The organism is Labrenzia sp. R5_0, from assembly GCF_017743835.1.
Lineage (GTDB): Bacteria > Pseudomonadota > Alphaproteobacteria > Rhizobiales > Stappiaceae > Roseibium > Roseibium algicola.
Genome location: NZ_JAGHRK010000002.1, coordinates 454,445 through 568,366 on the forward strand (window position 1 = coordinate 454,445; position 113,922 = coordinate 568,366).

A 113,922-nucleotide genomic window follows, 5' to 3' on the forward strand; every position below is an offset into this window, starting at 1 on the left:
AAGACGCCAACCCGATCGAATCCAATGGCGACGATGTCACCATTTCCAACAGCGGCACGCTACGTAACACTGGCACGATTTCCGGAGATCATGACGATGTCGGACATGGCATTGCCGTTGACGGCGACAATGTCACGATCACCAACTCCGGCGAGATCTACAGCAGCAACGGGTCCTCGATCTATGTCGATGGTTCTGATGCAACCGTTACCCTGAACAATGGCACCATACTTCAGGGTGTTCTGACCTTCACCGATCCGACCACCGCAACCCTGAACTACGCGGCCGGGCGAACGGCGATCCTGACCTTCAGCGGCATCCCGGGAACGCTGACGACGGCAGGCCTCACTTCAGCGACCAACGGCAACACGATCACCATCCTCAATCCGGACGACTTCCGGCTGGACACGGTTGCCCAGACCTTCAACACCATGACGCGCGCTGTCACCGGCAGCCTTGAACAGCAGATGGACCTCAATCGACTGGGCGGCACGTCCTTCGTCGCAACCAACGGTCCGGCTCCGGAAGAGCAAAACACCACCGCGCTTTGGGTCACGCCTCTTGGCGGTGTTCTTTCCAGGCAAGGCAGCGACGGGTTCGACCATACATTCGGCGGCATCACTGCCGGGGCTGAGAAGACATTCGCCGAAGGGCTTGCCGCCGGTGTTGCCGGTGGCTTTACCATCGGCAGGACGACCAGCGACGGCGACATTCACTCGGCCTCCAGCTACAGCATCCACGCCGGTGGCTATCTCAGCCGCTCCTGGCAGGCGACCTTTGCTCAATTCAGCCTTCTCGGCGGCTACCTGAAGAGCGATGAAGACGTCACCGTCCTCAACAACATGGTTGTCGGTGGCCTGCAGGACCTTTCCATCGACTACGACTATGTCTACGTCACGCCCTCCGCGCGCCTCGGCCATGCCTTCGCCCTGAGTGAGGGTACGCTGACATCCAGCGCTCGTGTGCGCTACTCGGGTCTCTGGCAAACGGGCGACGCCGATGAAAGCGCAACCGGCCTTTCGGTTTCCGGCCGGTCGCTGCACGTTCTGGAACTGCGCGCGCAGGCGACCTACGATCATGCCCCCATCGTCCAGAATGGCGGCACGCTCTATCTCAGTGCGAATGCGGGTATCGACGGCATCTTCACGCTAAACGACAGTGTCGACGGCACCCTGCAGGGAGCTGCCTTGAACCTGTCAGTCGACGACGACGATGCGGTGCTCCGCGGTTTTGCGGCAGCCGATGCCGTGTGGCAGGTCAATGACGGCACGAAATTTCTCGCCGGAATAGAAGGCGGTTACGACAGCGCCGACACACTATCCGCATCGGTTCGCCTGGGCGCCAAGATCAGTTTCTGAGGACTTGGGAAAGCCCCCTTCCCTCAAACGCTGTTCCGATGCCGGCCTCCACATCGTCGTGAAACCTGTTAGTCTGTCCCTGGGTCCGGATGGGCCGCGAAGCTTGCGCGAGAAAAACGGTCGTTGGGGTCAGGCAATTCGATGAAAACCGAAGCAACGTCAATTGAAGGCGTGATTGTCCATGACCTGGTTTCGCACATCGATGTTCGCGGCAGTTTCACCGAAATCTACCGGGAGACCTGGCTCACCGGTTTCAAGTCGATCCAGTGGAACATCGTCACCTCGAAAGAAGACACATTGCGCGGTGTTCACGTGCACAAGGATCACTACGATTATCTGATGGTCCTGTCCGGAAAGATGCTGCTTGGTCTGCATGACATACGCCGCGACAGCCCGACCATTGGAACATCGCAGTTTCTCGATCTTTCAGCGGAAAACAGACGAGCTGTTTCAATTCCGCCGGGTGTTTGCCACGGATTTTATTTTCCGCAAGCCGCGACGCATCTTTATTCCGTTTCCACCTACTTTGACCCGACGGACGAATTGGGCTGCAAGTTCGATTGTCCGGAACTGAACCTGTCTTGGCCAACGAAGGACCCTGTCCTTTCCGATAGAGACAGAACAGCCGACAACTATTCGCAGATGCTTGATAAATTCTATGCGGACGCCAATGCCTGATTACGCAGTCACCTGCAATTTCACATCGCCGGCTGTTGGACACAGCCATGACTGATATCGGTCTGGTTGGCTTTGGCCGGTGGGGAAAGCTCATCTTTCGCGATCTGCGCAGCTTGGGTGTAAACGTGCACGTGGCGGTGCCCGGTTCGGACAGCCAGCACGCCGCCCGGGAGGCCGGAGCCGCTTCGGTGTGCGATAGCGCTGCCAAGCTTCCTGACTGCGCGGGATATGTCGTTGCGCCACCAACAGTGCTTCACGCGGCCTGCATCGACGCACTTGCACCGCGGAACCGGCCGATCTTCTGCGAGAAACCGGTCACCAACGACGCACAGGCGGCGCAAAGACTTGCCGATACGCTGCAGGAACGTCTCTTCGTCATGGACAAGTGGCGCTATCATCCCGGCATTTTGAAACTTGCGGAACTGGCAAAATCCGGCGCTCTGGGCCAGATCGAAGCGGTGCGCACCTATCGGCTCGGCTGGGGCAATCCTCACAAGGATGTCGACAGCCTCTGGATCCTGATGCCGCATGATCTTTCGATCGCACTCGAAATCCTGGGAACATTGCCCAAGGCTCATTCGGCGATCGCCCAGATCCCGGGCCTGGGTGGTGAGGACCTGATTGCCCGTCTTCAAAACGATGGGGAACCGCTCACCGTCACCATGGAGATCTCTTCCCTCCATCCGGCCCCAAAACGCTCCGCCGTCGTAATCGGCAGCAAGGCGGTGGCCCAACTGGCCTCATCCTATGACGATCGCATTCTCCTTGCCCCGAGAGATCAAGGCCAGAAGCCTCAGCAAATCGAGGTTGGCACGAAAATGCCTCTTCTGGCCGAACTGGAAGCATTCGTCGCGCATCTGGAAGGGGGAGCTGCTCCAAAGTCCTCGGCTGCAGAAGGCGCATTGATCGTCAGGCGCATTGCCGAACTCAGAGCGCTCGCAGGATTGCCGTGACCCATCCGCGCTTCACCGTCCTGCTGCCGGTCAACAGACCTCCCGCGCTTCTGCCATTCGCCGTCGAGAGTGTTCTGGGCCAGTCCCTGCAAGATTTCGAACTGTTCATCGTATGTGACGGCGCCCCCCAAGAGACCGTGCAGGAAGCGGAGAAGCTGGCAGGGCGTGACGAGAGGATCCGTGTTTTTTCCTTCCCCAAGGGAGAACGGCACGGCGAAGCTCATCGGGACACGGCTCTCAAGCAGGCAAACGGCAAATTTGTTGCCCAGATCGGCGATGACGACATCTGGTTTCCCGAACATCTGTCGGAACTGGGCCGCCTGCTGCAAACCTGCGACTTCGGTAATCTGCTTCAGGCTGAAATTCTGCCTGACGGGACGTTCAAGGTTCATATCGGAGATCTGTCGGACGCGGACACGCGCCGCAAGATGCTGGAGACGCGTTGGAACTTCTTCGGCCCGTCGACGGTTGGCTATTCCCTTGAGGCCTATCGGTCTCTGGATGTCGGCTGGAGCCCGGCACCACCTGACTTCTGGACCGACCTCTTCATGTGGCGGAAGTTCCTGGCACGCCCGGACTTCACCTTTGCAACACGGCCCACGGTTCAATGCATCAAGCCTTCCGCCGTGCACCGTCAGGACATGTCGCTTGCCGAGAGGCAGGGTGAAATGATGGCGCTGATGCAAAGGTTTGCCGATCCGGCGGAAAGGCAGGATTTCCAGACCAGCTGCAATGAAATGCTGATCAGCCACCTCAGGTCCGAAAGCCGGCAGCATGCGGACAACGCGGCCCGGCAGACGCAAACGGTTTCCGCCCAGCAGGGGAAGATCCGAGAATTGCAGGCCGAGCTCGACCTGCAGAAACGCCGTTACGACGCAATCCTCGCCTCGTCTTCCTGGAAGATGACGGCGCCCTTTCGCAAAAGTGGCAAGCTGCTTCGCAAACTCCTGTCGAAGCGACCTTTTTGACCCCTCGACAGGCAACTGCCGGGAACTTACCTTTCACACATGTTCATTACCTTCTTCACCGAACTGAAATCGGCCGGCATTCCGGTCTCGCTCCGCGAATATCTGACGCTGATGGAAGCGTTGGATAAGGATCTGGCGGAAAAGAGCGTCGAGGATTTCTACTATCTCGCCCGGCTCACGCTGGTGAAGGACGAGAGCAACCTGGACAAGTTCGACCGCGTCTTCGGCCACGTCTTCAAGGGGCTCGACCTCATGAGCGAGGTTGCCACCACCGAAATACCGGAGGAATGGCTGCGCCGCCTGGCGGAAAAGCACCTCAGTGAAGAGGAAAAGGCCCAGATCGAGGCACTCGGCGGCTTTGAAAAGCTGATGGAGACCCTGCGCGAACGCCTCAAGGAGCAGCAAAAGCGCCACCAGGGCGGCAACAAATGGATCGGGACAGCCGGCACGTCGCCGTTCGGTGCCTATGGCTACAATCCGGAAGGTGTGCGCATCGGCCAGCACGAAAGCCGGCACCGTCGTGCGGTCAAGGTCTGGGACAAGCGCGAATTCAAGGATCTCGACGACACCCAGTTGCTAGGCACCCGCAACATCCAGGTTGCCCTGAAGCGACTGCGCAACTTCGCACGAACGGGTGCTGCTGAAGAACTGGACCTGGACGACACCATCCGTGCAACAGCCCACAAGGGCCTTCTGGACATCAAGATGCGGCCGGAACGCCACAACGCGGTCAAGGTGTTGTTGTTCTTCGATATCGGCGGGTCGATGGACGATCATATCCGGGTCTGTGAGGAGCTGTTTTCAGCCGCGCGTTCCGAATTCAAGGTGATGGAACACTTCTACTTCCACAACTGCCTTTACGAGTATGTCTGGAAGGAAAACCGCCGCCGCCATACCGAGCGCATGCCGACGATGGATGTTCTTCACAAGTACCCTGCCGACTACAAGATCATCTTTGTCGGCGATGCGTCCATGAGCCCCTACGAGATTGCCTATCCCGGTGGCTCGGTTGAGCACTGGAACGAGGAAGCCGGAGCCGACTGGATGCAGCGGATCACCGGGCTTTACAAGAGCGCGGTCTGGCTGAACCCGGTTCGGCAGGAACACTGGCACTACACGCATTCCATCCAGATGTTGAACGAACTCATGGAAGGCCGCATGTTTCCCATGACCGTCGAAGGTCTGACGGACGCCATGAAGGAACTGGCCAGGTAGATTTTCCGCATAAACGGCGCAGAAAGGGAACACATGGAACCGCCCCCAAAACCCGATCACCCTTTCGCGCAACCTGTTTCCCACGCAACCACCACCGGCATGTCCGGCGGGGGATTTTACAACGCCAACTCGGCTGCCCAATGGTCTGCCATCGAAAAGATATTGCCACTGCTTGAAGAGGCGATTGCGAGCCTGCCGATTGAGGGTAGCGGTCCCGTCGGCATTGCCGACTACGGCTGCTCGGAAGGCCGCAATTCTGTTGCCGTCATGAAACACGCCCTCCCGGCATTGCTTGCTCGCACCGAACGGCCGATCCAGACCATCCATTCAGACCTTCCCACAAACGACTTTTCTGAACTTTTCCGCAGCCTCAGACCGGATGGCGGCTCGGTCTTCGGGTCTGAGAGGGTTTACTCGGCCGCGATCGGTGGCTCGATGTACGATCAGCTCTGCCCGCCGCAGAGCTTGCATCTTGCCACCACTTTCAACGCTATTGGCTTTCTCTCCTGCCGCCCCGTCGACAGGTTGCCCGGCTATATCCTGCCCAACGGCCCAAGTGCGGCACGAGCAAACGGTTATGTTTCCGAAGAAGACCGGCATGCCTTTGCCGAACAGGCGAAGAAGGATATCGCCCGTTTCCTCACCGTCCGCGCAAGGGAACTGGTTCCAGGTGGCAAGCTGCTGGTTCAGGTATTTGGCTCCAAGGGACCGGCTCGAACCTGTGACGGCCTTTATGATCTTCTGAACGACGCGGTTCTGGACTTCGTCGAGGCCGGAGACATCAGCAGGGACGTCTACGACCGCTATTACCAGCCGGTGTACATGCGAGACCTGCAAGAACTTGCAGACCCGGTCACCAACGATACGTATGGAGCTGCCGGACTTTTTTCACTCGACCGGTCAATGGAGTACGAAATTGCGGTCCCGTTCGTCGACCGCTTCAAGCAGGACAGCGATCTTGACCGCTATGCCCGCGACTATGTCAATTTCTTCCGCGCCTTCACCGAAGCGGTGTTGCGTGCCGCCCTGCCTGAAAGCCCATCACGGAAGGATCTGATCAACCGGATCTTTGCAAGGGCCGAAGACCGCCTGAAGGCTGACACCAGCCTCTACCCCTTCCGTTATGCAGCCGTCGCCATGCTGCTGACGCGCAATGGCTGACGGCTGGGGTTCACGAGCCAATAGACCTTTCAAGGCCCGGCATCGAACGGCCTGATCGCTGCTTGTCGCTCTAGCTGCGCAGCACCATGACCGAGCACGGTGCATGGCGGACAATGTGGGCGGCATTCGAGCCGATGAAGTAGGTCGACAGGCCGGGCTTGTGCGATGTCATCAGCACCAGGTCACAATTCGCCTTTTCGGCTTCCTCGATCACTTCATGATACACCGACCCCATACGCACGGTCACATCGACAGTGCCTTCGGGAACGTCCAGATCAGATGCGATCTTGTCGAGGATTTTCGCGGTTTCCTCGAATTCCCGCTTTTGCCAGCCTTCCGGAAGCTGACTCGCCACGAAGCTTTGAACTTCCGGGCAAACCGCCATCAGGTGGATCTTGGAGCCATAGTCGCGGGCAAACTGCGAGGCTTTGGCAAGCGCCTCCGTGGCAAAGCCGCTTTCGGCCGGGTCAACGGGAACGAGGATTTTCTTGAACATGTCTTGTCTCCCCAAAAAATCAGGTCGACTTTTTGTGCGCCCGGAAGACATGCACCGCCATGACAAGGATCAATCGGCTTCGACGCCGTCAAAGTATCGGCCGGGTGTCACGCCGAAGGCCTTCTTGAAGGTCGACACGAAGGCACTCGGCCCCTCGTAACCGAGCTTGTGGGAGACGTCGGAAACGCTTCGCCCGGACGCCAGCAACTCCAGAGCCCGGAACAGTTTCACCTGGCGGCACCAGGTACGGTAGCTGAGCCCCGTCTCCGCTTTTATGCGCCGTTCGAAAGAACGCACGGAAGTCGCACACCGGTCCGCGGCCTCGCTGAGCGAGGGAATATGTGCCGGGCATCGGACGACGCCTTCGCACAGGTCGCGCAGCCGGGCATCCTGCGGCATCGGTAGCTGCAGGGGGGCAACCGGCAGCATCTTCAACTGATCCAGGATTACCGCGGCGATCCGTGCCGCCGGCCCCTTGTCCGTCTCGGAGCGCGGATAGGACATGAACTCGAGAATGAGTGCCCTGAGCAGGGTCGTCACCTGCATCACCTGCGGTGTTTGCGGCAGATCCCTCGTGTAATCATACTGGACATAGATGTAACGCAGCTCCGTGTCCGTCAGATACCGGGTCTGGTGGCTGACCCTTGGCGGCAACCACACCGCCCGCTCGGGTGGCACGAAATAGGTGCCCATCTCCGTGTCGATGGCAATCGATCCCCTGATCACATGGAAGAGCTGCGCTGCATCATGCGAATGCCAGCCATTGTTCCGGCCCTGCAACTGGGTCCGCGCGTATCCGATAATCGGTGCGGCGACAGCCTCTTTCGGAAACTCGGCAAGTTCGGGATGAATGCTCATGCGCCGGATCGTATACCTTCACCCCGATATTGCACAGAGGGCCAATAGCACCGGAGGACTCGGCAACGCAGCATAATCGCGGCAACTATGCCCAGGTCCTGCCGGCAAGGTGAAATGCTTTCCTTGCGCCAAGCCATGATTAACAAGGATCAATTCGCGTTTTTGCCGGATGCCTAGCGCTGCACCAGCCAGAATTTGGCGTGTCGGAAACATCTCATGACAAAACAGCGCTAACACGCAAACCGCAATTGGCGTTAGAAACGGCTCGCAACACTGCCGAACGTTTTCTTTTTCCACGGCCACACAATGTCTTACTTCACCCAGAATGCGCACCCGAACGAGGCGACCGGCTGGCGGTCTCCTGTGGTTCTCCTGATGATCATGGCAGGTGCCATGCAGCTCTCCTTTGCTGCCTGGTGGAACCTGATGAACAACTTCGCCGTCCAGGAGCTGGGTTTCACCGGCCGGGAGATCGGCATTCAGCAATCGATCCGGGAAATCCCGGGCTTCCTGAGCTTCCTTGCGGTCTATCTCTTGTTGATGATGCGCGAGCAGACGCTCGCCTATGTGTCGCTGCTGCTCCTGGGCGTCGGCGTTGCCGTCACAGGCTATTTTCCGACCGCGATCGGCTTTTATGTAACGACGCTGATCATGTCGATCGGCTTCCATTACTACGAGACGATGGCGCAGTCGCTGTCGCTGCAATGGCTGCCCAAAGCAACGGCCGCTGCAAGCATGGGCAAGATCCTGGCCGTTGGCGCCTTCGCCCAGTTGATCGCCTATGGTGTCATCTTCCTGGCGTGGAAGATGTTCGAGCTGTCCTTCACGGTGGTTTTCGCCATTGCCGGTGGCCTGACGCTGGTTGTTCTTGTTTTCCTGATCTTCGCCTATCCGCATTTCCGTGAAGGCGTGCCGCAGCACAAGAAGCTGATCCTGAGAAAACGCTACTGGCTCTATTATGCCCTCACCTTCATGGCTGGTGCGCGGCGGCAGATCTTTACGGTTTTCGCCGGCTTCCTGATGGTCGAACGCTTCGGCTATGACGTTCACGAAGTTGCGGGCCTGTTCCTCCTGAACGGCGCCTTCAACATGGTGCTGGCACCCAAGATCGGAAAACTGATTGTTCGCTTCGGCGAGCGCAAGGCGCTGGTTCTGGAGTATGTCGGCCTGGTCCTGGTGTTCATCTGCTATGCCTTCGTCACCAACGCGACACTGGCGGCCAGCCTTTATGTGATCGATCACGCTTTCTTCGCGATCGCCATCGCCATCAAGACCTACTTCCAGAAGATCGCCGACCCTGCCGACATCGCCCCCACCGCCGGTGTCGCCTTCACGATCAACCACATCGCCGCGGTGTTCATTCCGGTGATATTCGGCTTCATCTGGCTGGTGTCCCCGGCTGCGGTCTTCCTGGCCGGCGCTGCCATGGCCCTGGTCAGCCTTGTGCTGGCAACCCTGATCCCGAGCAATCCGGAAGAAGGCCATGAAGTCGACTTCTGGTACCGCAAGCCTTCTGCCCAACCAGCAGAGTAAACTCTGCACCTGGACAAACCAAAACGCCCGCCGGAGTGATCCGGCGGGCGTTTTGTTTGAAATCCTGTCTGAACTGACCTGATCAGGCCTGCCGCTCAGGCACATGCACCACAAGGCCGTCGAGATCGGACGTCACCTTGATCTGGCAGGACAGGCGCGAGGTCGGCTTCACGTCGTAGGCAAAGTCGAGCATGTCCTCTTCCATCGGCTCCGGAGATCCGGTCTTGCCGCTCCAGGCATCATCTACGTAAACGTGGCAGGTAGCGCAGGCGCAAGCACCGCCGCATTCCGCTTCGATACCCTGGACCATGTTCTTGATGGCGTTTTCCATCACCGTAGAGCCTTCAGCGGCGTCAACGTCGGTCCGGGTTCCATCGGCGGTAACAAATGTGATTTTCGGCATATGTCGCGTCCAAGCCTGAATTTGCGGGTCTTCGAAGCACGACATAAAGATTTACGGCAAAAGGTCAAGGACCGTGCCATTTCCACGCGGCAATCTGCCTCTCCCCGTCCTGTGCGGGGTTTGTCCTTCAACCTTCCAGAAGGTCCCGGATGTATCGGTTCGCCTCATCGACCGCCGAAATCAGGCCTTCTGTGGCCGTATCGGTGCTCGAGCGCATCTTGCCTTCCAGATTTTCGCAAACGATCGCGACCCGCTCCGCGCCGATGGCCCGGGCGGACCCTTTCAGGGTATGCACGAGGTCGAGGCGAACGGAATTGTCGGTTTCCTGTTTCAACCGCTCAAGCGTCGAGATGGACTGTGACTTGAACAGATGCAGGACCTGCACTTCTAGATCCCGGTTACCCAGCGTATTGGTTGCCAGTTGCACCAGATCGATCGGTGCCTCCGGACCGGCGCGTCCGGCGACGCGGGCCATGGAAGAAGGGGCCATAAGGGTGCTCCACATTACTCGATACCTGCCTGACGGCACCCCGCCGCAAGCTGTAGAGCCACAACAATGCGCCCCAAGCCCAAACACCCGGTTAAACCGGTTGCTCAAACCGTCCCTTTCGGCCCATGTCCCCAAAAAATTGATTTCATGGTTAATGCGTTTTAACGCAGGTTACGAAACAGGATTAAAAAAGTCCTTGCGTTTCCGCCGATTTCCTGAATCGCTAAAATTTTAATGATCTGATTCGCCGTTAACTTTTTTTGACTTTTTGACTTGCAGAAAGTGCTTCGATGGCGGCGGGCGTGAGCTTGCAGACCAGCCAGTCGGGCTTGATTGGGTTGGAAAACCAAGGCTCTGCCCAACCTGCATCGATACAGGCGCGGATTGTGCGCGCCGGAATTTCCCGGCCGTTGTCATCGAACAGAGGCAGCTTGCCCCCCGCCTGCCCGAGCCCTTTTTGCAACCACCGCCTTTGCGCAGCCGTCAACTTTCCCGCTTTGAGAGTAACTTCCAGAACCGTATTTTCAGCATCTGCCGATGCGTCAACCTGCTTTGAATCCGGCATCCAATCCGCCCCCTAAGTGACTCACGCTATTGCCGTTTCTTGTTCGTTAGGAGAGATTGTGCCATTACAGTTACTGATGCGGCAAGGTGGGGAGTGTACCGTCGAACGGAAAGTTCACGGTCGGTCAGCGGCGGCCCTCTCGCACGAACAGGTTTTGCGGCGTTGCCACAGCTGGGCAACGCTCGCAACGAGGACGCATCCGGTAGATAACTGTAAGGAGCTGCGCCAGCGGCTCTGCACGATTACCGGTGTGTAATGAGTACGGATGTGAGGCGACCCTAAATGGCAAATCCGACAAAGGCGAAAGATCCGGCAGAAGCGGCTCTCTCAGCAGTTGAAGAAGCCCTGAAACTTGATTTCGGCGGCCCGGATACCACAGAAACAACCTCCGCGGCAGAGGCTAGCCCTGCCCAGGCGGAACCGGCACGCCGGTCCCAGGGGGAAACGCGAGGCCAGTCCCAGCGCGAAGAGCAGCGTCAGTCAAGACGCCGTGGCCGCGGCGGACGCCCGCCGGCAGCCAACGACGATCGCCGGAACATCGGCAACCTGATCTACTCCTTGCAGCGCCGTCCGTCTTCAGCGCCATTCTGGGGCGCCCTCGCCCTCAGCGCCCTTTGGGCCGCGCTTGGCAGCAGCCTCTTCATGACAGCGTTCCCCGACAAGGTCGGATCGCTGACCGATCCCCAGACGCTGCTCAGCTCTCCTGAAATGATCCTGGCCGTCGTCGGCATTGTCGTTCCGATCATTTTCTTCTTCGTCATGGCCATGATGATCTGGCGCGCGCAGGAAATGCGCATTGTCGCCCGTGGCATGACCGAAGTGGCCCTGCGTCTTGCCGAACCGGAAGACATGGCCAAGGAAAGCATCCTCAGCGTTGGCCAGGCCATCCGCCGCGAAGTCGCCGCCATGGGCGACGGAATCGAACGCGCGATCGCGCGCGCCAGCGAGCTGGAAGTCCTTGTCCATAATGAAGTGTCTTCGCTGGAACGCTCCTATAATGACAACGAACTGAAGATCCGCGCCCTGATCGACGAACTGATCAGCCAGCGCGAGTCCATTGTCATGAACGCCGAGCGCGTGCGCGAAACCATCGCCGGTGCCCATGAGAGCTTCGCCTCACAGCTCTCCAGCACCTCCGGTGAACTCGGCAGCACCGTGGACCATGCAACCCAGCGCATGATCGATGCGGTCAACAGCCGTGTTGAAGAACTCACATCCACCGTCGACAGCCGCATCGAGTCTCTCGGTGCAACGCTGAACGCCTCCGGCAATGAACTGGTCGACAGCCTCACGGTCCGCGCGGAAGACTATGTCGCCCGCCTCTCGTCTACCGGCAACGACCTGGTCGACAGCCTGGCGGAAACCGGTTCCACCATGTGGGAAACGCTCACGGCACGTGGCAACGAGGTCAACGAACGCTTCGCGGACACCGCGAACACCTTCGTGGAAACCCTGTCCGCTCGCAGCACGACGATCAACGAGACCCTGGCAACCTCCAGTAACTCGGTGATCAACACCTTGAGCGAAAAGGCGGACGAGTTCCGGCTCACCCTGGAAACGACCGGCAACAACGTTGGCGAAGTGATCACGGCGCGCGGCGAGGAAATCAACGCCAACCTGTCGCTCACCTCCGGCCGTCTCATCGACACCATCACCTCGCGCACCGAGGAACTGGTGGCAACCGTCGACAACCGCGTCACCACGCTGGACGAGTCCCTTGCCGAAACCGGCAACCGTGTGGTCGAGAGCATTTCCGAAAAAGGCCAGGCAGTTACCGACACCATCTCGATCCGAGGTGCGGAAATCGTCGAGACCCTGTCCAGCCGGTCTACGGAAGTTGCGGAAATCCTGCGTGGCACCGGTGAGAGCATCGTGGTCGATCTGTCGCTGCGCGGCGGTGAAATCGCCTCCAAGCTCGACGAAACCGCAGGGTCCCTCACCCAGACCATCTCCGTTCGCGGTGGTGAGCTGGCCGAGAAACTCGACAACATTTCCGAACGTATCTACACCGCCATCTCCATCAACGGCAGCGAACTGGACGAACGTCTGGCTGCCCGCAGCAACGAGATGGCCACCATCCTGGAACAGCAGACCATTGGCTTCCGGGAGACCCTGGAAAGCGTCTCCGGCGAATTCTCTGCGAGCCTCGGCGACCAGACCGGTGCACTTACCCAGAAACTGGCGGAAACCGGAACCCAGCTTGCCGAACTCATCGGCAGCCGCGGCGATCGCGTAGCCGGCGACATCAACCAGATCAGCGGAAAGATTGCCGAAACTCTGGAAGTACGTGGCCAGGCACTGCAGGACGGCCTGTCGAGCCGCCTCACCGAGCTGGAAACCATCGTCACCGATCGCGGCGGCCAGTTGATCGACGCTTTCGACACCAAGACCCTGCTGTTGTCCGAAGCGCTGGATTCACGCCTGTCCACGCTGGACACGACGTTCGCCACCCGTATCGACTCCATGGACGCCTCTCTGGGCGATCGCATCGCGACAATGGATGCATCGCTCGACCAGCGCTATTCGGCAATCGATGCAACCCTGACCGACCGTATCGCGGCCATGGATGCGACCCTCGAGCAGCGTTACACCGCCATCGACACGACCCTGACCGATCGTATCGCCACCATGGATGCGACCCTCGAACAGCGTTACACCGCCATCGACACGACCTTGACCGACCGTATCGCCACCATGGACAGCTCTCTGGAGCACCGCTTCACCACCATGGATGCGGGCCTTGGCGAGCGGATCGGCACCATGGATGCTTCGCTGGAACAGCGCTACGCCCTGATGGACGCCACCCTCACCGATCGCATCAGCACGCTGGACAATTCGCTTGAGCATCGCCTCTCGTCGATGGACAGCTCGCTCAGCGAGCGGATCTCCACGATGGACTCCTCTCTCGGCAGCCACATCAACACCCTGGACCTGACGCTCGATCAGCGGACCGCGGCCTTCGAGGCAACCCTGGAAGCCCGTACGCAGATCCTGTCCGATGCCATCGAGAACCGCACCACCGGCATCAGCGATGCGCTGGAGGAAAAGACCCGCAACATCACCGATGTACTTGCGGACCGTTCCGACGCCATCACGCTGCAGCTTGGTCAGCGCATCGAAGCGGCCGGCAACACCCTTGCCGAGCGCGCCGAGGAAATCGGCCAGTCCCTGTCGCAGCGCGTTGATACAGCAACGTCTGCAATGGCTGACAAGGCCGAGCTGATCTCCGCCTCCATGACCAGCGGTACCGACCGGATCGACGAGACCCTCGATGCGCGTGCCCGCCAGATCTCCGAAACCCTGATTTCCCGCACAAAGGAAATCGCCAAGGCCTTTGTCGACGGTCAGGACGAGATGACCTCTGCCCTCGACAACCGTCTGGCGGAAGCCGGCAGCGTGCTGGGCAAGCAGAGCGAGCAGCTGACGGAATCCCTGTCCGAGCGGATCGCCGAGATCAACGTCTCCCTGGGTGCCAAGGTGTTCGAGGTTGCCGAAACCCTCGACAGCCGCGCCACCCAGCTGGAAACGCTGCTGAACGAGCGTCTGGAAAGCATTTCCGGCACCCTCACCGGCGAGAGCGAGCGTGCCCGTGACATTCTCACGGCCGTTATCTCCGAAGCCGGAGCAACGCTCTCCACCGAAAGCACGCGTCTACGTGATGTGGTTCAGGAAGCGGTCACCGCCGCTGTCCAGACCCTCTCCGACGAACGCAATCGTACGGTCGAAATCGTCGACAGTGCTCTCAGCCAGGCGACGGAGAAGCTCTCCGGTGAAGGCGATCGCATGCGCCAGATCGTCCTGGGCTCCGTCGGCGAAGCTCGCGGCGTCCTGGTTGGCGAAAGCCAGAAGGCAGCCGATGCGGTTACCTCTGCAATGAGCCAGGCTACCGGCGCAATGTCCGGTGAAAGCGGCAAGATCCGCGAGCTGGTGCTCAGCGCGGTTGGCGATGCCGCCCGCGCCATGGCTGCCGAAAGCGAAAAGGCCCGTACACTCTACGCTGGCACCCTGGCCGAGTTCTCCGGGTCTCTGACCGGCGAAAGCGACAAGGTCCGCAACGAACTGTCCGGCCTGATTGCCGAAATCTCCGGCAACCTGTCCGCCGAAAGCGAGCAGGCCCGCATGACACTGGCGAAAACGCTGGAGGAAATCCGCGGCCAGATGTCGAGCGAAGCCGGTATGGTTCGTGCCCGCGTCAACAGCGCCGTTACCGAAGCAGCAGATCTTCTGGTCGGCCGCGGCAACGAGGTCGCCAACGAACTGCTCGACAAGGCAACGGCGCTCAACGAAGCCTTCGGTGCCCGTTCCGGCGAGCTGGCGAAGATCGTCGGCACCGACGGCAACGAACTCATCAGCGCCATCGAACTGCGTGCCAACGACCTTACCGGACGCCTGTCCGAGGTCCACACGGCGATCCTGGAAGCCATCACGGTCAAGGGCCGCGATGTCACCGACACATTCGCCCATACCGGCCTCGACGCGACCCGCTCGCTGGTGGAAGCCGGCGACCGTATCGTCGCCAGCATCAACGAGCGCAGCGAACAGGCAACCACCCTGCTCACCGACACCAAGCGTCGGCTGGAAGCGGACGTTACCGAGATCCTCAACAAGATCGAGACGTCCAACAGCAACCTGCAGGGCATCGTCGCGACTGCGGGCGAGAACCTCAACGAGGTGGAGGGCAACCTGGCCCGCCGCGCCGGCGAGTTCCGCTCTGCCGTCGACCGGGCGGTTTCGGAAACCAACTCCACCACGGCCCTCATCACCGAACAGGTTGCAAACCTGCGCGATGTGACGGACACCACGCTGGCGGACATCAAGAACCTCACCGGCCGCTTCGGCGACCAGTCGGAGGAACTGACCAAGGCAGCCCGTCACCTGGAAGACACCAACCGCTCCGTCGAGAGCCGTGTCTCCGAGCGCCGGACCGCAATCGAGGACGTTGCGGACACGCTTCTGGCGAAGACCGAAGCCGTCGACACGCTCATGCGCTCCTTCACCAAGACCCTGTCCGAAACGCTGGAAACGGCAGACGACAAGGCACGCGATGCAGCCAACATGCTGTCCGCGGCGGCTGAAGCAGCGTCCAAGCAAGTGTCCGAGCAGTTCGAATCCATGCGCCTCACGGCAGGCATGGAAGGCCAGAAGGCCCGCGAAGCTATCCGCTCCGCACAGGACGACATCATCGCCGAGATGACCCGCACCGTTACCGAAGCGTCCGATCGCTTCAACGATGCGGCCGCCCGGATGCGCGATGTTGCCCGCGACGTTCACCGCGAGCTGGAAGCAACCCGTAGCGAACTGAAACAGGGTGTCCTGAACCTGCCGGAAGAAGCGGAAGAATCTTCCGCAGCGCTGCGCAAGGTGGTCAACGAGCAGATCCGCGCTCTGACGGAACTCTCCGAGATTGTCGCCAAGCAGTCCAACGCGCTCGACATCTCCCGGCCGCAGGCTCAGGCAGCAGTGGCAAGCGCCGCTCCTGCTCCTGCCCCGCAGCAGCAGGCTCCGGTGAACTATGCTCCGGCAGCCCCTGCCCGTCAGCAGAGCGCCCCGGCAAGCGAACCGCGTCCGGCACCGGTCACCACTCGCCGGCAGCAGCCGGCCCCTGCCGAAACCACCAGTTCCGGTGGCAAGGGCTGGGTTGCCGACCTGCTGCGCCGCGCCTCGCGCGACGACGATGCCGGTTCGGACACGGACATGAGCCGCACGCCGCTGCACACGGTTGAAAGCCTCAACTCGCTGTCGGTCGACATTGCCCGCGCCATCGATCACGAAACCTTCGTCGATCTGTGGAACCGCTACCGCAATGGCGAACGCCACGTGTTCACCCGCCGCCTCTACACGCTGCAGGGTCAGCAGACCTTCGACGAAATCCGTCAGAAGTACTCTCGCGATCCGGAGTTCCGCACTGCTGTCGAACGGTATGTGGCAGACTTCGAGCAGCTCCTGGCCCAGGTATCGCGCAACGACCGCGACAACATGCTCGGCCAGACGTACCTGACGTCGGACACCGGCAAGGTCTACACCATGCTGGCCCACGCCAGCGGCCGGCTCGACTAAGAGACGGACAGTCAGACACGAAAAAGGCGGCCACTGGCCGCCTTTTTTATTTGCAGGGGCAAAAAACGGCCGCCGACTTCATCGCTGTACGCAAGCAACCCGTTCAAGGCCAATTACCTGCATGAGCTCAAAACGGCATCAATATCCTCCCAAGCGAAGCGGAGCGTCGGGGGACACCCGCATTTCCGCTTGGATGGGACTGCGGGCATTCCAAAGTAACGCCCGCACCGACCCACCAACGCTCTGCAAACGAGTAGGCCCCGGGTCTCACTTCGTTCGCCCGGGGTGACGCCCTGCCTAGATTGATCCAGGGACGCAAAGCGACCGACGCCGCTTGACTTGAAGATGCAAAACGATTGTACCGTCAAATGCAATTCACTTCAGAGGTGAAGCTTGACCTATAACGTTTACATCCTGGCAAGCCGGATGAACGGCACGCTCTACATCGGGGTGACAAACGATCTTGCCCGGCGCGTTGAGGAGCATCGCGGTGGGGCAGGCGGCGATTTCACCCGCAAGCACGGCATCGGCAATTTGGTATTTGCAGAAGCGTTCGACGATGTGAGCGAAGCCATCGCCATGGAGAAACGCCTCAAGAAATGGCGCAGATCCTGGAAAGTTCAACTAATCGAGAAGTCCAATCCCGAGTGGCATGATTTAATGGCACCCTAACCCCGGTGTCACCCCAGGCGAACAGCGCGAGACCCGGGGCCTACTCGTTTGCAGAGCGTATGAGAGCTGGATGAGGCGATGCCTCTTTCAAGTCGGACGCAAGATCCGGCACGCAATGCCGTCTTAGGGCATCGCCCGGCCGCGGGAAGTCGAATGACCACCGCCTCTCAATCGCTCACCCCGTCCAGCTCGTCCGAGAGGTTTTCCCGGATCCGCCGGGTAACCGCAAGAAAACCCTCGATTTCCGCAGGTGAGAGGCCGCTGAGCATTTTCTGTTCGACGGCTTTCAGCTTGGGAGCAAGATCCTCGAAAGCCGCGCGTCCATCCTCTGAAAGCTGCAAAAGAAAACTGCGGCCGTCGGCCTCGTTGCTTTCGCGGGTCAGAAAGCCACGCTCCTCCATACGTTTCACGGCCCGGCTCACGACCACCTTGTCCATGCTGGAGCGGGCAACGATCTCGCTTGCCTGCAGTCCGCCAGAGGCCGAGCCAAGAATGGCCATGGTGCGCCATTCGGCGGGCATCATGCCGTAATCGCGCTGGTAAATCGCTGAAAGAGCCCGTGTGACGTCGGAATAAAAGACACGCACCCGGTAGGGAAAAAATGTTTCCAGCTCGAAGTCGGGCAATGGCATCTCCGGCGTTTCGCTCGCAATCCCAATGGCTTCTTGGGTCTCGGTCTCCGGATCGGTCAGCTTGGTCATCGGCGCTCAACAGTATTGGTTAGGTCGTCTGCACGATTTTACGATTGACTTGGTTTCATGTGTAACTATTTTGTTGCATATGTAACTATGTTTGGCATCACGTTTCAAGTCCGGGATCATACCGGCAAGAACGGCCTTCATGAAATGAAGGGGAGGAGAAAATCGTGAAACAGTTGAAGTGTCTTTCCATTCTCGCAGGTGTGGCAGCGTCCGCATTGACCGGTTTCATCGCCAGCGCATCCGCCGACGAACTGGTTCTGTCGTCCTGGCTGCCGCCGAAACACCCACTCGTTACCGACGTGATGGAACCCTGGGCAGCAGAAGTTGCCAAGGCTACCGATGGCCGCGTAACCGTGCGCATTCTACCCAAGCCGGTCGGCTCGCCGCCCGAGCATTTCGACCTTGCCGCCGAAGGCATCGTCGACATCACCTACGGCCTGCACTCCTTCACGCGCGACGACCGTTTCCTGCGGTCGCGCATTGGCCAGTTCTCCTTCATCGCAAACACCGCAACCGAAGGCTCCAAGGCCTATTGGGACGTCTATGGCGGTACGCTCGACGCGCAAGGCGAACACAAGGGCACCAAGCTGCTCGGCCTTTGGGTGCACGGCCCCGGCATGTTCCACAACAACCAGCGCAAGATCGAAAAGCCTGAAGATTTTGCCGGTCTGAAGATCCGCACTCCGGGCGGTTATGTTGCGGACCTGTCTCAGGAACTTGACATCATCACCCAGTTCATGGGCCCGGGCGAAGTCTACGAGAAGCTGTCCCGCGGTGTCATCGATGGTGTCACCTTCCCCATGGAAGCGTTGCAGGCCTTCAATCTGACCGACTACACCAAATACTCCATGAGCCTGCCGGGCGGCTTCTACAACACCTCCTGGTTCATGGTCATGAATGAAGATGTCTGGGACGGCCTTTCGGAAGAAGACCAAGCGGCCATCGACAAGATTTCCGGTGAAGCCCTTGCCGAAATGGCCGGCGGCGTCTGGGATGGCGCGGATGCCCGTGCGGCTTCCTACATTGCCGACAAGGACATTGAGGTCTACGACGCACCGGCCCCGGTTCTGGAGGCGGTCAAGGAACTTGCAGCCAAGCATGAAGCCACCTGGGCGGCTGCCGTTGCCGAAACCGGCTTTGACGGCACCGCCGCTCTGGCCGAGTTCCGCGACAAGACCGGCATCAAGCACTAAGCATGTCTGCCGAATCCAACGGCCAGGCCCCTCGCCGGATCGATACGATCCGGCGAGGGGCCGGTTTCCTGCTCGGGCTGGCCTGCTTATGTGTTCTGGCTGCCCTGATCGGGCTAACCTGTGTCGACGTCGTCGCACGCTATGCCTTCAACAGCCCCGTGAACGGTGCCTATGAGCTGACGGAGCTGCTGCTGGCCACACTGATCTTCCTGGCCCTGCCACTGACGACCGCTGCCGGCGAACATATCGAGGTGGAGCTGCTCGACGGGCTCAAGAGCGCCCTTCTCAAACGGCTCGGCACATTGGTTGCCGCTGTTTGCACGGTCGGTGTCCTGGCCCTGATCGCGTTCAAGTTGTTCGAGCATGCCGAGAAGATGGACAGTCGCGGACAGGTGACGGATTCCCTTCAGATCCCGCTCTCGCTGATCGGTTGGCTGGGAGCTGCCTCCTTTGCGCTCTCCGCCATCGCCGCCATAGTCTTCGCGGCCAGGCGATTCCGCGAAAAAGCTTGATACCAGTGAGTATTGAATATGCTTGAAGCTCTGATCGGTTTCGTTGCGCTCTTCGCGCTCGTGCTGCTGCGCGTGCCCATTGCAATTGCAATGATCATTGTCGGCACTGCCGGGTTCGCGGCCCTGCGCAACTGGAATGCCGCGCTGAACCTGCTCGGAAATGCGGCCTTCGAAACCGGCCTTTCGTTCACCCTTTCGGTGATCCCGTTGTTCATTCTGATGGGCAACCTCCTGACCATTTCCGGTGTCAGCCAGTCCCTGTTCTCGACCGCTCACCACATGCTTCACCGCATGCGTGGTGGCCTTGCCATGGCGGCCATTGTCGCCTGTGGCGGCTTTTCGGCAGTTTGCGGCTCGTCTCTGGCAACGGCTGCCACCATGTCCAAGGTGGCCATGCCTTCCATGCGCAAGGCAGGCTATGCCGACAGTCTGGCAACCGGCTCCATCGCTGCCGGTGGCACGCTTGGCATCCTGATCCCGCCTTCTGTCATCCTGATCATATACGGCCTGCTGACCGAGGCCGACATCGGCAAGTTGTTCATTGCCGGCATCATCCCGGGCCTGCTGGGCGTATTGTTCTATCTCGGCGCCATTTACGTCACGGTTCTGCTGAAACCCGAGCTTGCGCCAACCGCGTCCGAAGACATGAAGCTCGAAAAGCGTGACGTCTGGGGTGTTCTGGCAGTTGTCGGGCTATTTGCCGTGATCATGATCGGCATCTACGGCGGCTTCTTCACGCCGACAGAAGCAGCCGGCATCGGTGCTGCCGCCGCCTTCGTGATCGCGCTCGTGTCCGGTGGTCTGACGTTTGAAAAGCTCTACACCGCCGCGCTCAACTGCGCGCGTACCACGGCGATGATCTTCGCGATCATCATCGGCGCGGAAGTCTTTTCCAACTTCATCAGCTATGCCGGTGTGCCTGACGCATTGTTGACCTTCGTTCAGTCGCTCGACGTCAACGCCTATGTCGTCATTCTGGTTCTGGTACTGATCTACGTGGTGCTGGGGGCGGTGCTGGAAAGCCTGTCGATGATCCTGCTGACGGTCCCGGTCTTCTTCCCGCTGGTCAGTTCGCTCGATTTTGGTGGCGGTTTGCTGGCAGATCCGGAGATGGTGCTGATCTGGTTCGGCATCATCGTGGTGGTGGTCACCGAAATCAGCCTCATCTCGCCGCCGATAGGCCTCAACGTCTTCGTGCTTCGCTCTGTGTTGACGGACGTACCGTTGAGGACGATGTTCGCCGGCATTCTGCCGTTCTGGCTGGCCGACATCCTGCGACTGGCGCTGTTGATTGCTGTGCCGCTGCTGTCACTGGCGCTCATCTGAGGCTTTACCGGCCGGTGCATGGCCAGGAAAACCGAACTCCAAAGAATTGCCGGACGGTGGCCACACCGCCCGGCATACCTTTCATCAGGCCGCCAGCGCTTCCGCGTCGCTGCCGGCAGGAAGGTGGGCAGGACACGACGGATCGGTTACCGCCTGCCAGATGGCTTTGACCACATCTTCCGACCGGGTCGGTTCCTTGTCGGCATCTGCCATGAAGGCTCCCATCACTTCCTCGACAAAGGGCTTGTAGGCCGCAGGCGCCTCCATCGCGTCCGCCATCAACGCTCGTGCATTCGTGCCAAAGCTGGTCGAAGGTGCGCGGCCCGGCAAAACCAGCTGGACGCGGATACCAAGCGGCGCAAGCTCCAGAGCCAGGCAATCGGTATAGGCATTCACGGCCGCCTTGCTGGCGGTATAGACCGGTAGTAGCGGCAAGGACTTCAGCGTGACACTGGACGACACGTTGACGATAACGCCCTCGCCCTTCTCCCGCATCTGCGGCAGCACCGCGCGGATCATCTCGAAAGTCCCGAAGGTGTTGGTGTCGAATATCCTGCGCACCACGTCTTCCGACGTTGCCTCGAAGGGCGACAACCAGCCAACACCAGCATTGTTGACCAGCACGTCAACCGGACCGGCGGCAGCCACGGCCTCGGCAATGCTGGTGTGATCTGTCACGTCCAGCGGCAGTATGCGCAAATGTTCGGAGGCCGGCAGCAAGGTGGCGTCGGGTTTGCGCATGGTCGCAACCACCCGCCAGCCCTCGTTCAGAAAATACCGCGCCGTTTCCAGCCCGAAGCCGGAGGAACATCCAGTAATCATGATGGTCTTCATGACAAAGTCTCCTGTTGTTGGATGCTCCCCATATCGACACGACGGACAAAACTTTCTATCATGAGAAGTCTCAGTCTTTTTATCGAAAGTCCGAAATGGCAGATCCCCTGTCTGAAGTGATCACACTTCTGCGGCCCAGAGCCCCCTTCTCGAAAATCGGGGAAGCCTCCGGCCCCTTCCGGGTGCGACGGGACGATGTCAACGAAGCGTTCTATTGCCTGGTGCTGATGGGGCGGCTCAACCTGGAAGTGGACGGAAGAGCACCGGTGATATTGTCAGCGGGCGATTTTGCGCTGCTGCCCGCCGTTGGCGGGCTGACTGTCACCAGTCTCGATCCGCCACCACCTCCAGGCTATTTCAGCCAGCCTGTTTACGGGGAAGATGGTGTTGTGCGCGTCGGCATGCTGGACCCGCGTGAAACCCCGCCCCAGGTTCAGCAGTTGGTTGGCCATTGCAGCTTCGGAAGCCCGGATGCCGAACTGCTGGTCTCTCTTCTGCCGGAGATGGTGGTTGTGCGCGGCGAAGATCGTCTGGCGTCGCTGGCAGCCCTGGTACGCGACGAGGCACGGGCCGATCGCCCTGCAAGGGATGTGGTGCTGGAAAACCTTCTGCAGGTCCTCCTGATCGAGGCTTTCCGTTCAAGCGTCCAATCCACCGCTTCCACCGGGCTTCTCAGCGGCCTTGCGGATGCTCGGGTGGCCCCTGCCCTGCGTGCCATGCACGGCGCGCCGCAACAGGCCTGGTCGATCCGGGCGCTGGCCGGCGAGGCTGGCCTCTCCCGCTCCGCGTTCTTTACCCGTTTCAACCGCATTGTCGGCCTGCCGCCAATGAGTTACCTGCTCAACTGGCGCATGACGCTAGCCAAGCACATGCTGCGCTCAGGCCTCCACAGCATCGGCGAGATTTCCAGCCGCACCGGCTATGGCTCCACCAGCGCCTTCAGCACAGCCTTTACCCGGCACGTTGGCTGCCCGCCCGTCAGATACGGCAAGGCAGGTGCAACGACCTGAACCGTCTATTGTTCCGAGGACCCCTCCCAGGATGGCTTCACCCGGCGCGTAATCGGCAGAAATTGACCGGCTTCGTAGTAAAGGTTTGGCGATATGTACCGGGCGCTGACCCAACCTGTCTGCCCTTCGAACTGTCCCTGGTACCAGATGCCGACCTTGTCTGCGCGGATCATGCAACCGGTCAAGGAGAGCGTGGCGCCGGCAGGCAACATACCCAGTACCTGCCCACCCACATCAGGGCTGGAGCGGAAATTCACATTGCTTTTCACCCGGCCGGATGGGCCACCGTTTTCGCCAGCCCAGCTGTTTTTGGAAACAAGCCTGTTGTCCGAGCACCCAAGGACGTTCCCCATCAGACCCAGCGTTACAGGGGCTGAAACGACTTTCCTGGAAGCACACCAGCCCTGCAAGCCACCGTCGACCTCCTCGTTTCCGGGGCCCTGTTGCAGACAAAGAGGTTTGCCGCGCCAGAGTGCAACGGACAGAGCCCCTTCTGGGGTCATCGACAGCTGGCACGAGAACGTATCGGTATAGAGGGTTGCCGTTCTGCCTTTCAAAGCTTTCAAGTCCGAAAGCGAGAACTCCGAGTTCATGAACTGAAACAGGTCGGCGACCTCGTAGTAGGCCTTGAAGGATCGCCCTGCCACGTTGACGGTGTTGCAGATTTCGTTGGCATCGTAGTCGACACCATCTCCCACATGGACAAGGTTTGCTTCAGCTTCGTTGGAAACGGGAGAAAAGCCGAGGTTCCAGGTGTTAATTCCGCCGCGCAGATAGAAGAAGCTGTCTGCCGTGGAATGCTTCAGGGCTTCCATCATCAGCTCAGGCGGATTGATGTTGAAGCCAATCAGCTTGCTGTATTGTTCGGTCACCTGGTAGCCAAAGGCCAGGATCTTGTCGATACGCTCGACCTGCGCGCCCTGATTTCCGGCCAGATATGCCATGTGAAAGCCAAGCTCCGCACCTTTTTCAACGTAGCGGGCATCGCTGGCAAAGGGGTGCACCATGTCCACGGACAGGGAGAATGCCAGAGCACAGGCAGACACACAGCTGGTGTTCTTCAGCACGAAGACGCCACCGATGTTCGGATCCTGACTTTCAAGATTGTACCGGATGCTGTCAGCGATCTTGAACCCTTCGAGGAAATCGCCTCCAGGACTGTTGAAAACGAGGTAGCGTATCGACGGGCCACTTATGCTGTCCAGAAAGGCAGACAACTTGCCGGCATCGCCCTTCACGATCGGGCCTGAAAGCTCAATCACATGCGTTGCCATTTCCGGTTCCGCAGGATAAAGCGCAAACTGATCGATCTGCCCAACCTCCCCGTCTTCCAAGTTCGGAAGCTGCGCCAGAACGCTGTGCGGTCCTTCAGGGGGATAGATAAGCTTGAGGCTTCTCAGGTGCGGCTCGAGATCCGGCCGCAGCCTGAAGTCGGCTGCATTTGCAAAGGGCATGGAAAACGCCCCCAGCAGAATAATGAAAAGCACGGCACCAGCCTTGCACCAGAGATCACCCGCAACTCTCGTCATGTCTCGTCTCACGTTGAACATTGGCCACCTGACTAGCAGGCAGCCGCCTTGTTCACTGCCCCCAGATAGGGAAGACGGCAACGATTATTTTTTCAGGATGCTGGATTTCAGACTGCATCAAGCAGACAAGCGCACACCGGAGACCGAGGATCATTCTCCGCCGCATGAGAGCCGGAGGCAACATGCGGATAAGGTTTCCCAATTGCGGCTGTTAAGGGTACCCGCCTCAGACGTTCTGCAGCGTCCAGGCAGCCATTTCTGCAAACACCCGGTCGGCTGAAGCGTTCATGGCCTCGACCGCCTTGTCGACGGTCGTGCTACCGGAAGACGTTTCCGCCCGGAAGACCTTGTTGGCAACTGTTCGACCGTTGCGGTCGTTGACGATGCGGGCCGAAATTTCGACGACACCTCGATTGGCACCCGCCACCTGCAGTTCGAAGGCACGGATTTCCGTCTGGAGCTGATAATCGATCAGCAGGCCGTCGCCCGGCAGGCCAACCCCGCGCAGGCGGTTGGTGTTTTGCAGGGTTTCGACCAGTTTCAGCTGCACCACGTTGGGCAGCGTGTCGGCCCAGGCAGAATCCGGGAAGTAGCTGTAGACCGGCCCCTTGTCGACAACCGCGATGTAACTGGTGTCGAGCGCTTTCAGCGCCCGAGGTGCGGAAACGAGAACCTGAACGCGGCTGGACCGGCCCTGAAGGCCACCGACGTCGGCCGCACCGATGCTGTAGTAGGCCGACGGCGCTGAACTGGCGCATCCGGACACAAGCACGCCGAGCCCGAGAGCGGTCAAGACGCCCCGGCGGGTCATGTCAGTGGTTGCCTTCGTCATACGCCCCTGCCTCTGCACATTCAGTCTCACCGGCGCCGCCCGCCGGAATATGTCGGCACATCTTCACCGCCGAAGATCACCCGGTTCGGACTGCGTTCAAAGCTTTCCGCCGCCCGCTGGATCGAGATCAGTGTCCGGTTAACCTGCGCCAGCGCCGCAGCGAAATCCGCAGAGCCCTGGGTCGCAAACTTGGAAAGCCCGCCGGCGATCGAATCTGCCCGGCTTTCAAACGCAACCGCAACCTTGCGGATTGCCTGCGCGGCCAACGTCGCTTCCTTGATCAAGCCTTCACCATCGCCGTCCACCATGGTGGAAACCTTCTCGACCAGGCTTTCGACGCGCACCGAGGTGGAATTCAGCGTCGCGGTCATCTGCTTGGCATCGGTGATGATCTGGTCGACGTCAGGTGTCCGCTTCGAAAGATCGTCCGTCATCTGCTGAACGTTGTCCGCTGCCTTGCGGGCACTTTCCAGGATGGCCGGAATGCCGTCTTCCGGATTTGCAAGACCTGCTGTCGCCGTTTCGACGGAACCGACGATATTCGCAACCTTTTCCGGATCCACGGCCTTCATCAGGTCGTTCGCGGTCTGAAGCGTCGTCGCAAAACGTTCGGCAGCCGCCTGAACATCCGTTATCAGCGCCGCGATCCGGTCATCCTGGCCACGAACCGTCGCTGAAACCGCCTCGAAGTTCTGAACGGTGGACTTGGTGGAAGCGATGATCTCGTTGATCTGCGTCTGCTGATTGTTGAAGTTGTCGATGATGCTGGAAACATTGTCGACGGCCTTGCTGACCTTCTCCGGATCGACACTCGCCACAAGCTCGTCGACTTTACCCAGCGATGCATTGAGGCTGTCGGTGAAGGTGCTGACATTGGCAACCACTTCCTCGACCTTCAGCGGATCAATGGCAGCGGCAATTTCCACGCCGCGCGTCATGATGGCATCCACCTTGACCACGACATCACGCCCGCCTTGCACGATATCCTTGATCGCGCCTTCCTGGTTCCGGATGTTTTCCACCACCGCATTGACGTTCTGCATGGTTTCGCTGGTGGAACTGATCAGCTTGTCGATGTCCCCGGTGCGCTTCTGCAGCACCTCGCCAAGGGCTGCGGCCCCTTGCACCACCTTCTGGACATCTTCAGGATCAACCGCGCCAACAATCTTGTGAACGCGATCGAGCCCTTCATTCAGGTTCACCGTGAAGGTCTGCAGTTCCTTGGCCGCGCTCTGGGCATCGGCCATCAGGAGATCGATGTCGCTGCTGGCCTTGCCGAGACTTGCAGAAAACTTGGAAAGGTCATCGACAATGGCGGTGACCTTGTCGGAAGGCACGGCAGCCAGCAGGCGTTCACCTTCCTGCACCAGCGTCTCAAGCCGGCCGGACAGGCTGGAAAACGCATCGGAAGCCTTGCCGATGCTGGCCATGAAATCCTTCACCCCATCGGAATTGGCGGCCAGCGCGGCGGAAAAGGTCTCGGCGTTGTTGACGATCTCGGTGATTGCGGGGCCGTTGTCCTTCAGCAGGTCGTCGACCGTCTTCATGGTCGAATCCGCACGCTTGAGAACATCGCGGGCACCATCCACAATGTCATCGAAGAAGGACCGTTCGGCGTAGATGACCGGAACTTTGTCTTCGTCCTGGTCGTCGGACATGCTCAGCAGAAGCGGCGATTCAGATGATCCGCCACTGAGGTCGACATAGGCGACGCCTGTCAGGCCGGTGAAATTCAGTGTTGCCTTGGTATCTTCGCGCAAGGGCGTCGAGGGCTTGATGCCAACGGTGGCCACAACCTTGGTCGGATCCCCCGGTGCAAAGTCCAGCGATTTCACATCGCCGACCTTGATGCCGTTGAAAAGCACCTGCCCCCCGACCGGAAGCCCCGTCACAGGTCCGGGATAGACGATTTTCAGTTCAACATTCTGCCTGGATTCCGCGGTGACGGCGAGCCAATACACAAAGCCGAACGCACCGATCAGGATTGCGACCATGAAGGCGCCGATCAGAATATAGTTCGCGCGGGTTTCCATTCAGTCCAACCTATACTCGGCGCAGGGCCCGTTCACCCCTGAAGTAAGATTTAATCCAGGGATCATCATTTTTCATCATATCGTCCATCGTGCCGATGGCTAGAACCCGCTTTTTCCCAAGAACAGCAATCCGATCACAGATAGAATGCAAACTATCAAGATCATGGGTGACCATATAAACGGTCAGTCCGAGGGTCGAACTGAGATTTGCAATAAGCGAATCAAAGGCCGCCGCCCCGATCGGATCGAGTCCGGACGTCGGTTCGTCCAGAAACACCAAATCCGGGTCGAGTGCAAGGGCGCGAGCCAGGCTGGCCCTTTTGATCATGCCCCCTGAAAGTTCCGACGGCAGCTTGTCGGCGGCATCTTGCGGCAGCCCGACCAGTTCCAGTTTCAGGGTCGCCAGTTCGTCCATCAATTGCGGTGAAAGCTTCAGGTGCTCCCGCATCGGCACCTGAATGTTCTGCTTGACCGAAAGCGAGGAAAACAGCGCGCCCTGCTGAAAAAGCACCCCCCAGCGGCGTTCGATTGCCGTGCGTTCCTTCGGGCTCGCGGTCGACAGGTCGTGTCCGAAAACCGAAATCTGCCCGGTTCGCTTCGGAGTCAGGCCCAGGATGGTGCGCATAAGCACCGACTTGCCGGTTCCCGATCCACCGACGAAACCAAGCACCTCGCCCCGGCGCACATCCAGGTCGAGATCCTGCAGAATGATCTTGGAACCGAATCCAACGGTGATGTCGCGCACGGACAGGACATTGTCCGACCTCTCGCCCGTCGCGGCGGTCTCTTTTGCAGGCGTCACGCTTTGGCTTGGCGTCATCGGTCGGTCAAACTCCAATCGCGGCAAAGAATATGGCGAAGAAACCATCCACCACGATGACTAGAAAAATCGCCTTCACCACCGACATGGTGGTGTGACGGCCAAGAGATTCGGAGGAGCCTTCGACTTTCAGCCCTTCCACACAGGCGATCAGGCCGACGATCAGTGCCATGAAGGGCGCCTTCACCAGCCCCACGACCAGCGTATTGATCGTGATTGCCGCCTGCAACTGGGTCAAGAAGGCGGCCGGTGGAATGTCCAGATAGGCCCATGTCACGATGCCAGACCCCAGCAGCGCCGCGAGATCCGAAATGAACGTCAGGATCGGCAGAGCAATCATTAGCGCCAGAATCCTAGGCAAAACAAGGACTTCAGTCACACTGAGGCCGATGACATGCAGTGCGTCGACTTCCTCCTGCATCCGCATCGCCCCAAGCTCCGCCGTGAAGGCGGATCCCGAGCGCCCTGCCACCATGATGGCGGTCAGGATCACGCCGATTTCCCTGAGGACCAGGATGCCTGCAAGGTCGACCACGAAGATGTCGGCACCGAATTGCCTGAGGTAGAAGCCGCCCTGCTGCGAGATGATGGCACCGATGAGAAAACTCATCAGCGCGACGATCGGCACGGCTCCAATGCAGCTCCGGTCGAACTGAACCGCGATCGATATGCTGCGCAGGCGTTTGGGCTGCAGCAGAACTGTCGACAGAACCAGGCCGAGCGAGCCGAGAATATGCAGCATTGCCAAGGCGTCGTGATAGACGTCCACCATCTGGCGGCCCGTGGCTTCCAGGAAGCCGGCAATGGAAAATCCGTTCCTGTCAGGCTTGTATCTCGGAGGATGGTGGCTCTCGATTTCCTCGAACAGGGTCTGGCGGACGGGAGAGACACCGGTCAGGCCAACCTTGCGTCCCTCGAATTCCAGTCGGCCGCGCGTGCGGTGGATCAGCCAGGCGCCGCTCGTATCCAGATGCTCGATCTGGGACACATCGATGCAGGTCAGGCTTTTTTTGTCGATCGTGAGGCTGTTCAGCTCTTTTTCTGCGTCGGCGATGGTGCTGACAGTCCAGTCGCCGGAAAGGGCAAGGTATTGATGATCCGGCCCGTCTGCTTCCAGTACCATCTCCGGTGCGATGTTTTTTTCCAAGAATGCCATTCCGGCTGGCTGCCCTCTTGCCGCTGGTTCACCATCCCTCGTATACCTGATGGAGAAGTTCAATACCAACCGTCATTCACCATGAAGTTGGTAAACCCTCCAGCAGCCACTTGAAAGCTTAATCCATGGAAATTGCACGTCCTTACCTGTTGTTTCTCGGTGATGTTCCCGATGCCCTCGCCGCCAAGACCGCGATCGGCATCGTTGATTGGCGCAAGGACTGGTGCCTGGGCCAGGTCCGCATGCCCGGATGCGCCGCCGACACAGGCCTTGCCGACATGTCGATTGCAGAGGGGGCGGAAGCTGGCGCCAAGACGTTCATCATCGGAGCTGTGAATGCCGGTGGGCGCCTGCCGGAGCACTGGGTCGAATCTGTCGTCGAAGCACTCGATGCAGGCATGGACGTCGCTTCCGGCCTCCATGTGCGCCTTGCCAGCGTGCCGGCGATCAAGGAAGCCGCAGATCGGAACGGTCGACAGCTCCACGACGTGCGTCACAGCAGCATGGCCTTTGCCACCGGCAAGGGCACCAAACGCGCCGGCAAACGGATCCTGGCCGTCGGTACCGATTGTTCCGTCGGCAAGAAATACACCGCCCTTGCCATGGACAAGGCAATGAACGACCGGGGCTATTCCAGCACCTTCTGCGCCACCGGCCAGACCGGCGTGTTCATTTCCGGCCGCGGTGTCGCACTTGACGCGGTGATTGCCGACTTCATTTCCGGAGCTGCCGAGTGGATCTCTCCGGAGACCGATCCCGATAACTGGCAGATCATCGAAGGCCAGGGTTCCCTGTTCCATCCGTCCTTCGCCGGCGTCACCCTTGGTCTTCTGCACGGCTCCCAGCCGGACGGTTTCATCGTCTGCCATGAACCGACACGCACGAAGATGCGCGGCGTCGAGGCGGCACTTCCGACGATCCAGCAGGTCATCGACATGACCATTGCCTGCGGCAAACTCACCAATCCGGACATCCGCTGCGTCGGTATTGCGGTGAACACCACCGCACTCGATGACGATGAGGCCCTCGCTTACCTGGCAAAGGTCGGCGAGAAGCACGGCCTGCCGGCAACCGATCCGGTCCGCTACGGCATGGAAGCCATCGTTGACAAGGTCTCGGCGGAATTCGGTGCGCCATGAGCCTTGAGGTCAGCATCGAAGCGCAACGCTTCGAAATCGCGGGAGGTTTCAGGATCTCCCGCGAGACCCGAACCCATGCCCAGGTCGTGGTCGTCACCCTGAGTGACGGCAAGGCAACCGGCCATGGCGAAAGTGTGCCCTATCCGCGTTATGGCGAATCGCTCGAAACCGTTCAGACGCAGATCGAGGAAATCGCGCCCCTTTTGAAAAACGGCCTCAGCCGGGAACAGCTTCTGGAGGCGATGCCCGCCGGAGCAGCCCGCAATGCCGTCGACTGCGCTCTTTGGGACCTGGAAGCAAAACGATCCGGAACACCGGCAACGGACATTGCCGGTGTCGGTCCGCTGAAGCCGGTCACGACAGCCTTCACCATCAGCGTCGACACGCCGGAAAAGATGGCTGAAAAGACCCGCGCCGCAGCTCACCGCCCGCTTTTGAAGATCAAGCTTGCCGGGCCCGGTGATGACGAACGGATTGCTGCCGTACGCCTAGCTGCGCCTGACAGCACCCTGATCGTCGATGCCAACGAAGCCTGGGACGAAAGCTGCTTTGAGATCAACATGGCCGCCTGCGAAGCTGCGGGCGTTGCCCTGATCGAACAACCATTGCCGTCAAAGAATGATGGCTTGTTGGCAGGGCTCGAGCGGCGTGTTGTGATCTGCGCGGACGAAAGCCTTCATCCGGGCAAGAGCATCGATGGGCTGCGCGCAAAATATGACGCGGTCAACATCAAGCTCGACAAGGCAGGTGGTCTGACGGCTGCGCTGAAGCTCTGCGATGAAGCGCGCGCCCAGGATCTCAAGGTCATGGTCGGATGCATGCTCGGCACGTCTCTCGCTATGGCGCCTGCGGTCCTGATCGCCCAGAAGGCGGATTTTGTCGACCTCGACGGACCTCTGCTCCTGGCCGAAGACCGCTCACCGGGACTGAAGTTCGAAGGCAGCACGCTCTATCCGCCTCAGCCGGAGTTGTGGGGGTAAGCGCTTCGACCTCGGAGAACAGAAAAACGCCGGTTCCTTGTCATTGGGCCGGCGTTTTTTGTGGGCATGCGTATCTGCACTACCGAAGGGCGCTAAAATCCCTCTTCAGCGGGAGAATACGGAAATTCCCCAACCTCACTCCGCCGCCATTCGACTTCGCAGCATTGGCGTCATCGCCAGTGTCAACAGCGTGCCGATTGCCGCAACCACGGACATCACGAAGAAGGGCCAGTCCGGATTGATCTCGTAAATGGCGCCGGAAATGCTGAGGCCGATCGCCATCTGGATGCCCACGGAAGTCGCTAGCAGCCCCTGCCCCGTTCCCGCCCAACGGCTCGGCACGACCCGTGCAAGGATCGCGACGGCCCCCAGATGGGCCGCGCCAAAAGATAGGCCGTGCAAAGTCTGCAAGGCAGCCATGGCGGGGAGCGTGTCGGCGAAGGGGAACAGCAGCCAACGCAAGGTTGCCGCCACCCCGGCAGCCAGCAGAAAGATTGGCGGATCAAACCGTTGCGCCAGTTTTCCGGCAACCGTGAACAGGGCGATTTCAGCCGCAACACCCGTCGCCCACAAGAGACCGATCGCAAAGTCAGGCACATCCATCGCCTGCCAGTAGAGCGTCCCGAAGCCGTAAAAGGCTGAATGGCTCGCCTGGTACAATCCAAGCACCATCAACAACGGCCAGAACCAGACGCTTTTGAACGGCGCGTCCTTGTGGTCGTCCGAAGTCCCGTCAGCCGCTTCGGAAGGCGTTTCACCACGTTTTTGCCGGGGAAGCGACATGGCAACAGCACCCGTTGCCAGGGACGCAAGGCCGACGGCAACCACGATGAGCCAGGACGTACCTTCCGCAGCCAACGAACCTCCGAAGATGCTGGCAAACACGAAACCGGCTGAACCCCATAGCCGCATGCGGGCGTAATCCGCTCCCGTATTGCGCTGGACATCCAGCGCATAGGCATCGCTGAGCGGCACCACCGGCGCATTCATGACCATGTAGCCGATCACCGCGACGGACAGGAACACCAGCCCTAACGGCAGAAAGTAGAGCCCGATGAAAAACGCGGCGGCCAGCGAATAGATCAGGATCGACAGACGGCGCTGCCCGGTGCGGTCGGAGAGATTCGACAGAAGCGGACTTGCCGCGATCCGGGCAATCGTGCCTATCCCCAGAACAAATCCGATTTCAGCCGCTGTCAGCCCGCGAAACCCGAGCACGACCGGAATAAACGGCAGAAACAGGCCAACGCCGAAGAAATGGCTGGCGAACAGGGCCGAGACACGGCTGCTGATACTGGAACGGTCGAGCGACATGGGATACCGGGCGAAGTAGCGCCCTAAAAGGATGTTAACGTTTTCCGCCTTACCTTGGGGGCGAAGTTGTCCGTGTTACGGCAATAAACGACCCTTAGGCAAGTTGAGATTCGCGTCCACATGAAAGCGGAAGCAGCACAGGAACAGCCGGAGCTGATCGGCGAAGCCGAATACCAGACTCTCGAACAGACCCTGATGGAGTCCGATCGCGGGCGCAGGTTTCTGAAAGAGTTTCTCAATCGCAACAAGACCCCGGAAACCACCGAGATCCTGACCGCGATTGGCCGGCTAGAGAAAATGATGACCCGGCAGCGCAAGGTGCCGGATCTCGACAAGATCCGTCTCGACATTGCCGACATGCACGAGGCTATCGAGCGTACCAAGGCCGAGATTGCCAACATCAAGGCGGAAGGCGAGGAAAGCAACCGCTTTGTCGACGCCTCTCACGAACTCGATGCCATCGTCACCCAGACCGAAGGCGCGACCCAATCCATTCTGGAAGCTGCAGAGCAGATTCAGGAGAAGGCCTGGGTCCTGCGCGAGAATGGTGCGGACGATGCCGTGTGCGACGACATCGATGCCAAGGCGACCGAAATCTTCATGGCCTGTTCCTTCCAGGATCTGACCGGCCAGCGGACCAACAAGGTTGTTCAGGTACTGCGCTATCTTGAAAGCCGCATCAACCTGATGATCAACATCTGGGGCATCCAGGAGCTGGAAGCCGAAGCAACGGCTGGCCCGGTCGACACTCGTCCGGATGCACATCTCCTGAACGGCCCGCAGCTTGCGGGCGGCGTTTCCCAGAACAACGTTGATGAGCTGATGTCCGTCAGCGACGACGTGTTTGACGCCGCACTGAAGGAAACCGGCGCGGAAGCAGCCCCGGCAGAAGCTCCGAAGCATGCCAGCGAAGCTGATGTTGATGCCATCATGGCAAGCGAAGCCGACGTCGATGCCATCATGGCCGGCGGTGACGAGCCGATGGACGCTGCCGCTATCGACGACATGTTCGCCTCCGCTCCTGCTGCCGACGACGAGGAAGTAGACGACGAATTCGCCGGTGCCGACCCGGACGCCACTCTGGACGAAGCTGCCATCGAACGCCTGTTCGACAGCGAAGTGGGTGGTGGCACTCATGAAGCGGCAGACGAAGCCGAGGCCGACGCCGAATGGGAGCTGACCGAGGAAGTCAGTGAAGAAGATGGCGAAGATCCGCTGAAGCAGCTGTCCGAAGCCGAGCGCCAGGCACTCTTCAACTAAGTCTGCATCCGGCAGGATTTTCGAAAAAGGCGCCCGTTGCGGCGCCTTTTTTTGTTGCCTCTCCTATCGATTCTTGCAGATAGAACGCTACGGATTTCCGGGTTCGCAGAGCCGGGGCGCGCGAGCGGAATACCCTTTGCCTCCGAGGTCCCGGCGCAAGGCCGGGACAGCAAGGTGGCGGTCGGCTGGCACGTGTGCCAGTTGGTGGTCAGCGGCCGAAATTGATCTTGGCGAAGAACTGTTCCGCCTGCTGGCCAAGCTGGCCGGCCTGGTCTTTCAGCGCCGTCGACATGTCCTGAATGGTGCCGACAGCTCCCTCGACATTTTCGACCGACCCACGCACAGCGGTAATCTCGTCGGTAAAGGCTTGGGTGCCCTGTGCAGCGATCTGGACGTTGGCCGAGATTTCTGCCGTTGCCGACGCCTGTTGCTCAACCGCGGAGGCAATGCCGGTCGCGATTTCGGACAGGGCACCGATTATCGAGGTGATGCCTTCGATATCCTGCACAGACTGTCTGGTCGCCTGCTGAATGCTGGCGACCTGTTCGGTGATTTCTTCCGTCGCCTTGGTGGTCTGGCTGGCGAGTTCCTTCACTTCGGCTGCGACAACCGCAAATCCGCGGCCCATTTCTCCGGCACGCGCCGCTTCGATGGTAGCGTTAAGTGCCAGCAGGTTGGTCTGTTCGGCAATTTCAGAGATCAGCCCGATCACCGATCCGACCTGATCCGCGAAGCCGGCAAGTTTCGTCACGGAGTCGTTTGTGCTGCGTGCACCTTCCACCGCCTTCAGCGCCATCTCGCGGGACTGGCCTGCCTGGCGACCGATCTCGGTGATGGAAGCGGACATTTCCTCCGTTGCCGTCGCGCTTGACTGGACACCGCTTGCGGTTTCGGCAGACGTGTTGTCCATCTTGACCATCCGCTCTCCGATGGAGCCCGTCTCGCGGCGCAGACTGCCCGAAGACACTTCAAGTTGTTCGGATGCCGCGCCAAGCGTGCCGACAGTACCGCCCAGAACGCCCTGGAATTCCTGGATAGCAGCCTTCAGTTCAGTCTCGCGTCCGACGGCGTCTGCCACCATTTTCTCGTGATAGGTGGAGATCGCGACATCCATGTCCAGCATGACCAGCTTCGTCATCACCTGCATGGCCCGAACGCGCTTGCCCGTCGACATGAAACGCTTCTTCAGGACCGTCTCCGTCAGTTGCGTGAGGGCGAAGGAATAGCCACCGATGTACCAGCTGGGATCGAGGCCGATCCGCACATGTGTGAGGCCGATCTGCACAGCGCGCTCGTGGTAGGCTTCATCCGGGCCCGTTGCAAACAGCCCTTCCCAGTGGCTCATCTGTGCCTTCACCAGGCGCGACTGCTGGTTGCCGACCAGTGCCGCCAGATGCGGCACGGTTTTAACGTGTGCGTAGAACCCGTCCAGAACGCTCGGCAAGGCTTCCTTGATTGCCGGCCACATGGACTGGGCCACAGCCCGATCCTCGTCCGTGAAACGGAAAAACTTCAGCCGATCTTTCAAGGTGTTTGTCTGCATGAATGCCTCTTGGATCAGCCGATGGAGGTCCGGTTTGACGGGCCCGTGAGCTGATCGCTCTTCAGTTGCCGGACCTCCGAGCCTCTCAGTGAAGAGGCAGGAGATCCTGATTCAATAAAGCACGTGTCACCTGTTCCCTCGCGAACCCAAGTGGGCTGTTGAAAGGCACAACAAGGCGTTCCGCGCCATGCTCGATGCATCGGTACGCTGGCAATGTTCAGGTGATGAAAGGAGAAGACGCGGCGCCGTTGCCTGGCAATCCACGCTGGAATTCAATTTTCAGCAGCCCTGTTCGCGCCGTCCCGACGAAAAGGCAAACAGGACTGCCTGGTCCGGTCTCCTCCACCCGACTTCGGCAAGCCATGCTTGTGGAACCGCTCTAGCGGGTAGCCCCCTAAAGGCGCGTTAACGGGAAAGCGCAGTCTTTAGCATTTGTGGATCGATGTTTCCGCCCGTCAAAACGATACCGACGGTCTTGCCCTTGAAAGGCAGCTTTCCGGCCAGAAGTGCTGCAAGTGCAACGGCTCCGCCGGGCTCAACGACGAGCTTCAGTTCGGTGAACGCAAAGGCGACGGCAGCCAGAGCTTCCTCGTCCGTGACAGTCACGCCTTCGCCCGCAACGCGGCTTAGAATTGAAAAGCCGATATCACCCGGCGAATCAGACAGGAGCGCATCGCAGACAGAGCCGGTCTTTACGGCATTGGAGAGCCGCTCACCGGCGTCAAGCGAGCGCTTGTAGTCGTCGAACAGCTCCGGTTCAGCCGTATGGAAGACCGTACCGGGCGACTTGGCTTCCAGCGCCAGGGCAATGCCGCTGGACAATCCGCCACCGCCGGTACAGGCGAGCACATCGTCCAGATGCAGGCCCAGCGCAGCTGCCTGGGCTGCCATCTCCAGTCCGACTGTACCCTGCCCTGCGATAACACCGACATCGTTGTAGGGGTGGACAAACGTCGCTCCTGACTTGGAACACAGGTCTCCTGCAATCGCGTCACGGTCTTCGGTCTCACGATCGTAAGTGATGACGGTCGCCCCGTAGCCGCGTGTGCGCTCCAGCTTGATCCTTGGAGCGTCCGACGGCATGACGATGGTTGCGGGCATGCCGAGCAGCTGCGCGCTTGCAGCAACGCCCTGCGCGTGGTTTCCGGACGAACACGCCACAACGCCCCTGGGTCGGTCTGCCGGCGGGATGAGGCTGAGGCGGTTGAAGGCGCCGCGAAACTTGAACGAGCCGCTGCGTTGCAGGTTTTCCGGTTTCACGACGACAGTTGCCCCGGTTACCTCATCCAGCAACGGATGCCTCAGGAGCGGTGTCACCAGCGCCTCGCTTCGGATCCTCTCCGCTGCGGCTTCAACATCCTCTATGGAAACGGTTTTACCAGCCAACTTCGAACCTGCTTCAGACACAGGCAGCGATTGCATATTCGTCATCGGAACTCGCTCTAAACGTCAAACAACTGCTTGGAGGCCTGCCGCAGAAGCGTACAAGGCAATGCCTCGGCCCCTTTCAGGGCCGGGTCTCGATGCAAGTGTTTTCACAGGAAAGCGGGCAGTTCCAGCGGGAACTTGTCTTGGTGTCAATTTCGTTTGCCGCACTGCGCAACATCATCGCACATCAGGGCAGCCGCCTTATTCGGCGGCTTTTCCCTGCGTCGAACGGGCGTTGTGTATGTCCTGGGCTTCAATGCAATTGTCCAGGAACTGACGTGCGCTGGCCGCCCAGGTGTAGTTCATGGCAATCGTGCGGCAATGTTCGCGTGGGATATCCAGCGCGGCTTCAGCCGCTTCGCGCAGATCTTCCGACAAGACACCCGCCCCCGTATCGCTGATGACGTCGAGCGGGCCCATTACCGGGAAAGCGGCAACCGGCACGCCGCAGGCCAGGGCCTCAAGCATAACGTTGCCGAAGGTGTCGGTAAGTGAGGGAAACACGAAGACATCCGCGTCGGAATAATGCCTTGCGAGATCTTCGCCCACCTTGGAACCGGTAAAATGCACCCCCGGGTACTCCCGGCGCAGACTGTCGAGCTGCGGGCCACCACCGACCACCACTTTCGATCCCGGCAGGTCGAGATCCAGAAACGCCTTGATGTTCTTTTCGATTGCGACCCGGCCGACATACATGAACACCGGGCGCGGCAGGTCGGCTGGCAGAACGGAACCCTCGTAAGGCTTGAACTGCTGCTCATCCACACCGCGCGACCAGCGCATCAGATTGGTAAAACCACGGTCACGCAGATCCTGCTCCAGCGACCGTGTTGCGACCATGCAGCCGCAGCCGGAATTGTGAAACCGGCGCAGCCAGCTGTAGGACCAAGTCAGCGGAACCGGCAGCCGGGCTGAAACATATTCTGGAAACCGGGTGTGGTAACTCGTGGTGAACGGACGCCCAGCCTTCTTGGCGACGCTTGCCGCCAGAAGCCCGAGCGGGCCTTCCGTTGCAATGTGCAGATGCTCGCAGCCGTAATCCTCGATCTTCCGACGCACAATGCCGCGATGGGTCAACGACAGGCGAATTTCCGGATAGGTCGGACACGGCAGCGTCGTGAATTCCTGAGGGGTCAGGAATTCCACCCGCACACCGATCTTCTCGAGTTCTTCGGCTGTGCGCTCCAGCGAGCGAACCACACCGTTTATCTGGGGATGCCAGGCATCCGTCACAATCAGAATGGAACTCATGCGGCGACCGGTGCTTCCTTGGCTTTCGCCGGCACGGCCTCCTCCTGGGTACGGTCCACCCATCGGATCACCTCAAATGTTCCATCGTGGTGCTCGGCAACCGCAGTGCAGCTTTCCACCCAGTCACCCGTGTTGATGTAGTGAATGCCGTTCATATCACGGTCCGCGGCGTGGTGAATATGACCACAAATGACGCCATCGACGCCCTGCCGGCGCGCCTCGTCGGACAGGGCTTCTTCGAAACGTCCGATAAAGCTGACCGCGTTCTTGACCTTCAACTTGGCCCAGGCGGACAATGACCAGTAGGTCAGACCGAGACGGCGGCGGACCACATTGAGCCAGGTGTTGACGCCGAGCGCGGTCACATAGGCCTTGTCGCCAAAGAAGGCCAGCCACTTGGCATGGCGGATCACCACGTCGAACTGGTCACCATGAATGACCAGGTAGCGTTTGCCGTTGGCAGCTTCGTGAATGATGCTGTCGGTCACTTCGACGCCGCCGAAATGCGTACCGAGGAAGCTGCGCAGAAACTCGTCGTGATTTCCCGGAATATAGATGACCCGGGCTCCCTTGCGCCCCTTGCGCAGGATCTTCTGCACCACGTCGTTGTGAAGCTGTGGCCAGTACCAGGACCGCCGCAGACGCCAGCCATCGGCAATGTCGCCGACCAGGTAGATGGTCTCGGCTTCATTGTCCTTCAGAAAGTCCAGCAGCATCTCCGCCTGACAACCGCGCGTGCCAAGATGGACGTCGGAAATAAACAAGGCCCGGTAATGCCGCGATACCTCAGCGGTAGACATAGCACTTCTCCAAATTCCCTTTGGAGCGCTATAGACGCGATTCAAGTATCACTATTATGACAAACGGCGTGACTTCCCCGGGGCTGTTTGTTTTCCAGCTTAATGATTAACACCGGCACGGATCGGGTATTGGCCTCCTTCACTTCATTCCGTTGCTTCACGAACATCTTGCCGGATGCTGACCGGCTCCATATGTCCCTGACGGCATTTGACAGCATCGGGTTTTGCCAGCCACAAAGCATGTCCAACCTGCATCAAGGAGAACGTTCATGGACCTCGGCCTCAAGGGCAAAAAGGCAATCATCTGTGCGTCAAGCCGCGGCCTCGGCAAGGGCTGCGCCGAAGCACTGGCGGAAGCAGGCTGCGACATAGTCCTGAACGGACGTAACGAAACGGTTCTGGAAGAAACCCGCACGCTGCTGCAGAACCGCTTCGGCGTGAGCGTTGCCGCCATCGCAGCGGATGTTTCCACACGGGAAGGTCAAGAAGCGCTTCTGGCGGCCTGCCCGGACCCGGACATCCTGGTCAACAACAACGGTGGCCCACCCCGGCGCGACTATTCCGAGCTGGACCGTGCAGCGCTGATGGAAGGTGTGGTGCAGAATTTCGTCACCCCCATCGAGCTGATCCAGGCGGTTGTTCCCGGCATGAAGGAGCGCGGTTTCGGCCGCATCGTCAACATCACTTCGCTTTCGGTAAAGATGCCGATCGAAGGTCTCGATCTGTCCAGCGGTGCTCGGGCGGGGCTCACGGCATTCCTGGCCGGCGTCTGCCGCCAGCTTGCCCCCCACGGCGTGACGGTCAACAACCTGCTGCCCGGCAAGATGGACACCGACCGTCTGAAAGGCGGCTTCGAGCGCGCCGCGCAGCAGTCAGGCAAAAGCATCGAGGATGTCCGGGCGGCACAGGCAGCGGAAATCCCGGCAAGACGTTTTGGTTCAGCCGAGGAGTTCGGCCAGACCTGCGCTTTCCTGTGCTCTCGCCACGCCGGTTACATCACCGGCCAGAACATCCTGATGGATGGCGGGCTCTATCCGGCGGCGTTCTAAGGGCCTGCCGAAACAAATAAGGCCGGAGTGTTTCCCCCGGCCTTGTTTGTTTTTATCAGCGGATTTCCGCTCAGTAGGTGTATCTGAGCGCGGCCGAGATGATGTTCACCTGGCTGTCGACCTTGCCTGTGTATGTACCGATATTGGAATTGTAGTCCTGGTGGTTACCCGAGATATCGATCTTGGTGTCGGCTGGTATCAGGTGTGAGTAGCCGATGTCGAAAGCGAGATTGTCCGACGGAGACCATGTCATACCGGCCGACAACCACAGCCGGTCGTTGTCCGGCAAACGCGTGGAACGAATGGCCTCGTCGATCGGCGAAAGCTCGTAGCCGACACCTGCACGCAGGGTAACCTGCTGGTTCCAGTTGTACTCGCCCCCCACCGAGAAGAACCAACCGTCGTCGTAGTTGAATTCCAGGTTTGGCAAACCCGTCGGATTGGTGGTTGCCGTGCCGCCATCACTGCTCGGATGAACTGTCTTCAGGCGGGACCAATTGGTCCATTCAACCGTACCGGCGATCTTGAAGGTATCGTTGATGCGGTGACTTGCCGACAGAGTAACGGTTTCCGGCGTGACGACTGTCGCCTCGATGCCTGCACGATTGCCCGCGAAGGAAACCGGGGTCATGCCGGCAAAAAAGCGCCCGCCCGGGTTGATGTAGGACCCGTCGAGATTGTTGGCGACCGCGGACCGGTAGCCAAGACCGATCTCGGTCCCCTCCCAAGGCCGCACAGTCAGGCCCGCGGTGACGCCAATGCCGTAGCCTTCCCCCTTGAACTCGGTCGTCGCCGCAGAGGTGGAGAACGGATAGGCCGATTTCAGCCGGACTTGCAGATATTGCGCCTGGACCCCGACACCGACAGCGAACATGTCGTTGATCTGATAGGCGATGGCCGGATTAACGTTGACCGAGAACACTTCGGATGACCGGGAATAATACTGGCCTGCCCAGTTCTGCTCCGGTTTGGTGCTAAGCCCGAACGGCGCATTGACGGCAAGGCCGAACACCACTTGATCATTGAAGCGGTAAGCTGTGTAGGTGGACGGTACCCAGGCATCCGATGCAATGTCGCCGCTGCCCGCTGTGCTGCTGGTCGCACCATTGACGGTTGTCAGTGCTCCGGGCGTAAAGGTTCCGTCGATATCGGACTCAGGCATGATGAAAGAACTGTGCGATTCAATCGTAAGCCCTTTGCCCGCACCAATCAGCGTTGCCGGGTTCCAGAACATCGAGGAGATGGACTCACCCGTCGTTCCGTTCCCCGCGAAAGACATTCCTTGATAATAGGCACTCTGCTCTCTAAGTGCGAACCCACCTGCGAACGCAGAACCTGCAACCATTGATAGAGCTACAGCTGTAGAAGCAAGTAGAACTGATTTCTTGTTTACCCACGGCATTGAGTTTCCTCCCATCCCCTAGCCACCGGATGCTTGATGACAACCTGAGACAGGGTTTTAGGAGAATGCCGTCCGTTTCAACTGAATATTTACGTCAGTTATGCGGTCGTTTTTTCATGCTGCAATGCGAAATGCGCGGCTTTTCTGGTAGGTATTGCTGCGTAGACATTCAAAACACTTCAAAAACGACAGGTTCAGAGTCTCTTCGTCATCGCACCGACACACTTTCAGACATTTGCCTAAAAAACAGGCACCCGAAATGTCAGTTTCCGATAACGTAATTTAACGGTGAATCGTTGCGGCTTTGCCACAGGTTTCGTGACGGAATGTGGATCTTTTGTAGGACAAGTTCCTTGATATTCCTTGGTAAAAACGCCAATCACCTTTCCTAACGGAAATCGCGTCGGCACACCGTTGCGCGGTAGCCTTTCCTTTCGAAATTGAATTTTTGTCAGGAAGTTTGTCAGCAGGCGCAGCGCCACTGTCCGGCCAATTACAGCTTCTCCGGCAAGGCAGGTTGCAAGCTGCGAACCGGTGGGTTGCACCGGCTCGCAGAAAGAGATGGTCCAGGACCGCACTCCATTCCTTGTTTGCGACCTCAAGCGGCAAGCCTAGCTGTCGCGAGCTTCGAGGAAGCGACGCATGGCAACGTCACTCCAGGGGGCAAGGCGTGCCCGCGCAGCCATATGACTGTCGTAGATCCTCTGGCTAAGCGCATCCTTGCTCGCGAACTCGGACAGCACGACTGCCGAAGTCTCCCGCAAAGCATCCAGAACGTCGTCCGGATAAGGACGGACGGTAACGCCGTCCTCTTCCTGCAGGAGCTTCAGTGCGCCTGCATTCTCCCAATCGCTTTCTGCAAGCGAGCGGCCGTTTTCTGCCTTGCAGGCCTCCAGAACGATTGCGCCAAGGTCTTCCGGCAGACCTTCCAGCGCCACCTTGTTAAACAGCGCTTCACCGGTGCCGTTGGGTTCATGGAACCCCGGCGTGTAGTAGGACTTGGCTGCTTTCTGGAAACCCATTGCCCTGTCCGACCAGGGACCCAGGAATTCGGTAGCGTCCAGCACGCCGCTGTCCAACGCCTGGAACAACTCTGCAGGCGGCAGGCTGACAGGCGTCGCCCCAAGCCGATGCATCACTTCGCCGCCAAGGCCCGGCATGCGGATCTTCAGCCCCTTGAGATCGTCAAGAGTGTTGATTTCGCGCTTGAACCAGCCACCCATCTGGACGCCGGTGTTGCCGGCCATTACGGGCCTTAGTCCGAACGGGGCATAAAGCTCGTCCCAAAGCGCCTGGCCGCCCCCCTGCTCAATCCAGGTGATATGCTCATGCGGCAGCAAACCGAAGGGGATGGCGGTGAAATAGACCGAAGCCGGGATCTTGCCCTGCCAGAAAAACGAGGCCGTGTGCGCCATCTGCGCCGTCCCCGCCGAGACGGCCTCGAACACGCCCAGAGCCGGCACCAGTTCCCCTGCAGCATAAAGCCGAACGCGCAGGCGACCGCCGGACATCAGCTCGATCCTGTCCGCAATGTGCTGCGCCGTGACCCCGGGCCCCGGCAGGTTCTTTGGCCAGGATGTGACCATCTTCCATTCCAGCGTCGCCTGCTCCTGCGCCACCGCCGGGGCGGCCAACGCGCTTGCACCGGCGGCGGCGGAAGCCCCCAGAAGTCCGCGACGGCTGATCCGTCCGGTTTCGGTTTTTGGCTGATCGGTCATCTCACTTGCTCCAGAACGCGTGGAAATGATGGACTGGCCCATGACCACTGCCGATGTGAAGCGTGTCGGCAGCAGCGATGGCGGCCTGAATATAGGACTTTGCGGACCTGACGGCCGCTTCCATGCCCTGCCCCTTGGCGAGACCCGAGGCAATCGCGGATGACAGGGTGCAACCGGTGCCATGCGTGTTGTCGGTCTTGATCCGCTCTGACCTGAGCCAGACCGCATTGCCGTTGCGATCCAGAAGCAGATCAGCGCTATTCGCGCCAGACCCGTGCCCGCCCTTGAGCAGAACCGCATTGGCTCCAAGACCGAGCAGACCTTCTGCCTGCGCCTGCATTTGCGTTTCGTCTGCGGCGACGTCGCCCTGCAACATGCGGGCAGCTTCATGCAGGTTCGGGGTAACAATATCGGCCAGCGGCAGCAGCAAGGCAATCAGCGTGTCGACCGCACTGTCGGCAAGCAACGGGTCACCGGAGGCAGCCACCATCACCGGGTCAAGCACAACCGGGCCAGTCTCATGTGCACGAAGCCCTTCAGCTACCACCTCAATCGTATCGACACGCGACAGCATGCCGATCTTTGTCGCCTTGACGGCAAGGTCGGAAAAGACGGCCGTCATCTGGGCCCGCACGAACTCCGGCGGCACATCATGGATGGCGCTGACGCCAAGCGTGTTCTGCGCCGTCAGGGCTGCAATAACACTGGCACCAAAGACGCCGTTTGCGGAAAAGGTCTTGAGATCAGCCTGAATGCCGGCTCCGCCGCCGGAATCCGATCCTGCAATGGTTACCGCAATTGCGGTCATAGGAACCTCCTGGGAGTAGATGCCGAAAAGGCTGCGTCAGCCGGTCTTGAGACGGGCTTCAATGTCGCGGTCAGTCAGGCAATAGAGTGCGTCGAGCAACTCCGGCACCAGACTGCCTGGCCCGCCTGACCGGCTGGCCGCGATTTCGCCGGCAATGTTGAAGACGGACAGTCCGCAAGCAGCTGCAAGCGCCCTGTCCTTTTCGATGCTCAGGAACGCTGCCAGAACAGCACCGCCGGCACAGCCGGTGGCCGTCACGCGTGACATCAGTGGATCGCCGTTGCGCAGCAGGAAATCCTCGCCGCGGCTCTCGACCCTGTCTTCCGGGCCGGTAACCGCAAAAACCGTACCGGCCTCGATCAATGCATCGGCATCCGCCCGCTCCGGCAAGAGAGCGGTGAGTTCTTCCGGATTGAGCCGCACCAGATCCGGCTTGAGGCCCAGCAGGTCGCGCGCATAGGCGCAGCGCACGGGAGACCGGTTGACGAAAACCGGATCGACACAAACCGGACGTCCGGCAGTCCTGGCAGCTTCGATCGCTAGCGGAATGGCCGCACGACGTTCCTCGTCAAGGGTGCCGAGGTTCACCAGCAGCGCATCAGCCCCGCCGGCAAAGGCCGCAACTTCCTCCCGCGCGATGGTCATGGAAGGAACGGCGCCGAGCGCAAGCAGCACATTGGCGGTGAAACTCTGGGCGACCGCGTTTGTGACGGCGTGAACGCGCGGCGTTTTCTGCCGCACCCTTTCCAGAAGGGTGAAGACCTGTTCGGCGCTCAGGGCCTGCGTGGAAGCAGCGACGGAAAGGCTCATGACGGCTCTCCTGCGACAGAAAGCCCGTTGCCGGTATTCCGGAAAGGACGTGTTGAAGGGAGTGGTGTGTGCATCATGATCTCAAATCCCTCCGCCGGTATCAGCCGGATCAGGTTCAAGGAGTTGGCAGGCCGCCTCTCAGCCCGGTCCAGGATGGCCGGGCACCCCCATGAGATGATTGCACTGCTAACAAGCCGGCCGTGCGATTGCAAGACCCGGCTTGTGCAGAGCGGCTACTCGGCAATTGACTGGCGGGAGGAGATAGGCGATGTCCTAGTCTGCTTTCGTGAATCTGTTGCCCGGCATGTTTGGCTGACCGAACAGCCCGGCTGATGGTTCAGGTGACACGTTCACCCCCTTCAAACACCAACTGCCCGGAGCGCCCCATGGTACCGTTTTTCGTGATGATCAAATGCCAGTTGGGCAAGACTTACCAGGTCGCCAATGCGATCGCCGATGCGGAAATTGCGTCCGAAGTCTACTCCACCTCCGGCGACTACGATCTTCTGGTGAAATTCTATGTCGACGACGGCTCGGACATTGGCCACTTCGTGAACGAGAAGGTCCACCCGATCGACGGCATTCAGGACACCAAAACCATCATTACCTTCAAGGCCTTCTGAACTCAGACCCGGAAATTTCCATGAAACTCATTAAAATCGCCGCCCTTTGCCTGCCCCTCGCTCTTGCTCCGATCGGCTCGACCGCGTCCGCGCAAGGCATGCCACCGGAGCAGATCAAGCAGATCCTGGACCTGACCAAGGCCAACTGGGTGTCATTCCGCGACTGGCAGGGCCAGGAGCTGATCTATTTCACCCACCTGGAATCCTGGAAGTGCGGCATCGACTATGTCTTCTACGGACTGAACGACGACCCGATTGAGCAGGAATGGCAACTGGAAGCCTGTGACCCGGACAACCAGAATGTCGTTCTGAAGGACAAGCCCTATCTGGAGCTGCCCCTGGGTTCGGCCCAGTCGATCAGCGTGCAGCTGATCTTCAAAGACGGCACCAAGAGCGCTGTCGAGCGGTTCGAATACAAGTCCCAGTAAGGCCGATTTCGGAAACCACCCGCATTCACCGTCATTCCGGACAAGTGAGGCAAAGCCGAGCACCGATCCGGGATCCAGCGCATCAGCGTGAGCAAAGCGAACTCTTCTCTCTTTGTGTAATGCCGCGCCTAAGGCGCGAAATAAGTGCTGGATTCCGGATCTGCGCACAGCATTGCTGTGCTTGTCCGGAATGACGGGGAAGACAGCGGGACCTGCCCTCTTGTCTCTCCCTCCCCCCCTACGAACGCGAGGGTGATGACGCCCGGCGTGCCTTTGTCCGGTCCAGCCCGAGCTTGTGCTCGCGGTAGATGACGAAAATACCGGCGGCAATCACGATCAGCGCCCCCAGCACCACAGCGGGCAAAGGCGTTTCGCTGAACACCACCCAACCGACAATGATCGCCCACAGCATGTTGACATAGTCGAACGGGGCAATGGTGGAGGCATCCGCGAACCGGTAGCTCTGCGTCAGCAGGATCTGGCCGACACCGCCCGCAAGGCCGATCAGCAGAAGCAGACCTGCCGTGGGCAGGTTCGGAATGATCCAGGCCTGACCCGGCAGCAGAAAGCCCAGCGGCAGCGTGAGCAGCGACAGGACGGACGACATGCCCGCAAACCAGGTAACGATCGTGGACGTGCGCTCCGTCTCGCACAACTTGCGCACGGTGATCATGGCGAGCGCGGCAAAGCCAGCTCCTGTCAAGCCGATCAGGGCCCCGATCATCGAGTTGCTGTCCAACTCCGCGTCACCCAGATGCGGTGACAGCACAACCAGAATGCCGACAAAGCCGACACCGACTGCGCTCCAGCGATAGACCCGCACCTTTTCGCCAAGGAGCAGAAACGCCAGCACCACCACGAAGAGCGGCGATGCAAAGCCGATCGCCGTCGCATCCGGCAAGGGCAGCAGAGACAACGCGGTGAAGCCGCAAACCATCGCCGTCAGGCCGACGGACGCCCGGGTAAGATGTCCCAGCGGGTTGGCCGTTCGAAAGGCGAGCCCCAACTCCCGGCGCATCGCCACCATGATCAGCACCGGAAACAGCCCGAAGAAATTCCGTGCGAACACAAGCTCACCGATCGGCACCGTCTCGGCGGCGATCTTGAGGGCCGTTGCCATGACGAAGAACACCATGGTGGAGGCCACTTTCAGCGATATTCCGATAAGAGGTGCCTGCCGGGTCATCCCGGTAGGCGCCGGAGGTCCGGAGAAACGGGACTTCTGGCTCAAGAACGCCATGACAACTTCCAGGCCCGGCGCTCTTCATGAAGCCACGGGCGGTGCGTCGGACCGCGGAACCGCCGGGACAGAAAACTGGCTTGAACGTCTTGCGCAGACCTGACCTTAAGCTTGCGCCCCCGGTTCAGGAGTGGTGCCGCCGGCAACCGCGAGCTCCCGCTCGGCAATGGAGACCTCAAAGCCTTTCAGACGTTTGTAGATGGACAGGAGCTCGATGATCGTCGTCCAGGAATTCACCAGGAACTGGAAGGACGAGGACACCTGGCTGAAGGCCGTCAGGATTTGCTGCACGATACCAAAGGTGATCTTGCCCACCACAATCGTCGGAATGAGGATGAAATAGGAGAAGATGTTGTCCGACTGAAGGTAAATGCCGCGGGCCAGGTTAAAATAGAGATAGTGGAAGTAGAGCCGGAAATAGTTTTGACGGACAAAACCGAACAGCTCGCGCAAGGTCGCCGGATTGGCGCGATCTTCATGATCTTCCCCGTACACAAGTTCCTTACGGTAGGCTGCCTCAACGCGCTGGTTGTGGAACTCCAGTCCGGGCAGCTTGATGCCGACAAGGCCGAGCAAAACCGTCCCAAACAGCGACCAGATGATTGCCGCGGTGAACAATGGCGCTGGAATTTCGCCTACGATCGGCAGGGACGAGACGTGACTTGAAAGCGCAAACAGCACCGGCAAGAAGGCAATCAGTGTCATGATCGAGTCGATGAATGCAACGCCAAGCCCTTCCATGATGGAAGCAAAGCGCATCGTGTCTTCCTGAATACGCTGCGAGGCACCTTCGATGTGGCGCACATTCGACCACTTTTCGACGTAGTAGTCGTTCATCGCCGTACGCCAGCGGAAGACGTAGTGGCTGACGAAGAAGCGCGTGAAGATGTAGAGAATGACCCAGACCGATGTAATCTGCGCGAAGATCAGCATCAGGTTGTAGAAGTCTGCTGCGGTGACACCGCTTTCCTCTCCATTGAGCGCGTTTTGCAGCGTATCGAAGAACGGTCTGCGCCAGTTGTTGATCGCGACTGACACCTGAACGCTGTAGTAGGTCATGAAAATGATCAGGGACGAGCCCCAGATCGACCAGATCTGCCAGCGGTGGTCGCGAGAGAACATCCACCAGAAACCGCCGAAGAGCAGCGTGCAGATGCCGTAATAGATATAGAACCAAAGAAAATCAGGTGTGACGAAATAGGGCAGCCCGATGGGTGGCTGCTCACCCTGTGGCGGCGTGCCGAAGCCCAGTGTTTCTGTCAGTCCTTCAGCAAACCCGTACCAGGCAAGGATTGCGGCGAGTGACCAGAGGAAGGCAGACAGGAAGAAAAGTTTGGGCTTGGGAAAGAAGGACTGAAACAACGGGAGGATCCTATTTCTTGAAGCGGAAGGATTCGCGCCACGCACCGATGAACCGCAAGATTGCGGCAAGAACCGGATAATTCATACGTTTATTTAAAAGAAACCACAGACACAATCTTGAGAACCGGGCTTTACCGGTGTCAACTTGCTGCCTGAAAGATAAAAGGCGCCTCGAAAGGGCGCCTTTTTCAGTTTCCGTTACTTTGCTGCCTGGATGGCTTCCCACACGCGAAGCGGGGTTGCCGGCATGTCGATCAGCTCACTGACCCCTGCTCCGTCCTTCAGCGCCTTCTGCACGGCATTCATGACCGATGCACAGCCGCCGATGGTTCCGGCTTCACCCGCGCCCTTGATGCCCATGGCATTGGTGGTCGATGGAACGTTGCGGGTCTCGAAGTGAATGTCCGGCAGGTCTGCCGCACGGATCATGCGGTAGTCGAGTAGCGAAGCCGTCAGAAGCTGGCCGTCTTCGTCGTAGATCGTCTGTTCGCACAGAGCCTGGCTGAGTGCGGAGGCCGCACCGCCATGCACCTGACCGGCCAGAAGAAGCGGGTTCACCGTGACACCGAAATCATCGACGATCACGTAGTTGACGATGGCAACGTCACCGGTATCCGGATCGATTTCCACCTCGCACACATGGGTGCCGTTCGGATAGGTCGCCTCAGTCTGATTGACCTCTTCGCGGGCGGTCAGGGTTTCCCCGGCACCTGCTGCAATCTCGGCTAGTGTCACCTGCTGGTCGGTTCCGACCACACGAACCATGCCACCGTCGAGTTCAAGATCCTCGATCCCGGCCTCAAGCCGGTCAGCGGCAAGTTCCTTCACCTTCTTGACCAGCGCAATACCCGCATCGCGGACAGACGGCAGGCCGATGGGGATGGAGCGCGAACCACCCGTTCCGCCCCCCTTGCGCACCCGGTCGGTGTCGCCCTGGATAACGTCGATGTCCTCGATGGAGATGCCGAACTGTTCCGCGATCACCTGGCTGTAGGCCGTCGCATGGCCCTGGCCGTTGGTCTGCGTACCGATCAGCAACGTCAACGTACCCTTGTCGTTGAGCTCAAGGGTGGCTTCCTCGCTGCCAGGGAAGGCACAGGCCTCGATATAGGAACAGATGCCGATGCCGCGGTACTTGCCGTGCTTCGCACTGTCGTCCTGCCGGGCCTTGAAGCCGTCCCAGTCGGCAACTTCCAGCGCCTTTTGCAGATGGCCGGAAAAATCGCCGGTGTCGTACATTCGCCCCGTCTGGGTCGTGTAAGGCAGTTGCTCCGGCTTGATGAAATTGCGCTTGCGGATCTCTACCGATCCGACACCGGTTTCCTCTCCCGCCTTCTCGATCAGACGCTCGATCAGATAGGCAGCTTCCGGACGGCCCGCGCCGCGGAAGGCATCCGTCGGCACCGTGTGCATGTAGACGCCCTCGACCTTCGCAAAGACGGCCGGAATGTCATAGAGACCGGAGGTCATCGATGTGCCGACGAAGGGAATGAACGGGCCGAACTGGTGCAGATAGGCACCCATGGCAGCCTTGACGTGCACCTTGAGCCCCAGGATCCGGCAGTCGGCGTCCAGCGCCAGTTCCGCGTGGGTGACGTTGTCCCGGCCATGCGCATCCGTCACGAAGTGGTCCATGCGCTCACCCGTCCAGCGCACTGGCCGTCCAAGTTCGCGAGCCGCGACCATGCTCAGCGGGTATTCGCGGTAGCAGAACATCTTCGTACCGAAGCCACCACCGACTTCCGGCGTGATCACCTGCAGTTTGTCAGCTTCCAGATCCAGAATGCTGCAGATGATGTCACGCAGTCCGTGACCGCCCTGGGTGCCGACCGTCAGCTTGAACCGATCACTCGCAGCGTCGAATTCGGCAACGCAGCCGCGCAGCTCCATGTAGTTGGCGACGATCCGGTTGTTGACGACGTCGATGGAAACGACCTTGTCAGCCTTTTCGAAGGCAGCGTCGGTCTTGGACTGATCACCCTGACCGTATGTGAAGGCAACGTTGGTGCCGAACTCCGGCCAGACCTTCACGGCGTCCGGTGCAAGGGCCTGCTCGATCCCGACGACAACGTCCAGCGGGTCGTAGTCGATTTCCAGCATCTCGGCGGCATTCCGGGCTGCATTGACATCGTCCGCGACGATAAAGGCAATCGCATCGCCCACATAGCGTACTTCGTCGGAGCACAGGACAGGCTGATCGGGCGCTGCGAAATTGGAGCCGTCGATCTGCTTCGGACGCGCCCGGCAAGGCATCGTCCGACCTTCCAGCTCGGCTCCGGTGAGCACCAGCCGGACACCGTCCATCTCACGGATCTCGTCCACATTTCCAAGGCTGATGCGCGCATGCGCCATGGCGGACCGAACGACGACCCCGTGCAGGCAGCCTTCCGGCATGTAATCGCCCGTATAGATGCCCTTGCCCGTTATGAGCGGCTCATCTTCCTTGCGGCGCAATGGGGCGCCAACACCGAACTTCGGAGTGACCATCTGGTTCATGAATCTGGACCTGCTTTTTTTGGGAAGACTTTCCCTTGGGAAATATCCACGCGCCGGGAGCGCCGGTTTTGTTCAACATAGTGCCCGAAAGCCGACGTGGCCAGAGGTTTGGACAATTCTGCTTCGCACAATTGTTTTTCCGGGCAAGCTGTGGGGGCTGAGACGGCTTGCTCATTCGGTGCCAGTGGCCCATCCATCAACACGAGCCAGTCCCTCCCCTGAAGCATGCGATAGGTGGGTGAGCTGCTGTACACGTGGAGAAACGCCGAAACCAAGCCGCCTCTAGATGATTTCGTCTTCGTCGAACAGCGGATCGGCCTCAAGCTGGGAAGCCAGGCTGTCGAGGGTCGTTTCAGCGTCGTATCGTTCGTTGAACTCGGCGATATGAAACAGCCCGTCCCCTTCGTTGACCACCGGAAGGTTGGTTCTGCCCACGATGAGCCCACCCAGTTCGGCCAGCACGTTCCGTTCCTTCTCGCCGAACGGATCAGAGGTGATGCCAAGCAGCATACCGGGTTCGACAACATCGCCGACCGATTTGAACGGCCGCAACAATCCACCGGCCGGCGAACGGACCCAGTAGCTCGTCTTGCTGAGGATCGAACGGGCCTTTGGCCGCGTGATGCCTTTGGCTCCCAACATCTTCAAGGACCGCATCACGCGCAAGACACCGGAAACGCCGGCCCTGATCGCCATTTCGTCAAACCGCAGGCCTTCGCCCGCCTCGAACACCAGGACGTCGGTTCCCTTCAGCTGTGCGGCCTGTCGCAACGACCCATCGCGCACCTTGGAAGTCAGGATGACCGGAGCACCGAAAGCTTTCGCGAGCGACAGCGTGTCTGCCCGTGAAGGCGAAACGCGGATCTGCGGCAGGTTGGTCCGGTGAATGGCCGCCGAATGCAGGTCGATGCCATAATCAGACCGGTTGACGATCTCGCTCATGAAAAGATGCGCCAGCCGCCCGGCCAGCGAGCCGCGCAGGCTACCGGGGAACGAGCGGTTCAGGTCACGCCGGTCAGGCAGATAGCGCGAATGGTTCAGAAAACCGAACGCGTTGACGATCGGGATGACCATCAGCGTACCCTTCAGCTTGTCGAGCTCCTGGATTTCAAGCTGTGGCGCTTTCAGGACACGGCGTGCGATCTCCACACCGATGACCTCGTCACCATGCACGGCCGCACTGACGAACATGACCGGCCCGGGTTTGCTTCCATGCAGGACATGCACGGACATCGTCACGGGCGTGTGGTCCGACAGCACGCTGACCGGCAGATCGATCGTACGCCGGGTTCCCGGTGCGATCTTGTGGTCGCCGATCTCGAAGGCTTTCACTTTTGTGGTCAACCGCGTCCCTTGGTCTTGGTTTTGCCAACCTGGGCATTCTTGGCAATAAAGTCGATGATCTTGCCGGCAACATCAATACCCGTTGCCTTTTCAACGCCCTCCAGCCCGGGCGAGGAGTTGACCTCCATCACCACCGGGCCATGGTTGGACCGCAGCATATCGACACCGCAGACGTTCAGCCCCATGGTCTTTGCCGCGCGAATGGCGGTCGAACGTTCCTCGGGAGAAATCTTGATGGCGGCCGCGCTGCCGCCGCGGTGCAGGTTGGAACGGAATTCGCCCTCCGCACCCGTCCGCTTCATGGCCGCAATCACCTTGCCGCCAACCACCAGCGCACGGATGTCGGTGCCGCCGGCTTCCTTGATGAATTCCTGCACCAGGATGTTCACATTGGCACCGCGAAACGCCTCGATCACCGACTTGGCAGAGCGCTCCGTATCGGCAAGAACCACACCGATGCCCTGCGTGCCCTCCAGCAGCTTGATCACAACCGGCGCACCGCCAGCGGTCGCCAGCACTTCCTCGGTCATCTTCGGATCGTGGGCGAAGGTCGTTACCGGCAGGCCGATCCCGTCGCGGGCAAGCAGCTGCATCGAGCGAAGCTTGTCGCGCGACCGTCCGATGGCAACGGATTCGTTCAGCGGGTAGACGCCCATCATCTCGAACTGGCGCAACACGGCCAGACCGTAAAAAGTGACCGATGCGCCGATCCTCGGAATAACCGCGTCGAAGCCGGTCAGCTTGCTGCCGTTGTAATAAATTTCCGGCCGCCGCGAGGCTATGTTCATGTAGCAGCGCAGGGTGTTGATGATTTCCAGTTCGTGACCGCGCTCCTCGGCAGCGTCCTTCAGGCGCTTGTGCGAATAGAGCTCGGGATTCCGTGCCATCATAGCAATTTTCATTGGTTCAAGTCCCTCGGTCTCAGCCTCGTTCCGACCGGTGTTGCGACACCGAATTTTCAGTGATTGTTTCCTGCCACGTAAACGCGCAGCTTAGTGTTTTGTTGCCAGCGCGGGCTTTCCCGCCAGGAAAGACCGGCCGGCATGCACCAGCACGTTGTGCCGCCTGATCGCCGTCCGGCCGAGGATCATGTCGAACCCCATGTTCGACCTGTCCGCCAGCGACACATCCACATGCCAGTGATGTTTTCCAAGATGAAGTAACGTCCGGATGACAATGCGCCGCTCGGGAACACCGCTGGTGTTCTTGATGTTGCGCTCGTCCAGAACCGGAACCTCCGCCCGGAAATCGCTGTGATGACGCGAGGCAGGCACCCGGAAACGTACCCAGGTCCGGCCGTCGCGTTCGAACACTTCCTGTTCTTCGGCATGGAGCGCCGAGGTGCGTGCGCCGGTGTCGATCTTGGCACGCATATCGAAAACGCCCAGTTCGGGAAGGCTCACGATTTCACGCCAGCCGATGATATCGGCAGCGGCCAAGGGACGCCCCTTCTTAGCCATTGTCATTCAAAAAAACCCTGGAGCCCCCTTGCTGGGGCCTTTCCCAAACGACCTTGTTAACCGAGCATTGCATGGCCCGCCGGAGAGCGCAACTGAGGTTGCGGTCCGGTCTGAAAACAAGATTTCGGACGCAGCTCATCATCATGATTCACATCGGCGCGCAAGCGAATTTGCGAGCGAGTGCAAAGAACGTCTGGCAGGTGCAACACCCGGATGACGCCCTACCGCTTGTACGGGTTCTTCGGGCGCCGGTCGTCAGACAGGCTGCGCCTCGTTTCGCGCGTCAATTGCTCGATGGCATCGGCAAGATGGACTTCCTGAATGTTGTAGTCACCCCGCGCCACCCGGATCTTGTGTGCTTCCAGCATGACCTCGCCCATGGCGACGCCTTCCGGCGGTACGAAGCGATAGCTGGCCAGTTCGATCAGCAGCCCGAGCGGGTCACGGAAATAGATGGAATCCATGAAGCCGCGATCCTTCGGACCGCTGTGCGATATGCCGCGTGCATCAAGCCGCTCGGCAATCTGCCGAAAGGTTGCCTGCGATACGGCAAGTGCCAGGTGATGAACGCAGCCGATTGTCTGGGGAGCCGGCTCCGGGTCCGGTTTTCGGTCTTCGTTGGTGAAGATCGTGATGAGACGGCCGTCGCCCGGATCGAAATAGAGATGGCTCTGGTTTTCATCGTCCAGATTGGGCTGCTCGAACACGAAAGGCATTCCCAGCAGCCCTTCCCAGAAATCGATGGAAGTCTGCCTGTCGGCCCCGACAAGAGTGATGTGATGCACGCCTTGCGTCTGGATTTTTTCCATGGATGTCCTCCCCGTTCGGCGCAGTTTAAATTGCATCTGCTGGCGATAGCAAACAGCCGCCCTCTTTCCTTCTCAGCGAAAAGCGCTAAGCTTGTTTCAACTGCAACAAACAGCCTTATCCGAGTCTTGCCTGTGCTCCGGCCCAAATGCGCCGCCGCATCCGCATACCCTCCGGCAAGGATTCACGATGGACATGCCCACCCAACAGCCGGAGCCTTCCGAGGCAACCGGCAACCGTCTTCGGCGCAAGGTGACCAGCCTGACGGAGAACCTGCCGTCGAACACCATCGGCGCGCTCTGGATCCTTCTGGCCGCCTTTCTGTTCTCGATCATGGTCACCCTGATCAAGCTGCTCGGCAAGGACCTGACGGTGTTCCAGATCCTGGTGATCCGCCAGGGCATCATGCTTGCCATCGTTGCCCCGAAAATCCTCAGCGGATTGCCGACCTCCCTGGCAACAAAACGTCCCGGACTTCAGCTGACCCGTATCGTGGTTGCCGCGACCGCCATGCTCTGCGGCTTCACGGCCGTCATCGAACTGCCGTTGGCCGATGCCACGGCAATCAGCTTCTCCAAGACGTTCTTCCTCACGATCTTCGCCATCTGGTTGCTGGGTGAAACGGTCGGTGTGCACCGCTGGGGTGCCACCATCGTCGGTTTTCTTGGGGTTGTTCTGATGCTTCGCCCGCAAGGCGACGGGCTGATCGATCCTTTTGCGCTGCTCGCCATCGCCGGAGCGGCCTGCGCCGGCCTGGTGATGATTGTCGTCCGCCTGCTGACGCGCACCGATCCCCCGGTCACCATCCTGACCTACCAGGCTTTCGGCGTCGGGCTGATCATGATCATCCCCGCCATCCTGACCTGGCAGACCCCGACCCTGGCACAATGGGGAATTCTTCTTGGGATCGGCATCGTGTCCTGGGCAGCCCAGATGGCCAATATCCAGGCATTCCGCGCCGGCGAAGCCACCGCAATTGCCTCGCTGGACTACACCAGGCTGCTCTATGCCACCGTTTTCGGTGCGCTGGTGTTCCACCAGTGGCCGCGTGTGGAAACACTGGTGGGCGCTGCCGTCATCATCGCCGCGTCGATCTACACGGTCCGCCGCGAGGCCAAACGCGGCCAGAAACTGGCAAGGGCCTCGGACGGACGCGGGTACAATAGCTAGACCGTCAGGCGAATAGGTCGCCTGCCGGCTCAGGTAAAAAGGTTGCCTGCCGGCTTAGGCAAGCACGTGCCAGAAATCCAGATCGACGCTGGCGGGATCAAACAGGTTCAAAAGCGGCGCACAGGCCGCGTTCGACACATAGCCTCCGCAGATCTCCCTGGCAGCACCTTCCGTTTCCACAAAGCAGATCTCCGAATAGGTATCTTCCCCTGCCTTCGCCATCAGATGCGCCCTGGTTTCCGGCAACGGAGCAAGATACTCCCTCTCGATCCGTCCGGACGCAGCCATCAGCGCCTCTTCTGAAAAGCTGCCGTCGTTCCTGGGACGAAAGGTACCGAATTCGATCGCGGAAAATCCGTCCGGCACCGCTGTGAGGTCTTTCATCAGACGGTTGAGACACAGGCGAATGCTGCCGGGCTCCAGCAGTTCCATGAATGCCCTTGAGCACGCAGCCTGCATATGCGCCTCGGACATGGCTGCGAAACTGGCCTCGTCCCTTGCCAGAATTGCATCGGCATAACCGCCTGTTGCATTGCCTAAGAAGCAGTGAAAGGCGATGCCCGGCTGGTTGCTCAGGAATTCCTTCTGCCACAGGCGGGCGGCCGCTATCAGTTCCGGCGCGCCAACGCCTGGTTTCGCCTCGTAGCGGGCAAACCCCATCACTTTCATCGGTCCCAGTTCTTTTCGCAGCATGAGATGTCCTTCCGTGTTTCTGCTGCCAGCTCTATAGAAGAGGTCAGAGACAGTTTCTGTCAGGGGGATACGTCTATGGTCGCCAGAAACTGGACCGCAGCGAGCGCCTTGCAGAAACCTGCTGGAGACCGAACCCCATGCGAACCATCAGGCTGTTTTCCATCCTGGATACCCTGCGCAGCCGCAGAGGCGCCGTTCCGGCCGCCATGCTTGCGGAGCTGCTGGGCGTGACGGAACGCACCATTTATCGGGACATGGCCACGCTTAAGGCGATGGGCGCGCCCATTCGCGGTGAAGGCGGTGTCGGCTACGTTCTTGAACGCGGCTATTTTCTGCCGCCAATGCAGTTCGATCCGGACGAGCTGGATGTCATCCTTCTCGGCATTCGCATGGTCAAGGCACGTGGCGACAAAACCATGAGTGAAACGGCCGAGCGGGTGCTCGGCAAGCTTGGAGCTGTTCTGTCCGAAGGCGAACGCTCGCTGAACCGTCCGTTGCTTGCGGTCGGCAAGGCCTCCTCGGCACAAGGACATGACGCCCTGTCTCCGCTGCGCGATGCCATCCGCAAACGGCGCAAGGTGCAACTCGGCTACAGCGACCTGCAAGACCGCGTCAGTGAACGCCTCACCCGCCCGCTGGGACTGACCGCCTTCGAAAGTGTCTGGGTGCTGACTGCGTGGTGCGAAGTACGGAATGGCTTCCGGAATTTCCGGCTCGATCGCATCACATCATTTGCGATCACCGACACACGGTTTCCGAAGGAGCCGGGCAAGGAATTTCAGGACTATTTAAAGACACTGTGAGGCAATCACGCCGCTCCGTTGCAACGGGTTTATGCGACAGCAGTGTGACTGCTTGTCAGGTGGAAACCCGCTCTGCGTGACATGAAAATTGTGTCGGTTTAGACAGAAAGCATTGCACGGAAGCGCTCGATTGAGAGCGCTTCCAGTGTTTTCAGGAACGGTGCGCTCAGGCGCTCCGGGCTTCCGCCGCTACCCGCTTCTGGGATTCTTCCTCGACCAGTTCCTTCTTCGACAATTTGCCGACCATGGTTTTCGGCAACTCGTCACGGAACTCATAGTCTCTTGGCAGTTCGATCGTCGACAAATGGTCCTTCAGGAAGGCCTTCATGTCATCGGCGGTGAGCGAATGACCTTCCTTCAGCTTGATGAAGGCCTTCGGGCTCTGGCCGCGATAGGCATCCGGCACGGCAATGACGATGGTCTCGTCCACGGCCTCGTGCTGGTAGATCGCTTCCTCGATGACACGCGGATAGACGTTATATCCAGAGCACAGGATCAGGTCCTTGATCCTGTCGACCAGATAGATGAAGCCGCCATCATCCTGATAACCAACATCACCCGTATGCAGATAGCCGTCATGGGTGATGGTCTCGGCGGTCGCGTCCTCGCGCTTCCAGTAGCCCTTCATCACCTGGGGCCCATGCAGCAGCAACTCGCCCTTCTCGCCTGCCGGAACCACGGTTTCGCGGTCCTCGATACTCACGAAGCGGGCACTGGTCCCCGGCACCAGCCTTCCGATGGAACCCGCCCGGCGGCTGTCGTCCAGCGGGTTGACCGCGGCAACTGGCGACGTTTCGGTGAGGCCGTACCCTTCCACCAGAATGCAGCCCGTGATCTTTTCAAAGCTTTCCTTGACCTCCACCGGCAACGGCGCGCCGCCCGACAAGCAGATCCTGATGCTGGTCAGATCGTAATTCTCCGTCATGGGCGAGTTGTTGATGGCCGTGTAGATCGTCGGCACACCCGGAAAGAGGGTTACCTTCTTGCGCTTGACCGCTTCCAGCAGCGACTTCAGCTCAAAGCGCGGCTGCAGCACCATTTCAGCGCCCAAAATGATTGACAGGTTCTGCCCCACCGTCATTGCGAAGACGTGGAAGAACGGCAGAACGCACAGCATCTTTTCTTCGCCCGGCCGCGCCTTTTCGAAGACGCAGCGCATCTGCTCGATATTGGCCGACAGGTTTCTGTGCGTCAGCATCGCGCCCTTGGGAACGCCGGTGGTGCCCCCGGTATACTGCAGCACCGCAATATCGTTTGCCGGATCGATTGCGACCGGCCTGGGCTTGTCTCCCCTCGTCTGCAGGTCTTCGAAACGAATGTGGGCGTCATCACGGGGAATGTCCGCCAGTTCCTTTCGCTTGAACAGACTGAACAGCACCTTCTTGATCGTCGGCAGGCACCAGGCCATCGGGCAGACGATGATCTTGTCGAGCGCCCGTTCCCTGCGAACCTCCTCGACCTTGTCGTAGATCACCTTCAGATCCATGGTCACCATGATGCGCACATCGGCATCTCGCGCCTGGAATGACAGTTCGCGCTCGACGTAGAGCGGATTGAAGTTGGCGACCGTGGCGCCGATCTTCAGAACCGCGAAATAGAAGATCGTGTAGAAAGGCGTGTTTGGCAGGCATAGGCCGACGTGAACACCCGGGCCGACGCCCATCGCCTGCAGTCCGGCAGCCGTCCTGTCGACCAGCGCGCCGAACTCGGCATAAGTCCACACCTTGCCCATGAAATCACAGGCAGGACGGGTCCCGTATTGGGCAACGGTCGTCTCGAGATACTCGTGTACTGGACGGGGCTTGAACGCCGCGTTCCACTCCTCCGCAGTCGTCATTACGTTCTCCAACGCGTTTTATCGCTTCACTGCGCGGACGGGCCTTTATCCTGAAATTTCGTGATCCGGACAAAATCCGTACCGCGAAATGGTCCTCCTCAAGGGCCCGGCCACCAATGAGGCGTCACCTCTTTGGGTCTCTTCTGACATGACGCAACCTTCCGTTCACGTCAACTCGCGACGTAACGACACCTCGTCGTTTTTTTGCGCGTGAAGAACCATCCGCTTAAGATAAGCCAGCTGAGCCGGTTGGCAATAGAGACGTCAAATCAAAAACTTATAGACAACTCCGCAAAACAGGCGGTTTATCTCTTTGGCCAATTCCAGCGAGGTGTGTCAGCGCTATCCACAACCGTCTCGCCAAGTTCCTTGCGCAGATCGTAGCGCATGCAGCCTCTTTCCGACGACAGCACGGACACCAGTTCTTCCGCATGGGAAACGACGATCACCTGCGTCTTTTCCGCGGCCCGTGCAATCAGCCGGGCGAGAGGCTCCAGCAATGCCGGATGGAGGCTTGTCTCGGGCTCGTTCAGCACCACCAAGGGCGCCGGGCGCGGTGATAAAAGCGCCGCCGTCAACAGGAGATACCGGAGCGTTCCGTCAGACAGTTCACTGGCCCGTAGCTCGCGCAGCAGCCCCTTCTGCTGCATCAGCAGTTCAAAATAGCCGTCGTTGACTGAAATCCTGACGGATGCTCCGGGGAATGCGTCATCGACAGCCTCTTCCAGAGCCCGCTCGTCACCAATTTCCTGGATGGTCTGAAGAGCGGCTGCCAGATCCCCGCCATCTCCGCTCAGCACAGGTGTCCGTGTTCCTATCTTGGGAAACCGCGCGGGAGCGTCCCTGTCGGTGCGCAGGTGATCATAAAAACGCCAGGCGCGCATGCGTTCGCGCATGACCAGAAGTTCCAGACCGTCTTTCGGATCGGCGGCGTGGGTCATCATGCTGTCGAAGCGTGCAAGGTTCTGGAAAACCGGTATGCGCTGCCCGTGGGCATTGAGAACCCGAACCGTCGGGCCGTTTCTGGCCGCGATCTCGTTCGAACGGGACAAGGCTTCGCCAGCCCAAAGGGCCTCGGCCTTGATTTCCGGATCCATGGAAAACAGCGAACGCCCGGCGTCCGCCGGCAGACCGAGATCTATCGCATAGCCGTAGTCCTCATCGGCAAAGCCAAGCTTCAGACTGACCACACCCTTGCGCACGGTTCCCTGAACCGGCACTTCGCCCTGTTTCATTGCCCTGGAAAAAGCTTCAGGCCCCGCCCAGAGCGTCGAATTGAGGCCACCTTCCGCAGCCAGCGAGGCAATCGCCTGGCCTTGCGAGACTTCCGCCAGCAAACGGATCGACCGGTAAAGGCTCGACTTGCCGCTGCCGTTCGCACCCGTCACCAGGGTGATGCGGTCGAGCGGTAGGACGATGTCGCGTAGCGAGCGGTATCCGGAAACGGCAAGAGTGAGGATCATCGAAAGACCTGTTTCAGCTCCCCTGATCGACCAGTTCGAGCTTGTTGACATCGAAGAAACCGAATTCGGTGATCTTCAGATGCGAAATGCCCGGCAAAGGCAGGAAGGTGTCGCGCGCATTCCGAACGCTGGAGCGAACCAGACCCATAGATTTTTGTCTTGAGGAATTGCGTCACTGCTACTTTTAGGTGCATATCTTGGTGCAATACTCGAACGAAAGGTGTTGCCTTTGTATAACCCGAAAGAAGCGGCAGAAGACAGCCACGCGCTTCACCTGGCCATCCTGTTTTTTGTAGCTAGCGCTGTCGCGATCTCAATTTATTTCCACCACGACAGCGGTTTGAAGTACTGGCTTCTGAAGGGCTTTGGCGAAACCACCCCCGGCAAGGTTCTGGTCATTATCAACGACACGCCCGATGGGGACAAGGCTTGGGCGCATTATCGTTCCAATTACCGGAACACTTTCAAGAACTTCAAAAGCTGGCACGACGAAAGGATCGTCGTTGAAATCAACCCAACGAACGCACCGGCCCAAACTCTGGATTTCAGGATAAAGCCTGGGGAGATCATCCGAGAGACAGACGGCGCTCTGAACGTCACTTATTTGCCGCTCAATCCGAAGATTGCCTATCCCACCCGCAGTTTGGACAGGTTTTCTCTCGACAGCCAGATCCTGTTCTGGTCCCTTGTTGCCGGAGCTGTCCTCCTGTTTCTGGCGTTGCGATCCGCGCGGAAATGGGCACGTTTTCGAGCACGATTGCGCCAGTACTGAAGGCGCGCATCAACTCCCCTGATCGATCAGTTCGAATTTGTTGACATCGAAGACGCCAAAATCGGTGATCTTCAGATGCGGAATGACCGGCAAAGGCAGGAAGGCGACCTGCAGAAACGGTTCGGCCAGCGTACAGCCGAGATCCTTGGCGGCGGCACGAAGGTGCTCCAGCTCCTCCTTCACCGTTTCGAACGGTTCGAGGCTCATCAGTCCCGCCAGCGGCAGAGCAAGTTCGGCTTTCACACCATCCTTGTCGGCAACGGCAAATCCGCCCTTCATGGCGATCACCCGGTTGACCGCGTGGGCCATGGCTTCCTCATCCGCGCCGACCACGCAGATGTTGTGGCTGTCATGGCCGACGGACGAAGCAATTGCGCCCTGTTTCATGCCGAAACCATTGACGAAACCGAGGCCGATGTTGCCAGTGCCCTTGTGCCGCTCCACGACGGCGACCTTCAGCACATCCTGATCAAGATCGGCCAGCGTCTTGCCGCCGGTCACCGGCAAGGTGCGCTTCAGGTGTTCGGTGATGATCCTGCCCGGCACCACACCGATAACGTCGGCCTCGCTGTTGCGCGCCGGTATATCGAACTTTGACGCGGTGACCTGGCCGACATGCACGCTGTCGAGGCCAACCGGCGGGACGATGGTTCTATTTGCAAATGCTTCGTCCGTCGCCAGAACACCGCCGCAGATCACTTGCGCCACACGGCAATCGGCAAAGTCGCTCAACAGCGCAATGTCTGCGCGCTTGCCCGGTGCAATCACGCCCCTGTCTTTCAGGCCAAAGGCATTGGCCGCCGACCAGCTTGCGGCCCGATAGGCGTCCAGCGGACGGATACCCTTGGCGATCAGGCGGCGGATCATGCTGTCGAGGTGGCCTTCCTCGGCAATATCGAGCGGATTGCGGTCGTCCGTGCACAGCGCGACGAAAGCCGAAACATCCGGTGTCAGGATCGGAGCCAGCGCTTCCAGGTCCTTGGAAACGGAGCCTTCCCGCATCAGGATCGTCATGCCTTTGGCGAGCTTTTCCAGCGCCTCCTCGGCGGAGGTTGCCTCGTGGTCGGTGCGGATGCCTGCGGCCAGATAACCGTTGAGGCCGATACCCTGAAGCAGAGGCGCATGGCCGTCGATATGACCGTCCTGAAAGGCGGCAAGCTTCGCCAGCACCTTGGGATCGCGCGCAAGCACACCTGGAAAATTCATGAATTCGGCAAGGCCGATCACGCTTGGATGATCGCGGAACGGCAGCAGGTCCTCGATCTCCAGGCAGGCCCCGGCTGTTTCAAAAGCCGTTGCAGGAACGCAGGACGAGAGATTGACCTTGAGGTCCATCACTGTTTCCAGAGAACTGTCGAGGAAATAACGGATCCCTTCGGCACCCAGAACGTTGGCAATCTCATGCGGGTCGCAAATGGCTGTGGTCACTCCGTGCGGCAGCACGCAGCGGTCAAATTCGAACGGTGTGACCAGAGACGATTCCACATGAAGATGCGTGTCGATGAAACCGGGAACGGCGGTCAGTCCGCTGCCGTCGATGGTTTCCGCGGCTTCATACTGCCCGTGCGTGCCGACAATCCTGTCACCGACGATCGCAATATCCGTTTCGACCGTAGATCCGTCGACAACGCTGAACAGGCTGACATTCTTTATCACCAGATCGGCAGGGCGTTCCCCTGCTCCAGCGGCAATCGCCCGTTCAAGAAACGCTTCGTCATGTGTGGCCGGCATTTTTTGTCTCCGATTCTCGTCCCTCCCCGACAATACGGATGTTGAAAGCTCCGGCAACGATTTCGCGAAGGTGTGTTAGGATGTCCTGCACGAAAGAGCTGAAATACGGATCGCCCGTCAATCCCGTGCGCACCCAGGCTGCGCGGATGTGCCAGACCGGCCCCTGCCGGAAAAATGTTACCGAGGCAGGCGAGAATTTTTCGTGTTGTTGCGCAGAGACTTACCGCGCCACAATATCGAAAACGTGCGTTGCAAAACAGATTGCGATTGACAGCCGGGCCACTTGGGCGAATAATTTTATCAAACTTATTTATTCTGATGCCGCCGACGAGAGCAGGCAGTTCCTGGGGAGGAGCAAGACCGGTGGAGGACACGCCAAAAAGCGGCCGTGGTTCGAATTCCGCGCAATTGCGCCGGTACAACGAACGCATCGTACTTCAGATCCTTCGGCGTGCCGGTGAGGCCTCCAAGGCGGAACTCGCCCGGGCGGTCCAGCTGACAAACGCGGCCATCGGCGCCATCATCCAGAACCTCATCGAGGAAGGGCTGATCGTGGAAGCCGGCAAGCGCCACGACGGCAGTCGCGGGCAACCGGCAACCATTCTCCGGCTTGCCCCGCGCGGCGCCTATTCCTTCGGGGTGCGGCTGGACCGGACCAACATGGAAACCGTGTTGATGGATTTTTCCGGCCAGCTGATTGCCCGCCGGCTTCATGACATGATCCTGCCTGCGCCCGAAGAGGCCATGGAAATCCTCAAGGACGATCTGGAATTCCTGCGCCAGCATCTGAGCAAGGAAGACCAGTCCCGCATCACCGGCATCGGCCTGGCGCAACCGTTCAACCTCGGTGCCTGGCTGCATGAACTGGGCCTGCCCCAGGCCGATTTCATGAAGTGGGAAGACTTCGACCTGACCGACGCCCTTGAAAAGGCAACCGGCCTGCCGGTGTTCAGCGAGAACGACGGCACGGCAGCCGCGGTGGCCGAACTCTTCTACGGTCTGGGCCGGCAAAACGACAATTTCGTCTATCTTTTCCTTGGACCTGCGATTGGTGGCGGCCTGATCCTGAAGGGCGATGTGGTGCGCGGTGTATCCGGCAACGCAGGCGACGTTGCCATGATCCCCGTCCCGCCAAGCACGCTGACCACCGCACCAAAGGCCCGCAATTCCTGGGACCTGCTGCTGACCCGCGCATCGCTGGTGGCACTCGCCCGGCACATGTCGCCGGAAGATTTTCCAAAGCTCAACCGCTCCGACTTGCAGCACGCGGTTGAAACCGGAGATCCGAAATACACCGAGTGGCTGGAAGACTGCGCCGAAGCGCTCGCACTTGCCCTGCGCTCGGCCTATGCGCTTCTGGATGTTCCGCTGGTCGTTCTCGACGGCGACCTTGGTGGCCCGTTCCCGGAAACGTTCCGGGCCGCCTTGAAAAAGGCCGTGGAAAAGGCCGCGCCTGAGAAACGCCATTCACCCGACATCGAAATCGGCAGCTTTGGCCACGACGCAGGCGCCATCGGCGCAGCCAGCCTGCCGCAATTCTTCAATTTCTCGCCCAGGGCAGCAATCCTGACGGGCGGGAAAGACACCGGACCCGCCGGGGCTGGCAGCTCGGAGGATAGAGCCAGCTTTCCGGCACGGGCAGCACGGTTGGGGTCACATCTGGCCACACCCAACCGTTCAACCTGAATTGGCCAGGGAGGAAAAACGCAAATGATCCGCAAACTACTCGCGACCGGTTCCGTTCTCGCCGCCATGGCTGCCACTCCGGCAGTCGCAGCAGACATCTCCGCCTGCCTGATCACCAAGACGGACACCAACCCGTTCTTCGTGAAAATGAAGGAAGGCGCCACCGCAAAGGCTGAAGAACTCGGCATCGAACTGAAGTCCTTCGCAGGCAAGATCGACGGCGACCATGAAACCCAGGTGGCAGCGATCGAAACCTGCATTGCTGACGGTGCCAAGGGCATCCTGCTGACTGCATCCGACACGTCGTCCATCGTGCCGGCTGTCCAGCAGGCGCGCGACGCCGGCCTTCTGGTGATTGCACTCGACACGCCGCTCGATCCCATCGACGCAGCCGACGCAACCTTCGCCACCGACAACTTCAAGGCAGGTGAGCTGATCGGCCAGTGGGCCGCGGCCAGCCTGGGCGACGAGGCAGCCAATGCCAAGATCGCCATGCTTGATCTCGGCATCAGCCAGCCAACCGTCGGCGTGCTGCGTGACCAGGGCTTCCTGCAGGGCTTCGGCATCGAGCTTGGCGACCCGAACAAGTGGGGTGACGAAACCGATCCGCGCATCGTCGGCAACGACGTGACCGCAGGTAACGAGGAAGGTGGCCGCAAGGCCATGGAAAACCTGCTTGCCAAGGATCCGATGGTCAACGTGGTCTACACGATCAACGAACCCGCTGCTGCCGGCGCCTATGAAGCACTGAAGGCCATCGGCCGCGAAAACGACGTGCTCATCGTTTCTGTCGACGGCGGTTGCCCGGGTGTTCAGAACGTCAAGGACGGTGTTATCGGCGCCACCTCGCAGCAGTATCCGCTGCTGATGGCATCGCTCGGCATCGAGGCCATCAAGGCCTGGGCCGACAATGGCACCAAGCCGGAGCCGACCGAAGGCAAGGACTTCTTCGATACCGGTGTTGCCCTTGTGACCGACAAGCCGGTTGAAGGCGTCGAATCCATCGACACCGCCAAGGGAACGGATCTCTGCTGGGGCTAAGACACCCCTGAACGAGATCAAAAGGGGCATGGGCGACCTTGCCCCTTTTTTCAAAACCGGCGCAAAGAAGGTTAAACGGGCATGACCTTAGAAAGCAAAACGGCCAAGGGGCCGGCGGACTACGAATCCGCTGCCACCTCCGGACCGCAAGCTGTCGCCTCATTCGATGACGAACGTCATGGGATCGGGCATAAAATCCAGCACACGCTGCACCAGACCCCATCACTGGTTCCGCTGATCGTCCTGGTACTCTCCCTTGTCGTTTTCGGGCTGCTGCTCGGATCGAAACTGTTCTCCCCCTTCGCATTGACGCTGATCCTGCAGCAGGTCCAGATCGTCGGCATCGTGGCGGCAGCACAGAGCATCGTCATCCTGACCGCCGGCATCGATCTGTCGGTCGGCGCGATCATGGTGCTGTCCTCCGTCGTCATGGGGCAGTTCACCTTCCGCTATGGTTTGCCGGTGGAGGTCTCCATCGTCTGCGGCCTTATTTGCGGTACCTTTTGCGGGTATCTCAACGGCTTCCTTGTCGCCATCGTCAAGCTGCCTCCCTTCATCGTGACGCTCGGCATGTGGCAGATCGTGCTTGCCACCAACTTCCTTTATTCGGCCAATGAGACCATCCGGTCGCAGGAAATCGCCGAAGTGGCACCGCTGCTTCAGTTCTTCGGCAAAAAGGTCAATGTCGGCGGCGCAGTCTTCACCTACGGCGTCATCTTCATGGTGCTACTGGTGCTGGTGCTGGCCTACGCCCTGCGTCAGACAGCCTGGGGCAGGCATGTCTACGCCGTTGGCGACGATCCGGAGGCCGCGCAGCTTTCGGGCGTGCAGGTGAAAAAGGTTCTGATATCGGTCTACATGCTGTCCGGGCTTATCTGCGCCTTCGCCGGCTGGGCGATGATCGGCCGCATCGGTTCGGTCTCCCCGACCACGGGTCAGCTTGCCAACATCGAATCCATCACAGCCGTGGTGATCGGCGGCATCTCGCTCTTCGGCGGACGTGGATCCGTGCTCGGCACCCTGTTCGGCGCACTCATCGTCGGTGTGTTCACGCTCAGCCTGCGCCTGCTCGGCGCCGATGCGCAGTGGACCTACCTGCTGATCGGCATCCTCATCATCGGCGCGGTCGCGATCGACCAATGGATCAGAAAGGTATCTGTGTGATGGAACCTGTCCTGCAAGCGCGTAAACTGGTCAAGCGCTACGGCCGTGTCGTGGCCATGGACCGAGCCGACTTCGAACTCTATCCCGGCGAGATCCTCGCCGTGATCGGCGACAATGGGGCCGGCAAATCCACCTTGATCAAGGCTCTCAGCGGAGCCGTGCAGCCTGATGGCGGAGAGATCCTGCTCGATGGCAAGCCCGTCCACTTCACCTCGCCCATCGACGCCCGCGAAGCCGGGATCGAGACGGTGTACCAGACCCTGGCCATGTCCCCTGCCCTGTCGATCACCGACAACATGTTCATGGGCCGTGAGTTGAAGAAACCCGGCTTCCGCGGCACCTGGCTGCGCCAGCTGGACCGAAAGAAGATGGAAGAGATCGCCCGCGAAAAGCTGAACGAACTTGGGCTGCTCACCATTCAGAACATCAACCAGGCGGTTGAAACGCTTTCCGGCGGTCAGCGCCAGGGTGTGGCGGTGGCACGGGCGGCCGCTTTCGGCTCCAAGGTCGTGATCATGGACGAGCCGACCGCCGCTCTCGGCGTCAAAGAAAGCCGGCGCGTGCTGGAGCTGATCAAGGATGTCAGGGCCAGGGGCTTGCCCATCGTACTGATCAGTCACAACATGCCCCATGTCTTCGAGGTTGCCGACCGTATCCACATTCATCGGCTGGGCAGCCGGGCTTGTGTCATCAAACCGTCGGACTTTTCCATGTCCGATGCGGTGGCGATCATGACTGGAGCGATGGATCCGCCGGACAGCATGGCGGCCTAGGCCAGGGAAGAAAAACGGGAGGTGCCTTCATGCGGCGCCTCCTACCCGGGACCTCGTCCCGAAGAGAACCGAAAGGTTCGTCCCGAAGGACGGGCGGTAAAATCAGCGTTCGTGGCCCATCCTTCGAGACGGGCCTATGGCCCTCCTCAGGATGAGGTGGCGGTTTGATGAGCCGCTGTGAGGTGGAGAAAGGTCAGTCAACGGGTGCCATTGGCAGGCCTTGTTGGAACCAATAAGGGAACGGGAGACATCGGGTTCAGCACCTCTCCCACCCGAACCCTCGTCCCGAAGAGAACCGAAAGGTTCGTCTCGAAGGATGGGCGGCAAAATCAGCGTTCGTGGCCCATCCTTCGAGACAGGCCTATGGCCCTCCTCAGGATGAGGTGGTGGATTGATGAGCCGCTGTAGGGTCAGAGAAGACACATGCAACGAGCGCCATTGGCGCGCCTCGTTGAAACCAATAAGGTGGCAGGAGACACCGGGTTCAGCCCACTCCTCCCCACACCCTCATCCTGAGGAGAACCGAAAGGTTCGTCTCGAAGGATGGGCGGCGAGTTCGGCGCCTTGCGGGCCTCCTTCGGATGAGGCGGTGGTCTGAAAGGCCGCTGCCGCGAAATGACACAAAGCCATGAATCCGCCGTCGATGCGGTTCCTGACAAACGACGAAAGACCAGAACGTATATGTTTTTGATTTGCGGCGAAGCACTGTTCGATCTCTTTGGAGAAGCCGGTTCCGGCGACAGTGTTTCTTTCGACGCCCGTATCGGCGGATCCCCCTTCAACGTGGCCATGGGGCTGGCGCGCCTTGAAGAGGACGCCGGGTTTTTCGGCGGCATTTCACGCGATGCCCTTGGCGAACGTCTGGCCCAGAAGTTCCGCAGTGAAGGCGTTTCGGAACGCTATATCCTGAGGACTGACTACCTGACGACGCTCAGCCTCGTCCAGAAGGATGAGCACGGCTCTCCTGCCTATACGTTCTACGGCGAGAACGCGGCTGACCGCATGGTGACCGTCGATGACCTGCCGCAGTTCGACGAACCGCCATTGTTTCTGCACATCGGGTCCTACACGGCACTGGTCGAGCCGGTTTCGGCCGCCTTCAGGGCTCTGATCGAACGCGAGCGAGACCATACGCTGGTCTCCTTCGACCCGAACATACGCCCGACCGTGGTACCGGACATGGCGCTCTGGCGCCGCAATACGGAAAGCCTTGTTCCGTTGACGGATGTCGTCAAAGTGTCGGACGAAGACCTTGCCCTGATCGCTCCCGGTGAACCCGTCGAAACCATTGCCCGCGCCTGGCTCGGCATGGGGGCTTCGCTGGTCATCGTCACACGGGGCGGCGACGGTGCAACCGCATTTGCCGAAGGCATCGAAGTCAGCCGTCCGGGCATCAAGGTAACCGTTGAAGACACCGTTGGCGCGGGCGACACCTTCCAGGCAGCCCTGCTTGCAGGACTGAAACATCTAGGTGCAACCGACCGTGATGCGCTTGCAGCCCTTGACGCCGGCCAGCTAAATCGTCTTCTTGACTTCGCTGTCGGGGCAGCTGCCATCACTTGCTCCCGGCGGGGAGCGGATCTGCCGCGCAGGAGCGAACTGGAAAAAGAGTGGTCGGCCCTGAAATGAGGGGCTGACAAGAGAATTAAATCGATTTAAAAGGCAGTCGAAAACGGTCCAGGCCGGAGCGGCCCATCGGACTGGCAGCTGTGAGAAGGGATGTTTTATGGCGGTACGCGTCATTGAAGTTGAAGAATTCGACCTCGTCGTTTTCGGAGCCTCCGGAGACCTCGCCCACCGCAAGCTTCTGCCTGCCCTTTATCACCGCGACGCGGACGGCCAGATGCCGGAAAACGCCCGCATCATCTGCAGTGCCCGCCGGGACTATTCCGACGACGACTATCGCGATTATGCCAAGGCCGCGCTTGAAGAACACGTCAAGGATCTGGACGACGAGCATCTTCAGCAGTTCCTGAAGCGCCTGCGCTACGTCAAGATCGACATCGCCACAGGCGACGGCTTTGAAGATCTGAGAACCATCCTGGACGAACGCCCTGAAGTCATCCGCGCCTTCTATCTTGCAGTCGGCCCGGATCTCTTCGGCACGATCTGCGAGAACCTCGGCCGGATCGGCGTCGTCAACGACCATTCCCGCGTCGTCATGGAAAAACCCATCGGCAAGGACGGCAAGTCCGCCAGGGCGCTCAACGACACGGTCGGCGCTGTGTTCAACGAACACCAGATCTTCCGTATCGACCACTATCTCGGCAAGGAAACGGTGCAGAACCTGATGGCCCTGCGCTTTGCCAATGCCCTGTTCGAGCCGCTGTGGAACGCGGCCCATATCGACCACGTCCAGATCACCGTGGCCGAGTCGCTCGGCACCGGTGGCCGTGCCGGCTACTACGATACCGCAGGTGCGCTGCGCGACATGGTGCAGAACCACATCCTGCAGCTGCTCTGCCTTGTTGCGATGGAGCCGCCGGAAAGCATGAACGCCGACAGCGTGCGCGACGAGAAGCTGAAGGTTCTGAAAGCTCTTGCCCCGATCGACGAGCAGAGCATCGACAAGCTTACCGTGCGCGGCCAGTACCGCGCAGGGGCTTCGGCCGGAGGTGCGGTTCCCGGGTACCTGGAAGAGCTCGGCAACAACGAAAGCCGGACGGAAACCTTCGTCGCCCTGAAGGCGGAAATCGCCAACTGGCGTTGGGCCGGCGTGCCCTTCTACCTGCGCACCGGCAAGCGTCTGGCGCAGCGTGTATCGGAAATCGTCGTCCAGTTCCGCCCGATCCCGCATTCGATCTTCGACGCGGAAGCCGGGGCGATCACCGCCAACCGCCTCATCATCCGTCTGCAACCGGATGAAGGCGTCCAGATGCAGATCATGATCAAGGACCCCGGCCCCGGCGGCATGCGCCTGCGTCAGGTTCCGCTCGACATGAGTTTTGCCGAAGCCTTCAAGGTGCGTAACCCGGATGCCTACGAACGCCTGATCATGGACGTGATCCGCGGCAACCAGACCCTGTTCATGCGCCGTGACGAAGTTGACGCCGCCTGGGCGTGGATCGACCCGATCCAGGCTGCATGGGCAGCCTCCAAGGAAACGCCGAAAGGCTACACCGCCGGCACCTGGGGTCCGTCCGCCTCCATCGCTCTGGTCGAGCGTGACGGCCGCACCTGGGCCGAAGACGACAGCAACTGATATCACTCGCGCAAGGCCCGGCCTTGCGCGTTTCCGGCCTCTTAAATCGATTAGAGAGCGGCAAGCTCGCCGCAACGCCCTATGTGCCGGACATAGGACCAGCCAGGCCGCGGCGCGGCTAGCAAAGGATTTGAAGCAATGACCATCCAGGATCGCATTGGCGACGTCACCGAACGGATCGTCAAACGCAGTCACGACAGCCGCTCAAGATATCTGGACCGCATCGGCAAGGCCGCTGACAAGGGCCCGCAGCGTTCGCGCCTGTCCTGTGGCAACCTCGCACACGGGTTCGCCGCCTGTGGCCTCTCCGACAAGCAGGCCCTTTCCGGCGACGTGGTACCGAACCTCGGCATCATCACCTCCTATAACGACATGCTGTCGGCCCACCAGCCCTACGAGACCTATCCGGCCCTGATCCGCGAAGCCGCACACGAAATCGGCGCGGTTGCCCAGGTAGCCGGCGGCGTTCCGGCCATGTGCGACGGTGTCACCCAGGGGCAGGACGGCATGGAACTGTCGCTGTTTTCCCGCGATGTGATCGCCATGGCTGCTGCCGTCGGCCTGTCGCATCAGATGTTCGATGCAGCGGTCTTTCTCGGCATCTGCGACAAGATCGTGCCCGGTCTTGCCATCGCGGCCCTCTCCTTCGGCCATCTGCCGGCCGTGTTCGTTCCCGCTGGTCCGATGCCGACAGGCATTTCCAACGACGAAAAGGCCAAGATCCGCCAGCTCTATGCCGAAGGCAAAGTCGGTCGTGACGCCCTGCTGGAAAGCGAGTCCCGCGCCTATCATTCGCCAGGCACCTGCACCTTCTACGGCACGGCCAACTCCAACCAGATGCTGATGGAGATCATGGGCCTGCATATGCCGGGTGCCTCCTTCGTCAATCCGGGCACGCCCCTGCGCGACGCCCTGACCAGGGAAGCGGCCAAGCGCGCCATCGCGATTTCCGCCCTCGGCAACGAGTTCACCCCCGCCGGTGAAGTCATCAGCGAAAAGGCGATCGTCAACGGCGTTGTCGGCCTGCACGCCACGGGTGGGTCGACCAACCACACCATGCATCTGGTGGCAATTGCTGCTGCTGCAGGCATCAGGCTGACCTGGGACGACATCTCCGATCTCTCCGATGTCGTGCCGCTTCTGGCCCGCGTCTATCCGAACGGCAAGGCCGATGTGAACCACTTCCAGGCCGCCGGTGGCCTTGCCTTCCTGATCCGCGAACTGCTGGGTGACGGTTACCTGCACCAGGACGTGAAGACCGTCTACGGCACAGACCTCTCCGGTTACACCGTGGAAGCGAAACTCGACGCAGACGGCAACGTGCAACGCGAAGAAGTTCCGGAGACCTCCGGCGACGAAACGGTGCTGGCTCCCGTTGCCAAGGCCTTCCAGCCGACGGGCGGCCTGAAGATGCTTACCGGGAACATGGGCAAGGCCGTCATCAAGATCTCGGCCGTTGCCAGGGAACGCCACATCATCGAGGCACCTGCCCGCGTCTTCCACGACCAGAACGATTTCCTGACCGCCTTCAACAACAAGGAACTGACCGGCGACGTTGCCGCCGTGGTCCGATTCCAGGGCCCGAAGGCAATCGGCATGCCCGAACTGCACAAGCTGACGCCCTGCCTCGGCATCCTTCAGGACCGCGGCCACAAGGTCGCCCTGATTACCGACGGCCGCATGTCTGGTGCTTCCGGCAAGGTCCCGGCGGCAATCCATGTGACCCCGGAAGCTGCGGCCGGCGGCCCGATCGCCAAAATCCGTGACGGTGACATGATCCGCGTCGATGCGGTGACGGGTACATTGGAAGTACTGGTCGACGAAGCCGAATTCAACGCACGCCCGTTGGCGGAAGCTGACCTGAGCCAGAGCCAGTTCGGCACCGGCCGGGACCTTTTCGCCGCCTTCCGCGGTGCAGTTGGCTCGGCCGACACTGGCGCGCATGTCTTTGGTGAGTAAGGATCAGGTCCGGATCGGCCAGGTGAATTCGGCACGATAGTGTCTGCGATCTGCTCCGGCCGCGGTCGGTGCAGGGTCGACAAGAAAGAGATTTTGGAGGCGATATGGCCCAGGACATTGAAAAGATCGAGAAGGTAATGTGCGCGGCACCGGTGATCCCGGTGCTGATCGTGGAGGATCCCAGGAAGGCCGTCCCCATGGCCGAAGCGCTTGTGCGCGGCGGCCTGCCCGCCATCGAGATCACCTTGCGCACGGCCCATGCCCTGGAAGCGATCAACGCGGTCAACGAGCACGTGGAAGGCGCGATTGTGGGTGCCGGCACAGTGCTGGACGGCAAGCAATATGATGCCGCCGTTTCTGCAGGTGCCCGTTTCATCGTCTCCCCTGGCGCAACCGCCAATCTGCTGGACGCCGCCGACCAGCACAGCGTGCCGCTGCTTCCAGGTGCAGCCACTGCATCGGAAGTCATGTTCCTGCTGGAACGTGGCTATGAGCGGCTGAAGTTCTTCCCCGCCGAACAGGCAGGTGGTGCGTCCTACCTCAAGTCTCTCTCCTCCCCGCTGGCGGCGGCCAAATTCTGCCCCACCGGCGGCGTCAGCCTCGACAAGGCTCCGGACTATCTGAAACTGCCGAACGTCCTGTGCGTTGGCGGTTCCTGGATTGCCGACGCAAAGGCGATTGCGGAGGACGACTGGTCCGGCATTGAAACCCGTGCAAAGGCGGCGGCTGCCCTCAAAATCTGATCAGCAACCAGCAGATCAGCAATTTCGAACGAAAAGAGCCGGGCGACGGATCGCCCGGCTCTTTTTCATCTGTTCGACGATCAGTGGCGACTTGCCCACTCATCGACTTCGCGCTCTGCTTCGTCGCGCGACTTGCCGTAGAGCTCCTGGATCTTGCCGGCAAGCTGGTCGCGATTGCCTTCGATCCGGTCCAGATCGTCGTTGGTCAGCTTGCCCCACTGTTCCTGGGCCTTGCCTTTAACCTGTTTCCAATTGCCTTCGATAATGTCCCAGTTCATTTTCATCACTCCAGTCAGGGTGCAGTCAGCTTCTCGACCGGAGGCTTCCGGCCAACTGCTGCATGTGTTGAGGTTTGAGAAAGTGACAGACGCCTGTTGAAGCCGTCTGTCTCGGGATAGGCGTCCGGATATCGGGAAGGATCTCGATAGAACCGGACGCTGTGTCAGGCTGCCCCGGGTGATGACACCCGGAGCAGTCCACTACTCTTACTCAGCGACGTAGTCCGGCTGAGCTTCCAGTTCTTCCTTGGTGGCGCCTACATAGACGCGCAGGTCGGAACCGTCTTCGTTGCGAATGATCTGCAGCTCGTCAAAGGTGACGGCAACTTCACGCTCGCCGATACCCAGGAAGCCGCCAACATCAAGGATGACCTTTTCGATGGTACCGTCCTGGCTCACGATGAGTGAATCGATTTCACCGATATCTTCATCGTTGGCGTCGTAGATGGTGGCACCTTCAAGATCGTCGGCCGTAAGTTCGGCAACAACCGCTTCGGTGTAGCCTTCACGCTCGACTTCGGCACGCGGCAGAAGCGCACGACCATCAGCATCGGTCTGGGGCGCCATTGCAGTTTCCGGAGCAGCCGTCACGCCGGCGTCGCTATCCTGGCTCATCGCGGTTTCGGTCGACGTGTCGGTTTCCGTCGTCATTGCCGTATCAGCAGGCTTCTCCATACCTTCAGAAGTCTGTGTGGCAGCCGTTTCCGCTTCGTCAGCATACGGGTTCTCATACGCCGCAGCATTGGTCAGCACGTCCTTGTTGGCGTTGACCACCAGGAAGTAGCTATCGGCGTCATCCTGCTCGCGGACAACCTTCAGCTGCTCCATCGGAAGGGCGATGTCTTTCTCGCCAATACCAAGGAAGCCACCGACACCCAGGATAACGGCCTTTACCGAGCCGTCGAAGCCAAGGATCACATCGTTGACTTCACCGATGTCGTCCCAGTCTTTTTCTTCGTCAGCCTGAGCCTGATAGTCTTCGTTGAACCGGTCATAGTTTTCTTCGACCGAGTAGATCCGCATGCCAATCAGATCAGATGCAAGAACATCACTCATGTTTGCAGACTCATTGAATTCATAAGTCTGGAGCGGTTTTACTTCGTTTGCCGCGTAAAGTGATGTTGTCAGCATCAAGGACATCGCGGTAGCGGTGATAATCCGTTTCATAATATTATTTCCTCTCACTGTGATTTCCCAAGCCGGCAACATCAGTATTGCTATTGATGAGGCGGTTACTGTGAGAACAACCGAGAGAGAAAGAAGTTCCGAATTAAAAACTAAATTTTTGAAAAAAGTGACAATCCCCTTTTCGAAGACGGGCCGAACACTCACCCAGTCCCCTAGGTACGGATGGACGCGTGAAACCACCGCTCGCCGCGTTTCCTTCACGTCCTCGCGGGAAGTTCAGTCAATTGTCGGAAGTTGATTGGGACACGCGCCGACCGCAGTATAAGCGGGCCATGTCAGACGCTCTGGGCTTCTTCGGTATCCGTTTCGGAGGTGCCGTCGCTCTCTTCGTCGTCGTCTCCGTGATCGTCGTCCTGCTCAAGCGTACGATCCCACAAGAGACGCATGCCGGCGGAGGTGTCATTGCGCCAGGCGAATTCGGCGACGACCGGCCTTTCGAATTTTTTCATCGTCAGCAGAACTTCCTCTGGAAGCGCTGTCAGACCTTTGGCAGTTATGCGGCAACCGTTCTTGCCCGCATCAACGATCGTGCCACTGATTTCCGTAATTCCGTCCAGGTCTGCGATCTTTACCGGAATGCTGACGTTGTTCCGTTTTTCGCGACGCTTGTCCGAAACGGATTTCTCGCTCTTGGCGAAGACCACCGCGGCATCATTGCCCTTCACGGAAGTGACGTGAGCCTTCACCAGTTTGCTTGCATCCTTGGGCCGAACCCCGATGTTCTTGTAAAGCTCGCCGATATCCGGAGAGGTCAACCGGAAGCCCCACTCGCTGACGTTGGATGCAACCGCGTTGATGACCGAGAGATTGTCGAAATCAACCACGAGGACTTCTTCCTCGGCATCAGGTTGATCGAGCAGATGGGTCAGACCGTGTGATTTGTTTTCGGAATTCATAGATTTAGTTTACCTTGAGCAAACTTTCATTTCACTTAAAATACAGTCTGACAATTCAATTTATCGTTGTTTTCCGCCAACTTCGGGGCTTTTTCCCCTGACCGGTCATTTACCCTGAGCAATTTTTGCAATTGGCGTTCCTGTCGAAAGCGCTTTCAAATCATCCACGCCACTTCGGCTGCTTTTTCTTGAAATGCGCCCAACAGCCTGCCTCAACCACATCTGCAGGAGATTCCCATGGCGAAATACATCGGACTTACATTTGCGGCCCTCGCAGGCCTCGGTTTTCTCTCCCAGGCTCAGGCAGAAGAGCTCTGTCAGGGTTTCGGCCCACAAACTCCACGCGATATCTCACAGACTGCGGGGCTGAACACCTCCTCTGTCTCGATAGCGCCGTCCGCCGACAAGCTGAACCTGTGCAACATCCACACGCATACCAACGCGGAACACAAGGGGCCTGGCTTCACCGTTTTTGCCGGCGATGGAGATCATGGCGGATACAAGTGCAACGAGACCGCCGACCTGACCGAGGCTGAACTGGCAGAACCCGCTGGGTCAGCTTTCCATGGCGTCAAGCCCGGCGACACGATCGAAGTCCACTGGGTGCATACATCCTGCAACATCACCCCGGGTGAAGGACTTGGCTCTTGCCTGAGCGATGCCTGCGCCAATCCGCAACTTCGTGTCGAGGCCCAGGTCTTCCTTGTCGTGAATGATCCCGAGGCACTGAGCTTCCTCGACTTCGATTATGACGGCAACATCGTGAATGGCCTGCATCAGGCCAAGTCATTGCCGGAAGGCACGGGTACGCCGGTCACCTTCATCGGATCGACTACAGGGCCCAGTTTCACCCAGTCGACTTGCTCCCCGCTTCAGGTGACCTGGAGCGTGCATCCGCAATGCGCCAAGTTGGACATCAACTCGCTCAACGCCTGGGCGGAAAAAGGCAACGTCTTCAAGGAAGATCATTCCCACGGCATTCGCCAACTTGTGACAGCCCCAGAATTGCTGGCCCCTATTTCCAACTGATTGGCCTCAGCCGCCGGAATCCACCTGCCTGTTTCCGGCGGCATTCTCCTTGAATTTCCTCTCCCCCTCGCCGGGCGGGTATGCTAATGGATGCCCGCGCGCGTCGGCGCGAAAACAAGTTGTTAAATCGATTTAAGAGGATTGTTCATGGCGCTAGAAGCAGCATTTGAGGCTCTCAACCGGCAGGCGGAACAATTGAAGGGCACCTCCCTGCGGCAACTGTTTGCGGCCGCCCCCGACCGGTTCGACACATTCTCCGCCAGGACAGACGACCTGTTGCTCGATTATTCCAAGTCCCGGATCGACGACAAGGCGTTCAACCTGCTGCTCGACCTTGCCCGCGCTGCGGATGTGGAAGGCAAACGTGCGGCCATGTTTGCCGGCGAGAAGATCAACGGCACCGAAAAGCGCGCCGTCCTGCACACGGCGCTTCGCAACCAGTCGGACCAGCCGGTTATGGTCGACGGTGCCGATGTGATGCCCGATGTACGTGCCGTTCTGGACGCGATGGCAGATTTTGCCGAAGCGGTCCGCTCCGGCGATCTGACCTCCTCCACCGGCGACGCCTTTACCGACGTGGTCAACATCGGCATCGGCGGCTCGGACCTTGGGCCGGTCATGACGACAATCGCGCTCAGCCCCTATCATGACGGTCCGGAGCTGCACTACGTCTCGAACGTGGACGGCGCTCATATTGCCGATACGCTGGAAAAACTCGACCCGGCCACGACGCTGATCATCGTCGCTTCGAAAACCTTCACCACAATCGAGACCATGACCAACGCGCAGACCGCGCGCAAATGGATTGCCGGTACTCTTGGCGAAGAGGCTGTCGGCGACCACTTCGCAGCCGTTTCCACTGCCCTCGACAAGGTAGCCGCCTTCGGCATCGACGAAAGCCGCGTCTTCGGTTTCTGGGACTGGGTCGGCGGCCGGTATTCCGTCTGGTCGGCCATCGGTCTGCCTCTCATGATCGCCATCGGACCGGACGCCTTCAGTGACTTTCTGTCCGGCGCCCATGCGATGGACACCCATTTCGCCAAAGCACCGCTTGAAAAAAACCTGCCGGTTCTGATGGCGTTGATCGGCGTCTGGAACCGGGACGCGCTTGGCCTTTCCGCCCGCGCCGTCCTGCCCTACGACCAGCGCCTGTCTCGCCTGCCCGCGTACCTGCAGCAGCTAGACATGGAATCGAACGGCAAGCGCGTGAAGCTGGACGGCAGTCCCGTGACCGAGGAAACCGGTCCACTGGTCTGGGGCGAACCAGGCACGAATGGTCAGCACGCGTTCTATCAGCTCCTGCACCAGGGCACGACTGTTATCCCGTGTGAATTCCTGATTGCCGCCAACGGCCATGAAGAAGACCTGAAACATCATCACGACCTTCTGGTTGCGAACTGCCTGGCCCAGTCCGAAGCCCTGATGCTCGGCCGGACGCTTGACGAGGCAAAGGCACTCCTCAACGCTTCCGGAATGGCTGCAGACGAAGTCGATCGTCTGGCACCCCACAAGGTGTTCCCGGGCGACAGGCCGTCCATGACCCTTGTCTATGACCAGCTGACACCCTTCGCACTCGGCCGTCTGATCGCTCTTTACGAGCACCGGGTTTTCGTCGAAGGCGTCATCTGGGGAATCAACTCCTTCGACCAGTGGGGCGTGGAACTGGGCAAGGAACTGGCCACTGCCCTGCTGCCTATGGTCAAGGGCGAAGTCTCTGCAGATTCCAAGGACGCCTCGACAAAAGGCTTGCTTGCCGCCCTGAAAAGTTGACGCGGGAACCACACCTTTGTTTATGCGTTAATACGTGAGGCGATCTCGTCATAATTTTGCCCAACCGGCCCTATCTGGTTCACATCGTTGAAGAACTCTAATTGGTATTCACGATGAACACGGGCCGGCTGTGGCAAACAGAGATTGCCCCAACGTGCAAAGCAGCTTAGGCTTGGAAAGATTTTATACATTCGACCCGCCAAGGTTGCGGTCCGACAGGGAGACTGATTTCATGAAAAAACTAGTTCTGCTCGCAGCAGTAGGCCTTGCCCTGGCGGGCTGCCAATCCGATAGCTCACGCGACCGCGCCCTCGTAGGCGGTGGTCTTGGCGCGGCAACCGGTGCAGCAATCGGTGCTGCGGCAACCGGCGATGTCGGCGGCGCCCTGGTTGGTGGTGCAATCGGCGCGGCCGGTGGTGCAATTGTCGGCAGCGCAACGACTCCGAAGAACTGCGTTGCCTATGACCGCTACGGCAATCCTTACCGGGTCGCTTGCCCGTAATCGGGGGCGATCCTTTTTCGTTTCGGTAATAGACCGTTGGGAAGAAAACTATGAAGAAACTCCTTCTGATTGCCGCTTCGGCCGCATTTCTGGCAGGCTGCCAGTCTGACAGTCAAAGAGACCGCGCGCTTGTTGGCGGCGGTCTTGGCGCGGCAACCGGTGCCGTGATCGGTGCCGCCGCCGGTAACGGCGTCGGCCCGGCACTCGCCGGTGCGGCAATCGGTGCTGCAGGCGGTGCCATCATCGGCTCCGCAACGACACCCAAGAACTGTGTCGCCTACGACCGGTATGGCAACCCGTACCGCGTCGCCTGCCCCTGATCTCAACTGACCTGAGTCAATCGGGTCTTCACAGGTTTACGAAATGAAAAAGATCCTGCTGGTGGCCCTTGCGGCCATCGCCCTCGCCGGCTGTCAGTCAAGCAGCCAGAGAGACCGCGCACTTGTCGGCGGTGGCCTTGGTGCCGCGACCGGCGCCATTGTCGGTGCCGCTGCCGGTGCCGGTGCAGCTCCGGTTCTCGCCGGTGCCGCTATCGGTGCTGCGGGTGGCGCTGTAATCGGCGCTGCGACCACACCGAAAAACTGCGTGGCGCATGACCGGTATGGCAACCCCTACCGAGTCGCCTGCCCGTAAGGCCAGGTTCTCTGTCGTCCTGACCATCGTCAGAGCGGACGAATTTAGCGACAATACCGGGCATGCCCATGGATTCATGGGCATGTCCGTTTTGCTTTCAGGATCTGCCTTGGATAAATCCGCCTTGGTAAGAAACTGTTAACCATAGATCTCCACCCTTGGCTCACACATGTTTTTCGCCAAGGGGTTCTGGATGAGATCCGTCCTTGCAGCCGCAAGTCTCGCCATTGTGCTGACAGGCTGCGCCAACACCGAAAGTCAACGGGACAGGATGCTGATCGGGGCAGGTCTCGGTGCGGCAACCGGTGCCACGATCGGCGCCGTTGCCGGTTCCACGGTGAACGCGACCCTTGCAGGCGCCGCTCTCGGCGCCGTCGGTGGCGGCCTGATCGGTGTCGTCACCACCCCGCGCAACTGCATTGCCACGGATGAACAGGGCACACCTTACAAGGTCCGCTGCCCGTAACCCCTTTCGCACGACAATAAGGTTTGATTGCCCCCCTGCGAAATCAGGAACGCAATAACCTGCGAAACAGACCGACATTTTCAACGCGAGTTGCGCCGAACAGCAGGTCACGGGCTCACCGCTGTCACCTCAGTCCAAAATCCCGTTGAGAAAGCAAAAAGCCGGCCCAACGGACCGGCTTTTCTCATCCTTGAAGCGAAGACCCCTTATCAGGCAGCAGCGCTTTCCTTGGCCTGCTCAAGAGCAACCTTCGGATCGACGTAGGCATAGCCGAGAGCGGTTGCGACCGCCTCACAGGTCACCTGACCGCCGATCACGTTGAGGCCCGGCAGAAAGTGCGGATCATCGAGCAGCGCCTTCTTGGCCCCCTTGTCCGCCAGTGCGAGAGCGAACGGCAGGGTGGCGTTGTTCAGCGCGTAGGTGGACGTCTTCGGCACGGCGCCCGGCATGTTGGCGACGCAGTAGTGAACGACTTCATCGATGATGTAGGTCGGCTCGGAATGCGTCGTTGCCTTGGAGGTTTCGAAGCAGCCGCCCTGGTCGATGGCGACATCAACGAGAACCGAGCCCGGCTTCATGCGGCTGACCAGCTCGCGCGAGACCAGCTTCGGTGCCGCCGCACCGGCAACCAGCACCGCACCGACGACCATGTCGGCTTCCAGCACATGTTTCTCCAGGGCAGCCTTGGTCGAATAGACGGTTTTCAGTGCCGGACCGAACGTCTGTGAGAGATTGCCCAGAACGGCGGTAGACCGGTCGAGAACGGTGACATCGGCTCCGAGGCCAAGCGCCATGGTAATGGCATGCGAGCCGACCACACCGCCGCCGATGACAACGACCTTGGCCGGTTCGACGCCGGGAACACCGCCCACGAGCGTGCCGGAGCCACCCTGGGCCTTTTCCAGCGCCTTGGCGCCGGCAATCACCGACAGGCGGCCGGCAACCTGGGACATCGGCACCAGAAGCGGCAGACCGCCGCGGGCATCGACAACGGTTTCATAAGCAATGCAGGTCGCACCGGACTTTACCAGGTCCGCGGTCTGCTCCGCGTCTGGCGCGAGATGCAGATAGGTGAAGAGAATGTGGTCGGGGCGCAGCATGGCGCGTTCGACGGCCTGCGGTTCCTTGACCTTCACGATCATGTTCGCGGCATCGAAGACTTCCTTGGCTGTTGCCAGGATCTTCGCGCCTGCTGCTTCGTAGTCGGCATCGCTGGCGCCGATGCCGACACCGGCATTGGTTTCAACGACAACTTCGTGGCCATGAGCCACCATTTCAAGAACACTGTTCGGGGTCAGACCAACCCGATACTCGTGGTTTTTGATTTCTTTCGGCACACCAATGCGCATAACTCGACTCCTCTGGAAGCATTATTGATTGCCGACGATTTTACGCCTGTTTTCGTCGAATGTGCTTGCGTTCCCGGGGGCCTCCATTCAAATACGCGCAATTTTATTGTGTCGAATTGATATTTCTTCAAATTATCTGCTATGTATTATCTTGAACTCGGCATTATGTGCGGTGCAGCAAAATGAAACTCGATCGCCTCGACCAGAAGATCCTGAACGTTCTGCAAAGCGACGGCCGCATCGCCAACGCGGACCTGGCGGAAAAGGTGGGGCTTTCCCCTTCTGCCTGTTTGCGGCGCATGCGCGCGCTGGAGGAAGCCGGCATCATTGAAAAATACGTCGCGCTTCTGGACCAAAGAAAACTCGGCCGGCACATGGACGTTTTCGTGGAAATCTCGCTGACCGGCCAGTCCAAGGAAACGCTTGAGAATTTCGAACGCGCCGTGGCCCGGTCCGGCGAAATCATGGAGTGTTTCCTGATGGCGGGTGATGCCGATTACATTCTGCGCCTCTCGGCCCGGGACCCGATCGACTTCGAACGCATCCACCGCGACCACCTTGCCCAGCTTCCTGGCGTTCTCAGAATGAAATCGTCCTTCGCCATCCGGCCGATCGTCAGACGCACAGCGATTCCCCTGAACGGCGAAACATGAGTTCCTTTCAGGACCGGTCCACAACCAAACCGCCTGCAATTCCGCCACTAAATCCAGCGTCTCGACGCAGCCAGCACTGGCAGGTATAGTCCGCATCCATTCAACTGCCCGGCTTTTCAAGGAACCCGCTCCGGTGACCCATACGATCACCCGTTTCATCGATACGACTTACCAGCTTGCAGAATGTCCGACCTGGGACGACAGATTGAACCGCTTGCTCTGGGCCGACATCCAGGGCCGCTCCATCCAGTCCATGGATTGGGCCAGCCGCAAGATCACCACATGGCAATTCGAAAATGAGGTCGGTTCCTTTGGCCTGACGGATGACGATCGCCTGATTGTCAGCGTGTGGGACAAGATCGTTCTGTTCGATCCCGAAAGCGGCGCCAGCGAGGTTCTGGCGGAAGTTCAGGCTGATGAGCCGCGCACACGGCTGAACGACGGCAAGGTCGGTCCGGATGGGGCCTTCTGGGTCGGCACCATGGACACCAGCTCACCGCGTGAACCGATTGCCGGTCTTTACCGGGTTGACGGCAGCGGCGACGTTGCCGAGATCCGTGACGAACTGCAATGCTCCAACGGGCTCGCGTGGACGCCGGACGGTACCTACATGTACCACTCCGACACCTCCCCCGGCTGGATCGAATATTACGGCTTCGACCCGGAGACCGGTGCACTTGGCTCCAAGATGCTGTACGCCCAGCAGACCAACGACACCGGACGGCCGGATGGCGCAGCGGTCGACACCGAAGGCAACTATTGGAGCGCAGGGGTATCCGCCGGCGTGCTCAACTGCTTTGCCCCGGACGGCAACCTGCTTGCCGCCATCAAGCTTCCGGTCGACAAGCCCACCATGCCCTGCTTCTGCGGCCCGGATCTGGACCATTTGATCGTCACCAGCATCAAGCAGCCCGCCGACCCGACCGCGGTCGAACCCGACACATTGTCTGGCGGCCTGTTCCTGGTGGAAGGTCACGGCAAGACCGGCTTGAAGACCTACCGGTTCAGGACAGCAAAAAGCTGATCAAAAGCAACGCCCTGGGCAAGTCGGTTTCTGCTGTAACCGGCTTCTGCCGCACATTTGGCCTGTCATCCGTTCCGCCGACCCGGGCACAACATCAGGGTGAACACAAACATCTCTCTTCCTCATCCTGAGGAAGCGCTTCAGCGCTGTCTCGAAGGATGGGCTGCTCGCTCCGAGAGTGCCGCCCATCCTTCGAGACGGACCTTTGGGTCCTCCTCAGGATGAGGGAGAGCCTTTGGCTCGGAGGCCATGCCGGAACGAATTTTTGAGCGCCCCGCCTGACGACTGTCTGTCGACGGCAGTTGTTTGGGGCCGGTTATTCGGCATCCTTCGGAGGCTGGCAGTCCCTGAGAGCCTCAATGATCTGCTCCGCTTTCACACCTGGCACCTGGATTTTCGTTTCACCGTAAAGGTGAACGACTGCTCCCTCCCCCTTCACCGATTGCTCGTTGAAAATGCGGACCGACTGGTTTTCGGGAATGAGCACGGCCATGGAACCGTCCTCCATGCTGAGCAGGATGGAAGACGCAATCAATGTGCAAATCATGTTTCAGCCCCACAACTGGTCAGGTAACCGGCTTTCAGCCTGCTCCGGAAAACGGACAGAGGACCGATCTTGACCCAGTCACCTAATAGCGGCAACCCCGCACCTTTACGGGCTTCCAGACTGTCTGGGCGGGTTGAACCAGCACCTGGCGGCTGACCGTCTGGTAAACCGCGGGCTTTTGCACCCGGTAGCTCGTGGCAGGCTGAACCAGCACCTTTTCCTTCACGGAGCTGTAAATGGCAGGCTGGCGTACCGCGACACGGGATGCCGACTGCACGAGAACCTTCTGGCTGACGGTTCTATAGACGGCGGGGTTCTGCACCTTGCAAAGGATGTTGCGACCGTTGATGACCCGGTATTCCCAGCCGACGCTGGCGGGTTGAACCAGAACCCGGCTCTGCCGTGTCTGGTAGACGGCAGGCGATGTGCGATAGCTGACCCGCTCCGGCTGCACCAGAACACGCCGGGCTTGATAACTGTAGACGGCCGGCTTCTGCACCACGTAGCTGGATGCCGGCTGGACGAGCACGCGCTCGTTCACAGTTTTGTAGACGGCGGGCACGGTGGCCTGTTCATAGCAGGACAGTGCCTTGCCCCCGGCCAGCACGGACGTGCTGACCAACGGACTGACGATCAGCGCGGCAAGCGCGCTCCAGAAGCTGTGACGCATGTACTTTCCCCCAGTCTGGCGCAGGAAATCTCCCGCAACCCTGACTTTAGGGAAGTTCCACAAGGCATTAAAGCGAAAAAGTTAATATCCGTTAAGAAACGGCCCTGACGATCTGCTGTTCGCCCTCTTCGTCATCAGCTTCAGCGCGAGCACTCTTCTCGTAGTCGGTGTCCTCATTGATGATGTGACGGGCCTCTTCGGGGATCCATTCTCCCCAGCGCGGCTGCAGCTGATGGTCGACGGACACCCGGTCGTCGAAGACGAAACATTCGCCCTTCCAGAGGCTGTCGGCTTCCGGCACCTTTTCCAGATAGTTCAGGATGCCGCCTTCCAGGTGATAGACTTCCTCGAAGCCGTTTTTCAGCATCCAGGCCGTCGCCTTTTCACAGCGGATGCCACCGGTGCAGAACATGGCGACCTTCGGCTTTTTCTGAAGCTCGTCTTCGCCGTCCACCCAGGCCGGGAATTCCCGGAACGACTGGGTTTTCGGATTGAGCGCCCGCTCGAACGTGCCGAAGGCGAATTCGTAGTCGTTGCGCGTGTCGATGACGACGACATCCGGATCGGAGATCAGGGCATTCCAGTCTTCCGGCTTGACGTATTCGCCGACGATCTCGTTCGGGTCGATCCCGTCAACCGCAAGCCGCACGATCTCCTGCTTCAGCCTCACCTTCATGCGCTTGAAGACATGTCGGTGGGTCCAGGCTTCCTTGTGGTTCAGCCCGGCAAGCCGCGGGTCCGACCGCAGATGCGCAAGGACCTCTCGCACACCGGCTTCCGGACCGCAAATCGTGCCGTTGATACCCTCTCCTGCAAGCAGCAGGCTCCCGCGCACATCCCGTTCCTCGCAATAGGCCTTGAGCGGACTGCGCATGGCCTCGAAGTCGTCGAGCGGCGTAAACATATAAAGGGCGGCAACGAGAAATTCGTTCATGGGGCTTGTTCTGTTTCTTGAAAGACGCCGGGCCCAAGGGGCAAAAGCACCACCCGGCTATTGGCGCCCTCTATACAGCCTAAGCCCCCCTTCTGAAAAGTCCGCAGTTTCTCGGACCCGGTTCTCTGCAGTCGAGCCCGCCCTGCAGGTTTTGCTTGCGCACAACCGAACATGCGCCAGGGGCCATGCAACGCGGAACTTGCTGATTGAAGTTCCTCGAAAGGAACATCGCCCAAACCCTTCGGAAGAATCGAAGAATAGCGTCAGAGCAACAAAAAGACCGGCAACAATTTGCCTCAACAAAACTCTCTACAGCGAAAGATGACATCGTTAGAAATACGAATGAATTCATATAGTTAAAAATCAAACCTCATCCGCTTTCATTTAAGGATCATTAAGCACGCAACCGTACCCTAACCCTGAATTGCCAACATGAGCGGGCGCACCAAGGATGACCCAGTACAAGGTCACCCCGACGGGGGTGGAACGGTTCTTTTCCGAACGGGACCTGATCGTCTCGAAAACAGACACGCGCGGGCGCATCACTTACGCCAACAACATCTTTCGGGATATTGCGGGTTTCGATGGCAAGGCTCTGGAGAATGCGCCGCACAGCCTCATCCGTCACCCGGACATGCCACGCTGTGTCTTCAAGCTGCTGTGGGACACGATAGAGGCCGGCGGAGAGATCTTCGCCTATGTGGTCAACATGTCCGCGAACGGCGATCACTACTGGGTGCTGGCCCATGTCACGCCGTCCTATGGCGAGAGCGGCAAGATCATCGGCTACCATTCCAATCGCCGGGTGCCCAACCGCCGTATCGTCGACGACATCATCACCCCGCTTTACGCCCAGTTGCGACAGACAGAACAGCAGGCGGACAACCGCAAGATCGGCATGCAGGCCGGTCACGATCAGCTGGTATCGATCCTTCAATCGAAAGGCGTGAGCTATGATGAGCTCATTCACACTCTTTAACGCCACGATCGCGTCGGGTGTCGCACTTGTGGGCGGCGCGGCGACGGTGGTCTGCGCCCTGCTGGGCCTGACCATGGCTACAGTCTTCTGTGGCGCCATCGTAATGCTGGCCATGCTTTTCGCGCTGCCCGCTGTACATCGGACCCGGCGGGGGCTTGGTGCTGCGACGGAGGTCTGCAGCCAGATCGGCTGGGGCAACTTCGAGGTGAGAGCCAAGGATTACACCGAAGCCGGTGAAGTCCGTGAACTGATGACCTCCATGAACCACATGATCGACCGGACGGACGCTTTTCTACGTGAAGCTGCCGCCTCCATGACGGCAATCGAGAACAACCGCTACTACCGCCGCATCCAGCCAGGTGGCCTCAATGGCAGCTATCTGCAGAACGCGGAAATCATGAACATGGCCATCGAGACCATCAAGGGCCGGGTCGGCGCTTTCCGCCAGTCGACGGATTCCTTTGAAAGCCAGATCAGCCAGATTGCCCAGAGCCTGATGGCTTCCGCCGAGCAGATGACCGGAACCGCCGAGGAAATGGAAACCTCTGCCGTTTCCAATTCGGAAGTCGTAACCGCCATTGCCGACGCGGCCGACCTGACAGCCGAAAATGTGAATGCGGCGGCATCCGCGGCCGATCACCTGTCCTCGACGGCCAGCGAAATCAGCGGCCAGATCGAACGCTCCATCGAAATCGCCCGTGCTGCCGTTACCCAGGTCACGCAAGGCCAGGACAAGGCAAACAGCCTTCGGACTTCCGCCGAAGCCATCGGCGAGATCATCGACCTGATTTCCTCCATTGCCGACCAGACAAACCTGCTGGCACTCAATGCCACCATCGAGGCGGCCCGTGCCGGTGAAATGGGCAAGGGCTTTGCGGTGGTTGCAGCCGAGGTCAAGGAACTGGCAACGCAGACAGCCAAGGCGACACAGGAGATCACCCAGTCTTTGGAAGAAGTCGACGCGGCCAGCCGCGATACGGCTCAGTCCTTCGACACGATTTCCAAAACCATTACGGAAATCGAATCCATTACCACGATGATTTCCAACGCCTCGGTAAAGCAGGCGGAAGCGACACAGGCCATACAGGAGAACGTGACCAACACCGTGGCCTGCACCAACAAGGTGACCGGAATTGTGGATGGTGTCGCCCAGAATGCGGCAACCACTCACGCGGCCTCCAAGACCGTGCTGAGCTCCGCGGAAAGCATGTCCTCCAACGCCGGGCAGCTCACCGAAGCAGTGGCGGCCTTCTTCAAATCGCTGAAGAAAGGCCCGCTCGAGCAGCAGAACAGCGAAGCCGCCTAGGCACACTGGCTGTTAGGCAATCCAACCCGGGCGTTCGTGCCCGGATTGCCTCTTTTGGGGAATTGGGTCAAAGCCTCACACCTCTTATCTTCAGGACAGAGCCCACCCCTCACTGGACGTTCTGGAGGCCCACATGACCATTCTCGGCGACCTGCTGTCGACCATCTTCGAGCGCCGCTACCGCACAGCGGCGCCGGACCGGCGCGACAATCGGCCGATGGAGGATCTGGTCAGCGCACTTGTCGGCACAGCTGGCGACGTGACGGGCCTTGCCGCGGCCAGCACGCTCCTGCAGCGGTTTCAGGAAATGGAGGACAGCGACAAGCTGCAGTTCTTCCGCCACCTTGCCCACGACATGAACATCGATCCGGCCGGCGTGCGTACTGCCCTTGATGCCTATGAGGCGAGCCCGAACCGGAAGACATACACGGCCTTCATGGCGGCTGTGGAGCCCAAGCGCCAGGAATTGATCCGGCGGCTGAACCAGATTCCCGGTGCCACCGAGCAACTGGTGCGCATGCGCGCCGACCTCCTGCGCCTCGGCGGCGCCGATCCGGAATTGCAGGCGCTCGACCAGGATTTCCGACACCTGTTCATTTCCTGGTTTAACCGGGGCTTTCTGGTGCTGCGGCCGATCAGCTGGGAAAGTCCGGCACATATACTTGAAAAGATCATAGCCTATGAGGCCGTGCACGAAATCACCAGCTGGGAAGACCTGCGCAGCCGCCTGGCCCCTGGCGACCGCAGATGCTTCGCCTTTTTCCACCCGTCCATGCCCGACGAACCGCTGATCTTCGTGGAAGTCGCGCTCACTGCAGACATCCCGGGTTCCATCCAGGACCTTCTGGCAGGTGACAGGGAACCCATCACAGCGGCCACGGCCCGTACCGCCGTGTTTTATTCGATTTCCAATTGTCAGGAAGGCCTGGCCCGCATTTCCTTCGGCAACTCCCTGATCAAGCAGGTGGCGGCCGATCTTTCGGCAGAATTGCCGGGATTGAAAACCTTCGTCACCCTGTCGCCGATCCCTGGCCTGACGAAATGGCTGTCGGCGGAAGGCATTGCTTTCCACGACGCGGACCCGAAGTTGCTGCGCACCCTCGCCGCGCATTATCTTCTGTCTGCCCGCCGCGAGGATGGACAACCGGTTGACCCGGTGGCGCGCTTCCATCTGGGCAACGGCGCATTGGTGCATGCCGTCCACGCTGAAGCCGACACCTCCGCAAAGGGCCGTGCCCAATCTGCCGGCGTGATGGTGAATTACCTCTACGATCTCGGCAAGGTGGCCCAGAACCACGACCGCTATGCAGCGGCAGGGGAAATCGCCGCCTCTTCGGACATCAGGTCTCTGGACGCAGCCGCAAAGAAACTGGATTTGCGCGAAGCGGAAGCTGCACAACAGGCTTGATGGCGCACGGGTCGGGAGCCAATCGCAGCTCATGCTGCCGGTGCCCTGCCCGCCGAGCTAGCGCCATTCGTCCACCCTGGCGCGCTAACTGTCCTGATCAGAACGACAGCTGGAACCGGGCTCGGCGCATCACGGGTCAACGCGATTCCCGCCGCCCCTCCCTGACCGGTGGCTATCGGTTCCAGCGTTATCCTGACGCTGCCGGAAAGACGGATTCCGGCTGTCTTGGCCTTGTCTTCGGCTTGAAAAACGTCAACTTGCAGGTGACGTGACAGTGCCCGGGCGACTACTTCTGCGCTTCTTGGGTAACACCTAAGGAAAGTTGAAGAAGAAATCTCGCGTGCAGCAAAATTCTTTGCTAATCTGCGATTGGCGAAACGGGATCCATACCAATCTCGGATTGAAGCGGCCTCTGCACATCAGGGGACGTCTGGAAGATGTACCGGCGCGAAAAGCCGGCCGCTTTCCAGGCGAGCAGACCGTTCAATGGGTTTCTCGACGCCGGAAATTGTCTGAAAGGCAAAACAAAAAATGACATGTAAAGACAAGGCGGCAGGGATGAGCGAAGATCAATACACCAAAGAGCAGCTCGAATTCCTGGAAATATTTGAAATTGCAGCAAGATATGACTGTCTGTTCCTGCTCGATTTCCATTGCTTCGATCTGTTCGACCACGACCAGACCAGCCTGCTGAGCGACGGCGAACGTGCCCAGTTGGCGGCAGCGGCAAGATATGACATCTATGCCGAAGCCATGCAGAAGGGGTTTCTTCCGAAATCCAGTCCCTTTGGAGGCGTCCATGAGCATCAACACTTTTGTTGAGCCGCTACCCTTCTCGCTGATCGAAAACGGATTGGCGGGAGACAAGACGCAGTTTCTGTTCAAGACCTGGCGCGAAAACGAAGGCATCATCGTGCAGGACAGCCGCATGACGCAGCTGAGCCCGTATCTGCTGATGACCTTGCCGACCGCCGAGCCGGGCGACGTGCCGCCGCTGACCTTTGTGGGCAAGCACAGCACCTTCCGCCGGTTCTTTCCACAGGCTCTTGACCCGGAAACACCACGTCCGCCGACCAGCTTCCTGCCCTCAGTCTACCGCCAGGGCGTTGCTGATGCCTACCAGATCGCCATGGAAGGCGAGCCCTGGTTCGACATACAGCGCACAGGCAACAAGCTGGGCGAAGGTGTGCCGGACATGACGCTGCAGCGTCTCCTCGTGAAATTCCGCACCAGTGCCGGGTTCACGCGGATTTTCTGCCTTATGACTTTGCTTGAAGTCCACTCGCGATCCTATCAATCAGATCGCACACATCGTCAGCTGTGTTCGCAACAAAAATCAGATTGGCATCCAGCGTACCAGGCAGCGGCTCAACCCAGTTCAGTGCATGAAAGTGTGCACGGGTAAAGCCGCAGTCGCGCCAGAAGCCGTCCATGAAGTTGAAACCCTGCACCCAGCCGTAATAGAAGCCGGCGCCCCACTCGTCCAATGCCTCGATCTGGGCCATCTGGTTGAGCAGGCCGCCGAGCTTCGAACCGCGCCACTCCTTGGCAACTTCCGTTCCGCCCAGATAAACAACGTCGCCGGTAATGCGCCGGCCAACGCGCGGCTGCTTGTCACTCAGCACAACCTTGCCGCCCTCCGCATCCGGGTAGCAGCGGTGAAAATACTTGCGCCAGAAATCGGTCAGCGTCATCGGATAGGCCATTCTGTCAAAACGGGCGCACACCCGGCCGACCATCCGGTCTTCCTCATCCACCAGCGCCAGCCAGAACGCCTGTGAAGGCGTATAGGTGTTGAGACTGGGGGTGAAATGCCCCTCCAGCCGCTTCAGGCCGCTGGCCGCCGCCATGGCCTCGACAACATCGAAATCCGACCCGCGGCGCAGCATCAGCCCCAGGCGTTGAAACTCCCTGTCTATAACGCCCCAGGCACGTTTCAGCTGTGCCTTGTCCAACTCGAAATCCAGTTTATGCATGGATGTCCCGTCTGATGTTGCCCTTCATCCGCATCCTGCAAAGAGCGGCCGCGTCAAACGCGGCGATCGCCTTGTTTGCCAATAGATTAAATAGGCACCGATTTTCCCTGCTTGGCAGCACGTTAAGTTGTCTGCCAAGGCGGTCAAACAAGAAAAAATATCAAGGTTAAAACTTGCGGGTACCGGTTTGAAAGAACGGGAGTTTTCAACCGGAGATTCACCGCCCGCAAGGCAAGCCGGTTTGCCACCGCCGTGCGAATGAAACTCCACGCGGTCGGATTTCCCCTTCACGAAGGGGCCATCGTCCCCCTTGGATTCGCACCGCCAAACACATCCTTTGATCAAGTTGTCACCGTCACCGGGCACAACTACAGTTCAGACGTTACTGTGCAAGGACTTGTTGATTGATATTGAACTTGATTGGAGAACACGATGATGAAGCAACTTTTCTTGCTTGCTGCAATGTGTGCAATTTCAACTGGCTCAATCGCCAAGGATCTTCCGGCATCAGCCAAGCCGATGACAGAAGCCGAACGGATCGAGATCTTGTCCGGCAACAAGATCGAAGGAATTTTTTACGGAAAAAACGGCAAGAAAGCCGGTGACTGGATTGTCGAGTGGAACGACAACGGCAACAAGATTGCCGTGGTGACCGTGACGGGTAAAAAGCCCGCGAAGAAAACACTGAAATGGGAAGTGAAGGACGGCCAGTTTTGTGAACAGGGCTTCCGGGACGAGACAATGGTCTGCGGCCACGAGAACACCTACTTCAAGGACGGCAGCACCTGTTTCACCACCTTGAAGGATTCGAAATTCATCACGAACGAGTTCCCCTGCTGATCGCAGCAACCACGCACTGAATCTCGTGGCCGTCGACCGGCGGCCACAGATCTCGACAAAATGCACAATAAGAAGCACGGCGCGAACTCGCGGCGCGTTGGCATTTGCATAATTTCCAGGAGAAGAAAATGGTGGGTGAGTGGGGGCTCGAACCCCAGACCCGCTGATTAAGAGTCAGCTGCTCTACCAACTGAGCTACACACCCAAAGCGACAGGGCCGCGAGAACCGCGCGGCACGTCGGATGGCGGGTGTATATAGTGCGATCCGATTTGGCGCAACGGTTTTTATGACAATTTTTTATCATGGCTGGTCTGCGGGGAACGCAACCCGGAGAAAATCCGCAGCCGCCGGAAGGAAAGCTCGTTAACGCCGCCCGAAAGGCAACTTTCAGAAACATCTTCGATCTTTTGCGCAATTTTCGAAATTAAGGCTTGACCGGTTTTATCCGCCTGACTAGGGTGCGGCGCATCAAGACCGGGGCAGACGTGACGGGCTTGGGCCAGCTTGTTGAAGTCGTTGTCATATCGGCTTGCCTCAGGTTGGCGGGACAAACCCGGTTCCGGGAGTTCCACAACGACGTCGAACCGGGCCAGACGGCCTGCAGCATCAAAGGACCGGGACGACATGGCAATGTCGCTCATTCTAGTAGTAGTAGGAAAGCGCGCCTCCGCGGCGGGATAACCCCGTACGGACAGGATGGCGCGCGACCAAGGCTCCCAAAGGGGCCTTTTTTTGTACCCGCCTCCTGACCACGCATTTTCCACCACTGCCCGGATCTTTGACGCCGCATGCGTCAGGCCAGACAGACAGTGTTTTATCAGTCCGCGCCCGATCGGGCAGGATTGACAGAAGAACAAACAGTTATGTGAGCCAAAGCCTGATCCACAGGCGAGAATGCAAGGACGAAACGAATGACACGGGAAATGACCGGCGCCGAAATGGTCATCCAGGCGCTGAAAGACCAGGGAGTTGACACGATCTTCGGCTACCCGGGCGGTGCTGTGCTTCCCATTTACGACGAGATCATTCAGCAGGAAGGTCTGGAGCATATTCTCGTACGGCACGAACAGGGCGCAGGCCATGCCGCCGAAGGCTATGCCCGCTCCACAGGCAAACCGGGTGTTGCCCTGGTCACCTCTGGTCCCGGCGCCACCAACATGGTGACTGCCCTGACCGACGCCATGCTGGATTCCATTCCGCTTGTCTGCATTTCCGGCCAGGTACCGACCCATCTGATCGGCAACGATGCCTTCCAGGAGTGCGACACGGTCGGCATCACCCGCCCCTGCACAAAGCACAACTGGCTGGTCCGCGATGTCGACGACCTGCCGCGCATCCTGCATGAAGCCTTCTATGTCGCCACTTCCGGCCGTCCGGGCCCGGTTGTCGTCGACATTCCGAAGGACGTTCAGTTCGCGACCGGCACATACCAGGGCCCGACGCCGAACCCGGCTGCCGCGCACAAGAGCTACCGTCCGCAGCTGAAGGGCGATGCCTCCAGCATCCGCATGGCCGCCGAATTGATGGCCAACGCCAAGAAACCGGTTCTCTATACCGGCGGCGGTGTGATCAACTCCGGCCCACAGGCCTGCCAGTTGCTGCGTGAACTGGTGTCGCTGACCGGCTTCCCGATCACCTCCACCCTGATGGGCCTCGGCGCCTATCCGGCGTCCGGCGACAACTGGCTCGGCATGCTGGGCATGCATGGCACCTACGAAGCCAACATGACCATGCACGACTGCGATGTGATGATCTGCATCGGGGCCCGCTTCGACGACCGCATCACCGGCCGGACCGATGCCTTCTCGCCGAACTCGAAGAAGATTCATATCGACATCGATCCGTCCTCCATCAACAAGACGATCAATGTCGACCTGCCGATCATCGGCGATGTCGCCCACGTGCTGGAAGACCTTGTGCGGATCTGGCGGTCCTCTTCGCTGAAATCCGACGCCAAGGCCATGAAGGACTGGTGGACGCAGATCGATCAGTGGCGCGCACGCAACTCGCTGGCCTACAAGCCGAACAGCGACGTCATCATGCCGCAATACGCGATCCAGCGGCTCTATGAACTGACCAAACACCGCAAGACCTTCATTTCCACCGAAGTCGGCCAGCACCAGATGTGGGCAGCCCAGTTCTACGGCTTCGAGGAGCCGAACCACTGGCTCACCTCCGGCGGCCTCGGCACCATGGGCTACGGCCTGCCGGCTGCCATCGGTGCGCAGGTGGCCCACCGCGACGCGCTGTGCGTGGACATTGCCGGCGATGCATCGATCCTGATGAACATCCAGGAAATGTCGACTGCCGTTCAGTTCGGCCTGCCGGTCAAGGTGTTCATCCTCAACAACCAGTACATGGGCATGGTGCGCCAGTGGCAGCAGTTGCTGCACGGCAACCGTCTGTCCCATTCCTACACCGACAGCCTGCCGGACTTCGTCAAGCTGGCCGAGGCCTATGGCGGGGTTGGGTTCCGGGTCGAAAAGCCGGGTGATCTTGACGGGGCAATCGAGGAAATGATTGCAGTCGACAAGCCTGTCCTGTTCGACTGCCGCGTTGCCAATCTGACCAACTGTTTCCCGATGATCCCCTCGGGCAAGGCTCACAACGAAATGCTGCTGCCGGACGAAGCCAACGACGAAGCGGTTGCCAACGCCATCAGCGCCGAAGGCAAGTCGCTCGTTTAAGGTGAAATAGGCAAAAGGACTTTAAGAAAATGAACGCACAGAATGTTGATGCGCCTTCCGCCTATTTCCTGGCAGAAGTCAGCAACGAAATCGAAACCCACACCCTATCGCTGCTCGTGGACAACGAGCCGGGTGTCCTCGCCCGCGTGATCGGCCTGTTCTCCGGCCGTGGTTACAACATCGACAGCCTGACCGTGTCGGAAACCGAACACGAGAAACACCTGTCCCGCATCACCATCGTGACCACCGGTACGCCGATGATCATCGAGCAGATCCGCCACCAGCTCGATCGGCTGGTGCCGGTGCACCGGGTGACCGACCTGACCGTTCGCGCCAAACGCACCAACCAGGACAAGCCGCTGGAACGTGAGCTTGCCCTGGTGAAGGTGGCAGGCACCGGTGAAAAGCGCCTGGAGGCCCTGCGCCTTGCAGATGCCTTTCGCACCACCGTGATCGACGCGACGACGGAACATTTCGTCTTCGAGATCACCGGCCGGACCTCCAAGATCGAGCAGTTCATCTCCATCATGAAACCGCTCGGTCTGGTCGAAGTCTCCCGCACCGGCGTTGCTGCCGTTCAGCGTGGACCGGAAGGCCTTTAAGAGATCGGTTTCTGATCGCAAGGCCCGTCGCACCCGGTGCGGCGGGCCTTTTTTTTGTTTTCCTGCGCAGGTTGAGGCACGGCACACGGCAGGTCGGGCGAACTCCCGCCGTCGTGTTCCTTGGCAACAGCCGAAGACTTGCCTACATGCATCAGACACTTCGAAACCGGACAGAACCTGCCCATGCCCTTCGATCTTAATTTCTATCTTGAGCGGATTGGCCTGGAGACGTGCCCGGCCACCCTGGAGGGCTTGCGAGCCCTGCAGGCCGCCCAGATCAGCGCCATCCCGTTCGAAAACGTTCTGCCTTTTCTTGGCAAGGTTCCGGAGCTTGGCCGGGACAGCCTCTGGCAAAAGCTCGTGCAACACCGTTGCGGCGGTTACTGCTTCGAGCTGAACTCTCTGCTGGGTGACGCACTGGCAGCCATCGGCTTTTCCTCCCGGCAGGTGCTTGCCCGGGTGCGTATGGGGGCGGCGGAGGGCGGAGCACGCTCACACCTTGCCCATGTCGTGACATGTGATGGAACCGAATGGCTGGTCGATGCCGGGTTCGGCGGCCAGGCTCCAGCCGAGCCCGTGCGCATTTCAGAAGAACGCCAGCAGGCCCGCGACCAAGTCTACAGGATACGCCTTGAAGCTGCGTCAGGAGAGCACGTACTGGAACGACAGACTGAGGAGGGTTGGTTCGCGCTCTACGGATTTGACCGGGTAGACGTCCGCCCTGTCGACATTGAAGCCGCCAATTTCCTGTGCGCCGCTTCGCCCAGGCAGTCCTTTGCGGGCAGCATGAAATTCTACCGGCTGACGGATCGGGGTTTCATCAGTTTTCTGGACGGCCGGGCCCGGTTTGTCGGTGGTGGCAACAAGCGGGAGTGGCTGATTGAAGAAGCGGAAGACCTTGGCCGTTTCATGCGCAACGACCTTGGCCTCGGATATGACGACGACACGGTGCGAGCCATTGCCTTGCGATTGCAGGATCTGCGCCGCCTCGACTGACCACGGTCCAACAGCAGCGCAATACCGAGAGGCCTGTGGCATTTCCACAGGCCCCGCCTTTCCTAAAGCTTGCTCTCGATGTTGATCGTCAGCGTCTTGCGCAAGGGGGCATCGTCCGGTCCGCTCATCGGCGCGACATGGTGCCAGGAATTGTAGGTCTTCACGAACAGGACACACTGGTTTTCCTCAAACGGGAACGTCTTCAGCGTTTCAACATCCTCGAGGGGCATCGCCTTGTTGATGTGGTTGAAGACCTTCGTCCGGTCCTTGGGAAGGCACACCGCCGTGCCACCACCCCATGCGTGATTCCAGGCTCCCGGCTCCATCATGGACAGAACCAGCGTGATCAATTTATGCGGAGCGTCGGTGTGCGGCAGGATCTGACCGCCGTTTGCCGGCATCATCGAGAACTCGAACCGGGCACTGATCTCGGTCTGGCGACGGAGGCGACTCAGCAGGCTGGCCTTCCGCTGCCCGTCCTTCGCAATCACCTTGAGCCTGCGCAGGCCCAGGTCGATATTGTTGGCGACCAACATATCCAGCACATTGTTTATGAAGTTCTCGGATTTCACATGATCGTAAAACGCTTTCCAGCCAGGTGTCTCCGACAGGAACTTGTAGTAGTTATCCGGGCTATTGATGTCGGACAGAGAATATTTGTGCCCGAGGTTTGGCATGTATTTGAACAGATCCTTGTCAGGATAGCTCTCGACGAGTGACCGGTACATTTCCGGCGGCAATACATCTTTTACATAGCAAACGGGATATGGCTCGTAATCGAATTGAGGCCCGCTCAAATTCAACATGGATCGGGGTCCCTGCTCTCGCTTGGTGTCGGATTTTATTCAAGCAGCCGGTTGGAGATCCGGCCGTAACGCGCCCCCGCCGCTTATTGGCACAGGCTGTCGTCCGTCAGCAACCGCTTTCACAAACACCGGGGTGACAAAACGCGCGGTGTCGGCTTGCGTTCCATCAAAATGGCGCCCTAGACGCGACGTGAACGAGCGCGTATACGACACGCGCGCTGTTAGCGCCGATCCGGCGCGATTCAAACCAATCAGACCAAAAGGCATTTCGCCATGATTCACGGTCTCTCCCGGCCGAAAAACCAGATCCGCTGGCTGCTGCTGGAAGGCATTTCGCCGACCGCGCGCGCGGTTCTTGAAAAACACGGTTATACAAACGTTGAAGTCCTGTCCGGAGCCCTGGAAAAGGACGCGTTGATCGACAAGCTGCAGGGCGTCCAGATGCTCGGCATCCGCTCCCGCACCCAGGTCACCGAAGAGGTTCTGGAAGCGGCCAAGAGCCTTGTTGCCGTCGGTTGCTTCTCCGTCGGCACCAACCAGGTCGACCTCAAGGGCGCGCTCACGCGCGGCATCCCGGTGTTCAATGCCCCCTTCTCCAACACGAGATCCGTGGCTGAACTGACCGTTGCCGAAATCGTCATGCTGATGCGTGGCGTCTTCCCGAAATCCACCGCTGCCCACGAAGGCCGCTGGATGAAAAGCGCTGCCGGTTCCCACGAAGTTCGCGGCAAGACACTTGGTATCGTCGGCTACGGCAATATCGGCACGCAGTTGTCGAACCTGGCCGAGGCCATGGGCTTGCGGGTGATCTACTTCGATCTCGTCGACAAGCTGCAGCACGGCAACGTGATGCCGTCCGAAAGCCTCGATGGCCTGCTGGCTGAATCCGATGTCGTGTCCCTGCATGTTCCCGATACGCCGGAAACGCGCGACATGTTCGGTGCTGACCAGATTTCGAAGATGAAGAAGGGCGCGTTCCTGATCAACAACGCCCGCGGCAAGGTTGTCGATATCGACGCTCTGGCCGCCGCGCTGAAGTCCGGTCACCTGGCAGGCGCTGCCATCGACGTCTTCCCGGTCGAGCCGAAGTCCAACAAGGACGAATTCCTGTCGCCTCTGCGCGGCCTCGACAACGTCATCCTGACCCCGCACGTGGGTGGTTCGACGGAAGAGGCCCAGGACCGGATCGGTGAGGAAGTCTCCAAGCGACTGGTGGAATACTCCGATGTCGGGTCCACCATCGGCGCCGTCTCGTTCCCGCAGGTTCAACTGCCCAAGGGCACGTCGGCCACGCGTTTCATCCAGGTGCACCACAATGCTCCCGGTGCCATGCGCACGCTGAACGACCTCTTCACCCGGCACAACCTCAACATCTGTGCCCAGTACATGCAGTCCCATCTGGACATCGGCTACGTTGTTCTGGATGTCGACAGCCCGGTGGAAGATCCGGTCAGCATTCTGGAAGAGATCCGCACCCTGCCCAACACCATCCGGGCAAGGCTGCTTAACCGGGTCTGATCGTCCCGGCCTTCAGAAACGACAAAAGCCCTGGACCGGTTCCAGGGCTTTTTCTTTTTCAAATGCTTTGGCTTACCAGATTGGTCTAATCCACCGTGACCGGGCTGAAGACCCGGTTGCGCCCCTGTTTCTTGGCTTCATAAAGCCGAAGATCCGCCTGCCGGAACAGGGCCTCCATTGTGTCGCCGTCCTGCGGCGCACTGGCCAGACCGATGCTGACCGTTACCTTTTCCGGAAGATAGATCTTGCTGAAGCGCTCGATCGCCTTGCGCAGCCGCTCGGCCATGGAGGTCGCGCCTTCCACCGACAGTTTCTCGCACAGAAGCACGAACTCTTCGCCGCCCACCCTGTAGAGGTGATCGTCGGAACGCAGGTTGTCGGCCAGAAGCCGGGCAACCATCTTCAGGATCTCGTCACCGGCCTGGTGGCCATGCCGGTCGTTCACCTGCTTGAAGTGATCGATGTCGATCACGAGCAGTGACAGGGGTCGGTTTTCCTGCAGGTTCTTGGCCAGGATCTTGGGCGCATTCTGGTCGTACTGGCTGCGGTGAAGCGTGCCGGTCAGGTGATCGCGAATGGAAGCTTCCAGAAGCTTGTGGTAGCGCTCCCGGTAGGTCAGCACCTGAAACACGTCCTTGAAGGACCTGTTGGTGAGCCAGCTGCTCTCGTTGTCGAAATACTTCAGGTAGAGGATGAACAGCGCCGTATAGACCAGCGTAGCCACCATCTTGGCTGCCCAGCCGCCGACAAACACATGCCAGGGTGCACCGGAAACATAATGCAGCGCCAGGAAGAACCCGGCCTGGTCGAAAGTCAGCACTGCCGCGCCGCAGATCAGGAAACGCAGGCCAAGGTGCCGCCCGACCCAATTGCCGATCCGCTCATAAAGCACGATGATCGCGATCGCGTCGACAAACAGCAAGATGGTGCCCCAGACCATCAGCAGCCCCATTTCATCGATAAAGGCGAAATCCGGATTGCGGCCGTCCGTGACCGAGATGGTATCGTGGTTCCGCAGGATCATCACCAGTGCGACGATCAGGAAGTTGCCGATCAACAGGCCGTAGATCGGCTGACGGACGATCAGCGCATCCTCGCGGATGTAGAGCAGCAGGATCATCAGAAGCTTGCCGGAAAAAAGCACTGTCGACCCGGGGGAGACGATACCGAACGGCAACTCGATGTAAAAGACGCTGGCGAGATATGTTTCCAGGAAATGCATCACACCAAGCGCGCACATGAAGACGCCGATACCGATCACCTGACGAGCCCGCAGAAGGCTCATCATGACGATGAAATAAACGGCTGCCTGGGCCAAGAGGAGGAGCGCGTTGGAGATGGCCATGGATTACCTGGTAGTTTTCTCGATCCGAGACCTCGATGTATGCATTAATTCTCGTTCGGATCGACACCGAAATCGGTTTCAGTCCGGAACAAGCTTAAGAATCGGGCCACTTACGGCCAGTCTTAGAGGAAACGGCGGAACCTGAAAACCTAGTCGTAATACTGTACTGCGACCTTGTGCGGGCTCGCCGAACCCTGCGTTGCAACCCTACATGAGAGGCGGAAACCTGTCATTGCCCGCGAAAGCCCCAAGACGATGGAAACCAGACGCAACGTCAAACCGGCCCCGCCTGCCCTTGCACATCTTCCCGACAACCTGATCGTCTTTGATGGCATTTGCGTTCTGTGCTCCGGCTTTGCCCGGTTCGTCGCCAGGCACGACCGGACAGCAGGCTTTCGCTTTGTCGACGCCCACTCGGACATCGGTCAGACACTCTACCGGCACCACGGGCTCGACCCGCAGAAGATGGAAACCAACATCGTTATCTGCCGCGGTCGGGCCTACACCAAAATGGCGTCCTTCACCGCAGCCATGAAAAGTCTCGGCTGGCCCTGGAAGGCGCTCACGGTGCTGGATCTTCTGCCGCGCAGGCTCGCGGACTGGACTTATGACAGGATTGCCCAAAATCGCTATCGGCTCGGCAGACGAACCTGTCCCCTGCCGTCGGCTGCGCTGAAGGAACGGCTCCTTGACTGAACTTTCCCGAAGGAAACGCATCGTCGTACTCGGTGGCTATGGCGTTTTTGGCGGAAAGCTGGCCGAGGCCCTGCTCAGACACGAGCATCTGGATGTCATCGTTGCAGGCCGCAGCCAGCAAAAGGCTGAAGACTTCTGTCGCCGGCATGGTGGCACTGCCGCCGTTCTGGATCGGACGGCACCTGATTTCGCTGCTGCCCTTCTCTCCCTTCGCCCCTTCGTCACCATCGACGCCGCCGGACCGTTTCAGGCCTACCGGCAATCCCCCTACGCGGTTGCGGAAGCCGCCCTTGCCGCCGGGAGCCATTATCTGGATCTTTCCGACGATGCCGGGTTCACCAGCGGTATTACTGTGCTCGACGAGCAGGCACGCTTGAGCGGACTGACCGTGCTGTCTGGCGTTTCCAGCGTACCGGCCCTCTCTTCGGTTGCGGTCGAAGCTCTTCGGCATGAGTTCTCACAGGTCGACCTGATCGAAAGCACCATCCTGCCGGGCAATCGTGCACCTCGTGGCCTCTCCGTCATCGAAGCGATCCTGACCCAGTCCGGCAAGCCCGTTTCCGTCTACCGCGATGGCGGATGGACAAAGGTCATCGGCTGGTCCGGTCTCTCCCGGCGCCGGATCGGCCCGGAAGGCAGCAGCGGCCTTTCAAAGCGCTGGTCGAGTTTCATCGGCGCGCCGGATCTGACACTCTTTCCCAAGGTCTACAACGCCCGAACGGTGCTGTTCCGGGCGGGACTTGAACTCTCCCTCCTTCATCTGGGCCTCTGGGCTCTCTCCTGGCTGGTGCGTCTTCGCCTTGTCAGGTCACTGCAAGCTGCCGCTCCACTCCTTCGTACTGTCGCGGGCTGGTTCGAACGGTTCGGGTCCGACCGCGGCGGCATGGAAGTCCGGCTTGCCGGGCTTGGCAAGGACGGCCAGCCGTTGTCTGCCAGCTGGACACTGATTGCGGAAGCCGGCGACGGGCCGCATATCCCGGCAGTCCCGGGCGCTATCTTGTGCAAGCACCTCGTCGAAGGTGTTGTTCCAGCCGGAGCGCGGCCAAGCCTTGGTGAATTCAAGCTGGCAGACGTCGAGGAGGCCACCGCTCATCTGAACGTTCGCACCTTCTCTGCAAAGCACGCGGCACCGGTCTTGTTCCAGCAGGCACTCGGCAGCAGCACCTTCAAAGCTTTGCCTGAAGAGATCCGCTCCCTTCACACAGTGTTTGATCGCCGGCAATGGACCGGTGAGGCAAAGGTCACGCGTGGCACCTCGCGGCTCGGCCAGTTGCTGTGCCGTATCGTCGGCTTTCCGCCCGAAGCAGATGCAACTCCGGTGAAAGTGACCATCAAGCGGCAGGGCGACAAGGAAATCTGGCAGCGCAATTTCGGCGGCAAGACTTTCCGGTCCGTGCTCAGCCTGTCAGGTGCACCGGGCTCCGGCGTGGTTCAGGAGCGTTTCGGACCAACAACGTTCAACATTCACCTGAACCTGAAGGGCGATGCACTCGCCTATCCCGTTCGCAGTGGCAAGCTGTTTGGCATTCCCTTGCCGCGCTGGTTGTTGCCGATCAGCGAAACAGCCGAGACGGCACCGGATGGCATCTTCCGCTTTGACGTCGAGATCTCCCTGCCTGGTCTCGGGCGGCTCGTGCGATATCAAGGGTGGCTGAAGCCCCACCAACACTGAAAAACATTGTCTCTAGTGACAATTCCTCGTTTGACTTCAACGGCTTTTGACACAATCTTGCGAACCTGACCCAGTCTCTTAAAGCCAGATCAGAACCGTTTTCACCGGACTATCAATCATGCCTGCCGTTTCGCGCCTTTCCGTCAATGTCAACGCCATCGCCATGTTGCGAAATCGCCGGGATCTGCCCTGGCCGAGCGTGACTGGCCTTGCGGCCATCGCGATGGAAGCCGGCGCCAAGGGCATCACCGTGCATCCTCGTCCCGATGAACGCCATATCCGCAAGACGGACGTGTTCGAGCTGTCCGAGCTGATCGAGGACCGGTTCCCGAACAAGGAACTGTGCCTGGAAGGCTATCCGGCCCCCGATTTCATGAAGCTGGTGGAGGAAGCTCGCCCCGAACAGGTCCTGTTCGTGCCGGACGACCCGCAACAGTCCACCTCGGACCATGGCTGGGACTTTTCGAAAGACACCGGCGCGCTGGAAACAGCGATTGCCGCCGCCAAGGAGTGGGCGGTGACGGTCTCGCTCTTCTGTGATCCGGACCCGGCGGCTCCCGAACACGCTGCCAGGCTCGGGGCGGAACGTATCGAGATCTACACCGGCCCCTATGGTGCCTGTTACGACGATCCGGCACGCGCCGTAAAGGAACTCGACATGATTGTGGCCACGGCGGAAGCCGCCCAGGCCTGCGGGCTCGGCGTCAATGCCGGGCATGATCTGACCGTCGAAAACATTCCTGCCCTGATGGCACGCGCCCCCTTCATTCGGGAAATGTCGATCGGCCACGGCTTTACCGCCGATGCGCTGATCCATGGCTTTGCCGAAAGCGTTGCCCGCTTCCGCCGGGCCATGGGCGAGATCTGATGAACGACACTTTGGAGAAGCAGGTCGCGTTTCTTCTGGAGACCGACAAGCTGAAGGAAGTCGTCCGGCTGAACCAGCTCACGGGCGGCGCCCGGCGCGAGACCACGGCCGAGCATTGCTGGCACGTGATCCTGCAGACGCTGACACTTGCCGAGCACGCCCCTGCCGGCACCGACATCAACCACGTCGTCAAACTGCTCGCCGTTCACGACCTGGTCGAGATCGACGCAGGCGACCACTGGGTCACTGACGACAACCGGGCCGGCATCAAGGATCTGGAACAGGCAGCGGCAAGCCGACTGTTCGCCCTGCTTCCCTCATCGCAAGGCCTGGATTTCAAGTCTCTTTGGCTGGAGTTCGAAGCCAACGAAACACCGGAGGCGAAATTCGCCAACGCGATGGACGCGCTGCATCCGATGGTGCTGGTCTTTGCATCCGGCCTGGACGATCCGACCCATGAACCCATTTCCGCCGAAGCGTTGAAGCTGACGAAGGAATCCCGCCTGTCTCCCTTCCCGGGTCTTTGGGATTTTGCCCAGGACCTGCTGAACAAGGCCGTACGCGACGGCCGGCTGCTGCCCTGAAACATCCTTCCGGCTGCACCCCGCAGCCTTTTCTCGAGAACCGAAATGCCGATAGATCTTTGGCTCGTCTTTATTGCCGTCTCGCTCCTGCCTGCCGTCAGTCCCGGCCCGGCAGTCATGCTGGCCATTTCCAACACGCTCCGGTTCGGCCGTAACGCGACCCTCGCTTCCGCGGCAGGCAATGCCACGGGACTGGTAATCCTGGGATACGCGGTCGCCCTCGGCTTCGGCGCCCTGATGGCAGCCTCCGCCGTGGCCTTCACGGTGCTGAAGGTCATTGGTGCCGCCTATCTCATTTTCATCGGCCTCAAGATCTGGCGCGACAAGTCTGCTTTTCACGTGGAAGATGGTGTCCTGATTGCCCGCAAAAGCCCCAGAAAGCTGTTCCTGGAGGCACTTCTCGTTTCCATCACCAATCCGAAGGCCATTTTGGTCATCACCGCGCTGTTCCCGCAATTCATGCGCGCCGACGGCATCGATCTCACGGAGATCTCGGTGCTCTCCTTCACCTACGCCGCACTGTGTTTCGCCAACCATGCCGCAATTGCCTACGCAGGTGGCCACATGCGCCGTTTCCTGACATCTGCAAAGCGCATGCTGTGGGTACGCCGGATCACAGGCACGCTCTTTGTCGGCTTTGGTGCAGCACTGGCCGCTGCCAGCCGGTAAAAGGCGCAAACTGGTCGGTCGTTGGGGGATCACGATACGGGGCGAATCCGATAGGCTCGCCCCTAGCCTCCTTCAACCGGACCAGTCTCTTGCCCTTCAGGATCCTTACATTTTGCGGCAGTCTTCGTGCCGCATCGTCCAATCTGGCCCTGCTGAGCGCAGCAGAACGACTGGCGCCCGACGGGCTCGTTCTCAACCGCTATGACCGCATCGGCGATCTGCCGCATTTCGTGCCGGATCTGGATATTACCGACCACCTGCCGGAGATCGTCATCGACCTGCGCGAACAGGTTGCGCGCGCCGACGGGCTGCTGTTCGCCGTGCCGGAATACATGCATGCACTGCCCGGCAGCTTCAAAAACACTCTCGACTGGATGGTTGGTTGTCAGAAGTTTCCGGGCAAGCCGGTCGCGCTTGCCCACGTCACCTCCCGCCACGCCTTTGCCCCGGTTCAGCTGGAAGAGATCCTCCGGACCATGTCCGCCGAAATCGTCAGCGAAGCCGGATTTTCGCTTGGCCTCACCAGCAATGCCATCACCCCTGAGATGATCTGTACGGATGCCTCCCTTGCCGCGATCGTCACGCGACACCTCAAGCGATATCAAACCTGGCTAAGCCGAGAACGTGGCTGAACCCCCTTCGGAAATGCAGCCCGCCTAGTCTGCCGGATCGATTACCAGAAGAAGCCGCGGTCTACCTGCCGGAGTTGCGGCCGGGGACCGGTGCAAGAGAGCGGTTCTTTCGCCGCAAGACCATTGCCGGCCGCGAAAAACGGCAACGCCGCCAGGCGGCACCTGACGGATGCGGCCAGGCTCCTCGGCCACATTTTCCGGCACATATTCCGTTCCCGCCCCGCGATAGGTGCACAACAACCGGGCGCGAACATTGTCCAGGTGGAACTTCGGACACATGACGTCGTCCGAAACATCCAGCCGCAATCGCAGCAGACGCACTGTCAGCGTCTTTGCCAGCATCAGGGCAAGTGCCCCGACATCGCTTGCCAGCATGTCCCTCTCCCGACACGCAGGAAGTCCATGGCTCTCGCAAGCCGACCGGACAGCCGCCTCTGCCAGATGCACAGGCACCACCGTGCGCAGGTCCGGCAGGTTGTCTTTCGGCAGGGCATTCACCCACATCTGAAATTCGGGATCCGGCGTACGCCGCCAGATAGCGGCGGCGATGCCCGGATCGCGAATGTCGGCGAGAATGTCCGGATCCCGGCCGATAATCACATCCCGTGCGGCAGGCCCGTTCGAAAGGGCGTCCGCCTTCGGTTCCAGCGCTGTCATGCTGCGCGGTCCGCATGGCGGAAGGCTGGAAAGGGATCCGGCAGTTGCGCAAAGGCCGAAAGTTCGTCACCCGCGTTTTCGCCGATCAGGCACGCGTCGAGCCGGCTTTTCAGAAGCGGCCAGTCGATGCCCGCACCGATAAAGACAATTTCCTGCCGCCGGTCGCCAAACGGTTCGACCCAGAGCGACTTCGCATAGGCCCGGGCGCGGTCGTCATCCGGCCAACGCTCCTTCGGCACCGACGCCCACCAGGTGCCAAGCGGACTGATACTGGAGAGCGCCCCGGCCAGCGAGAACTCGATCACCCACTGCGGCCGACTGCCGATCCAGAAATGGCCCTTGGCGCGGATCACGCCCGGCAACTGCCCGTTGAGCAGCTCATGGATCTTTTCCGGATCGAACGGCCGCCGTGCCCGGTAGACATAGGAGGCAACGCCATATTCCTCGGTTTCGGGAATGTGGTCGGCAAAGCCGTAAAGCTCCTTGGCCCACATCGGGTGTTCATGAGCCTTTTCAAAATTGAAGAGCCCCGTGTTCAGGATGTCGGAAGGCGAGACTTCCGAGTAGTCGGTCTCGATGATCTTCGCATCCGCGTTGAGACTGCGGATGATCTTGCGGGCAGCATCCACCTGTCCGGCTGACGCGGCACCCACCTTATTGAGAACCACCACATCGGCAAACTCTATCTGGTCCGTCAGGAGATGCACCAGCGTGCGTTCGTCCTCCTCGCCCAGCGTCTCTCCCCGATCGCTCAGGAAATCATGGCTGGAGTAATCCTTCAGCAGATTGACCGCATCGACCACCGTCACCATCGTGTCGAGCCTTGCCACATCGGCAAGGCTGTCGCCGGCTTCGTCTCGGAATTCGAAAGTCGCTGCCACCGGCAACGGTTCGGATATCCCCGTTGATTCAATAAGCAGGTAGTCGAACCGCCCTTCGCCAGCCAGGCGGCGAACCTCGTTCAGCAGATCGTCGCGCAAGGTGCAGCAGATGCAGCCATTGGACATCTCGACAAGGGTTTCCTCGGTCTTGCTCAGCTCCGCGCCGCCTGCCCGCACCAGGTCTGCGTCGATATTCACCTCCGACATGTCGTTGACGATTACAGCCACCTTCAACCCGGAACGGTTGTTGAGGATGCGATTGAGCAAGGTGGTTTTTCCCGCTCCAAGGAACCCGGACAGAACGGTTACAGGCAGGCGTCGATCGGACATAAGGCCTCCAGCAAGTTTGGTGTGTTATGTTATTACATATCAAATCTGTACTTTATTGCCGGTGACCAAGGCAACCGTTTTTTAAGCCAAGGCGATCGAGGCTCACTGACGGCAGAACAATGGAAGGGAATTTCAGGCAGCAGATCCGGGGCGCTCATCAGTCGTCCGGTCTGCGAGGCCGGCGACCAGGAAGCCAGGGAAGCCGAACTGTTTCAGAAAGGCAGCGGCGCGTTGTCCGTCACTTCCTTCATGACAAAAAACGTTCGGGTCTGGCGCACACCCGGCAGCGCAATCAGCTTTTCGCCGTGCAGCTTGTTGAAGTCCGCCATGTCCCGTGTGCGGATTTTCAGGAAGTAATCGAAGTCGCCCGCCACCAGGTGGCAGTCGAGAACAAAGTCCGCCTTGCGAACCACCTCTTCAAACTCGGCAAAACTTTGCGGGGTCGACCGGTCCAGCACCACGCCCACGATCACAAGGGCAGATCTGTCGACCTTTTGCGGATCGATATGCGCGCGCACGCCCTGAATGAAACCCTCGTCGAACAGCCGCTGCGTCCGCCTGTGACAGGTCGCCGGGCTGACATTTACCAGACCGGCAAGTTCGGCGTTGCTGAGGCGGCCATCTTCTTGCAGCAGCTTGAGAATTTTGCGGTCAATCCGGTCGAGCTCACCAACCATGGAAGAATCTTTCAGTTTTTTGACCTTAATTCGATGATTGAGGAATCAATATACGCTTCAAGTTCTCATAGACAGAAAAAATACATCAAACTTTGAAAGCACCTTTCTGAAAATATCTGCAAGGTTCAAAGGGTCAACAATCAATCCGGTGTGCTCCATGAACCTCAGCAAGTTTGAACGCTATCCCCTCACCTTCGGCCCAACGCCCATCGAACCTCTACCCCGCCTTTCCGAAGCACTTGGCGGCAAGGTGGACATTTATGCAAAGCGGGACGACTGCAACTCCGGCCTTGCCTTTGGCGGCAACAAGCTGCGGAAACTGGAATATATCGTGCCCGACGCGATCGCTTCCGGCGCAGACACGCTGGTTTCCATCGGCGGTGTGCAGTCCAACCACACCCGCATGGTTGCAGCCACCGCCGCCAAGATCGGCATGAAATGCGTTGTGGTGCAGGAAAAATGGGTACCGCACTACGATGCGGTCTACGACCGGGTCGGCAACATTCTGCTGACGCGTCTCATGGGGGCGGATTCCCGTCTGGTCGACGACGGCTTCGACATCGGCATCCGCCAGAGCTGGGAAGACGCAATGCAGTCCGTCCGCGATGCGGGTGGCACGCCTTACGGCATTCCTGCCGGGGCATCCGTCCACAAATACGGTGGTCTTGGTTACGTGCGCTTTGCCGAGGAAGTGAAGCAGCAGGAAGAAGAGCTTGGTTTCACGTTCGACTATATCATCGTCTGCGTGGTTACCGGCTCCACCCAGGCCGGAATGATCGTGGGCTTCGCCGACCAGAACCGGGCGGACCGCGTAATCGGCATCGACGCCTCCGGCACCCTTGACCAGACCCGTGCGCAGGTTCGCCAGATCGTCGACAACACGGCCTCCCTTGTGGAACTTGGCCGCGCGGTCCGGGACGACGAGATCGTGATCAATCCTGACTACGCCTACCCGGCATATGGTGTTCCCTCTGAAGAGACAAACGACGCAATCCGGCTTGCCGCCAAGACCGAGGCAATGATCACCGACCCGGTCTACGAGGGCAAATCCATGCAAGGCATGATCGACCTGGTTAAGAAGGGCAAAATTCCAGCCGGATCGAAGGTGCTCTACGCACACCTCGGCGGCGCCCCCGCCCTCAATGGCTATAGCTACTATTACAAGGACGGCTGATTATGAGCAGGCGGCCGCTGCCTTATCGCAACGGCCGACTTTTTTCTGCGGTCTGACAGGCGGTCAAAGGCCTGTCAGCTTCGCACCTTGCAATCGAAAGACGTGCCCTGAGGCCAGTCCACCATGGCCTCGTCTCCCTTTATCCAGAATAAAATGCCGAAATCGCCTTCGTAGCGCGCGCCGGATCCGCTCGGTCCCTGCACGACGATTTCGGTCGTGTCACCGCGCTCCAACCGTGCAGACGGTGGCTCGGTATCGAAGAAGGTCGCCACGATCTCATCTGCCGGGTTTTCGTTGCAGGTGTAAAAGACCGGTGCCTGTCCCTTGATCAGTTGATAGCGCGCTGTCAGTTCCGCGATCCGGCGTTCATAGGCCGAGCGGACGCAGGAGAGTTCGTCGTCACTCTTCCAGCATTCGTCGCGCCCTTTCACCCAGCCGCGCTGATAGGCCTTCAGCGTGTTGAGTTCCTCTTCGGCGCCAGCATCAAGCGACTTCACGACGCCAACCGCACCTTCATAGATATCAGCCAGTTTCTGGTCCAGTGTTCCAAGATCATCATTCGAACAGACCAGCTTTTCGGCCGAACTTTCCGCCTTCGCACAATCGAAGGCCGGGCCGGCGGCCCAAGCCGCCGGCACAAAGGCGAACCCGGCAACAACGAGCCCAAGACCAACTGCAAAACCACGCATGAGAATGCCTCCCGAAAGACCTGTAACAACAGATCTAACGGATCTCAGGTTGATGGCAAGATTTGGGTCGCCGGCAGATATTCGACCACACGGTCAGACCGGCCTTCTGCATCCCCCCGGTTGGAGCGAGCCCAACCGGCGAGAAGTGCGATGTTCCAGCAAGAGGCCTCAGGCAGCTTCCGCCCGTTTGAGCTGCTGATGCTCGTCCTCGACAAGTCCGATTTTCCAGTAGCCGGAAATGTAGGTGTCCGCCTTCGGCACTTTCCGCTCGTTGTGAAGATGATCTCGAAGGGCCCGAATGACGGAGCTTTCACCTGCAATGCAGGTCTGGATCGTTCCCGCAGGCCATTCCAGAGATTTTACGAGGTCAACCTGCGCGGTTGAAGGCAGATGCGGGTTATCCTGGACCAGCCATCTGATTTCCACGCCTTCTGGTGCTGCAATCTCGCGCTTGTCGTCTTCTGACGGAACTTCGAACAGCACGAGACCCCTTGCCTCGCGCGGCATAGCCTCCAGCGTCGCTTCGACCACCGGCATTGCCGAAAGGTCTGCGGCCAGCAAATACCAGTCGGCATGAAACTCGGTGATTTTCGGCTGGCTTGGGCCGAGAAAGCCAAGGAAATCTCCCTCTGCCGCCCGCTGCGCCCAGCGCGTTGCAGGCCCTTCGTCGCCGTGAGCAACAAAGTCGATATCGAGTTCCAGCGTATCCCGGCGGAAAGAACGGACGGTATAGGTGCGAACCGGATGGACGCGTTCGGAAGGCCCGTCCGGCGCATAATGCGCTTCAAAGGCTTCGCGGCTTTCGCCGTCGCGCGGCAACAGCAACTTGCAGTTCGCGCCCTCGTGCCCTTCGGGAAAACCCTGCAACTCCGGGCCGGCAAAGGTGACACGGATAAGATTTGGACTGAGGTAGTGCGTCGACTTGACGGTTAGAAATCTGGGCTGGCGTTTCGCAGGAGTGGCCAAGGAGGACCTCATAAATCTTGAGTTATAATCTCAAGATTTAACATCGACGATAGCCGATTTAAAGATCTGCCTTTCGGAAAAGTGTAACGGCACCTTGCAGAAGTGACCTACGCGGTCCCGAGCCAGGTTCGCGCAACGCCTAGCCTGGATGGCGCGTGCGCGGATCATGTTATTCCGGAAAAAAGCCTGAGCCCGCCGATTGACGGGCTCAGGTCAGGAAAACACTCGACAGATCAGTCGCGGATGATCGGCTCTTTCAGATCGCCCGGGTTCTTCTCCTTGATGATATCCCAATTGAGGGTCGCCTTGCGGATATATCCCGGCACATCTTCCTCGAACCGCTCCTGCACCTTCAGGGAGTTGTTCAGGTAAAGCTTGCCGTCGACGATCGACCAGGCCTCCGGCACCACCGGAACCTTGAAACCCATGGCGGCACCGAAGGCACAAAAGCCGCCGTATTGAGGGGCATATTTCGCCGGGTCGGCTACAAACTTGTCACGGTTTTCCGCAGACGAGAACTTCCAGGTCACATCGTCATATTCTGCGGTGAATTCATCGGAGCCGGCAACGGGCTTGCCGTCCGTGAAATAGGCAACCGGATCGGTGCCGCCGATTGCAGCCCCGCCTTTGGTGAAAGTGGTGATCTCATCAGCGGAAGCGGTAAAGGCAGCAGCGGAGAAGAGCGCGGTCAGTCCCAGCAGAACGGATTTGGACGTATAGAGCGGCATGTGCGTCTCCATTGGGGTGTGAATGGCGTGTTCAGGTGAAGCCTAACGCTCCACGCGGAAAAAAACATGTCTTCTGCCGCAGAATTTGGCCAATCACCCTTGATCACAGAGCCGCTAACGGCGAGCGAGAAAATCGTGATGGCGGCTGGCTTCACAATCCGGGGAGGCCCGGCAGATCCGGGCGTGGTACGGGTTGGCGCGGTGCCACCAGCCCCAGCACCAGATAGATGGCCGTTTCTATGTCCCTCGTCTCGATCCTGATATTGCGGATCAGCAGGCGGAAATAGATGAGGCCGAGAAGCAGGTCGATCCGCGCTTCCATGTCAGCTTCGAACGGGGTCGCGATGAAGATCTGCCGCAGGACCAGACGTCTGGCAGCCTCCGCCTCATCGAGGACGCCGGCAAGGTCCGGCCTGCTTCGATAGGGAACCAGTGCCCGAACCGCCGCGCCCAACGCGGTATCCTGCAAGGCCGCAACGGTGTTCGACAGACACTGCCGCAGATCCTCCGCAACGCTGCCCCGCTGAGGCGGTGCCGGGTTCACGCTGGCAAGAGCTGCTTCGACAGACGCCGCAATCAGCGCCCCCTTGTCCGCATAGCGCCGGTAGACCGCCTGCTTGCTGGTGCGCGCTCGCGCCGCAATGGCGGCAATCGTCGTCTTTTCGTAGCCGTTTTCGGCAAGCTCAATCAGCGTGGCCTCCAGAAGCGCCTTGCTGACCCTGCCCTCCCGCGGCCGGCCGGCATTGCCTTCCTCAGGCATCTCCAGCCTCCGCAACCACAGCACTTTGAAGATTTGCCTCGTAGTCCTGAAAGCCATTCTCGATGCCGGTGGTCACGTTGACGATCCGCGCATAGGGTTTTGAGAAGATCACCGTGTCGCGCAGTTCCTCCCACAAGTGATGATAGGCGCGCATGTCGGAAAACCGGCAGATCGCGAAATCCGAAAACCCGCCAGCCAGGGCATCGGCGTCAAACCATTCGAAAGCAACCTCTGGATGACGCGCCAGGATTGTGCCGATCTGGCCGGCAATCTCGCCTCTTTCCTTGCGGCTGAGCGCCAGCCAGGCTGGTTCGAAAGCCAGATAGACGATGGCCGCCATCGGCAATGGCCGGATCGTTTCGCAAGACTGGATCACGTGCAAATTCCTATTTCGGTTCCCATTGGTACCGATTTATTCTTATTTCTCCCGCAAGGCAAGCCTGCGCTCTTGCCTTCCCCGCGCGGCCGCCGCAAGAAGAGCGCAAGCCATGAGCGGATTTCCGCTTCAGGCACCAGTAACGACGAGGAACACATGTCTGTTGATACCGATACGGTGAAACGCGTTGCCCGGCTGGCGCGCATCAAGGTGAGCGAAGAAGACGCGACCCGCATGACTGGCGAATTGAACGCCATTCTCGGCTTTGTCGAGCAACTGGACGAAGTCGATATTTCCGGCGTCGAACCGCTGACGTCCGTGGTTGAACAGACCATGAAAAAGCGCGCCGACGGCGTGACCGACGGCAACAAGGCTGCCGACATCACCCTGAACGCACCGGCCTCCGAAGATAATTTCTTCATGGTGCCGAAAGTCGTCGAATAAGCGGACCAACCCGGATGATCGCACCCGTTCCAGCTATTGCCGTCGAAACGCCCCTGTCTGCCGACATGGGTGAGATGATTGCCGAGCTGAACGACCTGCTGCTGACACTTAGCCCGCCCGAGGCCTGCTACCACATGACGGCTGAAGAGATGTCCGGCGAGGCAACGACTGTCTTCGTTGCACGGATTGACGGCAAGGCAGCTGCCTGCGGTGCCCTGCACCGGCACGCTGACGGCATTGCCGAGGTCAAGCGCATGTACACCAGACCGACCTTTCAGGGCCTCGGCCTGGGAAGCAGCATTCTGGACCGGATCATTGAGCTGGCAACCCGGGAGGGCATTTCCATGCTCGTTCTGGAAACCGGCGACAAACACCCGGCAGCCTGGCGCATCTATGAACGAGCCGGCTTCAGCCGCTGCGGACCGGTGCTCGATTATCCCGACAGTCCCTATTCCATCTTCTATTCCCGGCCGCTGGCGGCCGCCTGAGAGTTCAAATCCATGACCGATCTGACCAAACTGACCATTGCCGAGGCCCGCGAAGGCCTCAAAAACAAGGACTACACGTCCCTGGAACTGACCGATGCCTTCATCAAGAACATCGAAGCCGCCAATGAAAAGCTGAATGCCTATGTCACCGTGACCACCGACAAGGCGCGCGACATGGCAAAGGCATCCGACGCCAAGCTTGCCAAGGGCGAAGGCGGTGCGCTGGAAGGCATCCCTCTTGGCATCAAGGACCTTTTCGCCACCCAGGGCGTACACACCCAGGCCTGCAGCCACATTCTGGACGGCTTCAAACCCGCTTATGAATCCACCGTTACGTCCAACCTGTGGGCCGACGGCGCGGTCATGCTCGGCAAGCTGAACATGGACGAGTTCGCCATGGGCTCCTCCAACGAGACCTCCTATTACGGGCCGGTGATCAACCCATGGCGGAAGAAGAACTCGAACCAGGATCTCGTCCCAGGCGGGTCTTCCGGTGGTTCTGCCGCCGCCGTTGCCGCCCGCATGTGCATGGGTGCCACCGCAACCGACACCGGCGGCTCCATCCGTCAGCCAGCC

General features: G+C 59.6%; 110 protein-coding genes, 1 tRNA gene and 1 riboswitch (2 of these 112 only partly in view). Of the genes, 57 read left to right on the top strand and 54 right to left on the bottom strand.

Features of this window, described 5'->3' with window-relative positions; genetic code table 11:
• The 6 genes from J7447_RS10950 to J7447_RS10975 all read left to right on the top strand — a co-directional run.
• Positions 1-1,358, top strand: partial view of an autotransporter outer membrane beta-barrel domain-containing protein gene (locus J7447_RS10950; RefSeq protein ID WP_209169603.1) — the 3' portion only. It extends 841 nt beyond the left edge of the window; 1,358 of the gene's 2,199 nt are visible here — the last part of the coding sequence; the start codon falls outside the window, past its left edge; it ends in the stop codon at positions 1,356-1,358.
• A 141-nt stretch (positions 1,359-1,499) separates the two neighbouring features.
• Positions 1,500-2,036, top strand: coding sequence for a dTDP-4-dehydrorhamnose 3,5-epimerase family protein (locus J7447_RS10955; RefSeq protein ID WP_209169604.1), 537 nt, complete (start codon positions 1,500-1,502; stop codon positions 2,034-2,036).
• A 47-nt stretch (positions 2,037-2,083) separates the two neighbouring features.
• Entirely contained in the window at positions 2,084-2,989 is a 906-nt protein-coding gene (locus tag J7447_RS10960; RefSeq protein ID WP_209169605.1) for a Gfo/Idh/MocA family oxidoreductase, read from the top strand.
• Complete coding sequence (locus J7447_RS10965; protein ID WP_209169606.1) at positions 2,986-3,957, top strand: glycosyltransferase family 2 protein; 972 nt, start codon at positions 2,986-2,988, stop codon at positions 3,955-3,957. Before J7447_RS10960 ends, J7447_RS10965 begins: the two co-directional genes overlap by 4 nt.
• 39 nt (positions 3,958-3,996) lie before the next feature.
• Positions 3,997-5,172 (top strand): VWA domain-containing protein, encoded by a 1,176-nt coding sequence (locus tag J7447_RS10970; RefSeq protein ID WP_023000677.1) that lies wholly within the window; start codon positions 3,997-3,999, stop codon positions 5,170-5,172.
• Between the two features lie 33 nt (positions 5,173-5,205).
• Positions 5,206-6,333, top strand: coding sequence for a hypothetical protein (locus J7447_RS10975; RefSeq protein WP_209169607.1), 1,128 nt, complete (start codon positions 5,206-5,208; stop codon positions 6,331-6,333).
• 70 nt (positions 6,334-6,403) lie between these two features.
• On the opposite strand, the gene J7447_RS10980 is transcribed toward J7447_RS10975, so the two are convergent.
• Positions 6,404-6,829 (bottom strand): universal stress protein, encoded by a 426-nt coding sequence (locus J7447_RS10980; RefSeq protein WP_023000675.1) that lies wholly within the window; start codon positions 6,827-6,829, stop codon positions 6,404-6,406.
• Positions 6,830-6,898: 69 nt separating this feature from the next.
• Entirely contained in the window at positions 6,899-7,687 is a 789-nt protein-coding gene (locus tag J7447_RS10985; protein WP_023000674.1) for a helix-turn-helix transcriptional regulator, read from the bottom strand.
• Between the two features lie 306 nt (positions 7,688-7,993).
• Here J7447_RS10985 and J7447_RS10990 point away from each other — a divergent pair, with 306 nt between their 5' ends.
• Complete coding sequence (locus J7447_RS10990) at positions 7,994-9,220, top strand: MFS transporter (protein ID WP_209169608.1); 1,227 nt, start codon at positions 7,994-7,996, stop codon at positions 9,218-9,220.
• Positions 9,221-9,302: 82 nt separating this feature from the next.
• On the opposite strand, the gene J7447_RS10995 is transcribed toward J7447_RS10990, so the two are convergent.
• The 3 genes from J7447_RS10995 to J7447_RS11005 form a co-directional block, all read right to left on the bottom strand.
• Positions 9,303-9,623: a 2Fe-2S iron-sulfur cluster-binding protein gene (locus tag J7447_RS10995; RefSeq protein ID WP_023000672.1), complete on the bottom strand. Its 321-nt coding sequence runs from the start codon at positions 9,621-9,623 to the stop codon at positions 9,303-9,305.
• Positions 9,624-9,750: 127 nt separating this feature from the next.
• Positions 9,751-10,113 (bottom strand): Hpt domain-containing protein, encoded by a 363-nt coding sequence (locus tag J7447_RS11000; protein ID WP_209169609.1) that lies wholly within the window; start codon positions 10,111-10,113, stop codon positions 9,751-9,753.
• A gap of 250 nt (positions 10,114-10,363) precedes the next feature.
• Positions 10,364-10,678 carry a hypothetical protein gene (locus tag J7447_RS11005; RefSeq protein WP_209169610.1) on the bottom strand — a complete coding sequence of 105 codons (315 nt, stop codon included), beginning with the start codon at positions 10,676-10,678 and terminating at the stop codon, positions 10,364-10,366.
• Positions 10,679-10,960: 282 nt separating this feature from the next.
• On the opposite strand from J7447_RS11005, the gene J7447_RS11010 reads away from it, so the two are divergent.
• Entirely contained in the window at positions 10,961-16,735 is a 5,775-nt protein-coding gene (locus J7447_RS11010; protein ID WP_023000669.1) for an antitoxin, read from the top strand.
• 393 nt (positions 16,736-17,128) lie between these two features.
• Positions 17,129-17,407 carry a GIY-YIG nuclease family protein gene (locus J7447_RS11015; protein ID WP_209169611.1) on the top strand — a complete coding sequence of 93 codons (279 nt, stop codon included), beginning with the start codon at positions 17,129-17,131 and terminating at the stop codon, positions 17,405-17,407.
• A gap of 167 nt (positions 17,408-17,574) precedes the next feature.
• Here the strand turns inward: J7447_RS11015 and J7447_RS11020 are convergent, their stop codons facing one another.
• Positions 17,575-18,108, bottom strand: a complete 534-nt coding sequence (locus J7447_RS11020; RefSeq protein WP_209169612.1) for a MarR family transcriptional regulator — start codon at positions 18,106-18,108, stop codon at positions 17,575-17,577.
• 164 nt (positions 18,109-18,272) lie between these two features.
• Between J7447_RS11020 and J7447_RS11025 the strand changes: the two genes are divergently transcribed.
• From J7447_RS11025 to J7447_RS11035, 3 genes are read left to right on the top strand one after another with little or no spacing between them, the layout of a single operon-like run.
• Complete coding sequence (locus J7447_RS11025) at positions 18,273-19,301, top strand: TRAP transporter substrate-binding protein (RefSeq protein WP_228148033.1); 1,029 nt, start codon at positions 18,273-18,275, stop codon at positions 19,299-19,301.
• 2 nt (positions 19,302-19,303) lie between these two features.
• On the top strand, positions 19,304-19,813 hold the full coding sequence (locus J7447_RS11030) for a TRAP transporter small permease (protein WP_209169613.1): 510 nt from the start codon (positions 19,304-19,306) through the stop codon (positions 19,811-19,813).
• A gap of 18 nt (positions 19,814-19,831) precedes the next feature.
• Positions 19,832-21,139: a TRAP transporter large permease gene (locus J7447_RS11035; RefSeq protein ID WP_055655294.1), complete on the top strand. Its 1,308-nt coding sequence runs from the start codon at positions 19,832-19,834 to the stop codon at positions 21,137-21,139.
• Between the two features lie 84 nt (positions 21,140-21,223).
• Here J7447_RS11035 and J7447_RS11040 read toward each other — a convergent pair whose 3' ends face one another.
• Positions 21,224-21,973, bottom strand: coding sequence for an SDR family oxidoreductase (locus J7447_RS11040; RefSeq protein WP_209169614.1), 750 nt, complete (start codon positions 21,971-21,973; stop codon positions 21,224-21,226).
• 95 nt (positions 21,974-22,068) lie between these two features.
• Here J7447_RS11040 and J7447_RS11045 point away from each other — a divergent pair, with 95 nt between their 5' ends.
• Complete coding sequence (locus J7447_RS11045; protein WP_209169615.1) at positions 22,069-22,983, top strand: AraC family transcriptional regulator; 915 nt, start codon at positions 22,069-22,071, stop codon at positions 22,981-22,983.
• A gap of 5 nt (positions 22,984-22,988) precedes the next feature.
• Here the strand turns inward: J7447_RS11045 and J7447_RS11050 are convergent, their stop codons facing one another.
• The 5 genes from J7447_RS11050 to J7447_RS11070 all read right to left on the bottom strand — a co-directional run bounded on the left by J7447_RS11050 (position 22,989) and on the right by J7447_RS11070 (position 29,353).
• Complete coding sequence (locus J7447_RS11050) at positions 22,989-24,512, bottom strand: SH3 domain-containing protein (RefSeq protein WP_209169616.1); 1,524 nt, start codon at positions 24,510-24,512, stop codon at positions 22,989-22,991.
• A gap of 226 nt (positions 24,513-24,738) precedes the next feature.
• Positions 24,739-25,344, bottom strand: a complete 606-nt coding sequence (locus J7447_RS11055; protein WP_023014540.1) for an ABC-type transport auxiliary lipoprotein family protein — start codon at positions 25,342-25,344, stop codon at positions 24,739-24,741.
• A gap of 26 nt (positions 25,345-25,370) precedes the next feature.
• On the bottom strand, positions 25,371-27,377 hold the full coding sequence (locus tag J7447_RS11060; protein WP_077292419.1) for an MlaD family protein: 2,007 nt from the start codon (positions 27,375-27,377) through the stop codon (positions 25,371-25,373).
• 10 nt (positions 27,378-27,387) lie between these two features.
• Positions 27,388-28,197 (bottom strand): ABC transporter ATP-binding protein, encoded by an 810-nt coding sequence (locus J7447_RS11065; protein WP_209169617.1) that lies wholly within the window; start codon positions 28,195-28,197, stop codon positions 27,388-27,390.
• 7 nt (positions 28,198-28,204) lie between these two features.
• Positions 28,205-29,353, bottom strand: coding sequence for an ABC transporter permease (locus J7447_RS11070; RefSeq protein ID WP_023000656.1), 1,149 nt, complete (start codon positions 29,351-29,353; stop codon positions 28,205-28,207).
• A 125-nt stretch (positions 29,354-29,478) separates the two neighbouring features.
• Between J7447_RS11070 and dgcN the strand changes: the two genes are divergently transcribed.
• Positions 29,479-30,492: an N-acetyltransferase DgcN gene (dgcN, locus tag J7447_RS11075; protein ID WP_209169618.1), complete on the top strand. Its 1,014-nt coding sequence runs from the start codon at positions 29,479-29,481 to the stop codon at positions 30,490-30,492.
• Positions 30,489-31,472: an N-acetyl-D-Glu racemase DgcA gene (gene dgcA, locus J7447_RS11080; RefSeq protein WP_023000654.1), complete on the top strand. Its 984-nt coding sequence runs from the start codon at positions 30,489-30,491 to the stop codon at positions 31,470-31,472. Before dgcN ends, dgcA begins: the two co-directional genes overlap by 4 nt.
• 135 nt (positions 31,473-31,607) lie before the next feature.
• Here dgcA and J7447_RS11085 read toward each other — a convergent pair whose 3' ends face one another.
• A complete protein-coding gene (locus J7447_RS11085) occupies positions 31,608-32,786 on the bottom strand; it encodes an MFS transporter (RefSeq protein ID WP_209169619.1) in 1,179 nt (392 codons plus the stop codon).
• Positions 32,787-32,906: 120 nt separating this feature from the next.
• On the opposite strand from J7447_RS11085, the gene J7447_RS11090 reads away from it, so the two are divergent.
• A complete protein-coding gene (locus tag J7447_RS11090) occupies positions 32,907-34,046 on the top strand; it encodes a protein phosphatase CheZ (RefSeq protein WP_209169620.1) in 1,140 nt (379 codons plus the stop codon).
• Positions 34,047-34,254: 208 nt separating this feature from the next.
• Here the strand turns inward: J7447_RS11090 and J7447_RS11095 are convergent, their stop codons facing one another.
• From J7447_RS11095 to J7447_RS11110, 4 genes are all read right to left on the bottom strand, one after another.
• Positions 34,255-35,589, bottom strand: a complete 1,335-nt coding sequence (locus J7447_RS11095; protein WP_209169621.1) for a globin-coupled sensor protein — start codon at positions 35,587-35,589, stop codon at positions 34,255-34,257.
• Between the two features lie 405 nt (positions 35,590-35,994).
• On the bottom strand, positions 35,995-37,020 hold the full coding sequence (locus tag J7447_RS11100; RefSeq protein ID WP_023000650.1) for a threonine/serine dehydratase: 1,026 nt from the start codon (positions 37,018-37,020) through the stop codon (positions 35,995-35,997).
• 198 nt (positions 37,021-37,218) lie between these two features.
• Positions 37,219-38,268 (bottom strand): glycosyltransferase family 1 protein, encoded by a 1,050-nt coding sequence (locus J7447_RS11105; RefSeq protein ID WP_023000649.1) that lies wholly within the window; start codon positions 38,266-38,268, stop codon positions 37,219-37,221.
• Entirely contained in the window at positions 38,265-39,068 is an 804-nt protein-coding gene (locus J7447_RS11110; RefSeq protein ID WP_209169622.1) for a UDP-2,3-diacylglucosamine diphosphatase, read from the bottom strand. Before J7447_RS11110 ends, J7447_RS11105 begins: the two co-directional genes overlap by 4 nt.
• 269 nt (positions 39,069-39,337) lie before the next feature.
• Here J7447_RS11110 and J7447_RS11115 point away from each other — a divergent pair, with 269 nt between their 5' ends.
• Positions 39,338-40,117 (top strand): SDR family oxidoreductase, encoded by a 780-nt coding sequence (locus J7447_RS11115; protein ID WP_075284099.1) that lies wholly within the window; start codon positions 39,338-39,340, stop codon positions 40,115-40,117.
• A 70-nt stretch (positions 40,118-40,187) separates the two neighbouring features.
• Here J7447_RS11115 and J7447_RS11120 read toward each other — a convergent pair whose 3' ends face one another.
• The 5 genes from J7447_RS11120 to J7447_RS11140 form a co-directional block, all read right to left on the bottom strand.
• Positions 40,188-41,534 carry an OmpP1/FadL family transporter gene (locus tag J7447_RS11120; protein ID WP_353608255.1) on the bottom strand — a complete coding sequence of 449 codons (1,347 nt, stop codon included), beginning with the start codon at positions 41,532-41,534 and terminating at the stop codon, positions 40,188-40,190.
• 224 nt (positions 41,535-41,758) lie between these two features.
• Positions 41,759-42,097 carry a hypothetical protein gene (locus J7447_RS11125; protein ID WP_209169623.1) on the bottom strand — a complete coding sequence of 113 codons (339 nt, stop codon included), beginning with the start codon at positions 42,095-42,097 and terminating at the stop codon, positions 41,759-41,761.
• Between the two features lie 33 nt (positions 42,098-42,130).
• A complete protein-coding gene (locus J7447_RS11130; RefSeq protein WP_209169624.1) occupies positions 42,131-43,237 on the bottom strand; it encodes a TRAP transporter substrate-binding protein in 1,107 nt (368 codons plus the stop codon).
• A gap of 1 nt (position 43,238) precedes the next feature.
• Positions 43,239-44,045 (bottom strand): bifunctional hydroxymethylpyrimidine kinase/phosphomethylpyrimidine kinase, encoded by an 807-nt coding sequence (gene thiD, locus J7447_RS11135; protein WP_209169625.1) that lies wholly within the window; start codon positions 44,043-44,045, stop codon positions 43,239-43,241.
• A gap of 36 nt (positions 44,046-44,081) precedes the next feature.
• Positions 44,082-44,855, bottom strand: a complete 774-nt coding sequence (locus tag J7447_RS11140; protein WP_209169626.1) for a hydroxyethylthiazole kinase — start codon at positions 44,853-44,855, stop codon at positions 44,082-44,084.
• Between the two features lie 68 nt (positions 44,856-44,923).
• Positions 44,924-45,034, bottom strand: a riboswitch (TPP riboswitch).
• A gap of 207 nt (positions 45,035-45,241) precedes the next feature.
• On the opposite strand from J7447_RS11140, the gene J7447_RS11145 reads away from it, so the two are divergent.
• A complete protein-coding gene (locus tag J7447_RS11145) occupies positions 45,242-45,478 on the top strand; it encodes an Lrp/AsnC ligand binding domain-containing protein (protein WP_023000641.1) in 237 nt (78 codons plus the stop codon).
• Positions 45,479-45,498: 20 nt separating this feature from the next.
• Positions 45,499-45,906 carry a hypothetical protein gene (locus tag J7447_RS11150; RefSeq protein WP_023000640.1) on the top strand — a complete coding sequence of 136 codons (408 nt, stop codon included), beginning with the start codon at positions 45,499-45,501 and terminating at the stop codon, positions 45,904-45,906.
• A gap of 238 nt (positions 45,907-46,144) precedes the next feature.
• Here the strand turns inward: J7447_RS11150 and J7447_RS11155 are convergent, their stop codons facing one another.
• The 7 genes from J7447_RS11155 to J7447_RS11185 all read right to left on the bottom strand — a co-directional run bounded on the left by J7447_RS11155 (position 46,145) and on the right by J7447_RS11185 (position 54,617).
• Positions 46,145-47,146 (bottom strand): DMT family transporter, encoded by a 1,002-nt coding sequence (locus tag J7447_RS11155; protein WP_286189120.1) that lies wholly within the window; start codon positions 47,144-47,146, stop codon positions 46,145-46,147.
• 105 nt (positions 47,147-47,251) lie between these two features.
• On the bottom strand, positions 47,252-48,508 hold the full coding sequence (gene sbmA, locus J7447_RS11160; protein WP_023000637.1) for a peptide antibiotic transporter SbmA: 1,257 nt from the start codon (positions 48,506-48,508) through the stop codon (positions 47,252-47,254).
• 198 nt (positions 48,509-48,706) lie between these two features.
• Positions 48,707-51,004: a xanthine dehydrogenase family protein molybdopterin-binding subunit gene (locus tag J7447_RS11165; protein WP_055655322.1), complete on the bottom strand. Its 2,298-nt coding sequence runs from the start codon at positions 51,002-51,004 to the stop codon at positions 48,707-48,709.
• Positions 51,005-51,286: 282 nt separating this feature from the next.
• Positions 51,287-52,348, bottom strand: coding sequence for a succinylglutamate desuccinylase/aspartoacylase family protein (locus J7447_RS11170; RefSeq protein WP_023000635.1), 1,062 nt, complete (start codon positions 52,346-52,348; stop codon positions 51,287-51,289).
• Positions 52,345-53,250 carry a 30S ribosomal protein S6--L-glutamate ligase gene (gene rimK, locus J7447_RS11175; RefSeq protein ID WP_006932769.1) on the bottom strand — a complete coding sequence of 302 codons (906 nt, stop codon included), beginning with the start codon at positions 53,248-53,250 and terminating at the stop codon, positions 52,345-52,347. The genes J7447_RS11170 and rimK overlap by 4 nt, the downstream gene beginning before the upstream one ends.
• Before the next feature lie 90 nt (positions 53,251-53,340).
• A complete protein-coding gene (locus tag J7447_RS11180) occupies positions 53,341-53,814 on the bottom strand; it encodes a RimK/LysX family protein (protein ID WP_208984212.1) in 474 nt (157 codons plus the stop codon).
• Positions 53,815-54,029: 215 nt separating this feature from the next.
• Positions 54,030-54,617: a VOC family protein gene (locus J7447_RS11185; RefSeq protein WP_062488229.1), complete on the bottom strand. Its 588-nt coding sequence runs from the start codon at positions 54,615-54,617 to the stop codon at positions 54,030-54,032.
• Between the two features lie 193 nt (positions 54,618-54,810).
• On the opposite strand from J7447_RS11185, the gene J7447_RS11190 reads away from it, so the two are divergent.
• Positions 54,811-55,785 (top strand): DMT family transporter, encoded by a 975-nt coding sequence (locus J7447_RS11190; RefSeq protein WP_208993892.1) that lies wholly within the window; start codon positions 54,811-54,813, stop codon positions 55,783-55,785.
• A 54-nt stretch (positions 55,786-55,839) separates the two neighbouring features.
• On the opposite strand, the gene J7447_RS11195 is transcribed toward J7447_RS11190, so the two are convergent.
• Positions 55,840-56,478: a hypothetical protein gene (locus J7447_RS11195; protein ID WP_286189121.1), complete on the bottom strand. Its 639-nt coding sequence runs from the start codon at positions 56,476-56,478 to the stop codon at positions 55,840-55,842.
• 137 nt (positions 56,479-56,615) lie between these two features.
• Between J7447_RS11195 and J7447_RS11200 the strand changes: the two genes are divergently transcribed.
• Positions 56,616-57,281, top strand: coding sequence for a YafY family protein (locus J7447_RS11200; protein WP_075284104.1), 666 nt, complete (start codon positions 56,616-56,618; stop codon positions 57,279-57,281).
• A 166-nt stretch (positions 57,282-57,447) separates the two neighbouring features.
• Here the strand turns inward: J7447_RS11200 and J7447_RS11205 are convergent, their stop codons facing one another.
• The 3 genes from J7447_RS11205 to J7447_RS31290 form a co-directional block, all read right to left on the bottom strand.
• Positions 57,448-59,118, bottom strand: coding sequence for a long-chain fatty acid--CoA ligase (locus J7447_RS11205; protein ID WP_209169627.1), 1,671 nt, complete (start codon positions 59,116-59,118; stop codon positions 57,448-57,450).
• 305 nt (positions 59,119-59,423) lie between these two features.
• Positions 59,424-60,581, bottom strand: coding sequence for an AAA family ATPase (locus tag J7447_RS11210; RefSeq protein ID WP_023000627.1), 1,158 nt, complete (start codon positions 60,579-60,581; stop codon positions 59,424-59,426).
• A 13-nt stretch (positions 60,582-60,594) separates the two neighbouring features.
• A complete protein-coding gene (locus J7447_RS31290; RefSeq protein ID WP_023000626.1) occupies positions 60,595-60,729 on the bottom strand; it encodes a hypothetical protein in 135 nt (44 codons plus the stop codon).
• 81 nt (positions 60,730-60,810) lie between these two features.
• On the opposite strand from J7447_RS31290, the gene J7447_RS11215 reads away from it, so the two are divergent.
• Positions 60,811-61,353: a hypothetical protein gene (locus J7447_RS11215; protein WP_023000625.1), complete on the top strand. Its 543-nt coding sequence runs from the start codon at positions 60,811-60,813 to the stop codon at positions 61,351-61,353.
• A 9-nt stretch (positions 61,354-61,362) separates the two neighbouring features.
• Here J7447_RS11215 and ade read toward each other — a convergent pair whose 3' ends face one another.
• Positions 61,363-63,084: an adenine deaminase gene (gene ade / locus J7447_RS11220; protein ID WP_209169628.1), complete on the bottom strand. Its 1,722-nt coding sequence runs from the start codon at positions 63,082-63,084 to the stop codon at positions 61,363-61,365.
• A 363-nt stretch (positions 63,085-63,447) separates the two neighbouring features.
• Here ade and J7447_RS11225 point away from each other — a divergent pair, with 363 nt between their 5' ends.
• The 8 genes from J7447_RS11225 (at position 63,448) to eda (ending at position 73,652) form a co-directional block, all read left to right on the top strand.
• A complete protein-coding gene (locus J7447_RS11225; protein WP_201030462.1) occupies positions 63,448-64,770 on the top strand; it encodes an ROK family transcriptional regulator in 1,323 nt (440 codons plus the stop codon).
• A gap of 24 nt (positions 64,771-64,794) precedes the next feature.
• Positions 64,795-65,811, top strand: a complete 1,017-nt coding sequence (locus J7447_RS11230) for a sugar ABC transporter substrate-binding protein (RefSeq protein ID WP_023000622.1) — start codon at positions 64,795-64,797, stop codon at positions 65,809-65,811.
• An 81-nt stretch (positions 65,812-65,892) separates the two neighbouring features.
• Positions 65,893-66,975, top strand: coding sequence for an ABC transporter permease (locus tag J7447_RS11235; RefSeq protein WP_209169629.1), 1,083 nt, complete (start codon positions 65,893-65,895; stop codon positions 66,973-66,975).
• Positions 66,951-67,748, top strand: a complete 798-nt coding sequence (locus J7447_RS11240; protein WP_208984213.1) for an ATP-binding cassette domain-containing protein — start codon at positions 66,951-66,953, stop codon at positions 67,746-67,748. The genes J7447_RS11235 and J7447_RS11240 overlap by 25 nt, the downstream gene beginning before the upstream one ends.
• A gap of 681 nt (positions 67,749-68,429) precedes the next feature.
• Positions 68,430-69,377: a carbohydrate kinase gene (locus J7447_RS11245; RefSeq protein WP_168684450.1), complete on the top strand. Its 948-nt coding sequence runs from the start codon at positions 68,430-68,432 to the stop codon at positions 69,375-69,377.
• Positions 69,378-69,474: 97 nt separating this feature from the next.
• Positions 69,475-70,950 carry a glucose-6-phosphate dehydrogenase gene (gene zwf / locus J7447_RS11250; protein WP_055655338.1) on the top strand — a complete coding sequence of 492 codons (1,476 nt, stop codon included), beginning with the start codon at positions 69,475-69,477 and terminating at the stop codon, positions 70,948-70,950.
• A 138-nt stretch (positions 70,951-71,088) separates the two neighbouring features.
• Positions 71,089-72,909, top strand: coding sequence for a phosphogluconate dehydratase (edd, locus tag J7447_RS11255; protein WP_209169630.1), 1,821 nt, complete (start codon positions 71,089-71,091; stop codon positions 72,907-72,909).
• 104 nt (positions 72,910-73,013) lie between these two features.
• On the top strand, positions 73,014-73,652 hold the full coding sequence (gene eda / locus J7447_RS11260) for a bifunctional 4-hydroxy-2-oxoglutarate aldolase/2-dehydro-3-deoxy-phosphogluconate aldolase (RefSeq protein WP_023000616.1): 639 nt from the start codon (positions 73,014-73,016) through the stop codon (positions 73,650-73,652).
• Between the two features lie 80 nt (positions 73,653-73,732).
• Here eda and J7447_RS11265 read toward each other — a convergent pair whose 3' ends face one another.
• The 3 genes from J7447_RS11265 to J7447_RS11275 all read right to left on the bottom strand — a co-directional run bounded on the left by J7447_RS11265 (position 73,733) and on the right by J7447_RS11275 (position 76,014).
• Positions 73,733-73,930: a CsbD family protein gene (locus J7447_RS11265; protein WP_031269168.1), complete on the bottom strand. Its 198-nt coding sequence runs from the start codon at positions 73,928-73,930 to the stop codon at positions 73,733-73,735.
• A 207-nt stretch (positions 73,931-74,137) separates the two neighbouring features.
• Positions 74,138-75,097, bottom strand: coding sequence for a PRC-barrel domain-containing protein (locus J7447_RS11270; protein WP_075284425.1), 960 nt, complete (start codon positions 75,095-75,097; stop codon positions 74,138-74,140).
• A 296-nt stretch (positions 75,098-75,393) separates the two neighbouring features.
• On the bottom strand, positions 75,394-76,014 hold the full coding sequence (locus J7447_RS11275) for a PilZ domain-containing protein (protein WP_208992463.1): 621 nt from the start codon (positions 76,012-76,014) through the stop codon (positions 75,394-75,396).
• 237 nt (positions 76,015-76,251) lie between these two features.
• On the opposite strand from J7447_RS11275, the gene J7447_RS11280 reads away from it, so the two are divergent.
• From J7447_RS11280 to J7447_RS11305, 6 genes are all read left to right on the top strand, one after another.
• A complete protein-coding gene (locus tag J7447_RS11280) occupies positions 76,252-77,043 on the top strand; it encodes a delta-class carbonic anhydrase (RefSeq protein WP_152506071.1) in 792 nt (263 codons plus the stop codon).
• Between the two features lie 147 nt (positions 77,044-77,190).
• Positions 77,191-78,813, top strand: a complete 1,623-nt coding sequence (gene pgi, locus J7447_RS11285) for a glucose-6-phosphate isomerase (protein WP_209169631.1) — start codon at positions 77,191-77,193, stop codon at positions 78,811-78,813.
• 232 nt (positions 78,814-79,045) lie between these two features.
• Complete coding sequence (locus tag J7447_RS11290; protein WP_055655348.1) at positions 79,046-79,315, top strand: glycine zipper domain-containing protein; 270 nt, start codon at positions 79,046-79,048, stop codon at positions 79,313-79,315.
• A gap of 50 nt (positions 79,316-79,365) precedes the next feature.
• Complete coding sequence (locus J7447_RS11295; protein ID WP_023000609.1) at positions 79,366-79,635, top strand: glycine zipper domain-containing protein; 270 nt, start codon at positions 79,366-79,368, stop codon at positions 79,633-79,635.
• A gap of 43 nt (positions 79,636-79,678) precedes the next feature.
• Entirely contained in the window at positions 79,679-79,948 is a 270-nt protein-coding gene (locus J7447_RS11300; RefSeq protein ID WP_023000608.1) for a lipoprotein, read from the top strand.
• A gap of 193 nt (positions 79,949-80,141) precedes the next feature.
• Positions 80,142-80,414 (top strand): hypothetical protein, encoded by a 273-nt coding sequence (locus J7447_RS11305; protein ID WP_006932815.1) that lies wholly within the window; start codon positions 80,142-80,144, stop codon positions 80,412-80,414.
• Between the two features lie 209 nt (positions 80,415-80,623).
• Here the strand turns inward: J7447_RS11305 and ald are convergent, their stop codons facing one another.
• Positions 80,624-81,763 (bottom strand): alanine dehydrogenase, encoded by a 1,140-nt coding sequence (gene ald / locus J7447_RS11310; protein WP_023000606.1) that lies wholly within the window; start codon positions 81,761-81,763, stop codon positions 80,624-80,626.
• Between the two features lie 182 nt (positions 81,764-81,945).
• Here ald and J7447_RS11315 point away from each other — a divergent pair, with 182 nt between their 5' ends.
• Together J7447_RS11315 and J7447_RS11320 are read left to right on the top strand one after the other, a co-directional pair.
• Complete coding sequence (locus J7447_RS11315; RefSeq protein WP_209169632.1) at positions 81,946-82,416, top strand: Lrp/AsnC family transcriptional regulator; 471 nt, start codon at positions 81,946-81,948, stop codon at positions 82,414-82,416.
• A gap of 133 nt (positions 82,417-82,549) precedes the next feature.
• Positions 82,550-83,440: an SMP-30/gluconolactonase/LRE family protein gene (locus J7447_RS11320; RefSeq protein WP_055655352.1), complete on the top strand. Its 891-nt coding sequence runs from the start codon at positions 82,550-82,552 to the stop codon at positions 83,438-83,440.
• A gap of 316 nt (positions 83,441-83,756) precedes the next feature.
• On the opposite strand, the gene J7447_RS11325 is transcribed toward J7447_RS11320, so the two are convergent.
• The 3 genes from J7447_RS11325 to J7447_RS11335 form a co-directional block, all read right to left on the bottom strand.
• A complete protein-coding gene (locus J7447_RS11325) occupies positions 83,757-83,987 on the bottom strand; it encodes a hypothetical protein (protein ID WP_023000603.1) in 231 nt (76 codons plus the stop codon).
• An 82-nt stretch (positions 83,988-84,069) separates the two neighbouring features.
• The gene (locus J7447_RS11330) at positions 84,070-84,657 is read right to left on the bottom strand and encodes a hypothetical protein (RefSeq protein ID WP_023000602.1); all 588 of its coding nucleotides are present in this window, start codon (positions 84,655-84,657) and stop codon (positions 84,070-84,072) included.
• Between the two features lie 91 nt (positions 84,658-84,748).
• Entirely contained in the window at positions 84,749-85,591 is an 843-nt protein-coding gene (locus J7447_RS11335; protein ID WP_023000601.1) for a rhodanese-related sulfurtransferase, read from the bottom strand.
• A 451-nt stretch (positions 85,592-86,042) separates the two neighbouring features.
• Here J7447_RS11335 and J7447_RS11340 point away from each other — a divergent pair, with 451 nt between their 5' ends.
• The 4 genes from J7447_RS11340 (at position 86,043) to J7447_RS11355 (ending at position 90,106) form a co-directional block, all read left to right on the top strand.
• On the top strand, positions 86,043-86,570 hold the full coding sequence (locus tag J7447_RS11340) for a PAS domain-containing protein (RefSeq protein ID WP_209169633.1): 528 nt from the start codon (positions 86,043-86,045) through the stop codon (positions 86,568-86,570).
• Positions 86,545-87,876, top strand: coding sequence for a methyl-accepting chemotaxis protein (locus J7447_RS11345; RefSeq protein WP_209169634.1), 1,332 nt, complete (start codon positions 86,545-86,547; stop codon positions 87,874-87,876). The genes J7447_RS11340 and J7447_RS11345 overlap by 26 nt, the downstream gene beginning before the upstream one ends.
• Positions 87,877-88,009: 133 nt before the next feature.
• On the top strand, positions 88,010-89,284 hold the full coding sequence (locus tag J7447_RS11350; RefSeq protein WP_209169635.1) for a malonyl-CoA decarboxylase: 1,275 nt from the start codon (positions 88,010-88,012) through the stop codon (positions 89,282-89,284).
• Between the two features lie 558 nt (positions 89,285-89,842).
• Entirely contained in the window at positions 89,843-90,106 is a 264-nt protein-coding gene (locus tag J7447_RS11355; protein ID WP_023000596.1) for a hypothetical protein, read from the top strand.
• A gap of 437 nt (positions 90,107-90,543) precedes the next feature.
• Here J7447_RS11355 and J7447_RS11360 read toward each other — a convergent pair whose 3' ends face one another.
• Positions 90,544-91,260 carry a hypothetical protein gene (locus tag J7447_RS11360; protein WP_209169636.1) on the bottom strand — a complete coding sequence of 239 codons (717 nt, stop codon included), beginning with the start codon at positions 91,258-91,260 and terminating at the stop codon, positions 90,544-90,546.
• Positions 91,261-91,692: 432 nt separating this feature from the next.
• Here J7447_RS11360 and J7447_RS11365 point away from each other — a divergent pair, with 432 nt between their 5' ends.
• Positions 91,693-92,100 (top strand): hypothetical protein, encoded by a 408-nt coding sequence (locus J7447_RS11365; protein WP_075284435.1) that lies wholly within the window; start codon positions 91,693-91,695, stop codon positions 92,098-92,100.
• A 129-nt stretch (positions 92,101-92,229) separates the two neighbouring features.
• Here J7447_RS11365 and J7447_RS11370 read toward each other — a convergent pair.
• Positions 92,230-92,305, bottom strand: a tRNA-Lys gene (locus tag J7447_RS11370).
• A gap of 80 nt (positions 92,306-92,385) precedes the next feature.
• Entirely contained in the window at positions 92,386-92,742 is a 357-nt protein-coding gene (locus J7447_RS11375; protein WP_209169637.1) for a hypothetical protein, read from the bottom strand.
• A gap of 270 nt (positions 92,743-93,012) precedes the next feature.
• Here J7447_RS11375 and J7447_RS11380 point away from each other — a divergent pair, with 270 nt between their 5' ends.
• The 3 genes from J7447_RS11380 to J7447_RS11390 all read left to right on the top strand — a co-directional run bounded on the left by J7447_RS11380 (position 93,013) and on the right by J7447_RS11390 (position 96,386).
• Positions 93,013-94,788 (top strand): acetolactate synthase 3 large subunit, encoded by a 1,776-nt coding sequence (locus tag J7447_RS11380; RefSeq protein ID WP_055655364.1) that lies wholly within the window; start codon positions 93,013-93,015, stop codon positions 94,786-94,788.
• Positions 94,789-94,817: 29 nt separating this feature from the next.
• Positions 94,818-95,390: an acetolactate synthase small subunit gene (ilvN, locus tag J7447_RS11385; protein WP_023000590.1), complete on the top strand. Its 573-nt coding sequence runs from the start codon at positions 94,818-94,820 to the stop codon at positions 95,388-95,390.
• A 183-nt stretch (positions 95,391-95,573) separates the two neighbouring features.
• On the top strand, positions 95,574-96,386 hold the full coding sequence (locus tag J7447_RS11390; RefSeq protein ID WP_209169638.1) for an arylamine N-acetyltransferase: 813 nt from the start codon (positions 95,574-95,576) through the stop codon (positions 96,384-96,386).
• A 62-nt stretch (positions 96,387-96,448) separates the two neighbouring features.
• Here the strand turns inward: J7447_RS11390 and J7447_RS11395 are convergent, their stop codons facing one another.
• Positions 96,449-97,192, bottom strand: a complete 744-nt coding sequence (locus J7447_RS11395) for a hypothetical protein (RefSeq protein WP_209169639.1) — start codon at positions 97,190-97,192, stop codon at positions 96,449-96,451.
• Positions 97,193-97,465: 273 nt separating this feature from the next.
• Between J7447_RS11395 and serA the strand changes: the two genes are divergently transcribed.
• On the top strand, positions 97,466-98,710 hold the full coding sequence (gene serA, locus J7447_RS11400) for a phosphoglycerate dehydrogenase (protein ID WP_023000587.1): 1,245 nt from the start codon (positions 97,466-97,468) through the stop codon (positions 98,708-98,710).
• Between the two features lie 85 nt (positions 98,711-98,795).
• On the opposite strand, the gene J7447_RS11405 is transcribed toward serA, so the two are convergent.
• Positions 98,796-100,055, bottom strand: coding sequence for a GGDEF domain-containing protein (locus J7447_RS11405; protein WP_023000586.1), 1,260 nt, complete (start codon positions 100,053-100,055; stop codon positions 98,796-98,798).
• 255 nt (positions 100,056-100,310) lie between these two features.
• On the opposite strand from J7447_RS11405, the gene J7447_RS11410 reads away from it, so the two are divergent.
• From J7447_RS11410 to J7447_RS11435, 6 genes are all read left to right on the top strand, one after another.
• A complete protein-coding gene (locus J7447_RS11410; protein WP_209169640.1) occupies positions 100,311-100,751 on the top strand; it encodes a DCC1-like thiol-disulfide oxidoreductase family protein in 441 nt (146 codons plus the stop codon).
• Positions 100,744-102,423 carry an SDR family oxidoreductase gene (locus tag J7447_RS11415; protein WP_209169641.1) on the top strand — a complete coding sequence of 560 codons (1,680 nt, stop codon included), beginning with the start codon at positions 100,744-100,746 and terminating at the stop codon, positions 102,421-102,423. Before J7447_RS11410 ends, J7447_RS11415 begins: the two co-directional genes overlap by 8 nt.
• A gap of 118 nt (positions 102,424-102,541) precedes the next feature.
• Positions 102,542-103,291, top strand: a complete 750-nt coding sequence (locus tag J7447_RS11420; RefSeq protein ID WP_209169642.1) for a pyridoxine 5'-phosphate synthase — start codon at positions 102,542-102,544, stop codon at positions 103,289-103,291.
• Positions 103,291-103,875 carry an HD domain-containing protein gene (locus J7447_RS11425; protein WP_023000582.1) on the top strand — a complete coding sequence of 195 codons (585 nt, stop codon included), beginning with the start codon at positions 103,291-103,293 and terminating at the stop codon, positions 103,873-103,875. The genes J7447_RS11420 and J7447_RS11425 overlap by 1 nt, the downstream gene beginning before the upstream one ends.
• Positions 103,876-103,920: 45 nt before the next feature.
• On the top strand, positions 103,921-104,544 hold the full coding sequence (locus tag J7447_RS11430) for a LysE family translocator (RefSeq protein ID WP_209169643.1): 624 nt from the start codon (positions 103,921-103,923) through the stop codon (positions 104,542-104,544).
• Positions 104,545-104,633: 89 nt separating this feature from the next.
• On the top strand, positions 104,634-105,176 hold the full coding sequence (locus J7447_RS11435) for an NADPH-dependent FMN reductase (RefSeq protein WP_209169644.1): 543 nt from the start codon (positions 104,634-104,636) through the stop codon (positions 105,174-105,176).
• A gap of 24 nt (positions 105,177-105,200) precedes the next feature.
• Here the strand turns inward: J7447_RS11435 and J7447_RS11440 are convergent, their stop codons facing one another.
• The 3 genes from J7447_RS11440 to J7447_RS11450 all read right to left on the bottom strand — a co-directional run bounded on the left by J7447_RS11440 (position 105,201) and on the right by J7447_RS11450 (position 107,721).
• On the bottom strand, positions 105,201-105,833 hold the full coding sequence (locus J7447_RS11440) for a DUF1826 domain-containing protein (RefSeq protein WP_209169645.1): 633 nt from the start codon (positions 105,831-105,833) through the stop codon (positions 105,201-105,203).
• Positions 105,830-107,044: a GTP-binding protein gene (locus J7447_RS11445; RefSeq protein WP_209169646.1), complete on the bottom strand. Its 1,215-nt coding sequence runs from the start codon at positions 107,042-107,044 to the stop codon at positions 105,830-105,832. Before J7447_RS11445 ends, J7447_RS11440 begins: the two co-directional genes overlap by 4 nt.
• 212 nt (positions 107,045-107,256) lie before the next feature.
• Positions 107,257-107,721, bottom strand: coding sequence for an Lrp/AsnC family transcriptional regulator (locus tag J7447_RS11450; RefSeq protein ID WP_209169647.1), 465 nt, complete (start codon positions 107,719-107,721; stop codon positions 107,257-107,259).
• 157 nt (positions 107,722-107,878) lie between these two features.
• Between J7447_RS11450 and J7447_RS11455 the strand changes: the two genes are divergently transcribed.
• The gene (locus J7447_RS11455; RefSeq protein ID WP_206907180.1) at positions 107,879-108,895 is read left to right on the top strand and encodes a 1-aminocyclopropane-1-carboxylate deaminase; all 1,017 of its coding nucleotides are present in this window, start codon (positions 107,879-107,881) and stop codon (positions 108,893-108,895) included.
• Positions 108,896-108,969: 74 nt separating this feature from the next.
• Here the strand turns inward: J7447_RS11455 and J7447_RS11460 are convergent, their stop codons facing one another.
• The 5 genes from J7447_RS11460 to J7447_RS11480 form a co-directional block, all read right to left on the bottom strand.
• Positions 108,970-109,584, bottom strand: a complete 615-nt coding sequence (locus J7447_RS11460; protein ID WP_023000575.1) for an MliC family protein — start codon at positions 109,582-109,584, stop codon at positions 108,970-108,972.
• A gap of 168 nt (positions 109,585-109,752) precedes the next feature.
• Complete coding sequence (locus tag J7447_RS11465; RefSeq protein ID WP_173017336.1) at positions 109,753-110,550, bottom strand: siderophore-interacting protein; 798 nt, start codon at positions 110,548-110,550, stop codon at positions 109,753-109,755.
• Between the two features lie 233 nt (positions 110,551-110,783).
• The gene (locus tag J7447_RS11470) at positions 110,784-111,278 is read right to left on the bottom strand and encodes a YHS domain-containing (seleno)protein (RefSeq protein WP_031269160.1); all 495 of its coding nucleotides are present in this window, start codon (positions 111,276-111,278) and stop codon (positions 110,784-110,786) included.
• A 151-nt stretch (positions 111,279-111,429) separates the two neighbouring features.
• Entirely contained in the window at positions 111,430-112,038 is a 609-nt protein-coding gene (locus tag J7447_RS11475) for a TetR-like C-terminal domain-containing protein (protein WP_209169648.1), read from the bottom strand.
• On the bottom strand, positions 112,031-112,414 hold the full coding sequence (locus J7447_RS11480; protein ID WP_168684490.1) for a darcynin family protein: 384 nt from the start codon (positions 112,412-112,414) through the stop codon (positions 112,031-112,033). Before J7447_RS11480 ends, J7447_RS11475 begins: the two co-directional genes overlap by 8 nt.
• A gap of 156 nt (positions 112,415-112,570) precedes the next feature.
• Here J7447_RS11480 and gatC point away from each other — a divergent pair, with 156 nt between their 5' ends.
• The 3 genes in view from gatC to gatA are tightly spaced (at most 14 nt apart) and all read left to right on the top strand, a layout consistent with a single transcriptional unit that may run on beyond the window.
• Positions 112,571-112,858, top strand: a complete 288-nt coding sequence (gene gatC / locus J7447_RS11485; protein WP_152506052.1) for an Asp-tRNA(Asn)/Glu-tRNA(Gln) amidotransferase subunit GatC — start codon at positions 112,571-112,573, stop codon at positions 112,856-112,858.
• Positions 112,859-112,872: 14 nt separating this feature from the next.
• Positions 112,873-113,346 (top strand): GNAT family N-acetyltransferase, encoded by a 474-nt coding sequence (locus J7447_RS11490; RefSeq protein ID WP_168684492.1) that lies wholly within the window; start codon positions 112,873-112,875, stop codon positions 113,344-113,346.
• A 12-nt stretch (positions 113,347-113,358) separates the two neighbouring features.
• Positions 113,359-113,922, top strand: partial view of an Asp-tRNA(Asn)/Glu-tRNA(Gln) amidotransferase subunit GatA gene (gene gatA / locus J7447_RS11495; protein WP_209169649.1) — the 5' portion only. The gene runs 921 nt beyond the window's last position; the window shows 564 of its 1,485 coding nt (coding positions 1-564); the start codon lies at positions 113,359-113,361; the stop codon falls past the right edge of the window.

Coding starts and splice junctions, on each gene's coding strand:
- J7447_RS10955 (WP_209169604.1), top strand. CDS start 1,500: ATGAAAACCGAAGCAACGTCAATTGAAGGCGTGATTGTCCATGACCTG.
- J7447_RS10960 (WP_209169605.1), top strand. CDS start 2,084: ATGACTGATATCGGTCTGGTTGGCTTTGGCCGGTGGGGAAAGCTCATC.
- J7447_RS10970 (WP_023000677.1), top strand. CDS start 3,997: ATGTTCATTACCTTCTTCACCGAACTGAAATCGGCCGGCATTCCGGTC.
- J7447_RS10975 (WP_209169607.1), top strand. CDS start 5,206: ATGGAACCGCCCCCAAAACCCGATCACCCTTTCGCGCAACCTGTTTCC.
- J7447_RS10980 (WP_023000675.1), bottom strand. CDS start 6,829: ATGTTCAAGAAAATCCTCGTTCCCGTTGACCCGGCCGAAAGCGGCTTT.
- J7447_RS10985 (WP_023000674.1), bottom strand. CDS start 7,687: ATGAGCATTCATCCCGAACTTGCCGAGTTTCCGAAAGAGGCTGTCGCC.
- J7447_RS10990 (WP_209169608.1), top strand. CDS start 7,994: ATGTCTTACTTCACCCAGAATGCGCACCCGAACGAGGCGACCGGCTGG.
- J7447_RS10995 (WP_023000672.1), bottom strand. CDS start 9,623: ATGCCGAAAATCACATTTGTTACCGCCGATGGAACCCGGACCGACGTT.
- J7447_RS11000 (WP_209169609.1), bottom strand. CDS start 10,113: ATGGCCCCTTCTTCCATGGCCCGCGTCGCCGGACGCGCCGGTCCGGAG.
- J7447_RS11005 (WP_209169610.1), bottom strand. CDS start 10,678: ATGCCGGATTCAAAGCAGGTTGACGCATCGGCAGATGCTGAAAATACG.
- J7447_RS11010 (WP_023000669.1), top strand. CDS start 10,961: ATGGCAAATCCGACAAAGGCGAAAGATCCGGCAGAAGCGGCTCTCTCA.
- J7447_RS11020 (WP_209169612.1), bottom strand. CDS start 18,108: ATGACCAAGCTGACCGATCCGGAGACCGAGACCCAAGAAGCCATTGGG.
- J7447_RS11030 (WP_209169613.1), top strand. CDS start 19,304: ATGTCTGCCGAATCCAACGGCCAGGCCCCTCGCCGGATCGATACGATC.
- J7447_RS11035 (WP_055655294.1), top strand. CDS start 19,832: ATGCTTGAAGCTCTGATCGGTTTCGTTGCGCTCTTCGCGCTCGTGCTG.
- J7447_RS11040 (WP_209169614.1), bottom strand. CDS start 21,973: ATGAAGACCATCATGATTACTGGATGTTCCTCCGGCTTCGGGCTGGAA.
- J7447_RS11045 (WP_209169615.1), top strand. CDS start 22,069: ATGGCAGATCCCCTGTCTGAAGTGATCACACTTCTGCGGCCCAGAGCC.
- J7447_RS11050 (WP_209169616.1), bottom strand. CDS start 24,512: ATGACGAGAGTTGCGGGTGATCTCTGGTGCAAGGCTGGTGCCGTGCTT.
- J7447_RS11055 (WP_023014540.1), bottom strand. CDS start 25,344: ATGACGAAGGCAACCACTGACATGACCCGCCGGGGCGTCTTGACCGCT.
- J7447_RS11060 (WP_077292419.1), bottom strand. CDS start 27,377: ATGGAAACCCGCGCGAACTATATTCTGATCGGCGCCTTCATGGTCGCA.
- J7447_RS11065 (WP_209169617.1), bottom strand. CDS start 28,197: ATGACGCCAAGCCAAAGCGTGACGCCTGCAAAAGAGACCGCCGCGACG.
- J7447_RS11070 (WP_023000656.1), bottom strand. CDS start 29,353: ATGGCATTCTTGGAAAAAAACATCGCACCGGAGATGGTACTGGAAGCA.
- dgcN (WP_209169618.1), top strand. CDS start 29,479: ATGGAAATTGCACGTCCTTACCTGTTGTTTCTCGGTGATGTTCCCGAT.
- dgcA (WP_023000654.1), top strand. CDS start 30,489: ATGAGCCTTGAGGTCAGCATCGAAGCGCAACGCTTCGAAATCGCGGGA.
- J7447_RS11085 (WP_209169619.1), bottom strand. CDS start 32,786: ATGTCGCTCGACCGTTCCAGTATCAGCAGCCGTGTCTCGGCCCTGTTC.
- J7447_RS11090 (WP_209169620.1), top strand. CDS start 32,907: ATGAAAGCGGAAGCAGCACAGGAACAGCCGGAGCTGATCGGCGAAGCC.
- J7447_RS11095 (WP_209169621.1), bottom strand. CDS start 35,589: ATGCAGACAAACACCTTGAAAGATCGGCTGAAGTTTTTCCGTTTCACG.
- J7447_RS11100 (WP_023000650.1), bottom strand. CDS start 37,020: ATGACGAATATGCAATCGCTGCCTGTGTCTGAAGCAGGTTCGAAGTTG.
- J7447_RS11105 (WP_023000649.1), bottom strand. CDS start 38,268: ATGAGTTCCATTCTGATTGTGACGGATGCCTGGCATCCCCAGATAAAC.
- J7447_RS11110 (WP_209169622.1), bottom strand. CDS start 39,068: ATGTCTACCGCTGAGGTATCGCGGCATTACCGGGCCTTGTTTATTTCC.
- J7447_RS11115 (WP_075284099.1), top strand. CDS start 39,338: ATGGACCTCGGCCTCAAGGGCAAAAAGGCAATCATCTGTGCGTCAAGC.
- J7447_RS11120 (WP_353608255.1), bottom strand. CDS start 41,534: ATGGGAGGAAACTCAATGCCGTGGGTAAACAAGAAATCAGTTCTACTT.
- J7447_RS11130 (WP_209169624.1), bottom strand. CDS start 43,237: ATGACCGATCAGCCAAAAACCGAAACCGGACGGATCAGCCGTCGCGGA.
- thiD (WP_209169625.1), bottom strand. CDS start 44,045: ATGACCGCAATTGCGGTAACCATTGCAGGATCGGATTCCGGCGGCGGA.
- J7447_RS11140 (WP_209169626.1), bottom strand. CDS start 44,855: ATGAGCCTTTCCGTCGCTGCTTCCACGCAGGCCCTGAGCGCCGAACAG.
- J7447_RS11145 (WP_023000641.1), top strand. CDS start 45,242: ATGGTACCGTTTTTCGTGATGATCAAATGCCAGTTGGGCAAGACTTAC.
- J7447_RS11150 (WP_023000640.1), top strand. CDS start 45,499: ATGAAACTCATTAAAATCGCCGCCCTTTGCCTGCCCCTCGCTCTTGCT.
- J7447_RS11155 (WP_286189120.1), bottom strand. CDS start 47,146: ATGGCGTTCTTGAGCCAGAAGTCCCGTTTCTCCGGACCTCCGGCGCCT.
- J7447_RS11165 (WP_055655322.1), bottom strand. CDS start 51,004: ATGAACCAGATGGTCACTCCGAAGTTCGGTGTTGGCGCCCCATTGCGC.
- rimK (WP_006932769.1), bottom strand. CDS start 53,250: ATGAAAATTGCTATGATGGCACGGAATCCCGAGCTCTATTCGCACAAG.
- J7447_RS11180 (WP_208984212.1), bottom strand. CDS start 53,814: ATGACAATGGCTAAGAAGGGGCGTCCCTTGGCCGCTGCCGATATCATC.
- J7447_RS11185 (WP_062488229.1), bottom strand. CDS start 54,617: ATGGAAAAAATCCAGACGCAAGGCGTGCATCACATCACTCTTGTCGGG.
- J7447_RS11190 (WP_208993892.1), top strand. CDS start 54,811: ATGCCCACCCAACAGCCGGAGCCTTCCGAGGCAACCGGCAACCGTCTT.
- J7447_RS11195 (WP_286189121.1), bottom strand. CDS start 56,478: ATGCTGCGAAAAGAACTGGGACCGATGAAAGTGATGGGGTTTGCCCGC.
- J7447_RS11200 (WP_075284104.1), top strand. CDS start 56,616: ATGCGAACCATCAGGCTGTTTTCCATCCTGGATACCCTGCGCAGCCGC.
- J7447_RS11205 (WP_209169627.1), bottom strand. CDS start 59,118: ATGACGACTGCGGAGGAGTGGAACGCGGCGTTCAAGCCCCGTCCAGTA.
- J7447_RS11210 (WP_023000627.1), bottom strand. CDS start 60,581: ATGATCCTCACTCTTGCCGTTTCCGGATACCGCTCGCTACGCGACATC.
- J7447_RS31290 (WP_023000626.1), bottom strand. CDS start 60,729: ATGGGTCTGGTTCGCTCCAGCGTTCGGAATGCGCGCGACACCTTCCTG.
- ade (WP_209169628.1), bottom strand. CDS start 63,084: ATGCCGGCCACACATGACGAAGCGTTTCTTGAACGGGCGATTGCCGCT.
- J7447_RS11230 (WP_023000622.1), top strand. CDS start 64,795: ATGATCCGCAAACTACTCGCGACCGGTTCCGTTCTCGCCGCCATGGCT.
- J7447_RS11235 (WP_209169629.1), top strand. CDS start 65,893: ATGACCTTAGAAAGCAAAACGGCCAAGGGGCCGGCGGACTACGAATCC.
- J7447_RS11240 (WP_208984213.1), top strand. CDS start 66,951: ATGGATCAGAAAGGTATCTGTGTGATGGAACCTGTCCTGCAAGCGCGT.
- J7447_RS11245 (WP_168684450.1), top strand. CDS start 68,430: ATGTTTTTGATTTGCGGCGAAGCACTGTTCGATCTCTTTGGAGAAGCC.
- zwf (WP_055655338.1), top strand. CDS start 69,475: ATGGCGGTACGCGTCATTGAAGTTGAAGAATTCGACCTCGTCGTTTTC.
- edd (WP_209169630.1), top strand. CDS start 71,089: ATGACCATCCAGGATCGCATTGGCGACGTCACCGAACGGATCGTCAAA.
- eda (WP_023000616.1), top strand. CDS start 73,014: ATGGCCCAGGACATTGAAAAGATCGAGAAGGTAATGTGCGCGGCACCG.
- J7447_RS11265 (WP_031269168.1), bottom strand. CDS start 73,930: ATGAACTGGGACATTATCGAAGGCAATTGGAAACAGGTTAAAGGCAAG.
- J7447_RS11270 (WP_075284425.1), bottom strand. CDS start 75,097: ATGAAACGGATTATCACCGCTACCGCGATGTCCTTGATGCTGACAACA.
- J7447_RS11275 (WP_208992463.1), bottom strand. CDS start 76,014: ATGAATTCCGAAAACAAATCACACGGTCTGACCCATCTGCTCGATCAA.
- J7447_RS11280 (WP_152506071.1), top strand. CDS start 76,252: ATGGCGAAATACATCGGACTTACATTTGCGGCCCTCGCAGGCCTCGGT.
- pgi (WP_209169631.1), top strand. CDS start 77,191: ATGGCGCTAGAAGCAGCATTTGAGGCTCTCAACCGGCAGGCGGAACAA.
- J7447_RS11290 (WP_055655348.1), top strand. CDS start 79,046: ATGAAAAAACTAGTTCTGCTCGCAGCAGTAGGCCTTGCCCTGGCGGGC.
- J7447_RS11295 (WP_023000609.1), top strand. CDS start 79,366: ATGAAGAAACTCCTTCTGATTGCCGCTTCGGCCGCATTTCTGGCAGGC.
- J7447_RS11300 (WP_023000608.1), top strand. CDS start 79,679: ATGAAAAAGATCCTGCTGGTGGCCCTTGCGGCCATCGCCCTCGCCGGC.
- J7447_RS11305 (WP_006932815.1), top strand. CDS start 80,142: ATGAGATCCGTCCTTGCAGCCGCAAGTCTCGCCATTGTGCTGACAGGC.
- ald (WP_023000606.1), bottom strand. CDS start 81,763: ATGCGCATTGGTGTGCCGAAAGAAATCAAAAACCACGAGTATCGGGTT.
- J7447_RS11315 (WP_209169632.1), top strand. CDS start 81,946: ATGAAACTCGATCGCCTCGACCAGAAGATCCTGAACGTTCTGCAAAGC.
- J7447_RS11325 (WP_023000603.1), bottom strand. CDS start 83,987: ATGATTTGCACATTGATTGCGTCTTCCATCCTGCTCAGCATGGAGGAC.
- J7447_RS11330 (WP_023000602.1), bottom strand. CDS start 84,657: ATGCGTCACAGCTTCTGGAGCGCGCTTGCCGCGCTGATCGTCAGTCCG.
- J7447_RS11335 (WP_023000601.1), bottom strand. CDS start 85,591: ATGAACGAATTTCTCGTTGCCGCCCTTTATATGTTTACGCCGCTCGAC.
- J7447_RS11340 (WP_209169633.1), top strand. CDS start 86,043: ATGACCCAGTACAAGGTCACCCCGACGGGGGTGGAACGGTTCTTTTCC.
- J7447_RS11345 (WP_209169634.1), top strand. CDS start 86,545: ATGATGAGCTCATTCACACTCTTTAACGCCACGATCGCGTCGGGTGTC.
- J7447_RS11350 (WP_209169635.1), top strand. CDS start 88,010: ATGACCATTCTCGGCGACCTGCTGTCGACCATCTTCGAGCGCCGCTAC.
- J7447_RS11355 (WP_023000596.1), top strand. CDS start 89,843: ATGAGCGAAGATCAATACACCAAAGAGCAGCTCGAATTCCTGGAAATA.
- J7447_RS11360 (WP_209169636.1), bottom strand. CDS start 91,260: ATGCATAAACTGGATTTCGAGTTGGACAAGGCACAGCTGAAACGTGCC.
- J7447_RS11365 (WP_075284435.1), top strand. CDS start 91,693: ATGATGAAGCAACTTTTCTTGCTTGCTGCAATGTGTGCAATTTCAACT.
- J7447_RS11375 (WP_209169637.1), bottom strand. CDS start 92,742: ATGAGCGACATTGCCATGTCGTCCCGGTCCTTTGATGCTGCAGGCCGT.
- J7447_RS11380 (WP_055655364.1), top strand. CDS start 93,013: ATGACACGGGAAATGACCGGCGCCGAAATGGTCATCCAGGCGCTGAAA.
- ilvN (WP_023000590.1), top strand. CDS start 94,818: ATGAACGCACAGAATGTTGATGCGCCTTCCGCCTATTTCCTGGCAGAA.
- J7447_RS11390 (WP_209169638.1), top strand. CDS start 95,574: ATGCCCTTCGATCTTAATTTCTATCTTGAGCGGATTGGCCTGGAGACG.
- J7447_RS11395 (WP_209169639.1), bottom strand. CDS start 97,192: ATGTTGAATTTGAGCGGGCCTCAATTCGATTACGAGCCATATCCCGTT.
- serA (WP_023000587.1), top strand. CDS start 97,466: ATGATTCACGGTCTCTCCCGGCCGAAAAACCAGATCCGCTGGCTGCTG.
- J7447_RS11405 (WP_023000586.1), bottom strand. CDS start 100,055: ATGGCCATCTCCAACGCGCTCCTCCTCTTGGCCCAGGCAGCCGTTTAT.
- J7447_RS11410 (WP_209169640.1), top strand. CDS start 100,311: ATGGAAACCAGACGCAACGTCAAACCGGCCCCGCCTGCCCTTGCACAT.
- J7447_RS11420 (WP_209169642.1), top strand. CDS start 102,542: ATGCCTGCCGTTTCGCGCCTTTCCGTCAATGTCAACGCCATCGCCATG.
- J7447_RS11425 (WP_023000582.1), top strand. CDS start 103,291: ATGAACGACACTTTGGAGAAGCAGGTCGCGTTTCTTCTGGAGACCGAC.
- J7447_RS11430 (WP_209169643.1), top strand. CDS start 103,921: ATGCCGATAGATCTTTGGCTCGTCTTTATTGCCGTCTCGCTCCTGCCT.
- J7447_RS11440 (WP_209169645.1), bottom strand. CDS start 105,833: ATGACAGCGCTGGAACCGAAGGCGGACGCCCTTTCGAACGGGCCTGCC.
- J7447_RS11445 (WP_209169646.1), bottom strand. CDS start 107,044: ATGTCCGATCGACGCCTGCCTGTAACCGTTCTGTCCGGGTTCCTTGGA.
- J7447_RS11450 (WP_209169647.1), bottom strand. CDS start 107,721: ATGGTTGGTGAGCTCGACCGGATTGACCGCAAAATTCTCAAGCTGCTG.
- J7447_RS11455 (WP_206907180.1), top strand. CDS start 107,879: ATGAACCTCAGCAAGTTTGAACGCTATCCCCTCACCTTCGGCCCAACG.
- J7447_RS11460 (WP_023000575.1), bottom strand. CDS start 109,584: ATGCGTGGTTTTGCAGTTGGTCTTGGGCTCGTTGTTGCCGGGTTCGCC.
- J7447_RS11470 (WP_031269160.1), bottom strand. CDS start 111,278: ATGCCGCTCTATACGTCCAAATCCGTTCTGCTGGGACTGACCGCGCTC.
- J7447_RS11475 (WP_209169648.1), bottom strand. CDS start 112,038: ATGCCTGAGGAAGGCAATGCCGGCCGGCCGCGGGAGGGCAGGGTCAGC.
- gatC (WP_152506052.1), top strand. CDS start 112,571: ATGTCTGTTGATACCGATACGGTGAAACGCGTTGCCCGGCTGGCGCGC.
- J7447_RS11490 (WP_168684492.1), top strand. CDS start 112,873: ATGATCGCACCCGTTCCAGCTATTGCCGTCGAAACGCCCCTGTCTGCC.